105 protein-coding genes and 3 tRNA genes (2 of these 108 running past the window's edge) are annotated in these 115,343 nt (G+C 31.7%); 56 read left to right on the top strand and 52 right to left on the bottom strand.

What is annotated here, in order from left to right; translation table 11 throughout:
• Both VCM48_RS07915 and VCM48_RS07910 read left to right on the top strand, forming a co-directional pair.
• Positions 1-6,706, top strand: partial view of a BspA family leucine-rich repeat surface protein gene (locus VCM48_RS07915; protein WP_482270153.1) — the 3' portion only. The gene continues 410 nt to the left of window position 1, outside the view; the window shows 6,706 of its 7,116 coding nt (coding positions 411-7,116); its start codon lies beyond the left edge, outside the window; the stop codon is at positions 6,704-6,706.
• 1 nt (position 6,707) lies between these two features.
• Positions 6,708-7,625, top strand: a complete 918-nt coding sequence (locus VCM48_RS07910; protein ID WP_482270152.1) for a PorP/SprF family type IX secretion system membrane protein — start codon at positions 6,708-6,710, stop codon at positions 7,623-7,625.
• Positions 7,626-7,644: 19 nt separating this feature from the next.
• Here the strand turns inward: VCM48_RS07910 and VCM48_RS07905 are convergent, their stop codons facing one another.
• From VCM48_RS07905 to VCM48_RS07885, 5 genes are all read right to left on the bottom strand, one after another.
• Positions 7,645-8,454: a DNA/RNA non-specific endonuclease gene (locus VCM48_RS07905; RefSeq protein ID WP_482270151.1), complete on the bottom strand. Its 810-nt coding sequence runs from the start codon at positions 8,452-8,454 to the stop codon at positions 7,645-7,647.
• Positions 8,455-8,898 carry an acyl-CoA thioesterase gene (locus VCM48_RS07900; RefSeq protein ID WP_274639565.1) on the bottom strand — a complete coding sequence of 148 codons (444 nt, stop codon included), beginning with the start codon at positions 8,896-8,898 and terminating at the stop codon, positions 8,455-8,457.
• 34 nt (positions 8,899-8,932) lie between these two features.
• Positions 8,933-10,000: an ABC transporter permease gene (locus VCM48_RS07895; RefSeq protein WP_482270150.1), complete on the bottom strand. Its 1,068-nt coding sequence runs from the start codon at positions 9,998-10,000 to the stop codon at positions 8,933-8,935.
• The gene (locus VCM48_RS07890; RefSeq protein ID WP_482270149.1) at positions 9,993-11,096 is read right to left on the bottom strand and encodes a mechanosensitive ion channel family protein; all 1,104 of its coding nucleotides are present in this window, start codon (positions 11,094-11,096) and stop codon (positions 9,993-9,995) included. The genes VCM48_RS07895 and VCM48_RS07890 overlap by 8 nt, the downstream gene beginning before the upstream one ends.
• 174 nt (positions 11,097-11,270) lie before the next feature.
• Positions 11,271-11,960, bottom strand: coding sequence for a queuosine precursor transporter (locus VCM48_RS07885; RefSeq protein ID WP_047790793.1), 690 nt, complete (start codon positions 11,958-11,960; stop codon positions 11,271-11,273).
• A 65-nt stretch (positions 11,961-12,025) separates the two neighbouring features.
• On the opposite strand from VCM48_RS07885, the gene fabD reads away from it, so the two are divergent.
• Positions 12,026-12,910 (top strand): ACP S-malonyltransferase, encoded by an 885-nt coding sequence (gene fabD, locus VCM48_RS07880; RefSeq protein ID WP_047790801.1) that lies wholly within the window; start codon positions 12,026-12,028, stop codon positions 12,908-12,910.
• Between the two features lie 75 nt (positions 12,911-12,985).
• Here fabD and VCM48_RS07875 read toward each other — a convergent pair whose 3' ends face one another.
• The 3 genes from VCM48_RS07875 to VCM48_RS07865 form a co-directional block, all read right to left on the bottom strand.
• Complete coding sequence (locus tag VCM48_RS07875) at positions 12,986-13,180, bottom strand: hypothetical protein (protein WP_028891267.1); 195 nt, start codon at positions 13,178-13,180, stop codon at positions 12,986-12,988.
• Between the two features lie 271 nt (positions 13,181-13,451).
• Entirely contained in the window at positions 13,452-13,853 is a 402-nt protein-coding gene (locus VCM48_RS07870; RefSeq protein WP_482270148.1) for an MFS transporter, read from the bottom strand.
• Positions 13,854-13,869: 16 nt separating this feature from the next.
• Positions 13,870-14,997: a DegT/DnrJ/EryC1/StrS family aminotransferase gene (locus VCM48_RS07865; RefSeq protein WP_482270147.1), complete on the bottom strand. Its 1,128-nt coding sequence runs from the start codon at positions 14,995-14,997 to the stop codon at positions 13,870-13,872.
• A gap of 195 nt (positions 14,998-15,192) precedes the next feature.
• Between VCM48_RS07865 and VCM48_RS07860 the strand changes: the two genes are divergently transcribed.
• Entirely contained in the window at positions 15,193-17,616 is a 2,424-nt protein-coding gene (locus tag VCM48_RS07860) for a hybrid sensor histidine kinase/response regulator (RefSeq protein ID WP_482270146.1), read from the top strand.
• Here VCM48_RS07860 and VCM48_RS07855 read toward each other — a convergent pair.
• The 3 genes from VCM48_RS07855 to VCM48_RS07845 all read right to left on the bottom strand — a co-directional run bounded on the left by VCM48_RS07855 (position 17,609) and on the right by VCM48_RS07845 (position 19,753).
• On the bottom strand, positions 17,609-18,946 hold the full coding sequence (locus tag VCM48_RS07855) for a sigma-54-dependent transcriptional regulator (RefSeq protein WP_482270145.1): 1,338 nt from the start codon (positions 18,944-18,946) through the stop codon (positions 17,609-17,611). The two genes, VCM48_RS07860 and VCM48_RS07855, sit on opposite strands and share 8 nt — an antisense overlap.
• Before the next feature lie 116 nt (positions 18,947-19,062).
• Entirely contained in the window at positions 19,063-19,383 is a 321-nt protein-coding gene (locus VCM48_RS07850; RefSeq protein WP_440122672.1) for a hypothetical protein, read from the bottom strand.
• 61 nt (positions 19,384-19,444) lie between these two features.
• Entirely contained in the window at positions 19,445-19,753 is a 309-nt protein-coding gene (locus tag VCM48_RS07845) for a PepSY-like domain-containing protein (RefSeq protein WP_482270144.1), read from the bottom strand.
• 253 nt (positions 19,754-20,006) lie between these two features.
• On the opposite strand from VCM48_RS07845, the gene VCM48_RS07840 reads away from it, so the two are divergent.
• Positions 20,007-22,391: a penicillin acylase family protein gene (locus tag VCM48_RS07840; protein ID WP_482270143.1), complete on the top strand. Its 2,385-nt coding sequence runs from the start codon at positions 20,007-20,009 to the stop codon at positions 22,389-22,391.
• Positions 22,392-22,651: 260 nt separating this feature from the next.
• Here VCM48_RS07840 and VCM48_RS07835 read toward each other — a convergent pair whose 3' ends face one another.
• The 7 genes from VCM48_RS07835 to VCM48_RS07805 form a co-directional block, all read right to left on the bottom strand.
• Entirely contained in the window at positions 22,652-22,888 is a 237-nt protein-coding gene (locus VCM48_RS07835; protein ID WP_099215564.1) for a hypothetical protein, read from the bottom strand.
• A 433-nt stretch (positions 22,889-23,321) separates the two neighbouring features.
• Complete coding sequence (locus VCM48_RS07830; RefSeq protein ID WP_482270142.1) at positions 23,322-24,056, bottom strand: nitroreductase family protein; 735 nt, start codon at positions 24,054-24,056, stop codon at positions 23,322-23,324.
• 51 nt (positions 24,057-24,107) lie between these two features.
• Positions 24,108-25,481: an aldehyde dehydrogenase gene (locus VCM48_RS07825; RefSeq protein ID WP_482270141.1), complete on the bottom strand. Its 1,374-nt coding sequence runs from the start codon at positions 25,479-25,481 to the stop codon at positions 24,108-24,110.
• A 3-nt stretch (positions 25,482-25,484) separates the two neighbouring features.
• Positions 25,485-26,516 (bottom strand): alkane 1-monooxygenase, encoded by a 1,032-nt coding sequence (locus tag VCM48_RS07820; protein WP_482270140.1) that lies wholly within the window; start codon positions 26,514-26,516, stop codon positions 25,485-25,487.
• Positions 26,517-26,545: 29 nt separating this feature from the next.
• Entirely contained in the window at positions 26,546-27,232 is a 687-nt protein-coding gene (locus tag VCM48_RS07815) for an RluA family pseudouridine synthase (RefSeq protein WP_482270139.1), read from the bottom strand.
• Between the two features lie 31 nt (positions 27,233-27,263).
• On the bottom strand, positions 27,264-27,875 hold the full coding sequence (gene yihA / locus VCM48_RS07810) for a ribosome biogenesis GTP-binding protein YihA/YsxC (RefSeq protein WP_482270138.1): 612 nt from the start codon (positions 27,873-27,875) through the stop codon (positions 27,264-27,266).
• Positions 27,876-27,902: 27 nt separating this feature from the next.
• On the bottom strand, positions 27,903-28,667 hold the full coding sequence (locus VCM48_RS07805) for an alpha/beta fold hydrolase (RefSeq protein WP_274639579.1): 765 nt from the start codon (positions 28,665-28,667) through the stop codon (positions 27,903-27,905).
• Between the two features lie 202 nt (positions 28,668-28,869).
• Here VCM48_RS07805 and mraZ point away from each other — a divergent pair, with 202 nt between their 5' ends.
• The 16 genes from mraZ to VCM48_RS07725 all read left to right on the top strand — a co-directional run bounded on the left by mraZ (position 28,870) and on the right by VCM48_RS07725 (position 45,264).
• Positions 28,870-29,337: a division/cell wall cluster transcriptional repressor MraZ gene (gene mraZ / locus VCM48_RS07800; protein ID WP_124590512.1), complete on the top strand. Its 468-nt coding sequence runs from the start codon at positions 28,870-28,872 to the stop codon at positions 29,335-29,337.
• Positions 29,324-30,220, top strand: a complete 897-nt coding sequence (rsmH, locus tag VCM48_RS07795) for a 16S rRNA (cytosine(1402)-N(4))-methyltransferase RsmH (protein WP_274639581.1) — start codon at positions 29,324-29,326, stop codon at positions 30,218-30,220. The genes mraZ and rsmH overlap by 14 nt, the downstream gene beginning before the upstream one ends.
• Positions 30,220-30,549 (top strand): FtsL-like putative cell division protein, encoded by a 330-nt coding sequence (locus VCM48_RS07790; protein ID WP_099215555.1) that lies wholly within the window; start codon positions 30,220-30,222, stop codon positions 30,547-30,549. Before rsmH ends, VCM48_RS07790 begins: the two co-directional genes overlap by 1 nt.
• Positions 30,550-30,555: 6 nt before the next feature.
• Positions 30,556-32,568: a penicillin-binding protein gene (locus VCM48_RS07785; RefSeq protein WP_482272201.1), complete on the top strand. Its 2,013-nt coding sequence runs from the start codon at positions 30,556-30,558 to the stop codon at positions 32,566-32,568.
• Positions 32,569-34,035 (top strand): UDP-N-acetylmuramoyl-L-alanyl-D-glutamate--2,6-diaminopimelate ligase, encoded by a 1,467-nt coding sequence (locus VCM48_RS07780; RefSeq protein WP_482272200.1) that lies wholly within the window; start codon positions 32,569-32,571, stop codon positions 34,033-34,035.
• Between the two features lie 3 nt (positions 34,036-34,038).
• A complete protein-coding gene (mraY, locus tag VCM48_RS07775) occupies positions 34,039-35,265 on the top strand; it encodes a phospho-N-acetylmuramoyl-pentapeptide-transferase (RefSeq protein WP_440067991.1) in 1,227 nt (408 codons plus the stop codon).
• A 38-nt stretch (positions 35,266-35,303) separates the two neighbouring features.
• Positions 35,304-35,681, top strand: a complete 378-nt coding sequence (locus VCM48_RS07770) for a four helix bundle protein (RefSeq protein WP_482272199.1) — start codon at positions 35,304-35,306, stop codon at positions 35,679-35,681.
• 2 nt (positions 35,682-35,683) lie between these two features.
• Positions 35,684-37,018: a UDP-N-acetylmuramoyl-L-alanine--D-glutamate ligase gene (gene murD, locus VCM48_RS07765; protein WP_482272198.1), complete on the top strand. Its 1,335-nt coding sequence runs from the start codon at positions 35,684-35,686 to the stop codon at positions 37,016-37,018.
• 16 nt (positions 37,019-37,034) lie between these two features.
• Positions 37,035-38,225, top strand: coding sequence for an FtsW/RodA/SpoVE family cell cycle protein (locus tag VCM48_RS07760; RefSeq protein ID WP_440122655.1), 1,191 nt, complete (start codon positions 37,035-37,037; stop codon positions 38,223-38,225).
• The gene (murG, locus tag VCM48_RS07755) at positions 38,209-39,300 is read left to right on the top strand and encodes an undecaprenyldiphospho-muramoylpentapeptide beta-N-acetylglucosaminyltransferase (protein WP_274639587.1); all 1,092 of its coding nucleotides are present in this window, start codon (positions 38,209-38,211) and stop codon (positions 39,298-39,300) included. Before VCM48_RS07760 ends, murG begins: the two co-directional genes overlap by 17 nt.
• Complete coding sequence (gene murC, locus VCM48_RS07750) at positions 39,300-40,646, top strand: UDP-N-acetylmuramate--L-alanine ligase (RefSeq protein WP_273693903.1); 1,347 nt, start codon at positions 39,300-39,302, stop codon at positions 40,644-40,646. Before murG ends, murC begins: the two co-directional genes overlap by 1 nt.
• A 1-nt stretch (position 40,647) precedes the next feature.
• The gene (locus VCM48_RS07745; protein ID WP_482272197.1) at positions 40,648-41,388 is read left to right on the top strand and encodes a cell division protein FtsQ/DivIB; all 741 of its coding nucleotides are present in this window, start codon (positions 40,648-40,650) and stop codon (positions 41,386-41,388) included.
• Entirely contained in the window at positions 41,375-42,715 is a 1,341-nt protein-coding gene (ftsA, locus tag VCM48_RS07740) for a cell division protein FtsA (protein WP_121147772.1), read from the top strand. The genes VCM48_RS07745 and ftsA overlap by 14 nt, the downstream gene beginning before the upstream one ends.
• Before the next feature lie 84 nt (positions 42,716-42,799).
• Positions 42,800-44,662 (top strand): cell division protein FtsZ, encoded by a 1,863-nt coding sequence (ftsZ, locus tag VCM48_RS07735; protein WP_482272196.1) that lies wholly within the window; start codon positions 42,800-42,802, stop codon positions 44,660-44,662.
• 70 nt (positions 44,663-44,732) lie between these two features.
• Positions 44,733-45,179: a GatB/YqeY domain-containing protein gene (locus VCM48_RS07730; RefSeq protein ID WP_425659811.1), complete on the top strand. Its 447-nt coding sequence runs from the start codon at positions 44,733-44,735 to the stop codon at positions 45,177-45,179.
• Positions 45,180-45,190: 11 nt separating this feature from the next.
• Positions 45,191-45,264: transfer RNA gene (locus VCM48_RS07725), tRNA-Arg, on the top strand.
• Between the two features lie 185 nt (positions 45,265-45,449).
• On the opposite strand, the gene VCM48_RS07720 is transcribed toward VCM48_RS07725, so the two are convergent.
• The 11 genes from VCM48_RS07720 to VCM48_RS07670 all read right to left on the bottom strand — a co-directional run bounded on the left by VCM48_RS07720 (position 45,450) and on the right by VCM48_RS07670 (position 56,877).
• Positions 45,450-45,638 carry a YgaP family membrane protein gene (locus VCM48_RS07720; RefSeq protein ID WP_274633718.1) on the bottom strand — a complete coding sequence of 63 codons (189 nt, stop codon included), beginning with the start codon at positions 45,636-45,638 and terminating at the stop codon, positions 45,450-45,452.
• Between the two features lie 2 nt (positions 45,639-45,640).
• Positions 45,641-45,946 (bottom strand): hypothetical protein, encoded by a 306-nt coding sequence (locus tag VCM48_RS07715; RefSeq protein WP_028891240.1) that lies wholly within the window; start codon positions 45,944-45,946, stop codon positions 45,641-45,643.
• Between the two features lies 1 nt (position 45,947).
• A complete protein-coding gene (locus tag VCM48_RS07710) occupies positions 45,948-49,154 on the bottom strand; it encodes an efflux RND transporter permease subunit (RefSeq protein ID WP_482272195.1) in 3,207 nt (1,068 codons plus the stop codon).
• Between the two features lie 87 nt (positions 49,155-49,241).
• Positions 49,242-50,315, bottom strand: coding sequence for an efflux RND transporter periplasmic adaptor subunit (locus tag VCM48_RS07705; RefSeq protein ID WP_482272194.1), 1,074 nt, complete (start codon positions 50,313-50,315; stop codon positions 49,242-49,244).
• A gap of 7 nt (positions 50,316-50,322) precedes the next feature.
• Positions 50,323-51,636 carry a TolC family protein gene (locus VCM48_RS07700; protein WP_482272193.1) on the bottom strand — a complete coding sequence of 438 codons (1,314 nt, stop codon included), beginning with the start codon at positions 51,634-51,636 and terminating at the stop codon, positions 50,323-50,325.
• Between the two features lie 121 nt (positions 51,637-51,757).
• Positions 51,758-52,285, bottom strand: coding sequence for a DUF2202 domain-containing protein (locus VCM48_RS07695; protein ID WP_482272192.1), 528 nt, complete (start codon positions 52,283-52,285; stop codon positions 51,758-51,760).
• A 122-nt stretch (positions 52,286-52,407) separates the two neighbouring features.
• Positions 52,408-53,484 (bottom strand): cytochrome d ubiquinol oxidase subunit II, encoded by a 1,077-nt coding sequence (gene cydB, locus VCM48_RS07690; protein WP_482272191.1) that lies wholly within the window; start codon positions 53,482-53,484, stop codon positions 52,408-52,410.
• 3 nt (positions 53,485-53,487) lie between these two features.
• The gene (locus VCM48_RS07685) at positions 53,488-54,816 is read right to left on the bottom strand and encodes a cytochrome ubiquinol oxidase subunit I (RefSeq protein ID WP_482272190.1); all 1,329 of its coding nucleotides are present in this window, start codon (positions 54,814-54,816) and stop codon (positions 53,488-53,490) included.
• 75 nt (positions 54,817-54,891) lie between these two features.
• Positions 54,892-55,191: a thioredoxin gene (trxA, locus tag VCM48_RS07680; RefSeq protein ID WP_482272189.1), complete on the bottom strand. Its 300-nt coding sequence runs from the start codon at positions 55,189-55,191 to the stop codon at positions 54,892-54,894.
• A 4-nt stretch (positions 55,192-55,195) separates the two neighbouring features.
• Entirely contained in the window at positions 55,196-56,179 is a 984-nt protein-coding gene (locus tag VCM48_RS07675; RefSeq protein ID WP_482272188.1) for a Tll0287-like domain-containing protein, read from the bottom strand.
• 65 nt (positions 56,180-56,244) lie between these two features.
• Positions 56,245-56,877 (bottom strand): Crp/Fnr family transcriptional regulator, encoded by a 633-nt coding sequence (locus tag VCM48_RS07670; RefSeq protein ID WP_099215524.1) that lies wholly within the window; start codon positions 56,875-56,877, stop codon positions 56,245-56,247.
• A 142-nt stretch (positions 56,878-57,019) separates the two neighbouring features.
• On the opposite strand from VCM48_RS07670, the gene VCM48_RS07665 reads away from it, so the two are divergent.
• Positions 57,020-57,439, top strand: coding sequence for a CBS domain-containing protein (locus VCM48_RS07665; RefSeq protein ID WP_099215523.1), 420 nt, complete (start codon positions 57,020-57,022; stop codon positions 57,437-57,439).
• A gap of 399 nt (positions 57,440-57,838) precedes the next feature.
• Here VCM48_RS07665 and rpe read toward each other — a convergent pair whose 3' ends face one another.
• Positions 57,839-58,495, bottom strand: a complete 657-nt coding sequence (gene rpe / locus VCM48_RS07660) for a ribulose-phosphate 3-epimerase (protein WP_482272187.1) — start codon at positions 58,493-58,495, stop codon at positions 57,839-57,841.
• A gap of 150 nt (positions 58,496-58,645) precedes the next feature.
• Entirely contained in the window at positions 58,646-59,509 is an 864-nt protein-coding gene (locus VCM48_RS07655; protein ID WP_028891227.1) for a sigma-70 family RNA polymerase sigma factor, read from the bottom strand.
• A gap of 218 nt (positions 59,510-59,727) precedes the next feature.
• Here VCM48_RS07655 and VCM48_RS07650 point away from each other — a divergent pair, with 218 nt between their 5' ends.
• Genes VCM48_RS07650 through VCM48_RS07640 form a run of 3 tightly spaced genes read left to right on the top strand, consistent with a single transcriptional unit; the run spans position 59,728 to position 61,361 of the window.
• Positions 59,728-60,297, top strand: coding sequence for an RNA polymerase sigma factor (locus VCM48_RS07650; RefSeq protein ID WP_274639634.1), 570 nt, complete (start codon positions 59,728-59,730; stop codon positions 60,295-60,297).
• A gap of 6 nt (positions 60,298-60,303) precedes the next feature.
• A complete protein-coding gene (locus VCM48_RS07645; protein ID WP_482272186.1) occupies positions 60,304-60,492 on the top strand; it encodes a hypothetical protein in 189 nt (62 codons plus the stop codon).
• A gap of 50 nt (positions 60,493-60,542) precedes the next feature.
• Positions 60,543-61,361: a mechanosensitive ion channel family protein gene (locus tag VCM48_RS07640; RefSeq protein ID WP_440122628.1), complete on the top strand. Its 819-nt coding sequence runs from the start codon at positions 60,543-60,545 to the stop codon at positions 61,359-61,361.
• Between the two features lie 293 nt (positions 61,362-61,654).
• Here the strand turns inward: VCM48_RS07640 and porT are convergent, their stop codons facing one another.
• From porT to VCM48_RS07615, 5 genes are all read right to left on the bottom strand, one after another.
• Entirely contained in the window at positions 61,655-62,350 is a 696-nt protein-coding gene (gene porT, locus VCM48_RS07635; protein WP_440122627.1) for a type IX secretion/gliding motility protein PorT/SprT, read from the bottom strand.
• Position 62,351: 1 nt separating this feature from the next.
• Complete coding sequence (gene ubiE / locus VCM48_RS07630) at positions 62,352-63,080, bottom strand: bifunctional demethylmenaquinone methyltransferase/2-methoxy-6-polyprenyl-1,4-benzoquinol methylase UbiE (RefSeq protein WP_099215517.1); 729 nt, start codon at positions 63,078-63,080, stop codon at positions 62,352-62,354.
• Positions 63,081-63,100: 20 nt separating this feature from the next.
• On the bottom strand, positions 63,101-63,994 hold the full coding sequence (locus VCM48_RS07625) for a NifU family protein (RefSeq protein ID WP_440122625.1): 894 nt from the start codon (positions 63,992-63,994) through the stop codon (positions 63,101-63,103).
• A gap of 99 nt (positions 63,995-64,093) precedes the next feature.
• A complete protein-coding gene (locus VCM48_RS07620) occupies positions 64,094-65,488 on the bottom strand; it encodes an OmpP1/FadL family transporter (protein WP_440122624.1) in 1,395 nt (464 codons plus the stop codon).
• Between the two features lie 47 nt (positions 65,489-65,535).
• Positions 65,536-66,849: a hypothetical protein gene (locus VCM48_RS07615; RefSeq protein WP_440122623.1), complete on the bottom strand. Its 1,314-nt coding sequence runs from the start codon at positions 66,847-66,849 to the stop codon at positions 65,536-65,538.
• Between the two features lie 147 nt (positions 66,850-66,996).
• Here VCM48_RS07615 and proS point away from each other — a divergent pair, with 147 nt between their 5' ends.
• The 4 genes from proS to rpsT all read left to right on the top strand — a co-directional run bounded on the left by proS (position 66,997) and on the right by rpsT (position 69,092).
• Entirely contained in the window at positions 66,997-68,475 is a 1,479-nt protein-coding gene (proS, locus tag VCM48_RS07610) for a proline--tRNA ligase (RefSeq protein WP_440122622.1), read from the top strand.
• 75 nt (positions 68,476-68,550) lie between these two features.
• A tRNA-Glu gene (locus tag VCM48_RS07605) sits at positions 68,551-68,622 on the top strand.
• 112 nt (positions 68,623-68,734) lie between these two features.
• Positions 68,735-68,806, top strand: a tRNA-Glu gene (locus VCM48_RS07600).
• Between the two features lie 34 nt (positions 68,807-68,840).
• The gene (gene rpsT, locus VCM48_RS07595; protein WP_028891217.1) at positions 68,841-69,092 is read left to right on the top strand and encodes a 30S ribosomal protein S20; all 252 of its coding nucleotides are present in this window, start codon (positions 68,841-68,843) and stop codon (positions 69,090-69,092) included.
• Positions 69,093-69,325: 233 nt separating this feature from the next.
• On the opposite strand, the gene rodA is transcribed toward rpsT, so the two are convergent.
• From rodA to VCM48_RS07545, 10 genes are all read right to left on the bottom strand, one after another.
• On the bottom strand, positions 69,326-70,603 hold the full coding sequence (gene rodA, locus VCM48_RS07590) for a rod shape-determining protein RodA (RefSeq protein WP_482272185.1): 1,278 nt from the start codon (positions 70,601-70,603) through the stop codon (positions 69,326-69,328).
• The gene (gene mrdA, locus VCM48_RS07585; RefSeq protein WP_482272184.1) at positions 70,584-72,470 is read right to left on the bottom strand and encodes a penicillin-binding protein 2; all 1,887 of its coding nucleotides are present in this window, start codon (positions 72,468-72,470) and stop codon (positions 70,584-70,586) included. Before mrdA ends, rodA begins: the two co-directional genes overlap by 20 nt.
• Complete coding sequence (gene mreD / locus VCM48_RS07580; RefSeq protein ID WP_482272183.1) at positions 72,467-72,973, bottom strand: rod shape-determining protein MreD; 507 nt, start codon at positions 72,971-72,973, stop codon at positions 72,467-72,469. Before mreD ends, mrdA begins: the two co-directional genes overlap by 4 nt.
• Positions 72,966-73,793 carry a rod shape-determining protein MreC gene (mreC, locus tag VCM48_RS07575; protein WP_482272182.1) on the bottom strand — a complete coding sequence of 276 codons (828 nt, stop codon included), beginning with the start codon at positions 73,791-73,793 and terminating at the stop codon, positions 72,966-72,968. Before mreC ends, mreD begins: the two co-directional genes overlap by 8 nt.
• Positions 73,794-73,809: 16 nt before the next feature.
• The gene (locus VCM48_RS07570) at positions 73,810-74,838 is read right to left on the bottom strand and encodes a rod shape-determining protein (protein ID WP_047790403.1); all 1,029 of its coding nucleotides are present in this window, start codon (positions 74,836-74,838) and stop codon (positions 73,810-73,812) included.
• An 82-nt stretch (positions 74,839-74,920) separates the two neighbouring features.
• Positions 74,921-76,447 carry a bifunctional phosphoribosylaminoimidazolecarboxamide formyltransferase/IMP cyclohydrolase gene (gene purH / locus VCM48_RS07565; RefSeq protein WP_482272181.1) on the bottom strand — a complete coding sequence of 509 codons (1,527 nt, stop codon included), beginning with the start codon at positions 76,445-76,447 and terminating at the stop codon, positions 74,921-74,923.
• Positions 76,448-76,589: 142 nt separating this feature from the next.
• Positions 76,590-76,715 carry a hypothetical protein gene (locus VCM48_RS07560; RefSeq protein WP_274639647.1) on the bottom strand — a complete coding sequence of 42 codons (126 nt, stop codon included), beginning with the start codon at positions 76,713-76,715 and terminating at the stop codon, positions 76,590-76,592.
• An 83-nt stretch (positions 76,716-76,798) separates the two neighbouring features.
• The gene (locus VCM48_RS07555; RefSeq protein ID WP_274639648.1) at positions 76,799-77,251 is read right to left on the bottom strand and encodes a GAF domain-containing protein; all 453 of its coding nucleotides are present in this window, start codon (positions 77,249-77,251) and stop codon (positions 76,799-76,801) included.
• A gap of 270 nt (positions 77,252-77,521) precedes the next feature.
• Positions 77,522-78,886: a DUF5458 family protein gene (locus VCM48_RS07550; RefSeq protein ID WP_274639649.1), complete on the bottom strand. Its 1,365-nt coding sequence runs from the start codon at positions 78,884-78,886 to the stop codon at positions 77,522-77,524.
• A gap of 21 nt (positions 78,887-78,907) precedes the next feature.
• The gene (locus tag VCM48_RS07545; protein ID WP_099215504.1) at positions 78,908-79,363 is read right to left on the bottom strand and encodes a hypothetical protein; all 456 of its coding nucleotides are present in this window, start codon (positions 79,361-79,363) and stop codon (positions 78,908-78,910) included.
• An 80-nt stretch (positions 79,364-79,443) separates the two neighbouring features.
• On the opposite strand from VCM48_RS07545, the gene VCM48_RS07540 reads away from it, so the two are divergent.
• From VCM48_RS07540 to VCM48_RS07410, 27 genes are all read left to right on the top strand, one after another.
• Entirely contained in the window at positions 79,444-79,878 is a 435-nt protein-coding gene (locus tag VCM48_RS07540; protein WP_274639650.1) for a GPW/gp25 family protein, read from the top strand.
• Between the two features lie 15 nt (positions 79,879-79,893).
• Entirely contained in the window at positions 79,894-81,675 is a 1,782-nt protein-coding gene (locus VCM48_RS07535; RefSeq protein ID WP_482272180.1) for a hypothetical protein, read from the top strand.
• A gap of 2 nt (positions 81,676-81,677) precedes the next feature.
• Positions 81,678-84,119 carry an AAA family ATPase gene (locus tag VCM48_RS07530; protein WP_482272179.1) on the top strand — a complete coding sequence of 814 codons (2,442 nt, stop codon included), beginning with the start codon at positions 81,678-81,680 and terminating at the stop codon, positions 84,117-84,119.
• The gene (locus VCM48_RS07525; protein ID WP_274639653.1) at positions 84,104-85,048 is read left to right on the top strand and encodes a hypothetical protein; all 945 of its coding nucleotides are present in this window, start codon (positions 84,104-84,106) and stop codon (positions 85,046-85,048) included. Before VCM48_RS07530 ends, VCM48_RS07525 begins: the two co-directional genes overlap by 16 nt.
• A gap of 14 nt (positions 85,049-85,062) precedes the next feature.
• Complete coding sequence (locus VCM48_RS07520) at positions 85,063-85,941, top strand: TssN family type VI secretion system protein (RefSeq protein WP_440122612.1); 879 nt, start codon at positions 85,063-85,065, stop codon at positions 85,939-85,941.
• A complete protein-coding gene (locus VCM48_RS07515; RefSeq protein ID WP_274639655.1) occupies positions 85,931-87,100 on the top strand; it encodes a hypothetical protein in 1,170 nt (389 codons plus the stop codon). The genes VCM48_RS07520 and VCM48_RS07515 overlap by 11 nt, the downstream gene beginning before the upstream one ends.
• A 12-nt stretch (positions 87,101-87,112) precedes the next feature.
• Positions 87,113-87,610, top strand: a complete 498-nt coding sequence (gene tssO, locus VCM48_RS07510; RefSeq protein WP_482272178.1) for a type VI secretion system TssO — start codon at positions 87,113-87,115, stop codon at positions 87,608-87,610.
• A 3-nt stretch (positions 87,611-87,613) separates the two neighbouring features.
• A complete protein-coding gene (gene tssO / locus VCM48_RS07505; protein WP_274639657.1) occupies positions 87,614-88,060 on the top strand; it encodes a type VI secretion system TssO in 447 nt (148 codons plus the stop codon).
• 10 nt (positions 88,061-88,070) lie between these two features.
• Complete coding sequence (locus tag VCM48_RS07500) at positions 88,071-89,003, top strand: PKD domain-containing protein (protein ID WP_274639658.1); 933 nt, start codon at positions 88,071-88,073, stop codon at positions 89,001-89,003.
• A 2-nt stretch (positions 89,004-89,005) separates the two neighbouring features.
• Positions 89,006-91,330 carry a type VI secretion system protein TssR domain-containing protein gene (tssR, locus tag VCM48_RS07495; protein ID WP_482272177.1) on the top strand — a complete coding sequence of 775 codons (2,325 nt, stop codon included), beginning with the start codon at positions 89,006-89,008 and terminating at the stop codon, positions 91,328-91,330.
• Positions 91,331-91,366: 36 nt separating this feature from the next.
• Positions 91,367-92,152, top strand: coding sequence for a type VI secretion system tube protein TssD (gene tssD / locus VCM48_RS07490; RefSeq protein ID WP_482272176.1), 786 nt, complete (start codon positions 91,367-91,369; stop codon positions 92,150-92,152).
• Between the two features lie 6 nt (positions 92,153-92,158).
• Complete coding sequence (locus VCM48_RS07485; protein WP_482272175.1) at positions 92,159-93,742, top strand: LysM peptidoglycan-binding domain-containing protein; 1,584 nt, start codon at positions 92,159-92,161, stop codon at positions 93,740-93,742.
• An 8-nt stretch (positions 93,743-93,750) separates the two neighbouring features.
• Positions 93,751-94,323, top strand: a complete 573-nt coding sequence (locus VCM48_RS07480) for a hypothetical protein (protein WP_482272174.1) — start codon at positions 93,751-93,753, stop codon at positions 94,321-94,323.
• 2 nt (positions 94,324-94,325) lie between these two features.
• Entirely contained in the window at positions 94,326-94,949 is a 624-nt protein-coding gene (locus VCM48_RS07475; protein WP_482272173.1) for a hypothetical protein, read from the top strand.
• Positions 94,950-95,313: 364 nt separating this feature from the next.
• Positions 95,314-95,808, top strand: coding sequence for a hypothetical protein (locus VCM48_RS07470; RefSeq protein WP_482272172.1), 495 nt, complete (start codon positions 95,314-95,316; stop codon positions 95,806-95,808).
• Positions 95,809-96,099: 291 nt separating this feature from the next.
• Positions 96,100-96,498 (top strand): type VI secretion system tube protein TssD, encoded by a 399-nt coding sequence (gene tssD / locus VCM48_RS07465; protein WP_073184365.1) that lies wholly within the window; start codon positions 96,100-96,102, stop codon positions 96,496-96,498.
• Between the two features lie 131 nt (positions 96,499-96,629).
• On the top strand, positions 96,630-98,474 hold the full coding sequence (locus VCM48_RS07460; RefSeq protein WP_274639664.1) for a type VI secretion system Vgr family protein: 1,845 nt from the start codon (positions 96,630-96,632) through the stop codon (positions 98,472-98,474).
• 22 nt (positions 98,475-98,496) lie between these two features.
• Positions 98,497-100,110 (top strand): PAAR domain-containing protein, encoded by a 1,614-nt coding sequence (locus VCM48_RS07455; protein WP_482272171.1) that lies wholly within the window; start codon positions 98,497-98,499, stop codon positions 100,108-100,110.
• Between the two features lie 2 nt (positions 100,111-100,112).
• Positions 100,113-100,889 carry a hypothetical protein gene (locus VCM48_RS07450; RefSeq protein WP_482272170.1) on the top strand — a complete coding sequence of 259 codons (777 nt, stop codon included), beginning with the start codon at positions 100,113-100,115 and terminating at the stop codon, positions 100,887-100,889.
• 23 nt (positions 100,890-100,912) lie between these two features.
• Positions 100,913-104,215, top strand: a complete 3,303-nt coding sequence (locus VCM48_RS07445) for a toxin VasX (RefSeq protein ID WP_482272169.1) — start codon at positions 100,913-100,915, stop codon at positions 104,213-104,215.
• Positions 104,209-104,967 carry a hypothetical protein gene (locus VCM48_RS07440; RefSeq protein WP_099215480.1) on the top strand — a complete coding sequence of 253 codons (759 nt, stop codon included), beginning with the start codon at positions 104,209-104,211 and terminating at the stop codon, positions 104,965-104,967. The genes VCM48_RS07445 and VCM48_RS07440 overlap by 7 nt, the downstream gene beginning before the upstream one ends.
• A 158-nt stretch (positions 104,968-105,125) precedes the next feature.
• Positions 105,126-105,713, top strand: a complete 588-nt coding sequence (locus tag VCM48_RS07435) for a hypothetical protein (protein ID WP_482272168.1) — start codon at positions 105,126-105,128, stop codon at positions 105,711-105,713.
• Positions 105,707-106,459, top strand: coding sequence for a hypothetical protein (locus VCM48_RS07430; RefSeq protein WP_482272167.1), 753 nt, complete (start codon positions 105,707-105,709; stop codon positions 106,457-106,459). The genes VCM48_RS07435 and VCM48_RS07430 overlap by 7 nt, the downstream gene beginning before the upstream one ends.
• 31 nt (positions 106,460-106,490) lie before the next feature.
• Positions 106,491-107,276 (top strand): hypothetical protein, encoded by a 786-nt coding sequence (locus tag VCM48_RS07425; protein WP_274639670.1) that lies wholly within the window; start codon positions 106,491-106,493, stop codon positions 107,274-107,276.
• Between the two features lie 106 nt (positions 107,277-107,382).
• A complete protein-coding gene (locus VCM48_RS07420; protein WP_482272166.1) occupies positions 107,383-107,793 on the top strand; it encodes an HYC_CC_PP family protein in 411 nt (136 codons plus the stop codon).
• Between the two features lie 59 nt (positions 107,794-107,852).
• Positions 107,853-110,090, top strand: a complete 2,238-nt coding sequence (locus tag VCM48_RS07415; protein ID WP_482272165.1) for a TonB-dependent receptor — start codon at positions 107,853-107,855, stop codon at positions 110,088-110,090.
• Positions 110,091-110,111: 21 nt separating this feature from the next.
• Entirely contained in the window at positions 110,112-110,477 is a 366-nt protein-coding gene (locus VCM48_RS07410) for a heavy-metal-associated domain-containing protein (protein ID WP_274639673.1), read from the top strand.
• Between the two features lie 36 nt (positions 110,478-110,513).
• On the opposite strand, the gene VCM48_RS07405 is transcribed toward VCM48_RS07410, so the two are convergent.
• The 6 genes in view from VCM48_RS07405 to VCM48_RS07380 are tightly spaced (at most 51 nt apart) and all read right to left on the bottom strand, a layout consistent with a single transcriptional unit that may run on beyond the window.
• Entirely contained in the window at positions 110,514-111,350 is an 837-nt protein-coding gene (locus tag VCM48_RS07405; protein ID WP_273693936.1) for a pseudouridine synthase, read from the bottom strand.
• Between the two features lie 45 nt (positions 111,351-111,395).
• Positions 111,396-112,313 (bottom strand): geranylgeranylglycerol-phosphate geranylgeranyltransferase, encoded by a 918-nt coding sequence (locus VCM48_RS07400; protein ID WP_482272164.1) that lies wholly within the window; start codon positions 112,311-112,313, stop codon positions 111,396-111,398.
• A gap of 9 nt (positions 112,314-112,322) precedes the next feature.
• Positions 112,323-113,249, bottom strand: a complete 927-nt coding sequence (locus tag VCM48_RS07395; protein ID WP_482272163.1) for a mevalonate kinase family protein — start codon at positions 113,247-113,249, stop codon at positions 112,323-112,325.
• A 51-nt stretch (positions 113,250-113,300) separates the two neighbouring features.
• Positions 113,301-113,795: a toxin-antitoxin system YwqK family antitoxin gene (locus VCM48_RS07390; protein WP_440122578.1), complete on the bottom strand. Its 495-nt coding sequence runs from the start codon at positions 113,793-113,795 to the stop codon at positions 113,301-113,303.
• Positions 113,796-113,808: 13 nt separating this feature from the next.
• Positions 113,809-114,894 carry a diphosphomevalonate decarboxylase gene (locus VCM48_RS07385; protein ID WP_482272162.1) on the bottom strand — a complete coding sequence of 362 codons (1,086 nt, stop codon included), beginning with the start codon at positions 114,892-114,894 and terminating at the stop codon, positions 113,809-113,811.
• Positions 114,895-114,929: 35 nt separating this feature from the next.
• Positions 114,930-115,343, bottom strand: partial view of a LytR/AlgR family response regulator transcription factor gene (locus tag VCM48_RS07380; protein WP_482272161.1) — the 3' portion only. The gene runs 288 nt beyond the window's last position; the window shows 414 of its 702 coding nt (coding positions 289-702); its start codon lies beyond the right edge, outside the window; it ends in the stop codon at positions 114,930-114,932.

Genomic DNA, 115,343 nt, shown 5'->3' with positions numbered 1-115,343 from the left:
CATTGCTCCACCAGATTTAAGTCAAGTTACTAGTTTACAAAATGCTTTTAGAGATTGTTCATTATTTAATGGTATTATGAATAATTGGAATATGAGCACCATAACTAATATATCAGGATTATTTATGGATTGTGAAATTTTCAATAGACCTTTAGATCAGTGGGATACATCTAATGTAACAGATATGTCTTACACTTTTTACGATGCAAGCAATTTCAATGAACCATTAGATAATTGGAATACATCAGCGGTAACTACTTTAGAAAACTTTTTATATAGGGCTCGTAAATTCAATCAAAATATTAATAGCTGGAATGTAGCTAATGTTGTTAATATGGAAGGAGCTTTTTATTATACGAGTGCATATAATCAACCAATGAATAACTGGAACGTTAGTAACGTTACTAATATGATTGATACATTTAAAAGATCTAGCTTCAACAGTCAAATAGATAGTTGGGATGTAAGTAAAGTTACAACGATGAAAGGTATGTTTAGTCAATCTAGATTCAATCAGCCTTTAAGTACTTGGGATGTAAGTAGTGTCGTTAATATGTCGCAGATGTTTTTCAGTAATAGAACTTTTAACCAACCTTTAGATAGTTGGAATGTAAGTAATGTTACTAATATGTCAGGTATGTTTGATGGATGGCATGGAAGAACTGTTTTTAATCAACCTATAGGTAATTGGAATGTAAGTAATGTTACTGATATGAGTTACATGTTTCGAGATAACTCTGGTTTTAATCAGCTCATAGGTAATTGGGATGTGAGTAATGTAATTACTATGAGTGGAATGTTTGAAGGAGCTATTGCTTTTAATCGGGATATAAGCTTGTGGAATACCAGTAAGGTTACCGATGTAGAAAGTATGTTTGAAAGAACAGAAGCTTTCAATCAGCCATTGAATACTTGGGACGTAAGCAATATTACTAATATGCGTAACATGTTTCAACAAGCAGAAGCTTTTAATCAACCTTTGAATAGCTGGGATGTAAGTAATATTACGAGCTTTCAATATATGTTTGATAGAGCTATATCCTTTAATCAAGATATAACCGGTTGGGAAACCGGAAATGTTAGAAACATGTCTTATATGTTCAATCAGGCTACTTCATTTAATCAAAATATAGGAGTCTGGAACATATCTAGTGTTACAAACATGACAAATATGTTGTCAAGTAGTGGTATTTCTCAAGAAAATTATGATAATATTCTTATAGCCTGGAGTGCTCAAACAGTTCAAAACAACATTAACTTAGGAGCGACGAACCTTAATTACTGTGATGCATTAAACCAAAGACAAAGTCTAATTGATAATAATGGTTGGACTATATCAGGAGATATTGTAAACTGTTCTTATGTATTATGTACTCAAATAACAATGCCGCAAGCAGGTGACACACAAGTACCTGCAAACAGTGATATTCGTTGGAATCCAGCACCTAATGCTACAGGGTATAGAATTAGTGTAAGAAGAGAAAACGGAGCGACTTCACAGGTTATATATAATAATGAAGATGTAGGAAATGTAGTAGGAGTAGACTTTACCAATGAATTTATAGCAGGAGATACTGTATATGTAACAGTTGTTCCTTATAATGATGAAGGACCAGCTACAGGTTGCCAGGAAATTAGTTTTACAGTAATAGAAAGTTGGGTAAATAGTCCAGATGCATTTAAACTTACCTATGATACAAGTATTCAATCTTCACGCACTACACCAACAAATCAGTTAAGAATAGAAACAAATTCAGGTTATCCAAAATATCTTACGTACAACTATTCTATAGACTGGGGAGATGGACAATACAACCATAATGTTACAGGTGATATTACACACACATACCTTACTCCAGGGATTTATACAGTAAGTATTATTGGTGTCTTTCCTTCTCCAAAGCATGAAACTTTTGGAGACTCTGACAAGTTATTATCTATAGATCAATGGGGAACACAAGTCTGGGAAAGTATGTACGAAGCTTTTTATAGTTGCGCAAATATGGAGTACAATACTACAGATATTCCTAATCTAAGCAATGTAATGGATATGGAAAGAATGTTTAGTTCATGTAGAAAATTTAATGGAAACATAAATAATTGGAATGTTAGCAATGTAACCAACATGCGAAGTATGCTTAGTGGAACTTCAATTTACAACCAACCACTTAATAACTGGGATGTAAGTAATGTTACTAATATGAACTATATGTTTGGTAGTGCTGTAGAGTTTAATCAAGACATAGGGAATTGGAATACCGGAAATGTTACAAATATGGGAGGTATGTTTCAGAATGCAGAAATATTTGATCAGAATCTTAATAACTGGAATGTAAGCAGTGTTACAGATATGAGTAGCATGTTTGAAAGAGCAGAAGCATTTAACCAACCACTTAATAATTGGGATGTAAGTAATGTTACCAATATGTCTGAAATGTTTAAAGGATTTATTTCAAGTATGGCTTTTAATCAAAATATAGATAATTGGGATGTAAGTAATGTTACAGATATGTCTGAAATGTTTCAGAGATGTGTTGATTTTAATCAACCTTTAAATTCTTGGAATGTAGGTTCTGTTACAAATATGACTTCAATGTTTGAAAGCGCATCTGTATTCGATCAACCACTAGATAGTTGGAATGTATCTAAGGTTACTAGCATGGAGAGTATGTTTCAAAGCGCTGGTGATTTTAATCAAAATATAAATAGTTGGAATGTAACAAATGTAACGAACATGAGTTTAATGTTTTACAATGCTCAAATGTATAACCAACCGTTAAATTCTTGGGATGTAGACTCAGTAGTTAATATGTCAGGGATGTTCCGAAGAGCAGAGGTGTTTAATCAACCATTAAATAATTGGGATGTAAGTGCTGTTGCTAATATGAGCCAAATGTTTCAACAAGCCACAGTTTTCAATCAACCATTAAATTCTTGGAATGTAAGCTCAGTAACGTTAATGCCTTCAATGTTTGAAGAAGCTATTGCTTTTGATAACCCGTTGGAAAACTGGAATGTTTCAGTAGTTACAAACTTTGAAGCAATGTTTAAAGATGCAGAAATATTTAACCAACCTTTAGGGAATTGGAATACAGGCGAAGCACAAACGATGGCTGAAATGTTTTATGGAGCGTCTAAATTTAATCAAGATATTAATAACTGGAATGTATCTTTTGTAACCACCATGCAAGAAATGTTTCGGGGAGTAACATCTTTTAATAGATCGTTAGATTCTTGGAATGTAGCATCAGTAACAAATATGCAAGGTATGTTTCAATCAGCAGAGGTCTTTGATGGTGCTATTGGAAGTTGGAATATCAGGAGAGTAACCACCATGCAAGATATGTTTAATGGAGCAATAAACTTTAATCAACCTATTAATAATTGGAGACCAACAGCAGTGACAAACATGGATAGAATGTTTCAAGGTGCAAGTTTGTTTAATCAATCTTTAAACCAATGGTTATTAAATACGGTATCTATGAACGCTATGTTTAATAACGCTACAGTTTTTAATCAAGATTTAGGTGATTGGAATATTAGTGGTGTAACTAACATGCAAAATATGCTAGATAATACAGCTCTTACCAGAGTAAATTATGACAATACGCTTATTGCTTGGTCAGAACAAACACTAACACCAGGAATAAATCTAGGAGCTAACACTCTTATATATTGTGATGCTGTAGAAGAAAGACAATCAATGATTGATGATTTTGGATGGTCTTTTACAGGTGATGTCTTAGATTGTCCTATTCCAGAATGTACACAGTTAATAGCTCCTTTACATGGAGCAACAGATGTTCCTGTAAATACCAATTTAACTTGGGAATCTGTTTTGTATGCACGTGAATATGCTTTAACAATTAGAATTGAACCATCTGGAACCATAATAAATGAAACTGTTGTAAATGCCACCACTTATGAATTTGCTACAGATTTTTCAGGAGGAGAAACAGTTCATGTTACTATTGTACCTTCAAACGAAAATGGAGAAGCGGTAGGACCTTGTTCAGAAGAAAGTTTTACCCTATCTACAACTCCATCAACAGTACCAAATTGTACTAATTTAACCCTGCCACTTGCTGGTGGTACAGATATATCTGTAAGTACAAATTTAGAATGGAATGTTATAAGTAATGCAGATGGGTATAGGCTTACAGTAGGAACTACTTCTGGAGGATCAGATATTTTTAATAGTATAGATGTAGGTAACAGTACAACATATGATTTACCTGTAGATTTACCAGAAGACACCGATATTTTTGTAACTATAACTCCTTATAACGATGAAGGAGATGCAATAAGTTGTGGAGAAGAATCTTTTAAAACAGAGTTTATTCCAGTAGCACCTAGTTGTACAAGTTTAGTGAATCCTATAAATGGTTCAACGAATGTTCCGTTGAATACTGATATTTCTTGGAATGAAATTGCAGAAGCAACAGGATATTTAGTAAGTGTAGGAACTACTCAAGGAGGAATAGAAGTTGTGAATAGTATTGATGTAGGAAATACTACTTCGTATAGTTTTACCCAAGATCTACAAGAAAATAGAATACATTATGTTCGTATAATTCCATACAATGATGTAGGTGACGCTACAGGTTGTGTAGAAGAAAGTTTTACTACAGGAGATGCAGTTGTAAATGTGCCAAATTGTACAACAATCACAGTTCCAAGTAACGGAGCACCGAATGTTAGTGTTAGTACAGGAATTAGTTGGGACGCAGTAGCTGATGCTGATGGATATTACCTATCAATCGGAACAACTTCAGGTGGAACTGATATTGTAAATAATGAAGTAGTAATAGGAACGAGTTACACACTAGCAAGTGATTTACCAGAAACGACCACAATTTATGTCTCGGTGACTCCTTATAATTCTGTAGGAAGTGCTACAGGTTGTTCAGAAATTAGTTTTACTACGGAAACATTGCCAACAGCACCGAACTGTACAACAATCACAGTTCCAAGTAACGGAGCAACGAATGTTAGTGTTAGTACCGGAATTAGTTGGGACACAGTAGCAGATGCTGACGGATATTACCTATTAATTGGAACAACTTCAGGCGGAACTGATATTGTAAATACTGAATCAGTAACAGGAACGAGTTACACACTAGCTAGTGATTTACCAGAGACAACAACAATTTACGTGTCGGTAATTCCATATAATTCGATAGGAAGTGCCACAGGTTGTTCAGAAATTAGTTTCACTACAGAAACATTACCAACAGCCCCAAATTGTACCACAATCAAAGTTCCAAGTAACGGAGGAATGAATGTTAGTGTTAACACTGGAATCAGTTGGGATGCAATAGCTGATACGGATGGATATTATCTGTCAATCGGAACAACTTCAGGTGGAACTGATATTGTAAATAATGAAGTAGTAACAGGGACGAGTTACACACTAGCAAGTGATTTACCAGAAACGACCACAATTTATGTTTCGGTAATTCCGTACAATTCGGTAGGAAGCGCTACAGGATGTTCAGAAATTAGTTTCACTACGGAAACATTGCCAACAGCCCCAAATTGTACAACAATCACAGCTCCAAGTAACGGAGCAACGGATGTTAGTGTTAGTACAGGGATTAGTTGGGATGCAGTAGCTGAAGCAGATGGATATTATCTGTCAATTGGAACAACTTCAGGCGGAACTGATATTGTAAATAATGAATCAATAAGAGGAACGAGTTACACACTAGCAAGTGATTTACCAGAAACGACCACAATTTATGTCTCGGTGACTCCTTATAATTCTGTAGGAAGTGCTACAGGATGTTCAGAGATTAGTTTTACAACCGAAGTATTACCAACAGTACCGAATTGTACAACGATTACAGTTCCAAGTAACGGAGCAATGAATGTTAGTGTTAGTACAGGAATTAGTTGGGACACAGTAGCTAATTCAGATGGATATTATATATCAATCGGAACAACTTCAGGAGGAACAGATATTATAAATAATGAAGTAGTAACAGGAACGAGTTACACACTAGCAAGTGATTTACCAGAAACGACCACAATTTATGTCTCGGTAACTCCTTATAATTCTGTAGGAAGTGCCAGAGGTTGTTCAGAAATTAGTTTCACTACAGAAACATTGCTAACAGCCCCAAATTGTACAACAATCACAGTTCCTACCAGTGGAGCAACGGATGTTAGTGTTAGTACCGGAATTAGTTGGGACGCAGTAGCTGATGCAGGTGGATATTACCTGTCAATTGGAATAACTTCAGGCGGAACTGATATTGTAAATAATGAAGTAGTAACAGGAACGAGTTACACACTAGCAAGTGATTTACCAGAAACGACCACAATTTATGTCTCGGTGACTCCATATAATTCTATAGGAAGTGCTACAGGTTGTTCAGAAATTAGTTTTAGAACAGAAGAAGGTTTAGTAGGAGAAACTAAATATGGTTTTTCTCCGAATGGTGATGGAGTAAATGACTTTTGGGAAATAAAAGGAATTGAAGAATATCCTAACAATTCAGTAACTGTTTTTAATAGGTGGGGAGATATGGTGTTCCAGATAAAAGGATATGATAACCAGTTTAATGTTTTTAGAGGTGTTGCCAATAAGCTAACAAGTATGGGAGGTGATAAGTTGCCAGCAGGAACATACTTTTTCAATATAAAAATTTCAAAAGGGGGAAATTCAACAGAAAAGAAAGGGTTTTTAGTTTTAAAAAGATAAGATGAAAGAGATAAGAAACTATATTTTACCATTAATTTTTATAATGGTATTTCAGAATAATTGGGGACAACAGACGGCTTTGTATCCAGAGTATAATTATAATCCGTTTATTATAAATTCGGCTTATACAGGAATGTCAGATGGAGCAGAAATTACACTTAGCAATTACGGTTATATAAATAGTATTGAAGGAAGTCCCAGAACATTATCATTAAGTTTTCATTCTCCTATAGCTAGGAAGAAAATGGGAATAGGTGGAGCTATAGTAAGAGACAAAATAGGTGTGAGCACTTATACAAATGCATATGCTGCATATTCGTATAAAATATTTTTTGATACTGAGATTGATAGACCTTATTGGCAGCATTATAATGAACATGTAATATCGTTTGGACTAACAGCGGGAGTACAGCAGTTTAATGAGAATCTGTTAGAGCTAGGAATTACTGACGATATAGAGTTTTCAGAAAATATAAATGTAACTGTGCCAACTGTTGGGATTGGATTTTTGTACAATCATGCAGATTTTTATGCAGGAATTTCACTACCAAACCTTTTAGGAGATAAACTAGCATCAAGAGATGATTTAGATATATCAAATCCTGTTTATGGTTATTTTGGGTATCGTTTTTTTACCAATAGATTTGAGGAAGTAATGATTAAGCCTAGTGTTTTCTTAAAGTATGAAGGTGGAGCACCTATGCAGATTGATGCAAATGTTGCAGTTAACTATAAAAACAAATTCGAAATAGGTACTGGTTATCGAAGTAGCTCTTCAATTAATTTTATGGCAGGTATTTATGCTCTAAAAAACTTAAAGTTTGTGTATTTCTACAATGCTGCGTTTAGCAATTCAGTGTTAGGAAATAGCCATGGAGTTGTTCTATCGTATGTTTTTGAGAAAAAACGTAGGTATTAAAAGGAGTATTATAGAATTGTTACCTAAAACTCCAATTTTTATAATTAGCAGAAGCCTCTAGTTGATTTTCAATAGTATCAGGTAATTCAGGGAAGAAATCAATACCTGTTTTTTGTTCTAATTCATCAATAGAAACCACAAAATCAGATAGAGGTTTGTTGCTTTCTTTATGAGGAAGTAAAAAAGCAATAGCTTTAATTTCAGGCTGAGTATAATCTAATAAAACTTTATAAAAATAATTAGGAACACTTACTTTTTCCTTTCCAATGGTTTTTAAGTTAGGTTCTAAAATACCACCAGTAACAACATACAAACGATTATACTTTTTTGCCCAATAACGAGTTTTTTGTTCTAGTTTATTCCAAATACCAGCGTTAAATTCATGGTTTTGAGGAGAAATGTTAGAGGTGTAAAAAGTTTCATCATGAGCACTTTTAGAAGCACGTCTATCACCAGCAGGACATAAGTGTCCCTTGTCATAACCAGATTTTTTATAATTTCTCCAATCCGCAGACTTTGTCTTTACCTTAGGGTCTACAATAAAAAAAGGACGTTTACGATTGGTATAAACAATATCACTTTTATCTAAAGGATAAGCAACCCATTCGGCTTGCTCGTGTTTTTCGCTATATGATAACTGGTAGCCATTATGTTTTATAATGACACCAGTTGTTGAGGTAGGAAAGTAATTGAAGTTATTAGTTTTATTACTAGTTGTTTCTGTTGTAGATTGAGAAGAACCATTAGCCTCTTCTTTTTGTTGTAACCAATAACCTACAAGCAAAGCAACAATGGTAATAACAACCTTTATTTTCCTTGAAGTACTCATTTAATTACCTAACAAAATTTCTTTAAAATCTTCAGTTTTTTCAACTTCATTAAAAATTTCTTGAAACTTAATAGGAGGTACTGTTAATTTACGCTTAACCAAATCTAACCAAGCACCATAAACAGTTATAACTGCAGAGAGCTTACCTGCTTGATTAAAAACTTCATGCTGAATTTTCCAACGCTCACCTTTTCCAGATAAACCAGTAACCTTTAAGTTAACAGTTATGTCTTCTCCCATGTGTATTTCACGTAAAAACTTGGTGTTTTCTTCAAATAAAATAGGGCCAACGTTTTCTTTTGTGAAATCTTGAACAGTTACATTATGCTCTTTAAAAAAACGTAAACGTAATTCAGCAGCATAGTCATTATATGCGGTATGACGCATGTGTATATTGGCATCAAAATCTGCCCATCGTGTTTTAAACTCAACACTAAAACTCATATCAAAAAAATTTAAGAAAGCGAATTTACAAATTTTATGCTTTCACATCCAAAGCATCACGAAGTGTATTTCCAATTAACATAAAAGCCATTACTAAACTCATAATAGCAATTCCAGGAATCAATGCTAAATAAGGTTTTCCAAGAATAATGTAGTTATAGTGATTTTTAATCATAGCACCCCAAGAAGGAGTAGGAGGTTGAGCTCCAATACCTAAAAAACTCAGTCCGCTTTCAATTAAAATAGCAGCAGCAAAATTTGCGGCAGAAATTACAATGATAGGAGCTAAAATATTAGGTAAAATATGTTTGAAAATAATTCTAAAATCAGAAAAACCTAAAGCTTTGGCAGCTTCTACATATTGCTGCTGTTTGGTAGTAATTACTTGACCACGAACTACACGGGCAACTTCTACCCACATGGTTAGCCCTACAGCAATAAAAACCTGCCAAAAACCTTTTCCTAAAGCTAAAGTAATAGCGATTACTAATAAAAGTGTTGGAATGGACCAAGTGATATTAATAATCCACATAATAAAATCATCAATCTTTCCACCAAAATAACCAGCAATAGCACCAATAGGAATTCCTATTAAAAGTGAAATAAACACAGCTATAAACCCAATAAAAAATGAAATTCTAGCACCAATTAATAACCTGCTTAATAAGTCACGACCATATTTATCAGTTCCTAAATAAAACGTTTTTTGCTGAATGTACTTTTCGTAAGAAACAGGAAACTCTTTAGGTAAACCATCGGAGTATTTAATAACTTCTAACTGATTATTTTTAACAGAAAATGATTTAATAGGTATTTCTGTTGATGAATTTTGCTTTCCTTCCATAAAAACAGAAAACCACGATTGTTGATTTTTTACTTCTGAAGGAACACTTAATAGTTGTACAGAAAATCCAGGAGATTTCGAGTGAATTTCTAAATGCATTTGATTGGCAGAGTTACTGTTATCAGGAGCTAAAACATAGCAAAAAACAGCAATAAATCCGCATAAAACAATATACCAAAAACTAAACATACCTGTTTTACTACGTTTAAATTTTTGGATGGCTATTTGCCATAAAGATGTACCTGTATTATTATTCACTCTTTTGTATTTCTTTCAAGTTATTGACATCAATACTTGATGGATTTTGAAAAACTTCCAAATCAAAATATTTTACAGAAGCTAAAATATGATCAAAAATGTTCGCCATAACACGTTCATAATCTACCCAATTTTTCTCTCTACTAAACGCATAAATCTCTAGCGGAATTCCATTAGCAGTTGGCTCTAACTGACGAGACATTAATAACATGTCTTGATTAATTTTTGGGTGATTCTCAATGTATTTATCTAAATAAATTCTGAAAGATCCAAAATTGGTAAGGTTTCTACCATTTAGAATAACCGATTTATCTACGTTATTTTCTTCATTATATTTTTTAACCTCTTTACTACTTTCTTCTATGTAATCAGAAATTAATTCAATCTTTTTAAAACGTTCAATATCTTCATCGGTAAGAAAGTGGATGCTATTTATTTTAATTAAAATTGATCGCTTTATACGTCTACCACCTGAGGTGTTCATTGTTCTCCAGTTCTTAAAAGAATCGGATGTTAAGTAATACGTAGGAATACTGGATATTGTATTGTCAAAATTTCTAATAATTACCGAAGTAAGATTAATTTCAACCACATCACCATCGGCACCATATTTTTCCATAGTAATCCAATCTCCAATTCTAACAGTATCATTTACTGCTACTTGGATACTTGATACAAAACCAAGAATGGTGTCCTTAAAAATTAATAATAATACAGCTGAAAAAGCTCCTAAAGCAGTTAAAAATCTAATTAAAGGTTTACCTGTTAATACTGAAAAAGATGAAATAGCAGCAATTAACCACAATATGACCATAAAGATTTGTACATAGCTTTCTAAAGGTTTGTCTTTGAAAGCATTTGTGGTACGAAGAAAATCTTTAACACTCAGTAAGATACTGCGTATAAACCAAACAATAGCAAAAATAATGGCAATAGTTGCAATACGTTCAGCATAAGTAAACAAGTGAGGGAAATCAACTAAAATATCTTTTAAAAAATTAAAAACAATAGTAAGAATAACAATTCTAGAAAGGTTTAAAAAAGCTTTGTTTTTAATAAGCATGTCATCAAAACTAGTTGATGTTTTTGCAGCCATTTTATTCACCGTTCTTTTACCAACATACCTAAATATTTTGAATAAGATATAACCTAAAATTCCAAATATAATTAGGTTTGTAAATAAATTTAGATAAATGGCAAGCGTTTCCGAGAGTGAAAAATGCTCTTTAAAAATTCTGTAAAAAAACTTGTTCAACATAGTAGAGTTAAGTTAAAATTCTGTGATTTCTTCGCCCATTTTTAAGCCGAACTTTTTTCTAAACCAATATACAACAGCATACAAAATAGGAGTGTCCAGAGCTGCTATAATGACTTTAAATAAAAAACCGCTAAGTAAAAGGCTACCAAAAATACTCCAAGGAAGTATTTTAAAAGAACTCAATAAAAATAATACGGTAAAAGTATCTATAAATTGTGACAAAAAGGTAGAAAAATTATTACGAAGCCATAAATGTTTTCCTTTAGTTAGCCTTTTCCAAAAATGAAAAATACGAATATCTATAAACTGAGCAGCCAAGTAAGCTAACATAGACGCTAATACTGCTAAAGGAGAAAGCCCAAAAACCTTTGTAAAGGTTTCATTTCCTATAGGAGAGTTGTCAATTGCAGGAGCGTAATCAGCTACTAAAATAATTAACATAGAAAAAAAGGAAGCAAAAATACCTGCTACAACAACTTGATTGGCTTTTTTCTTACCATAAATTTCAGAAAGAATATCAGTAATTAAAAAAGTAATAGGATAAGGAAGTATTCCAACAGACACTTCAAAACGAAATAAATTAAAAGGTTCCCAATAAAAAAACTTCTGAAAAATTAGGTTTGAAGTTACAAGAGAGGCTATAAATAACGAAGCTAAAACTAGGTAAATAAGTTGTGCTTGAGATTTTTGTTGTACAGTCATAAAACGAAGATAGTAATTTTAAAAGTTGTATGTTTGCAAGGTTAAACAAACAACAAAACAAACAAATGAAAGCGTATATTTTTCCAGGTCAAGGAGCACAATTTACAGGAATGGGGTTAGATTTATATGAAAACTCTCCATTAGCTCAAGAACTTTTTGAAAAAGCAAATAATATATTAGGTTTTAGTATTACCGACGTAATGTTTGAAGGTACTGCAGAAGAATTAAAACAAACTAAAGTAACACAACCTGCTATCTTTTTACATTCAGTAATTTTAGCAAAAGTTTTAGGAGATGATTTCAAACCAGAAATGGTTGCAGGTCACTCTTTAGGAGAGTTATCAGCATTAGTAGCTAATGGTGTATTGTCTTTTGAAGACGGATTAAAATTAGTTTCTAAACGTGCTTTAGCAATGCAAAAAGCATGTGAAATTCAACCATCTACTATGGCAGCTGTGTTAGGATTAGAAGATGCTGTAGTTGAAGAAGTTTGTGCTTCGATTGATGGAGTAGTGGTAGCAGCAAATTATAACTGTCCTGGACAATTAGTAATTTCTGGGGAAGTTGAAGCAGTAGAAAAAGCTTGTGAAGTATTGAAAGAAAAAGGCGCGAAAAGAGCGTTACTTTTACCAGTAGGAGGAGCATTTCATTCACCAATGATGGAGCCAGCTCGTGAAGAATTAGCTGCAGCTATTGAAGAAACTACATTTAACGAACCTATTTGCCCAGTATACCAAAATGTGGTAGCGAAAGCAGTAACAAATCCTGCTGAAATTAAAGAAAATTTGATAGCACAATTAACAGCGCCAGTAAGATGGACGCAATGTGTGCAAGCAATGATTGCTGATGGTGGTGCTGAGTTTGTTGAAGTTGGTCCTGGTAAAGTATTACAAGGATTAATGCGTAAAATTGATAGAAGTGTAGCTGCTAGTGGAGCTTCTTTAGCATAAATAGTAAAAGCATATAGTATAGAAAAATCCCGTTCCAAAAGAACGGGATTTTTGTTTTTGTGAAAAAGAAAGTTGTTATTTAGCTAAGACACAGTCTTCGCAATCTTTAACTTCACCATAATAGGTTTCTCTGTATTTGTGTACCGTTTCAAGCGGTATAATATTTAAAAACATTTTTTTAATGTAGGTAACATTAGTATGAAGTTTACCCATTTTTCTTGAAAATCGTTTTTCTAAACGTGTTTCTCTTTTAATTTTAATCAATTTCATTATTCTAGTATCATTTAATTAGGATACAAAACTAAAAAGCTTAAAGCGTGATGTCAATTAATAAACGTTAAAACATTAAAAATCAGCTAATAAATATGTGTTCTTGAATTAGGAGTATACTATTTTAAGAATATGATAATAGGAAGTGGAAACAATTCACAAATTAGAGGTGTAAAAAAGCTGTTTTTTATTAAAATGAATGAAAAATCACTCAAAATTGATTGAAAATAATCAAAAATGAGTGGTTTTTTGTCTTTTTGTATAAGAAATTTTAGTTTCTGATATCTAAGGTTTGGAATATTTGTGCTTTTTTAGGAGCTAAAAGAATTAAATAAATTAATAAGATTACTCCTAAAAGCAAAAAGTCTGGTTTTAAAATTAAAATCAAAAAACAAGCACCTTCAATAATAGCCCATCTTACTATAGAAGCAGTTTGATAAACCGCAAATTTCTCCTCATTACTAGCATCTTTTTGTATTTTGCTTAACATGTTTTTAAACATGAAGTTACTAGCAACATAAGCTATTGCAGGAATAAAAGCATAGAATAAAGAAGAGTTATCAATCACCATGTCGAATATAATCTTAAAATTACCTAAAATGGTAAAAGCAAGAGTAATGCCGGCAACTAAAGCAAGGTGGATAATTTTTAAAGTTTTAATTTTTTGATCCATAAGGTTTCAGTCCAAATTATTGAATAAAATCATTTATAGTTTTAGTAATAAATGCTAATTGTTCTTCATCTAATTCGGTATGCATTGGTAATGAAATAACTTCATCAATTAATTGATTAGTTACTGTAAAGTCACCTTCATTATATCGGTCGTCTTGATATGCTTTTTGAGCATGTAACGGAACAGGATAATAAATAGCATTTGGAATACCGTTATCTAATAAATGTTGGTGTAGTTCATTGCGTTTTCCGTTGGTAATTCTTAATGTATACTGATGGAAAACATGCGTAGTAAAATCGCTAATAGTTGGTGTAATAATATTTGAGTTACTAGCAAAGGCGTTTGAATAATATTCTGCAGCTTTTCTACGAGCATCACAATAGCTGTCTAATAAAGGCAATTTAGCTTTTAATACAGCTGCTTGAATAGAATCTAAACGAGAGTTTACTCCAACTACATCATGGTAGTAACGTTTGTACATTCCATGGTTAACCATTCCTCTAAGTGTATGTGCTAATTCATCATCATTCGTAAAAATAGCACCACCATCACCATAGCAACCTAAGTTTTTAGAAGGGAAGAAAGAAGTAGTTCCTACATTTCCAATAGTTCCTGCTTTCTTCTTTGTTCCGTCAGAAAAAGTGTAATCTGCTCCAATGGCTTGGGCATTATCTTCAATTACAAATAAGTTGTGTTCTTTAGCAATTTCTAAAATAGCTTCCATATTAGCACATTGTCCAAATAAATGTACAGGAACAATGGCTTTTGTTTTAGGAGTGATTGCCTTTTTTAAAGCTTCAATGTCAATATTAAATGTATCTGGTTCAACATCAACTAAAACAGGAGTTAATTTTAATAAGCCAATTACTTCAACTGTTGCGGCAAATGTAAAATCTGCAGTAATAACTTCATCTCCTGGTTCTAAACCTAAGCCCATCATCGCTATTTGCAAAGCGTCGGTACCATTAGCACATGGAATTACATGCTTAACGCCTAGATAATTTTCTAAATCAGCTTGAAATTCATGAACGTACGGTCCGTTAATATATGCTGAAGAATTTAGAATTTCTTGAATTGAAGTATCAACTGTATCTTTTATTTTTTGATATTGACTTTGTAAGTCAACCATTTGAATTTTTCTCATTTTGACATGATTTTATAGACATCAAAAATACAAACTATCTTTCATTGTTAAAGGGTCTTTGTAGAAAATAATAAGAGCAATAAGCGTATGTTTTGTATCAGTATTATACAATATGTTTAATATATGAATTATAAAGCAACAAAGGTTGAGTATTGTCGTTTTGTAAAAAGAGAAACTAAGGTTACGTGTTACTTAATGAAAACATCTAAACGTAAAATAGCATTTAAGGTTTTAATAGGTTATGCCACTTTGGCGGTTTTAGCAGTTGTTTCAGGAATTTTGTTATTTTCTGAAATTAAAACATATATAGAAATCCAAAAGCAAGGTGTTTCTGATAGAAATAATATTATACAAACAGGAGGTTTAATTGCTGATATATATGAAAATGAAAATCTAGGAAGAGCTGCTATTCAGTTGAATTCTTATAAACGATATAATGAGTATGTAACAGAAAATAAATCATTATTAAAAAAGATTGATTCACTTAATTTCTTAGCAAAAGATGTATCTAAAAAATCAATTTTAGATAGTGTTAAGTTAGTTCTAAATAAAAAACGAAAAAACATAACGAGTTTAAGAAGGTTAAACCAAAGAAATGCTTCCGAGAAATCTATTAACGAAGCTATAGATAAGCTAGGGTCTATAGATTCACTACTTGGAAAGGGTTCAGTAAAAGATCTTGTTGATAATCCTGATGTTTTTAGTAAAAAAACAGGACTAAGTTTAGAAAGGTACTTAAAGTTGTTTGATAGAGAAGATGAAGAAAAACCCGTTAATGCTGAAGAGCAAAAACAAATAGATTCTTTAGTTTCAGCTTCTAAAGAAATACTTCAAAAAGCTCAAAGAGAAACAACCATTAAGCGGAGGTTTTTGCGAATAAAAGAAAGGGAGTTAATAGAAAACGATATCACAATATCAAGAAAATTACGAGAGGTTTTAAGTGTGCTTGAAAGAGATGTTATTTTCAATGCAAATCAAGCTCATAAAAAACATGAAGAAACGCTTGGGCGTAGCAAGAACATAATTCTTTTAGCTACGGGAGTTGGTTTTGTTATCATCGTACTTTTCTCAATAATAATTTTAAATGATTTTTGGAGAAGTCAACATTATAGACAAGAATTAGAAAGTGCGAATGCAATAACCTCATCGCTTTTAAAAAGTAGAGAGCAGTTAATATCTATGGTTAGTCACGATTTGAGGACTCCGCTAAGTACAATTACTGGCTTTAGTGAGTTGTTGCAAAAATCTATAGCTAATACTAAGGAGAAAAACTATGTAGTGCACATACAAAATGCATCGGTTTACATGGGACAGCTTGTAGGTGACCTTTTAGAGTTTTCCAAATTAGAAAACGGTAAAATAACTATTGAGGCTATTCCTTTTGATTTAAAGAGAAATATAGAAGAGGTGGCAAATAGCGCTAAAAATCTTGTTCAAAACAAGCCTGTTTCAGTGAATGTAAAACATGATGAAAAAATAAACTCACTAATTGTTAGCGACCCTTTTAGAATAAAACAAATACTATATAATTTAGTAACCAATGCCTGTAAGTTTACAAAAGAAGGTTCAATTACAATACAGAGTAAATTAAGAAGTGTAAAGGAAAAAAAATATATAGAGATTGCGGTAATCGATACAGGAGTAGGAATAGGTAAAGACAAACAAGAAAAAGTATTTAAAGAATTTACACAAGTGCACGAAAAAGAGAATGGTCAAAATGGATTTGGATTAGGTTTAACTATTTCCAAAAGACTAGCGGAACTTTTGGGAGGTTCTTTAACTTTACAAAGTAGCTTGGGGAAAGGAAGCAGGTTTTCACTATTTGTACCAGTTACATTTGCTGAAGGAAAAACAAAAGAATATGAAGCAAATTATCAAAAAGAGATGCTCAACATTCATGCAGTAGTGGTTGAAGATGATACTTCTTTGAGATCATTGTTAAAGAATGTTTTAAAAGGATTTGGAGTTACAGTAACTTCTTTTAGTAATGCACAAGAAGCACTGAATGAAATAGATAATGTTGCTTATGATTTGGTCTTGACTGATATTCAGCTTCCTAAAATGAATGGTATCCATTTTATGGAGACTTTAAAGAAGCATAATTCCTATAAAGGTCAGCCCATCGTAGCAATGACTGGAAGGGCGAATTTATCAGAAAGTGAATATATTAAAAACGGCTTTTCAGATGCATTAATTAAACCTTTTCACTCTAAAAGATTAAAAGAAATTTTACAACAGTTTTTTGATTTTAAAATCCAAGATAATGATGTAATCAATAGTTACATTGATAACAAGAATACAGATAGTTTTGATATTACTACCTTGAAAACATTTTTTAATAATGATGAGGTAGAGATAAATAAAACTTTAGAATCTTTTTTAAAAGATACTGAAGAGAACTTATTGTTATTAAAGAAGTTTGTGAAAGAAAATGACTTACAGGGATTTAATAATGTTAGTCATAAAATGTTAGGAATGTCAAAGCAACTAAAAGCGACTAAACTAATTGCTTTTTTGGAAGAATTTGAGGTTAGTGATGAGATAAACAAAACCTCATGGAGAAATTTTGAAAAAGAGTTGAAAATCTTTTTAAAGGAAGTAAAAGAGTACCTTAACTAATATCATACTCTTTCAATTTATTATATAAGGTTTTTCTGGTAACGTTTAAAAGCTTTGCAGCTTTAGTTTTGTTATTTCCAGCCTCATGTAAAGCTCTAATGATAAGTTTTTTTTCATTTTCTTTGGTAGAAAAATCATTAGGTAAACTGTATTGACTTTCGGTGTTTTTTAATTCTTCAGGTAAAACTTCTTTTCCTATAATTTCAGTTTGAGATAAAAGCGTAGCTCTTTTAATAACATTAGATAATTCTCGTAAGTTTCCAGGCCAATTATATTGTTGAAATAAAGCTAGAACTTCCTGAGAAAATCCAGCAATTGATTTGTTGAGCTGTTTGTTAGCCTTTTCTAAGAAGAAATCAGCATATAGAATTAAATCATCTTTTCTATCTTTTAAACTAGGAACCTTGATAGAAAACTCATTTAAGCGATGGTATAAATCTTCTCTAAAATTACCTTTTTCAACAGCTAACAATAAATCTTCATTAGTAGCTGTAATCAAACGAATGTCTACCATAATTTCTTTACTACTTCCAACAGGCTTAATCTTCCTTTCTTGTAAAGCACGTAATAACTGTACCTGACTTTCATAGTTCAAATTTCCAACTTCGTCTAAAAAAAGAGTTCCTCCATTTGCAGCTTCAAAATGTCCTATTTTATCATTTATAGCTCCAGTAAAAGATCCTTTTTGATGCCCAAAGAACTCGCTTGAAGCAATTTCTTTAGGTATGGCTCCACAATCTACAGCAATAAATGGTTTGTCTTTACGTAAACTTTGGGTATGAATTGTGTTTGCAACAACCTCTTTACCTGTACCACTTTCACCTGTAATAAGAACAGACATGTCGGTTGGAGCTACTAAGTGAATATGTTCGTGTAAACTTTTAGAGGCTGAACTTATGCCTGAAACAATATTAGAATTTGAGTTTGAAACTTTTTTATCTTCTTTTTTGGTCTCAGTAATTTTTTCAGCTTTAACCTCAAGAGCATTACTAATCACCTCTAAAACTTCATCAGGGTTAAAAGGCTTAGAAATATAATCAAAAGCTCCTTGTTTCATTGCTTGTACTGCTGTTGAAACTTCTGCATAACTAGTCATTAAAACAACAGGAATATTACTATCGGTATTTTTACTCTGTTTCAATAAATCAATACCATTTCCATCAGGAAGGCGTAAATCAGTAAAAATTAAATTATAGGAATGTTTTTTTAAGAGAGTGAAAGCGTTTTTAATAGTATAGCTAACCTCTACAGTGTACTGATGTCGCTCTAAGAAATGTTTTAACATATTAGAAAAAGTAACATCATCCTCTACCAATAAAATCTTTTTCATAAAAAATGTTTATTCTAAATTGTTTGTATAAATATAAGCTCTTTGTAAAAAACAAAAAGAGCGTTTTACATGAAAACGCTCTTTCGTCAATAAAATTGAGGAGGGAAATAAAAAAATTACTTTTTTGAATTGCTAACTTCTTTTTCGTCTAATAAGTTACCTTCTTTGTCAGTATAAATAGTTTTGTTAGTGTTGTTTACACTAATTTCTAATTTATACTGCTCTTTTTCGTTTACAAAAGCTTTACTTAAGGTAGCCTTAGGGAAGCTTTCCTTAATAGAGTTTACTAATGTTGCTGGTAACTTGTCTAAAGAGATTTCTTGGAATCCATCCGTTACAACCGTATGAACTGGGGTAATAGGGGAATTAGTGTTATTTACTGTTGCGTAAGTTGAAACTCCTGCTAAAATTGCTACTGCTAAGATTAATTTTTTCATGACATTAAGTTTTTAAGTTATAATTATTTATTGTTGTAATACAACAAGGGGAATATGTGTGTTATTTTACTTCTTTGGCATCTAACCAGTTTCCGTTTTTGTCTGCAAAAAGAGTTTTGCTTTCATTTTCTAAGCTAATCTCTAATTTGTATTGCTCTTTTTCGTTTACAAAAGCTTTGCTTAATTTACCTTTAGGAAAACTTTCTTTTACAGATTTTACTACTGCTGCTGGTAATTTATCTAAAGAAACTTCTTTAAAACCTTTTTCTACAACCGTGTGAACTGGAGTAATAGGAGAAATAGTGTTGTTAGTTGTTGCGTAAGTTGAAGCTCCTGCTAAAATTGCCGCTGCTAAAATTAAATTTTTCATGATATTAAGTTTTTAAGTTATTTACGTATTTGCTTGTTGTATTGAAAGAAATATGCCATCAATTTCAATTAAACTCTTAAAATATTCAACATATTGATTGTTAGTTGTTTGTTGTTTTGTAAAGGTTGTAGAGGTAATGTTTTTATGTGTAAAAAGTGTGTAAACAATTAATTAATACTGTGTAAAAGTTACACGATTTACTCAGAAGATAAACAATAAATATTTCTGTTATCTTTGAAGAAAATCATCCCTAATGAAGTTATTTAAAAAGTCTTTAAAAATTGTTCTGTTATTATTAGTGTTAGTAAGTGTTGGAGTTTGGTTATTTACAAAAACCTTACATCCTACGTATAAAGGAGAGTTAGCATTAGCTAATATTTCAGATAAAGTTACGGTGTATTATGATGAGGTTGGAGTACCGCATATCAATGCGCAAAATCAACTAGACGCTTATACTGCTTTAGGGTATGTGCATGCTCAAGATAGGTTGTGGCAAATGGAACTAATCAGAAGAATTGCAGCTGGAAGATTAGCAGAAGTTTTTGGAAAAGATTTGGTAAGAGTAGATAAGTTTTTTTCTGGATTAGGAATTGAAGAAGCTGCCGAAAAAACGATTCAAGAATTAGATAAAAATTCAGAAACTTATAAATTAACGGAAGCTTACTTAAATGGAGTTAATCAGTTTATTGAAGAAGGAGTAACGCCATTAGAATTTTACTTAGTAGGGTTGGATAAAGAAAATTATACAGTTAAAGATGTATATAATGTTTTTGGTTACATGGCATTTAGTTTTGCAATTGCACATAAAACCGATCCGTTGTTAACTGAAGTTAAAGAAAAGTTAGGTGAGTCTTATGTAAATGAGTTGTTGAATTCTTTCGATAAAAATTTAACACTGAATAAGACAACGAATAAAGAAGCTATTAAAGCAGAAATGTCTGTTGCGGTTAATGAGATTATAGAGCAATTACCAGTTGCACCTTTTATAGGAAGTAATTCTTGGGTAATCGCACCACCTAAAACTAAAAACGGTAAAGTAATTTTTGCTAATGACCCGCATATTACATTTTCTCAACCATCGGTTTGGTATCAAAACCATATAAAAACTCCTGATTTTGAAATTTACGGATTTAATCTAGCGTTGATGCCATTTCCGTTATTAGGACATAATAAAGAGTATGCTTACGGATTAACAATGTTGGCAAATGATGATTTGAATTTTTATGTGGAAGAAAACAATCCTGAAAATCCGTTGGAATATAAAACTCCTCAAGGGTATAAGAAATATGAGTTGTGGGATAAGTATATAAAAATTAAAGGAGGAAAAGACACCATGTATCAAGTAAAAGTAAGTAAGCACGGACCAATTATGAACGGGTTAATTGAGCATATTACTGATGATAGACCCGTGGCAATGAACTGGATTTATACGCAGTTACCAAATAAATTATTGGAGGCTTCATATAAAATGTCGCATGCTAGTTCGTTGAAAGATTTTAAAACAGGAACTGCAAAAATACATGCACCAGGACTAAATGTAATGTATGGTGATGCCAAAGGAAATGTAGGTTGGTTTTCCTCAGCAAAACTATATGAGTTAAGAGATAGTTTATCTTCTAAAATGTATTTAAACGGAGCTTCTGGGAACGATGAAATTGTAGAGTATTTAGAATTTGAAGAAAATCCGCAAGCAGAAAATCCTAGTTGGAATTATGTGTATTCAGCAAATAATCAACCTGATTCAGTAAGGGGGAAATTGTATCCTGGATACTATCAGCCTGAAGATAGAGCGAAGAGAATTGTTCAGTTATTAGAACCTAAAAACGATTTTACGAAAGAGGATGTAGCTGAAATGATTTACGATGTAACCTCGCCTGTAGTTCCAGAAATTGGAAGAGAATTATTGAGTAGTGTGGATAAATCGTCACTATCTCCTTCTGCAAAAAAAGCATATTCGGTGTTAGAAAAGTGGAATGGAGAATATTTAAAAACTAATGTAGCTCCGACTATTTATAATCGATTTTTATATGAATTTTTAACTGCTACTTATAAAGATGAATTAGGGGATAGTTTTCAGTTGTTTATTGATACGCAATTACAAGATCAAGTGTTAGCAGAGCAGGCTAAAAGAGAACAATCAGTTTGGTGGGATGATATTTCAACAACAAATAAAGTTGAAACTAGAAATGAAATAATTACCACAGCTTTTCAAAAAGCAATCACATTTTTACAAAATCAATTAGGAGAGAATGTAGAAAATTGGACGTGGAATCGCGTAATTTCAGTGGAATACGAACACGCTATTGGTAAAGCAGGTGGTTTGTTGCGTAAGTTTTTCAATGTAGGTCCATTTGAAACCATTGGAGGAAATGAGGTGATTAACAACCAGATTTTTAAGTTAGATAGTACAGGAGTATATAAAATTCACGGAGGGCCTTCAACACGTAGAGTGATTGACTTTTCTGATGTAGAAAATAGCATTGCGATTTTACCTACAGGACAATCAGGAAATGTGTTTAGTCCTTATTACAAAGACCAAGCACAAAAATATGTAGATGGTGAGTTTGTAAAAATGAACCTTAATGAGGCAACTATACAAAAGAGTAAAAATAAATTGGTGTTTTTACCGAAAAAGTAATGGTAAGTTGAATACGTTATTTAGAGGAATGAGATAAACTCTATCTACATATGTGCTTTTTTTAATGATAGCAGAATTCTTTTAAAAAAAAACTTTCTATTGGGTTACGAATTGTGATATTGATAAAAATTATTGTTTTAATTTTAATGTAAAAAAGTTAAAATATACATATCAAAAAGGTGATTTAAAGTAACTTTAGATGGTCTCGTCCTTTTTTACTATATTTAATTTTAAAAGAGGAGGCTTACCTCCTCTGAAAATTACGCTGCAACACAATTTCCTGCGCTACATGTTCCAGCTTTTGGTACCCAACCTGTACCTGTCCAGACGTTTCTTGTACAATTACCTCCGTCCCCACATTGACAATATAAATAACCATTGCCATCATGAGCCCCGTCACAGTCTGGGTTTGGGCTGGTGAATGTATTTCCTCCAAATGTGTTTTTTTGCTCTTTCTTATTAAGAGCTCTTCCTAATTTTAAAATTGATTTTTTCATTTTCAAAATAATTTAAAATTTAATATACTCCTTGAACATTTATAGACACTCAAGGTTTGTGTCTGTTTTTTTATTTTAATAGGCGTGAAAAAAATCGAAGAACTGATTTTTACTTAGAAAAGAAATATCATAGATTAGTTATAGTCAGTTTTTATAGCTTTTTCATGTTTTTTTAAAGAACAACTAATATAATAAAAAAGATTTTCTGTGACGTAATAGAATTAAAACTTTATTTTTGAAAAGTAACTAAGTCAAAAACGTATAGCTTTTTCAATTTTTTTGTTGTGTATAAACTGTTGAACTATTTTCTTTTTAAACACGTTTAATCTAATAAAAGAGAATATTAAAATTCGTTATAATACTCAGAAAAAGACAAGTCAGGATTGTTTTGGGTAAATGAATTTTGTAAAGAAATTTTGGTTTGTTTAGGAAATTAAACTTCCTTATAAACCTTCTCAAAAGGAATTCTAAAACGTTCTCCATACACTCCTTCGGGTTTGCGAATACCACATGACACAACCATGTTAATTTCTGCGCCAAAAGGTAACCCCAGCAAACGTTTTACACGCCAAGTGTCAGAACCTTCCATAGGGCAGGTGTCGTAACCTTCAGCAGCCATTGAAAGCATGAATGTTTGTGCTGCTAATCCACAAGTTTTGTGAGCTACAATGCGCATATCACTATTGCGAACTTCTCTATAAATAGGTCGAAATACCCCAACAATTGAAAATAGTATATACTTCAACCAGCCAAAAATTCCTAAGAAATCAAAATACGTGAAAGGAATTAGCTTTCCGTAGTAGTTACGTGCTACTTTTTCTCTACTTCGTTGTTCTGATTTCGGATTGTTTTTACCAAAAACTGTATCCATAAAAGCTAAATTAGCTTTAGATCTTTTACGCCACAAATCTTTACGAGTAATAAAAACCACTAGCTGCTGAGCAGTTTTAGCTGCATTTTGATTAAAGCATAATGGAGCCATTTTTTTTATAATTTCCTTATCAGTGATATGATAAAACTCCCACAGTTGCATGTTGCTACTGGTAGGAGCTAAACTCGCCTGTTCTAAACATTTTTTTACAATGGAAGTGTCTATCGGTTTTTCAGGGTCGTACACTCTTACCGAACGACGATAGTTGACAGCTTCTGATACGGTTTTTTCACTCATTTATTTGGGGTGTCTTGATTCTTATGTCTACTAATCTTTTGTCTAATAAAACTATCCTAATTTCATTAAGGTTTTTAATTGCTGAAGTTTTCCTTTGTAGGGTGCATATCGAGTAGGTACATCTAGCCAAGTTCCGCGAGAAACCACTCCTTTATGATGAGAAAAAGTATCAAAAGTTTTTTTTCCGTGATAACTACCTATGCCACTTTCTCCCACGCCACCAAAAGGCAACCTATGATTAGCAAAATGTACTGTAGTATCATTTACCGTACCTCCACCAAACGAAAAACGCTCAATCATTTTCTTAGCAAATGAATTTCTATTGGTGAAAACATATAAAGCAAGAGGCTTATCATATTTAGCTGTTATTTTTTCAATATCAGCTTCATTTTCATAGGAAATTAGAGGTAAGATAGGGCCAAAAATTTCGCCTTTCATTACTTCACTATCCAAACTAGGTTCATCAATTAAGGTAGGGGCAATGTAGCAATCATCTCTATCAGTTTGTCCACCAATTACACACTTTTCATTTTCTAGCATAATGGCTAAACGATCAAAGTTTTTAGTGTTTACGATACGTGGAAAATCAAAGGAATTTTGAGGGTTTTCGCCATAAGCTCTAAAAATTTCCTCCTTAAACTCTTGTATAAACTGTTCTTTTACCGACTTATGAATTAATAAATAATCAGGAGCAATACAAGTTTGTCCACCATTAATAAATTTCCCCCAAACCAAACGCTTTGCAGCTAGTTTGATGTTTGCAGTTTCATCAATAATAGATGGGCTTTTTCCTCCCAATTCTAGAGTAACTGGAGTTAGGTGATTTGCCGCAGCCTTAGCAACAATTTTTCCTACAGGTACACTTCCAGTAAAGAAAATATAATCCCAACGTTGTGCTAATAATTCTGTAGAAATAGTTACACCACCTTCTACAACAGCTACATGATTTTTATCAAAAACAGCTTCAATGATTTCTTTGGTGATTTTACTTGTGTTAGATGTTAGTTCAGAAGGCTTTAAGATTACAGTATTTCCTGCTGCAATGGCTCCCAATAAAGGAGCAAATGCTAGTTGATACGGATAATTCCAAGGAGCAATAATTAAAACAGTACCATAAGGTTCTTTATAAATTTTAGCTGATGATGGAAAGTTTAATAAAGAAGGCAATACACGCTTGGGTTTGCTCCAAGAATATATATTTTTTATCGCCATTTTTAACTCAGCCAGTACGATAGAAGTTTCAGTCATCACAGCTTCGTATTCTGATTTTTTAAAATCATCATGTAAAGCTTTGATAATATCTTGTTCTCTTGTAATAAGCTCTTTTTGTAGTCTTTTTAAAGTACTTTTTCTAAAGGAGATATCTTTGGTTTGTTGTGTTGCAAAATAATTTTTTTGCGACTGAACCAATTCGGGAATATTCATAGGTTATATATCTTGTATTTTTTTATTCATTATTGAAAACCATAATGGAGGCACCAAAGCTACGAGCATCATACCTGGATATCCTGTTGGCATTTGAGGGCTCTCTGGTAATGATTTTAAGAGTTGATAATGTTTACTTCCGTTATAGTGATGATCGGAATGGCGAGATAAATTAAACAGCATTAACATACCAATTCTGTGATCAGAATTCCATGAATGAGTTCTTTTTACACGTTCATAACGACCTTTTTCGTTTTGTTTACGTAGTAGTCCGTAATGTTCTATATAGTTTACAGTTTCTAATAATAAAATTCCAAAAACAGCTGCTGCAGTAAAAGCAAGTAGCGCATTTAATCCAAAGAGAAATAAAATACCTACTAATAACAGTATGTTGCAAATCGTATAGATAAGCATTCTGTTTTGCAGATGAAACCAATTTCTGCCAGAATTTTTTAGACGTCTGTTTTCTGTTTCCCAAGCTTGATAGTAGCTTTGAAAATGAGAACGGATCCAGAATAGATATACTATTTCATTTTTTCTTGCGGTTGCAGCATCTTTAGGTGTAGCTACATTAAAATGATGTCCGGCATTATGATAGGGTAAAAAGTGAGTATCTAAAGATGTTAATAATAAAATCTCACCTAAAAACTCATCAAAACGGTTGTTCCGATGACCTAATTCATGTCCTACATTAATACCAATTACACCACACATTAATCCCATAGCAGAGATTCTTCCTATATATTCTATGGTGGTTAAATGTGCATCTTTCATCATCCATAAAAACCATCCTAAAAAAAGTAATTGAATAGGTACTGTTGCGTATAAGATATAAGTATACAGCTTGTTTTCTTTTTCTCGCTCTTCCTGTTCTTTATCTAGGTTTTGTTTGTCTGGGTTAAAAAGCAGTTCAAGTAGAGGAACAAACCCAAAAAATACAACTAAAGGTAATAAAGTTAACCAACCCATACTCGTAAACGAAATGTATACAGTTATAGGGAGTATTAAGATAGTTAAAAATTTAAGAGCTTTCATCTTACGTGAAATTTGTCTAAATATACAAATTACAAGCAAGCATCCCAAACTGGGTCAGAAGGAGTTGGAGCAGTGATTTTAATAAGTTCTTTACTAACTGGATGCGTAAATTCTATTTTTCGAGCATGTAAATGAATACTTCCATCTTTATTGCTTCTTTTTGCTCCGTATTTTAAGTCGCCTTTAATAATAGCACCAATATTAGAAAGTTGTACACGAATTTGATGATGACGTCCTGTTTCTAAGTCAACTTCAAGCAACGAATAGTTATCTAATTTTTTAAGTGTTGTGTAATGTAAAGTAGCTTTTTTACTTCCGTTAACTTCTTTGTTGTATGCTGTAGACTTATTGTTCTTTGGATTCTTTTTTAAAAAATTTGTTAAAGTGTCAGCAGCTTTTTTAGGTTGTTGTTGAACAATTGCCCAGTATGTTTTTTTTATGGTTTTGTCACGCAACATTTTGTTTAAGCGTTCTAGAGCTTTAGATGTGCGTGCGTAAATAACAATGCCAGAAGTAGGTCTGTCTAAACGATGAACAGTTCCTAAATAAACATTACCAGGTTTGTTATATTTTTCCTTAATATATTCTTTAACTACATCAGAAAGAGGTTTGTCGCCTGTTTTATCGCCTTGTACGATATCGCCAGCACGTTTATTAACCACAATAATATGGTTGTCTTCATGTAAAACCTGTAAGTTTTCTTTAGTAGAGTGCATATTAGGAGTTACCTTAAGGTTACTAGAAGAACTATTTGAAGTTCTCAGCTACGTCCTCATTTACCTGATCGATAAAACTTAAAAACTCATCGCGTCCCATTCCAGTAGAAGAAGAAGTTATAAAAGACATTGGTAATTCTTCCCAATATTTTAATAATTTCTTTTTATAAGCAGTAATTTGTTTGTTAAGTTTAGAACTACCTAATTTGTCTGCTTTGGTAAAAACAATACAGAAAGGAATACGGTTTTCACCTAAAAACTGCATAAACTCTAAGTCTATTTTCTGCGGATCATGTCGAGAATCAATTAAAACAAAGGTACAAACCAGTTGTTCACGCTCTTTAAAATAATTTTCAATAAAGAATTGAAAAATTTGTCGCTTCTTTTTAGATACTTGAGCATAACCATACCCTGGAAGATCTACTAAAAACCATTCATCATTAATTTTAAAATGGTTAATAAGTTGAGTTTTTCCTGGCTTACCAGAGGTTTTTGCTAAATCTTTTCGCTCCATCAACATGTTGATTAACGAAGACTTACCAACGTTTGAGCGGCCAATAAAAGCATACTCAGGTATTCTGTCTTTAGGAGCTTTGGTAACATTACTGTTACTCATTACAAATTCAGCAGATTTTATTTTCATACTATAATTAAGCTAGTTTAGCTGTTGTTATATTTCGCGTTTAGAAAGCCAGCTTTCTAAAATTTCATTAAACTCTTCTGGAGTTTCCATCATAGCTGCATGCCCACATTTATCTATCCAAAATAAATCAGCATCAGGTAAGAGTTTTTTGAAGTCTTCAGCAACTTCTGGTGGAGTAACGCTGTCTTGTTTTCCCCAAATTAAACAAGTAGGTTGTTTCATGTTGGGTAAATCTTTAGCCATATTATGACGAATTGCACTTTTAGCAATGGCTAATGTTCTGATCAATGTATTTCTATCGTTGATAACATCATACACTTGATCTACAAGTTCGTCTGTGGCAATAGCTTTATCATAAAAAACATCTTGCGCTTTTTTTCTAACAAACTCTTTGTCACCTCTTTTAGGATAGCTATCTCCCATAGAGTTTTCGTATAGCCCTGAACTACCTGTTAAAACTAATGCTTTAACATCTTCAGAGTAATGTTTTGTGTAGTATAAAGCTATATGTCCGCCTAAAGAATTTCCTAATAAAGTAACATTTTTAAGTCCTTTGTACTCTATGAAATCATGTAAAAATTTGGCTAAATTTTTCACGTTGGTTTTAAGGAGAGGTAAGGTGTATAGGGGTAATTCTGGAATAAAAACTTGATATCCTTTTTTTGAAAGATGATTAAAAGTGGAGTTAAAATTACTTAAAGCACCCATTAGTCCATGAAGAATGATAATTGGGCTTCCTTCTCCTGCTTCAGCGTATGTAAATTTGTCTTCTTTCTTTAAAAATTCAGTCATTATGTTTCTGATTTGACTTAACCACAAATGTAGTTCTTTTTTATCACTTTTTCATTTTTATTATTTCATGTACAATGGCGATATAGAAGTCTTTTAGTATCAGTTTTTTAGCTCAAAAACTAAAACTTATCAACAATGTGGTAAAAAGTGGTAAAAAGTGGTAAATATTTTTTATTTTTGATGCAAACTATAGTTTCTTTACGTGATAAATTTAATTGGAACATATGAGTGCAAGGTAGATGCTAAAGGAAGGTTGATGATGTCGTCAGCGTTCAAGAAGCAACTGTCTTCTGTGTTACAAGAAGGTTTTGTGATTAAACGCTCTGTGTTTCAGTCTTGTTTAGAGTTGTATCCGATGCAAGAGTGGAATTTAATGATGGCAAAAATCAATAAACTAAATCGATTTGTAAAGAAAAATAATGATTTTATCAGAAGGTTTACTGCTGGTGTAAAGATGGTGGATGTAGATGCTTCTGGAAGGATATTGATTCCGAAAGATTTATGTCAATTTGCAGGAATAGAAAAGCAAGTAGTGCTTTCTTCTGCAGTGAATATTATTGAGATTTGGGATAAGGATAAGTACGAAAAAGTAATTGATGATGCTGTTGTTGATTTTGCTGAATTAGCAGAGGAAGTAATGGGTAATACGGAAGCAGATGAGTTATCATAGTCCAGTTTTGTTGAAAGAAAGTGTAGATGCACTTAATATAAAGGAAGATGGAGTGTATGTGGATGTCACCTTTGGAGGAGGAGGACATTCTAGAGAAATATTGAGTCGATTAGGAGAAAAAGGAAAATTGTTTGCTTTTGATCAAGACCCGGATGCGCAACAAAATAAAATTGACGATCCGCGTTTTGTGTTGATTGGTGAGAATTTTCGATTCATATCTAGGTTTTTACGCTTTTACGGTGTTAGGAAGGTAGATGGGGTGTTGGCTGATTTAGGTGTGTCGTCGCATCAATTTGATGAAGCTGAAAGAGGTTTTTCAACTCGTTTTGATGCAGATTTAGATATGCGAATGGATCAAAAGTCTGAATTGTCAGGAAAAAAAATCATCAATACATATACTGAAGAAGATTTAGCAGATGTGTTGTTTTTGTATGGAGAGTTGCGAAATGCAAGAACTTTAGCTAAAACAATTGTTGAAGCAAGAGAGGGTAGAGAGATTAATACAAGTTTTGAGTTAAAAGAGGTGTTGCAAAGATTTTTGCCAAAAGCCAAAGAGCATAAAATTCTAGCACAAATTTTTCAAGCAATACGAATAGAAGTAAATCAAGAGTTGGAAGTGTTGAAGGAGTTTTTACAGCAAATTCCAGATTTGTTGAATGAGGATGGACGATTGAGTGTGATTTCATATCACTCGTTAGAAGATAGGTTGGTGAAGCGATTTATAAGAACGGGGTTGTTTAGCGGTGAGCCAGAAAAAGATTTTTATGGTAATACCAATGTGCCGCTTAAAAAGGTTGGTAAAATGATTGTGCCAACAAAAGAAGAGATTAAAGAGAATAACAGAGCACGAAGTGCGAAACTAAGAATAGCAACATTAAAATAATGTCTAAAGTAAGAAAGAGTATATACGATCTTTTAAGAGGAAGTTTTCTTACGGATGAAAGCTCATTTAAAAACTGGCGGATTTTAATTTTTGTTGTAGTGCTGTTGTTAATAATGATATATAGTTCGCACAGTGCAGATGCAAAAGTGGTACAAATAGCAGAGCTTAATAAGAAGAAAAGAGAGTTGCGGGCTGAAGATGTAGATACGAGTACTGAATTAATGAGGATGAAGTTAGAAAGTAGTATTCGAGATAAAGTAAAAAGTAAGGGGTTGTTCCCTGCAAAAAAACCGCCCCAAAAAATAAAAGTAACATATAATAAAGAGTAATATAAAATGGTAGTAAAAAAAGGCATATTAAACAAACTCTATGTGATTGTTGTTTTAATGACGCTTTTCTTTGTAGTTATCATTTTTAGACTTTTTAAACTTCAATATGTAGAAGGGGATAAGTATAGAAAGCTTTCTGAAGAAAAAACAGTTAAAAACGACACTATTTTTGCGAATAGAGGTAATGTGTATGCAGCAGATGGAAATTTGCTAGCAACATCAATGTCAAAATTTACCATTCGTATGGACGTGGTTGCGGTAGATTCAGAAGTTTTTGAGAAAAATATTCGTGCACTTTCAGAGTCGCTCTCAGGTTTACTGGGTAAGCCGGCTAGTTACTACCAAAAGAAGTTACGTAATGCAAAAAAACGTAGAAATCGTTATTTGTTAATAGCTCGTAATGTAGGGTATAATGACTATGTGAAAATGAAAAGCTTCCCGATTTTTAATAGAGGGGTATATCGAGGAGGTTTTATAGCGGAGCAAAAAACAGTTCGTGTGCACCCTATAGGTAAAATAGCTGAGCGTACTATTGGATATGATGATTACAGAGGAGGGGCAGGAATTGAAGGTGCTTTTGCAGATTACATGCAAGGAGAAAATGGTTGGCGTTTAAAGCAAAAAATAGCGAAAGGACAGTGGAAACCAATTAATGATGTAAATGAGAAAGAACCAATAGATGGTAGTGATGTAATAACAACAATAGATGTGAATATTCAAGATATTACGCATCATGCTTTGTTAAGAGAAATGGAGTATTTTGAAGCAGATCATGGATGTGCTGTGGTGATGGAGGTAGAAACAGGAGAAATTAAGGCAATATCTAACTTAGGAAGAACTTCTAAAGGAAAATATTACGAAAAAAGAAATTATGCTGTTTGGGAGAGTCACGAACCAGGGTCAACTTTTAAGTTGGCTAGTTTAATGGTTGCGCTGGAAGATAAAGTAGCAGATACTTCAACTGTGGTAGATTGTGAAAAAGGAAGGATTTATATTAATAATCGTAAAGTAGAAGATAGTAAAAGAGGAGGGTACGGAAAAATATCCTTAGGAAGAGTGTTTGAGGTTTCTTCAAACGTAGGAATTGTAAAAACGATACAAAAGCATTACGATAAGAATCCGAAAAAGTTTACCGATAAAATTAAGTCGTTTGGTTTAGATCAATTAACAGGTGTAAAAATAAAAGGAGAAGGAAAACCTTATATACCAGAACCAACAGAAAAAAGTTGGAGTCCAATTTCGTTAGAGTGGATGGCTTGGGGATATGGAGTTTCTCTCACACCTTTGCAAACACTAGCGTTTTATAATGCAGTAGCAAATGACGGAAAGTTGGTGAAACCATATTTTGTTAAAGAGCTAAGAGTAGGAGGTAAAGTAGAAGAAAGCTTTGGAACAGAAGTAGTAAAAGAAAAAATAGCATCACAAGAAACCTTAGATAAGGTCCGAAAAGTGATGGAAAATACTATAAAATACGGAACAGGTAAAGGAATCTATTCATCAAACTTTTCTATGGCAGGAAAAACAGGGACTGCAAAAAAATATATTCCAAGAACAAAAAATGCCAAAGGAGAGTACGAAGGTGGTTATTATTCAAATCAAAAATATGTGGCTTCTTTTGCGGGGTTTTTCCCAGCTGATGAACCAAAATACTCTTGTATTGTGGTGGTCCATAGTCCTAAAAAGGAAAAAGGATATTACGGGGCTACGGTTGCTGCTCCCATATTTAAAGAAATAGCTCAAAAAATTTATACTTCAACAGCAATCAATAATCAGTTTGTTTCTGATGATATTTCAGAAGAAGTCCTCGATAAAGAATATCAAGAATACTATCAAAAACTAAGGAAGTATAAAACAATTATGCCTAAAGTAATTGGTATGAGCGGAATGGATGCGGTTGCATTACTAGAGAACATGGGATTGAAAGTTAAGTTTTCAGGAGTAGGAAAAGTAACAGAGCAATCTGTAGAAAGAGGGGTTAAAGTCTCAAAAGGTGCAACGATATATTTAAAATTATCATAGTTGAAAAAATTAAAAGACATATTATACAAGGTAGCTGTAAAAGAAGTTTACGGAAATACAGATATTGATATAAAGAATATTCAGTTTGATAGTAGACAAGTGCAGGAAGATGATGTTTTTGTTGCTCAAAAAGGAGTAACAGTAGATGGGCATCAGTTTATAACAAAAGCAGTGTCGTTGGGTGCTAAGACTGTTATCTGTGAGTCTTTGCCAGAAGATAAAAATGAAGAGATTACCTATATTAAAGTAGAAGATTCTAATGCTGCATTAGCAATAATAGCAGCAAATTATTATAACAACCCGTCAAAAAGCTTGCAATTAGTAGGAGTAACAGGAACAAATGGTAAAACTACAATTGCAAGCTTATTGTATCAGTTATTTAAAAAAGCAGGGTATAAAGTAGGGTTGTTGTCAACTGTGCGAGTGATGGTTGATAATGAAGAGTATAAGGCAACACACACAACACCAAACTCGGTAGCGATAAATAAATATTTATCAAAAATGGTTGAGGCAGGAGTTGATTATTGTTTTATGGAAGTAAGTTCTCATGGAATTCATCAAAAACGTACGGAAGGATTAGAGTTTGCAGGAGGTGTGTTTACGAATCTATCTCACGATCATTTAGATTATCACGAAACATTTGCAGAATATCGTGATGTAAAAAAATCGTTTTTTGATTCATTACCAAAATCAGCATTTGCTTTGGTGAATATAGATGATAAAAATGGGCAAATAATGCTGCAAAACACGAAGGCGAACAAACAAACTTATGCACTTAAAACAATTGGAGATTTTAAAGCAAAAGTGTTAGAAAAACGTCTTTCAGGAACTTTGTTAACAATTAACGGAGTAGAAGTTTGGACAAAGTTAATAGGAGAATTCAATGCATATAACTTGTTAGCTATATATGGAGTAGCAGAGTTGTTAGGGCTTGAAAAGATAGAAATTTTACGAATTGTAAGTGAACTAGAAAGTGTAAGTGGAAGATTTCAGTACACCGTTTCAGATGAAGGAGTTACGGCAATAGTAGATTATGCACATACACCGGATGCATTAAAAAATGTATTACAAACTATTAATGATATCCGAACAGGAAATGAAACCGTAATTACAGTTGTAGGATGTGGCGGAGATAGAGATACAACGAAGCGCCCAAAAATGGCATTAATAGCATCTCAATTAAGTGATCAAGTTGTTTTTACTTCCGATAACCCTAGAACAGAAGATCCGCAATCAATAATTGATGAAATGGAAACAGGAGTTGCGGCAGAAAATTATAAAAAAACACTATCAATAGTAGATCGAAGACAAGCTATTAAAACAGCTTGTAAACTAGCAACTTCAGGAGATATTTTACTTATTGCAGGAAAAGGTCATGAAACCTACCAAGAAATAAATGGTGTTAGGCATCATTTTGATGATTTAGAAGAAGTAACCAACTATTTTAATCAACTAAAAAAACACTAACGAATGCTGTATTATTTATTTCAATATTTAGAAAGTGAATTTAGCTTAACAGGGGCAAGTGTGTTTCAGTTTATCACATTTCGATCTGCAATGGCGTTCATATTATCCTTGTTGATATCAACCATTTTTGGTAAAAAAATTATCAATTACTTAAGAAGACAGCAAGTAGGTGAAACAGTAAGAGATTTAGGTTTAGATGGACAAGTACAAAAAGCAGGAACACCAACTATGGGAGGTGTAATTATAATTCTTGCAACATTAATTCCTGTACTGTTCTTAGCAAAACTAGAAAATATATACATCATTATTCTATTAATAACCACTGTTTGGATGGGACTTATTGGTTTTGCTGATGATTATATCAAAGTATTTAAAAAGGATAAGGCTGGGTTAAAAGGAAAGTTTAAGGTTTTAGGACAAATAGGGTTAGGTGTAATCGTGGGGTCTATGCTGTATTTTCACCAAGATGTAACCATAAAAGAACAATTACCTATTTCAGAACAAGTTGTGCAAGTAGATGGTAAAAAGAAGGTGTTTGGAGAAGCGCACAAATCTACAAAAACAACAGTCCCTTTTTTAAAGAATAACGAGTTAGACTATGCAAAAGCATTAAGTTTCTTAGGAGATGGATATGAAAAATATGGATGGATAATTTTCATTTTTGTTACCGTTTTTATTGTTACGGGAGTTTCAAACGGTGCAAATTTAACTGATGGGATTGATGGTTTAGCAGCAGGATCATCAGCAATTATGGTGATAACACTTGCAATTTTTGCTTGGGTATCAGGAAATATCATTTTTGCAGATTATCTAGATGTAATGTACATCCCAAAATCTGGAGAAATGACCGTTTTTATTTTAGCTTTCGCAGGAGCATTAATCGGGTTTTTATGGTATAATACCTATCCAGCACAAGTGTTTATGGGTGATACTGGAAGTTTAACTATTGGAGGTATCATAGCGGTTATAGCAATTGCCATAAGAAAAGAATTATTACTGCCGGTTTTAGCTGGAATATTTGTGGTCGAGAATTTGTCGGTAATACTACAAGTTTCGTGGTTTAAGTACACAAAGAAGAAGTTTGGAGAAGGAAGACGAATATTTAAAATGTCTCCTCTACATCATCACTATCAAAAACTAAACTATCACGAAAGTAAAATTGTAGTACGCTTTTGGATTGTAGGAATTTTGTTAGCGGTATTTGCCATAGTAACATTGAAGTTAAGATAAAGGAGATTTTGGAGTTTTGATTTAAGATATAAGATTGAATGAAAGAACAGATTAAAAATAGAACTAAACAATTTGCTATCGATTGTTGGAGGTTATGTAAAGAATATCCTAAAACAAGAGAGTTTGATGCATATTGTAGACAATTGATAAGATGTTCTAGTTCGGTTGGAGCTAATTATAGAGCTGCTTGTAGGGCAAAATCTTCAGCTGACTTTATTCATAAATTAAAAATTGTTGAAGAGGAAGTAGATGAAAGCATGTTTTTTTTAGAGGTTTTTATGTCGATTCATGAAAATAATCAAGAAGAATTGAAAAGACTACATAAAGAGGCGGACGAGCTGACCTCAATTGTTGTAGCTTCTATAAAAACATTAAAAAGTAAATCATCAATCAATAAATCTAAAATCATTAATTAAAAATGAAAAGATTAGTTGTGCTTGGTGGAGGAGAAAGTGGTGTGGGAACAGCGCTTTTAGGAAAACAAAAAGGATATGAAGTTTTTGTTTCAGATAAAGGAAGTATAGCAGAACGGTATAAAAAAGTTCTTTTACATAATTCAATCGATTTTGAAGAAAATCAGCATACAGAAGATAAAATTCTAAATGCTGACGTGGTGATGAAAAGTCCTGGAATTCCAGAAAAAGTTGCACTTGTGCAAAAGTTAGTTTCAAAAGGAATTAAAGTGATTTCAGAAATAGAATTCGCTTCGGAATTTACCAATGCAACCATTGTGGGAGTTACAGGATCAAACGGAAAAACAACTACAACCATGTTGATACATTATGTATTAAAAAAAGCAGGTTTAAATGTAGGAGTTGGAGGAAATATAGGAGATAGTTTCGCAGAACAAGTAGTTGATGATAAGTACGACGAATATGTGCTGGAATTGAGTAGTTTTCAGTTAGATGGAATCGAAAAGTTTAAACCACATATTGCTGTAATTACCAATATAACACCAGATCATTTAGATCGATATGAATATGAATTTGATAACTATATAAACTCAAAATTCAGAATAACAAAAAATCAAACAAAAGACGATTTTTTAATATACGATGCCGATGACGAAGCAATTCAAACTTGGCTAAAAAATAACAAAACAGAAGCAACGCTAGTGCCTTTTTCAATAGAAAAAGAATTGGAATACGGAGCTTTTTTAAGACAAGACACGATAATAATGAAATTTAATACAGAAGAAAAATTAATGAAGGTTTCTGAGCTAACATTACAAGGAAAGCACAACACTAAAAATGCTATGGCTACATCGATGGCTGCAAGGTTGTTAAAAGTAAGAAAAGAAACAATTGCAGAGAGTCTATCTGATTTTGAAGGTGTAGAGCACCGTTTAGAAAAAGTGCAAAAAGTAAATGGAATTGAATTCATTAACGATAGTAAAGCTACGAATGTAAATGCAGCTTTTTACGCATTAGAATGCATGGATAACCCAACAGTTTGGATTGTGGGAGGAGTTGATAAAGGAAATGATTATACAGATTTATTACCTTTAGTAAGAGAAAAAGTAAAAGCAATAGTTTGTTTAGGATTAGATAATCAAAAAATCATAGACACTTTTGCAAATGTAGTAGATGTGATGGTGGAAACTGCTGGAGCAGAAGAAGCAGTTAAAGTAGCTTATAAAATAGCGCAAAAAGGAGATACAGTGTTGTTGTCTCCAGCATGTGCTAGTTTCGATTTATTTGATAGCTATGAAGATAGAGGAAGAAAATTCAAAGAAGCTGTAAGAAATATATAAAGCACACTAAAGATTGATGAAAAACATCTTTCGACATATAAAAGGAGATCGAGCTATTTGGGCTATCGTTGCAGTATTGGCAATATTTTCATTTATGCCAATATATAGTGCAAGTACCAATTTGGTATATGTAGTTGGTAACGGTTCTACTTTAGGGCATTTGGTAAAACATATTGTATTGTTGATTACCGGATTTGCGGTAATTTATGGAGTGCATAAAATTCCATACAGATATTTCAGTGGAGGCTCTGTTTTAATGCTTCCTGTGGTTGTTTTACTGTTGGTTTTTACCTTGGCACAAGGAACTACTATTGGAGGAGCCAATGCAAGTAGATGGATTCGTATTCCATTTGTAGGTATCGGATTTCAAACTTCCACATTGGCAGGTTTGGTATTGATGGTATATGTAGCACGTTACTTAGCAAAAAATAAAGAAAAGGTAATTTCTTTCAAAGAAAGTTTATTGCAATTGTGGCTTCCAGTAGGTTTGGTATTGGTATTGATATTGCCAGCAAACTTTTCAACCACAGCTATGGTATTCTTTATGATTTTAATGGTGTCGTTCATTGGAGGATACCCTTTAAAATATATAGGATATATATTAGGAATAGGACTTTTTGCTTTTCTATTTTTCATCTTAGTAGCTAAGGCATTTCCAGATGCAATGCCTAACCGTGTAAATACATGGAAAAGTAGAATTGAAAGTTTTTCTCAGCCAGATGGTGAAGAAGATTATCAAGTAGAAAAAGCTAAAATTGCAATAGCAACAGGAGGAGTAGTTGGGAAAGGACCAGGAAAAAGTGTGCAGAAAAATTTTTTACCACAATCCTCATCCGATTTTATTTATGCAATTATTGTTGAAGAATATGGTTTTGCAGGAGCAATAGTGGTAATATTTATTTATTTCTTATTGCTTTTCAGAATTTTAATAACCGCCAAAAAAGCTACTACCATATTTGCAACCTTGTTGGTTGTTGGTGTGGGAATTCCTATTGTTTTTCAAGCAATGATTAACATGGCAGTAGCGGTGAATATTTTACCAGTAACAGGACAAACACTTCCGCTAATTAGTAGTGGAGGGACCTCTATTTGGATGACATGTTTCGCATTAGGAATGATTTTAAGTGTAAGTGCTTCTAAAAACGAAACTGAAGAAACAATTTTAGATGATAACCCTTTAGATATTTTACATGAAACAATCGATTAATATCATAATAAGCGGTGGAGGTACAGGAGGTCATATTTATCCTGCAATAGCAATTGCTAACGAAATAAAAGTTCGTTACCCAGAAGCTAACATTTTGTTCGTAGGAGCAAAAGATAAAATGGAAATGGAAAAAGTACCGCAAGCAGGATATGAAATCAAAGGATTGTGGATTTCAGGAATCCAAAGAAAACTAACTTTAAAGAACTTAATATTTCCTTTTAAACTATTAAGTAGTTTATGGAAAGCATATAGAATTATACGAAAATTTAAACCAGATGTAGCTGTAGGTACTGGAGGTTTTGCAAGTGGACCAACATTAATGGTTGCTAATAAAAAAGGAATTCCAACCTTAATTCAAGAACAAAATTCGTATCCAGGAATAACCAATAGATTGTTAGGTAAAAAAGCGCAAAAAATATGTGTAGCATACGATAATTTAGAGCGTTTTTTCTCTGAAGAAAAAATTATAAAAACTGGAAATCCAGTCCGTCAAGATTTACTATTTATTCATACTAAAATAGAGGAAGGGAAAGAGTTTTTTGAATTAGATACATCTAAAAAAACAATTTTAGTACTAGGTGGAAGTCTAGGTGCTCGTAAGATTAATCAGTTAGTGGAAGCCAATTTAGACTTCTTTAAAAAACAAGGAGTTCAATTAATATGGCAATGCGGTAAGTTATACTTTGAAGAGTATAAGAAATATGATGAACTAGAAAATGTTCAAGTACATCAGTTTTTGAACAGGATGGATTTAGCTTATGCTGCTGCCGACTTTATTGTGTCAAGAGCAGGAGCAAGTTCAGTGTCAGAATTATGTATAGTAGGTAAGCCTACTATTTTTATACCGTCACCAAATGTGGCAGAAGATCATCAAACAAAAAATGCTAAGTCTATTGCAGATAAACATGGAGCCTTAGTAGTGAAAGAAAGTGAACTCGATACCTTCCCAGTGGTATTAGAAACCTTGTTAAAAGATAAAGGGAAACAAGAAAGTTTAAGTGAAAACATTAATGAGTTAGCGTTACCAAATGCAACAAGTAATATCGTTAACGAAATAGAAAAATTAATCAGTTAGTGAATTTAAAAACGATACATAACGTTTATTTTATTGGTATTGGTGGAATAGGAATGAGTGCCATAGCTCGTTATTTTTCTGTCAATGGAAAAGTAGTAGTAGGCTACGATAAAACACCAACACCTATCACTAAAAGTTTAGAAGAAATAGGAATAGAAGTTCATTTTGAAGATGCTGTAAAAAACATTCCAATTTCATTTTTAAATAAAGAAAAAACATTGGTGGTGTATACACCAGCAGTTCCTAAAAATCATTTACAATTAAATTATTTTAAAGATAACGGATACACAGTCTTAAAAAGAGCAGAAGTATTAGGAGAAATTACTAAGAATACTTTTTGTTTGGCTGTAGCGGGAACACATGGAAAAACAACAACCTCTTCAATTTTAGGGCACATTATGCAACCTGAAAAAGCTACTTCGTTTTTAGGAGGAATTGCAGAAAATTACAACTCTAACTTAATTTTAGGAGGTGATGAAGTTTCAGTTGTTGAGGCTGATGAGTTTGATCGTTCGTTTTTAAAATTATCACCAAATATAGCTTGTGTAACCTCTATGGATGCAGATCATTTAGATATCTATGGAGAAAATGAATTGTTACAGCAATCATTTAGAGATTTTGCAGGTAAAGTTTCTGATACTTTGATTGTAGCAAAAGGATTACCATTAGAAGGGTTAACTTATGCTGTAGAAGAAGCAGCGGATTATAAAGCCTATAATGTAAAAATAGAAGCAGGTAAATATGTTTTTGATGTAAAAACACCAACATCAGAAATTAAAAATATAGCATTTCATTTACCAGGAAATCATAACATGATGAATGCTTTAGCAGCACTAGCTATTGCAGATGTATATGGAGTGTCATTAGAAAAAATTAAAAAACAGTTAGGAACTTTTAAAGGGGTACAGCGTAGATTTTCTTATAAAATAAAAACTGAAGATGTTGTGTTGATTGATGATTATGCACATCATCCTACTGAAATAAAAGCAGTAGCGCAATCTGTTAGAGAAATGTATCCAAAAGAAAAAGTTTTGGCTGTATTTCAACCACATTTGTTTAGCAGGACTAGAGATTTTGTAGATGATTTTGCAGAAGCATTATCATTGTTCGACGAAGTGCTATTATTAGATATTTATCCTGCTAGAGAATTGCCAATAAAAGGAGTTACTTCTAATTGGTTATTGGAAAAAATAACCATTGATACTAAAAAGTTAGTATCGAAGGAAAAATTAAGCAACGAAATCATAAAGTCAGAGTCAAAAATAGTGGCAATGTTGGGTGCAGGAGATATTGGTTTATTAGTTGATGAAGTAAAAAATAAATTAGAGGAAAAACACAAAAAATAGAATGAAAAAATTAGCAACATATCTGTCTTTTTTCTTGCTGTTGATGTTTTTGGTGTTTTTATATGGTTTTACAACCAATAGAAATGGAGCAAAAAAGGTAAAAAATACGGTAGTAGAGTTTGCTGCTGGAGACAATAACTTTTTGACACACAGTATGGTTGATAAATTGTTAATACAAAATAATGAATTTGTTAAAAACCAACCAAAAAGATTGGTAGATTTACACTTTCTAGAGGCTAATGTTTCGGCGAACCCGTATGTTGAAAAAACAGCTGTGTTTTTAACCGTAGATGGGGTGTTAAAAACTACTATAAAACAACGAACACCGATAGCTCGAATTGTTGATAAAGATAAATCTTTTTATGTTGATAAGTATGGTGTAGAAATTCCGTTATCAACAAATTTTTCAGCAAGAGTACCATTAGTTTTAGGAGTAAGGGAGCCAGAAGAAATCAAAGAATTAACAACGTTAATAAAGACCATAAATAGCAACAGTTTTTTCGCTAAAGAAATTATTGCTATTCAAAGAGACGCCCAAAACGAATATATATTTACAGTTCGTAGTGGTGATTATAAGATAATCTTTGGAGAGTTAATAGATGCATCAATGAAGTTTAAAAAGCTAACAGCATTTTATAACAAAGCATTTAAAGACAAAACCATTAATAACTATAAAGCGATAAATGTAAAATACCACAACCAAGTTGTGTGCACAAAACAAAATCAAGATGGAAAACAATAAAATTGCAGTTGGTTTAGATATTGGTACAACCAAGATTGTTGCCATGATTGGTCGTAAAAACGAATACGGTAAGCTTGAAGTTTTAGGTATTGGTAAAGCGAAAAGTTTAGGTGTAAAGCGTGGGGTAGTTAATAACATTACGCAAACCATTCAGTCTATTCAGCAAGCAGCTGAAGAGGCAGAAAGTATTTCAGGATATAAGATAGAGAATGTTGTAGTAGGTATTGCTGGTCAACACATACGCAGCCTTCACCATAGTGACTATATAACAAGAGAAAAGTCAGAGGAGGTAATAGATGCAACAGATATAGAAAATTTAGTAAGTCAGGTACATAAATTGGTTATGCTACCTGGTGAAGAAATTATTCATGTATTACCACAAGAATTTAAAGTAGATAGCCAGCCAGATATAAAAGAACCTATCGGAATGTATGGTGGAAGATTAGAAGCCAACTTTCACGTAGTAGTTGGGCAAGTATCTTCTATTCGAAATGTAGGCAGATGTATCAAAAGTGCAGGGTTAAACCTTTCTGATATTACCCTAGAACCTTTAGCTTCTGCATCAGCAGTGTTAAGTCAAGAGGAAAAAGAAGCAGGTGTAGCATTGATTGATATAGGTGGTGGAACAACAGATTTAGCAATATTTAAAGACGGAATTATTCGTCATACAGCAGTCATTCCTTTTGGAGGTAATGTAATTACTGAAGATATTAAAGAAGGCTGTTCAATAATAGAAAAACAAGCAGAGTTATTAAAAATTAAGTTTGGTTCAGCATGGCCTGGAGAAAATAAAGAAACGGAAATAGTTTCAATTCCAGGGTTAAGAGGAAGAGAACCTAAAGAAATTACGCTTAAAAATTTATCAAAAATAATTCATGCGAGAGTTCAAGAAATTATTGAACATGTGTACCTAGAAATTAAGAACTATGGGCATGAAACTCAAAAAGGAAAATTAATAGCAGGTATTGTACTAACAGGAGGTGGAGCTCAATTAAAACATTTACGCCAGTTAGTAGAATATATTACTGGAATGGACGTTCGTATTGGGTATCCAAATGAACACCTAGCAGGAGACTCTGATGAAGCATTGTCAAGTCCTGCATTTGCAACTGCTGTAGGGTTATTAATGGAAGGTTTACAAAAAGAAGTAGAAGAAAAAGTAGTTGTAGAAGAAGCGCCAGAGGCGTTAGTAGAAGAAGCTATTGAAGAGGAAAAAGAAATAGCAGAAGAAATCCAAGAAGAGAAGGAACACAAAGCGAAAAAATCTAAATCGTTTTTTGATAAGTTTACTGAACGATTCAAAGAATTTTTAGATAACGCAGAGTAATTAGTATATATAAGAATACTCCTGATTAATCCCCTAAAAAGGAGTGTAAAATTGAATAAGAATTAATAAAAAAGAAAAGTTATTATGAGCGCAGAATTTGATAACATTTCATTCGACATGCCAAAAACACAATCGAATGCCATTAAAGTAATTGGTGTTGGTGGGGGAGGAAGCAACGCAGTAAACCACATGTATAGTAAACAAATTCACGGAGTAGATTTCGTAATTTGTAATACAGACGCACAAGCATTAGAAAACAGTCCTATACCTAATAAAGTTCAATTAGGAGCACACTTAACTTCTGGGTTAGGTGCAGGTGCTAATCCAGAAATTGGAGCACAAGCAGCGGCTGAAAGTATGCAGGAAATTCAACAAATGTTGAGTACACATACCAAAATGGTATTTATTACCGCAGGTATGGGAGGAGGTACCGGTACAGGAGCAGCTCCAATCATTGCTAAAATTGCTAAAGATATGGACATTTTAACGGTAGGTATCGTTACTATGCCGTTTCAATTTGAAGGAAGAATGCGCTCAAAACAAGCTCAAAAAGGAATTGATGAGCTACGTAATAATGTAGACTCATTAATTGTTATCAATAATAATAAACTGCGCGAAGTTTATGGTAACTTAGGGTTTAAAGCAGGATTCTCTAAAGCTGATGAAGTATTAGCAACAGCGGCAAAAGGTATAGCAGAGGTAATTACACATCACTACAAACAAAATATCGATTTACATGATGCAAAAACGGTATTATCAAATAGTGGTACAGCAATTATGGGTTCTGCAAAAGAAACAGGAGCAAACAGAGCTAAAAATGCTATTGTAAAGGCATTAGATTCACCATTGTTGAACGATAATAAAATTACAGGAGCTAAAAATGTATTGTTATTAATCGTTTCTGGAGGTAATGAAGTAACCTTAGATGAAATAGGTGAAATTAATGACTACATCCAAGATGAAGCAGGTTATGATGCCAATATTATTATGGGTATTGGAGAAGATGAATCGTTAGAAGATGGTATAGCTGTTACGGTTGTAGCTACGGGTTTCGCTGCCGATCAGCAAGGTAATATTACCAATACAGAGGTAAAAAAAATAGTTCATACTTTAGAAGATGAGCAAAAGGCAACCTATAACTTTGGAGACCAGAATATACAAACATCTCCAACAATTGATGAGCCTATAAAAAGTACACCATCAAATAAAGTTGTTCATGTTTTAGAGGAAGAAAAGCCTGAACCTAAATCAGAGATTATTCCCACAACAGAAGCAATAAAAAATATTGATGTAGTATATGATGAGATTGAAATAGAAACAGTTTCTGAAGACGATTTTATTATTACAAATATAGCAGAACCAAAAGTAGAAGAAAGAGAAGTAAAAGAGCAACCAACTCAGCAAGATTTGTTGTTTGATTTACCATTAAACTCTTACGAAGAAATAAAACCAGCTTCTCATTTAGTTGAAACAACTAGCGAGATTAAAAATATTGAAGTAAAAGCTGAAGAAGTAAAGTATCATAAAGTTGAAAAACGTTATGTACTAGATGATTTTAGTGCACAACCAACAATTGGTAAAAGTTCTACTCCAACAATTAAGGAGGAGATAGAAGAAGAGTTACAATTTGAGGTAAAATCTAAAACGCAAGAAGAAATTAATGACATAAACACTTCAAGTGAAGAAGTTTCTCCGTTAGACTTAACAATTTCTGAATTGCAAAAAAGAGCACAAGAAAGACGTGAAAAAATGAAAGGTTTTAACTATAAGTTTAACGATCAGGTTAGTAAAAACATAGACGAAATTGAGCGTCAACCAGCTTATAAAAGATTAGGAGTTGATATTGATGCAGGTTCTGATATTAGTAAGTCAGATACAGCATTAAATACAGATAATAACGATTTATTACGTTCTAATAACTCGTTTTTACACGATAATGTAGATTAATAAATGAATAACACTTATTTTTAAAATCCCGATTTATCGGGATTTTTTAATACTTTAAAAACATAAAATTATGAGTTTGCAAAAACAGGTAATGGATAAAATGAAAGAAGCTATGAAGTCTAAAGACACGGTAGCTTTAACAGCTTTAAGAGCATTGAAATCAGCATTTATGTTGGCAAATACTGAAGCAGGAGCAGGAGAATTATCCGAAGCAGAAGAACTGAAGATTATTCAAAAACAAGTGAAGCAACGTAAAGATAGCGCTAAAGTGTTTACAGAGCAAGGTCGTAATGATTTAGCAGAACCAGAATTAGCAGAAGCAGCTGTTTTAGAACAATTTTTACCAGAGGCCTTAAGCGAAGAAGAAATTGGAAATATTGTAGAGAAAACTATTACAGATGTTGGAGCAGATGGTATGAAGGATATGGGTAAAGTAATGGGAATTGTATCTAAACAATTAGCTGGACAAGCAGACGGAAAAACTATTTCAGCAATTGTAAAAGCTAAACTAGCTTAATAAAATTTATAGACTCAGTAGTTCAACTGGATAGAACATCAGATTTCGGCTCTGAGGGTTGGGGGTTCGAGTCCTCTCTGGGTCGCAAAAAAAAAAGAAAACAGCAGAATATATATTTCTGCTGTTTTTATTTAAGGAAATATTTGGGGAATTAGTTGTTTAACTGAGAGCAATATTACAAAACGTAAATAACTGCTTATGCAACTTAAGTTACATAAGCAGTTAAAGTTTTATAAGAGTTATTAGCTTTAAATTTTAAAGATCACTTTTTTAATCTTTTACTTTAAAAACCTTGGTTAAAATATCATCCATTAAACACCATTTGGTTAATGATGATTGTAATAAATTGGCACCTACAAAAGCAGTAAACCATAACCAATTAATATTTACTTTAATTGCTAAGATTAAACTAATAAGTATAAAACTACCAGCAATACCACGTACAATTCTATTCTTCATAATTAAATATATTTATCAATAGGAACCACAACAGCTCGTATTGGATTATTTGTTTCTAAATTTTTATTAAAAGTTTCAATTAAGTTAAACAGTGTATCTATTTTATCAGTTTCAGTAAATGAGAAATACATATATGAACCAGTTGCTTTTTCATTTCCAGAAAACCAATCATTTACAGAAATTACAGGAAAAGAATTTCGAAAACCTTCAATATCAGAAGCACTAAAATTATCTATAGTTGCTTCTTTTAATAGTTTCATTACTTCATTTTGAAGCCCATCAACTACGGTTATTATTAATAACTTCATCTTATTTATAGTTTTTACGTTCAATTAAATAGTATACTAATGGTACTACCAATAAGGTTAGTACAGTTGCAGTAATTGTTCCGCCCATTAAAGAGATAGCCAATCCTTGGAAAATAGGGTCAAATAAGATTACAAATGCCCCAATAACTACCGTACCTGCAGTTAGTAGAATAGGAGTGGTACGTACTGCACCAGCTTCTATAACAGCTTGTTTTAACGGAACTCCTTCTGCTAAACGTAAATTAACGAAGTCAATAAGTAAGACGGAGTTTCGTACCATAATTCCTGCTAGAGCAATCATTCCAATAAATGAAGTAGCTGTAAAATAAGCCCCCATCATCCAGTGTCCTAAAATAATTCCTACCATAGATAAGGGAATTGCAACCATCATTACAATTGGAGCTTTAAAGTTTTGAAACCACCCTACAATCAACATATAAATAATAATGATTACTCCTAAAAAGGCGATACCTAAATCTCTAAACACTTCTAAGGTAATTTGCCATTCACCATCCCATTTTACGGTATAATTATCTTCAAAATCGGGTTGTTTAATGTATAGCTCATTTAATTCATATCCCTTTGGAAGTGGAATCTCTTTTAATTTTTCTTCCATTCCTAAAATAGCATAAGCAGGACTTTCCAATTCCCCTGCCATATCAGCCATCACATATACCACACGTTTTTGATTCTTTCTGTAAATACTTTTTGCGCTGTTCTTTTCTTCAATAGAAACCAAATCACTTATAGAAACCATAGTACCGTGTTGCGATTTAATCTGTAACTGAGCAATATCTTGAACAGAAGACTTCTCTTTCTCATCCAAAGCAAACACAATTCCTACTTGATTAGAAGCGTCTTCATCATATAAGGTTGAAACCGCTCTGTTAGACAATGCCATATTCAATGTGTAAGCAATTTGCTGAGGTGCCACACCATACAACATTGCTTTTTCCTTGTCGATTACAAACTCATATTCAGTTTGATTGTCTTCTACCATCCAATCGATATCTACAACGTCATTTGTATTATGTAAGATGTTTTGAACCTCGTTGGCAATTTCAATTTGCTTTTCATAATCTGGTCCATACACTTCTGCAACAATGGTAGATAATACAGGAGGTCCTGGTGGAACTTCTACTAATTTTACATTTGCTTTGAACTTTTTAGCAATGTTTTGAATATCACCACGCATCAATTTAGCTATATCATGACTTTGTATACTTCTATCTTTTTTGTCAACTAAGTTTACCTGAATATCCGCCATATTACTACCACCACGTAAGTCGTAGTGACGTACCAATCCGTTAAAGGTAATTGGGGCAGAAGTACCCACATAACTTTGGTAGTTTACTACTTCTGGTCGTGTAGCTAAATACTGTGCAATTTCTTTGGTTACAGCATCGGTACGCTCCAATGTGGTACCTTCAGGCATATCAATTACTACCTGGAATTCGTTTTTATTATCAAAAGGCAACATTTTTACAGCTACCGATTTGGTAAAAAACAACGACATAGAACCTAGTAATAAAACAATAGTAATTCCTAAGAATGCCCAACGCTTGGTTTTATTTTCAATCAACGGACGCTCGAATCGTTCATACAATTTATAGATTAGCGTGCTTTGCATAGCTTTGGTTTCATCTTCTTCTGCCTTTTCCTCCGCACCATGCTTGTCTTTTTCGCGTAAGAAAATATATCCTAAATACGGAGTAATCGTTAACGCAACAAATAATGACAAAATCATGGCGATAGAAGCTCCAATAGGCATCGGACTCATATAAGGTCCCATTAATCCAGAAACAAAAGCCATTGGTAATACCGAAGCAATTACGGTAAAGGTGGCTAATATAGTTGGATTACCTACTTCGTTAATAGCATATAAGGCAGCTTGCTTAAACGGTAATCGTTTCATTTTAAAATGCCTGTGCATGTTTTCGGCAATAATAATGGAATCATCTACCACAATACCTGTTACAAATACCAAAGCAAATAAGGTAATTCTGTTTAAGGTATAATCTAACATGTAGTAACTTAACAAGGTAAGCGCAAAGGTGATGGGAACTGATAAGAACACTACTAAACCACCACGCCATCCCATGGCTAACATTACTACCAAGGTTACAGCTATAATGGCACCGATTAAGTGTAATAATAATTCTGATACTTTTTGTGAGGCTGTTTCACCATAGTTACGTGTAACTTCAACATGTACATCATCAGGAATTAAGTTGGTGCGTAAATGATCAACCTTAGCTAAAATAACATCGGCAATTTGCATTGCATCTGCACCTTTTCGTTTAGCTACAGATATGGTTACCGCTGGATATTCTGATTGATATGTCGAAGCATTACTACTCGCTTGTCCGTACCCAAAACTTACATAGTTTTTAGGAATTTCTGGACCGTCTAGTACGTTCGCAACTTGTTTTAAATAAATCGGTTGATTTTGTTGTACACCAACGACTAAGTTTTTAACATCTTCAGCAGATTGTAAAAACTTTCCTGTAGTTACTAAAAACTCGGTATCATTTTTATCATAACTTCCAGCACTCAGTTGCTGATTGCTAGCTTTTAGCATTTTAGTAACCGATAAAAAGTCTAGCCCACTAGCGGCTAATTTATCTTTATCTACGACCACACGTACTTCACGATTTCTACCTCCAATTTTTTGAGTAATCGCTACATCGTTTACCTTTTCGATTTCGTTGGTAAGTTCTTGTGCCATTTGTTTTAATTGATAGTCATCATAGTTTTCACTCCATAATGTCAACCCTAACATAGGTACATCATCAATTGCACGTGTTTTTACCAAAGGCATCGTAACACCTTTCGGCATTTGATCCATATGTTTGTTAATCTCGTTGTATAGTTTTACGAAAGAGCGTTCGATGTCTTCTCCAACATAAAACTGAACAATGACCATTCCTTGTTCTTTCATCGAAGTAGAGTATACGTACTCTATTCCTTTGATGTTCGAAATTATTTTTTCTAAGGGTTTGATAACTCTCGATTCTACCTCTGTAGGGCTCGCTCCTGGATACCCTACAAAAATGTCAGCCATAGGCACATCAATCTGTGGTTCTTCTTCTCTCGGAATTAAAAAAGAACTGTACACACCAATTACCATAAACACTACCATTAATAATATGGTAAGTTTAGAGCCTATAAACCCTTTGGCTATTTTTCCTGCTAAACCTTCTTTCATGTTTTATTATTTTGGGCGTTACCACTTCGTGGTCGGGCTATTCGCGCTACATGGTAGCTTGCTTCTATCCCTAACGCAATTTTTTACTTATTTAATTGTAATATTAGCTCCGTTGTAAAGTTTACCTTCAGAAGAAAGGATATAGCTTTCATTGGCAGATAAACCTGATAAAACTTCTACTTGATCTCCAAAAGTTCTTCCTAAGCGTAACCAACGTAACACAGCTGTATTACTTTGACTTACCGTATAAATTCCTGATAGTTGTCCTTTGTGTACTAAAGCTTCTGACGGAATTAAAACCATGTCAGTACTTTTTTGTGTTTTTTCAACAGGAAACTGAACCGTAGCAAACATTCCTGATAACAATTTCACATCGGTTTTATCTAGGTTAATTTTAACTAAGTATTGTCCTCCTGTGTTTTTTGCTGAGGTACTAACTTCTGATACTTTTCCTGTAACCGTTTTATTGATTGATTTAATGGTTACATCAACCTTTGTGTCTTTTTTAATTTGAGAAATTTCACTTTCAGGTACTAACGCAGTTACTTCAAATTCACCTTTTCCTTCTACAGAAATTAAAGGCATTCCAGGATTCGCCATTGCACCTTTATCGATAAATTTGTTAGTTACCACTCCTGAAAATGGAGCTCTGATATTCGTGTAAGCAAACTGAGAATTGATTTCATTTCTCATCTGTTTTGCAGCTTCTAAATTCGCTTTGGCAACATTGTAATGAACAGTGATATCGTCAAACTCCTTTTGAGAAGCGCTATTTTGTTCAAATAAGTTTTTAAAGCGATTGTAATCTTTTTCAGCACTTGAAAATCCTGCTTTCGCTTTAATAATGTTAGCCTCTACTTGTGCTTTCTTAGCTTGTAAGTCACTGTTATTGATAGATAATAATAATTGACCTTTGTTTACTTTGTCACCAACTTTTACGTGTATGTTAGTTACATAACCCATCATACGAGTACTTAATTCAGCACTGTTGGTAGCTTCCACTTTTCCGCTTGCTGTTATAAAAGGATTGTTATCATTAGCGGTTACTTTGACAACTTTTACAGCTACTGTTGGTTTGTTGTTATTGTTTGTTGTTTCTTTTTTACCACAGCTTAATGCTAAAAGTGATGCGGCAAGAGCGATTGTATATATAGTTTTCATTTGTTGATTATTCTTTAGTTAAAAAATCTAAGTAAGCTTTGGTATAGTTGTATTGATATACGGTTTGGTAATATTCTAATTGTTTTTGAGCGTATTGTGTTTCAGCCATTAATAAATCGGACGTTTTCTCTAGTCCTTCTTTGAATCTATTTTTTCTGATTCGTAAAGCTTCTTCTGATTGTTGTAAGGCTAATTCGGTTAACTTTAATTGTTCCTCAGCATCAGTTAACAATCGTTTAGTATTATTCAATTCTAATTGACTTTTAGATTTGTACTGTTCGTATTCTAATCTAGACTTTTCATACTGCGCTTTGCTTTTTTGTGCTTTTCCGTAGCGTTTAGAGCCTTTGAAAATATCCCAAGTTAATTGTGCTCCTACTACATAACCACTTGCATCTGCATTGAAAATTTTATCATCGTATAGTTCGTAACTACCAAAAGCATTTAAGCGAGGAAGAAAATCCATTTTATCTGCTTTGTGCATTTTTTGATAAGCCTCAGAAGCTAATTCCATCGCTTTAATATCTGAGCGGTTTTCAGAAATGGTAATATCAGCTAGTTGATTCGTTAAGTGTACTTGTAAACTATCTGAAGGTTCATAAATGTTGTTTTGTTTTTCATTCATTAAAAAAGACAAGTAGTTAGAGGCATTTAGTACATTACTCTTTGCAGTTTGTAATTGATTTTTTACTTCGGTAACTCGAACTTCAACGGCTAATACATCTGCACGTTGTAAATACCCTTGTTGAAAGCTGTTTTCTGCCATTTGTTGGTTTGCTTCCGCAGCTTTTAAGGCTTTTTCTAATACTGAAACTCCCTTGTGAGCCAATTGTAATTGCATGTATGCTTTTTCTACTTCAAGTAATAAATATTCTTGAGTACGTTGTGTTTGCAAGTTGGTTGCTTCCATTTTAGTTTTAGCAGCCTTACGTTGGTAAATACCGTCTAAATTCACTAAAGGTTGTTGTACTTCAATTTTAGTAGCGAAGTTTTGTGTTCGTTTCGGATTGTTTAATAAATCAGGATTGAAATCTGCCTGTGTCAAAATTTCCTGATTCAACTTACTACCAAATGCCATTAATGGATTAGTTGTTACAATTCCTGTATGAGAGGCAGTAATATTTGGTAAGAATACAGCATTGGTTTGCTTATAATCGGCACGTGCTTGCTGATAGTTTTGTTCAGATATTTTTAAAGAGGTGTTATTTTCCTGAACTCTTTTTAAAACTTCACCTTTTGAAATGGAAATTTTAGTTTGAGATAGGGTAGTAGCAGATATAAAAAGTGCTACCATAAATAAACTTATATATGTTGTTTTCATTTTTACTGTTTTGTTATAGCAAAATTAGTGGCATAAAGCATAGTAGTCAGTAACTAATGTTACAATGAAAAAACGCCTAAACAAAAGTCTAGACGTTATTTACTAACAATTAAAAAATCAACTAATACTTGGAAATGTTTCTGTTAAATGCGTTTAAGTGGTTGAATGAAGCGTTTAATAAATTGGTATATATATTTATACTGTATTCATCATTGGTGTTCTTAATAGCTAACTGTAGATCTTCAATATCTTTTTCTTCAATTAACTTACCTACTTCAAGTGCATCTAGTTTAGATTTTTGTCCTTTATTTACTAACTCATCATATAACTTTTGAAGTTCAGAATTTTTAAAAACACCTCTTTCTTTATTTAAGATAAAGGCAATATTATTGTATTGTAATAAACCTTTCATGGCGTTCATATGTCGTTCTTCACTTTGACTGATGTTTTCAAAAACACGTAGGTTCCATTTTTCATTAAGGAAGTTATAAACATCAAAAGCTAATTTTTCTTCCTCTAACATAAAAAGCATTTCGTTTTTTTCTTGTTGAGAAAGAGTAAGATCGGTATTGTTTGTATTCTGGCAAGAGCTACTAATACTTGAAAAAAGTAATAAGAATAGCAAGCCTATTGTATTTAAAGTTTTCATAATAACAGCTTTTAAATTATATACTAATTTAAATATTGTGTAAGCTGTAGTCTGCAACTTTAGTTACATAGGAGTAAGGTTTTAATAGAATGTTTTTTATTTAGCTAAGTAAAAGAACTAGACTAATGTTCGCCATAGTCTACATCATCCATTTTTCCTTTAAAAACTTTATACTGAATAACAAAATAAACAACTACTAGTATCGCAGCTATAAAAAACCAATTTACACCAACAGATAAACCGTATTCGTCAGCAGCTACATTGTAAATTGTTAAATCTGGATTTATATTATTAGTTGAAGGCAAAACTTTAGGGAAAATTGAAGCGACTGTAGTTGCCAAGCCTCCTAATAAAAACAACGAAGAATATAAAAAACCAGTGATGTGCTTTGTATGTTTTTTTACGTTGAACAAACCAAACAAGCCTACAAACGTTAGTAAAGGAAATATCCAAAGGAAAGGATGTTCTATAAAATTATGAAATGGTTTGGGTTCTATAATATGCCAAGCGAATAATGAAATAATTACTAAGCCTAATAAAACAAAAGAAAGAGTAAAAACAACTTTTTTTAATTGGTTATTAATACTAGCATTGGTTTTGAAAATTACCCAATTGGCACCATGAATTGTTAGTGATACTACTGCAATAATTCCTAGAAGTAAAGTAAACCAATCAATAACACCAAGTGTTTCAGAATGAGGAGAGAATTCTGAATTCCATAAAGGAAGGAAGAAATAATGAGATTCATGAGTTGAAACACCACCTACCACATTTCCTAGATTAACACCACGTACGACATTTCCTAATGCAACTCCAAAAAATAAGGCAAGAAGTAAACTGGCAATTCCAAAAGCTTTATCCCAAATACTTTCCCATATTTTATTATGTATTTGTCCACGAAGCTCTAAACCAATAGCTCTAAAAATTAGTAACCATAAAACCATCATTAAAGGGAGGTAAAAACCACTAAATGATGAAGCGTATAAAGTAGGGAAAGCAAAAAATAAAACACCACCAGCAGCAATCAACCATACTTCGTTTGCATCCCAAAATGGACCTATTGCTTTTACAACCTTTTTTTTGTCTTCTTCTTTTTTAGCAAAGAATAAATGAATAATTCCTGCGCCAAAATCATAACCATCTAAAATAACATAAATGGCTAACATTGTAACTAATACTACATACCAAAATAGTTCCATAACTTAACGTGTTGTTTGAGGTCCTTTGTTAATGATTTTTCCAACTAAAATTAAAAATAACATTCCTAATAGTAGATATAATCCGACAAATCCTAAAAGAGTAAATAAAGTGTTCCCTGATGATACTGTAGGAGATGCTCCAGCAGATGTTCGTAGTAAATTATAAACTAACCAAGGTTGACGTCCTAGTTCAGCAGTATACCAGCCAGTGGTATTAGCAATATAAGGAAATGGAATCATGAAGAGTAAAGACCACAAGATCCATTTTGTTTGGTATAATTTTTTTCTAAATAATTGAACAATGCTAGCTAACATTAAAGCAATAAAAATAGTTCCTAACCCCACCATTATATGATATGCATAATATAAACCCGGTATGTTTGTTGGGTAGCTTTTTTCATCAAATTCATTTAGTCCTTTAATTTCTGCATTCCATTCTTGATAGGTTAAAAAGCTTAAGATGTTAGGAACAGCAATTTTATTGTCTAATTTTTTCTCCAGCATATTTGGTTGTCCAATTAGAACTATTTCAGAACCTCCTTTTTCTGTTTCAAATATTCCTTCCATAGCGGCAAAGGTTATAGGTTGATATTTTACTACATTTTTAGCGGCTAAATCACCTGTAGGAAAAGCAACTAAAATAGATGCTACAACTCCGAAAATAACTCCAGTTTTTAAAAATAATTTACCAAATTCTAAGTGCTTCTTGTTTAAAAGATAAAGAGCTCCAATACCAGCAACTACAAAAGAACTGGTAACCAAGGAGGCTGCTTGATTATGTAAATAAGAAGGCCATAACCATGGGTTTGAGAATAAAGCTGAAAAGTTATTTAGTACAAACTTACCGTTGGCTAGTATTTCATAGCCTACAGGATTTTGCATCCAAGAATGTGTAGCAATGATTAAAAAGCCACTTGCCCAAGAACCTAAAAAGACAAGGAATCCAGTTAAAAAATGAAGTTTATGTCCTAGCTTTTTTTCACCAAATAAAAATAATCCTAAAAAGGAAGATTCTAGGAAGAAAGAAAACATCCCCTCCATAGCTAATGTTTGACCTATAATACCACCAGTTAGCTCGGAGAACTTAGCCCAGTTAGTTCCGAATTGAAACTCCATAGGAATTCCTGTAACTACTCCCATGGCAAAGTTTAAAGCAAAGATTTTCATCCAAAACTTAGCAGCATCGTTGTATTTTTCAAGTTTAGTTCTTAAAAATTTCCATTTAAAGAAGACTATCATTAACGACAGTCCCATTGTTAATTGTGGAAATAAGTAGTGAAAAGTAATAGTGAAAGCAAACTGCATTCTATCATAAAAGAGCATGTCTTCCATACCGAAGATTGTTTATGAGGTTATTAAATAAGAACGTTTTTTTAGTAGCAATAAAGAGGAATAAAAATAATGATATTATTTCACATGGTTGTTAATAATACTAACCAAATCGTTCTTATATAACATTCCTGATTGTCTCCATAATAGTTTGCCTTCTTTAAAAAGCATAAAGGTAGGAACACCCCTAATTTGGTAGGTATTGGCTATTTGTTGATTTTTATCAATGTCTATTTTTAAAATAATAACACTTTCTCCTAAATCTTCTTTTACTTCTTTTAATATAGGAGCCATCATTTTACATGGACCACACCATTCAGCAAAGAAATCAACCAAAACAGGTTTGTCTCCTTTAATTATTTCAGAAAATTTTCCCATAATTTTAATTTTTAAATGTTATGCTCCAAATTCCTCGTACCTGATTTACATCATAACCTTGAGCTTTATCGGTAGGGTATAGGAGAGTTAATCCTTTTAAAGTTTCAGGTTTTATTTGTGTGTTAGGGGTTCCATGACATTGTAGGCACATACTATTTGTTATAATTGGATAATAGAATTTGGTTTTGTTACCTACTTGTTTTGTAACAGGTTTAATTTCTTCTTTGTTACTTACAACTCTTTTGTATCCTTCAATAATGTTTAATTCTTCAGTGTTTGCAGTGTTGTTGAGGTTTCTTGGTTTGTCTGAAACTCTTTTAATGGAAGCATTAAATTTTGTAGCCATACTATCGGTTAGCTTGTAGGCTTTTTCGTTACAAAATTGTAAAGCATGTAAAGTTCCTTTCTTTTGAATAGCTCCCATTAAGTTTTTACCTAATATTTTTTTTGTTTCCATAGCATATGTTAATCCAATTTCTTCAGGAGTTTTTTTAGTATTTTTTTGACTTATTTTTCTCCCTGAATTAATATAGCTTTTACCTTGCTTAGACTCCCAATGCTCTTTAAACCAACTAGGCTCTTCAATTTTATAGTTATATAGATAATTAGCTATCTTCTTAAGATCTTCTTCCTCAAATTTTTGATAAGGCATTAGTCCAAATCGTTTTACAGCTCCTCTCATCACTGCATTTTCTTTCGTAGGGTTTAATACAAAATTGAGAAAGTTATTAGTGAACTCCTCTTCTGAAGTGTTTTCACCAATATAATGAGCTTTAATAGCGATTATTGGAGGTGCAACTCTCTCGTTGTTTGGAGTAGAGGAGTTATGGCATACAAAACATTTTGTTTCTAATAATTTTTTGCCAGAAGGGTGAGTAGCTTTTTCAACTGTAACTTCTTTAGTGTTCTTTTTTGAATAATCACTTTTTTTAGATTGATTACAACTAAAAAAGAATAATACAGTAATTAAGATAATAAACTTGTACATCGTTCTAATTTTTACCATAAAGGTAGAACGATTCTCTTGTAAAAAATGTAACTTAGGTTACAAGGTTAAAGTTCTAACACTTTAATCTGATTTCTATTCAGTTCTATTTTATCTTTTTTTTCTAAAGCTTTTAAAAGTCTTGAAATAACTACTCTAGAAGTATGTAAGTCATTAGCTATTTGTTGGTGTGTTACGCTAATTGTTTCGTTTTGGTTTACTAAAGCTTTGTCTTTTAGATATTTTAATAAACGCTGATCCATATTTAAAAAAGCAATAGTGTCAATAGCATCAATAAACTCTTGTAATCTACTATGGTAGCTATGCAAAATAAATTCTTGCCAGCTTTTATACTTGCTAAGCCATTCACTCATTTTTTGTTTAGGAATCATCAATAGCTTTACATCGGTTTCAGCCACAGCTTTGATTTTACTTTTAGTTTGTCCCATACAGCACGAAAGGGTCATGGCGCATGTGTCTCCCTTTTCTATGTAGTATAAAACTAAGTCGTCTCCTTCTTTATCCTCACGTAAAATTTTTATGGCACCACTTAATAACAGAGGGATAGAAGTAATATAACTGCCAATATCAATAATAACTTCATTAGCTTTTACTTCTTTAGCTATAGCAACATCAGCTATTTCTTTTAATAACGCTTCCTCAAATAAATAACCGTAGTATTTCTGTAAATCTTCTATCAAGATAAAATGTTTTTGTAAAAATAGTTAAATAATTACATTTTAGATAGAAATAAAATAGATGATAATCTATGATTTTAATCAGGTTTATACTTGTTTTTATTACTGAAATTTGAAGTAAATAATAACACAAAACCTTACAAAAATGAAAAAAAGAACACCAGTTTCAGTTATAATGACTAAAGATGTAATTACATTAAGTAGTACTGATGATTTAATGACGGCAGAGAAAATATTTAAAAAAGAACATATACGACACATTCCAGTAGTTAGTGGAAATGAAATAAAAGGAATGTTAAGTTATACAGATTTATTACGAATAAGTTTTGCAGATGCAGTTGATGAAAATGAAACCGACGTTGATACTGTGGTGTATAATATGTTTACAATAGACCAAGTGATGGCGAAAAATTTGGTAACTGTAAACTCAGATACAACGATTAAAGAGGTAGCTGAGATTTTAGCAAAAAAAGAGTTTCATGCTTTGCCAGTTGTTGATAATAATGAATTAGTAGGGATTGTAACTACCACTGATTTAATTTATTACCTATTAGAGCAATTTTAGTCCTTTCTTTAATATAAGTGGATATGAAAAGTTGAAATTTATGGTAAAACCATACTTTTATTATGGTTTTTTTTGAGTTAAATTGTTTTGTAGAATTTATTTTTGAGAAACTCAAAATACTTTATCATGTTAAAAAACATTTCAAATTTAGGTTCGGTTTTGAATAAGTCAGAACAAAAATCAATTAATGGAGGATGGATTTACGTTTTGTGTCATAACTGTGAACCACTTCCTCGAGGCTATGTTTGTATGAATGATGTTATTTGTAGTGGAGAATAAGTTAATCCTAAACAAGATTACATTAATATTTACTATTCATATTTAGTAACCCTTTTAAGGGATTATAGGGCTGTTAAACTAGAAGCGTATTTAGAAATTTTTCTAAATACGCTTTGACTTTTAGTTTATAATAGTTTTTAAATTCTCAATTGTTTCGGTAGGATTATCGCTTTTGAAAACAAAACTACCAGCAACCAACACATTAGCACCAACTTCTACAAGTTTATTAGCGTTTTGGTCAGTTACACCTCCGTCAATTTCAATTAAAGTTGAAGCTTCACTAAATTCAATCAAGTTTTTTAACTGTTGAGTTTTTTTGTAGGTATTTTCAATGAATGATTGACCTCCAAATCCAGGATTTACACTCATAATACAAACCAAATCTAAATCTGTAATAATATCTTCTAAAACGGCTATAGGTGTATGCGGGTTTAATGCAACACCAGCTTTCATACCAGCAGCTTTTATTGCCTGTACAGTTCTATGTAAATGAGTACAAGCTTCATAATGTACGGTTAAAATATCGGCGCCTAAATCAGCAAAAGTTTGAATGTAACGATCAGGATCTACAATCATTAAGTGTACATCAATAGTTTTATTAGCGTGTTTTGCAATTGATTTTAAAACAGGCATTCCAAAAGAAATATTTGGTACAAAAACACCGTCCATAATGTCAATATGAAACCAATCTGCTTTACTATCATTAACCATTTCAACATCACGTTGTAGGTTACCAAAATCAGCCGCTAAAATTGATGGGGCTACAAGTTTTTCCATTAATATATAAGTTGTTGCGTTGTTATTAATTGCAAATATAGTTAAAACTAAGAGCATAAAAACCAAAAAGAAAGCTCTCAAATTTGAGAGCTTTCATTCATTAATCAAAAAACGAATAGTTACGATAACTATTTGTTGTTGTTTATATTATTAACCTAAGTAAGTCATTAAAATCTTACTACGAGATGTGTGTTTTAATCTTCTGATGGCTTTTTCTTTAATTTGACGAACACGTTCACGAGTTAAATCAAAAGTTTCACCAATTTCTTCTAAAGTCATTGGTTGGTGCTCTCCTAAACCAAAGTATAGTTTTACAACATCAGCTTCACGTGGAGTTAATGTTTCTAGCGCACGATTAATTTCGATACGTAATGATTCGTGTAATAAAGTTTTATCAGGGTTTGGTGATTCACCTGAGTTTAATACGTCGTATAAATTTGAATCTTCACCTTCAATTAAAGGAGCATCCATCGATACGTGACGACCAGAATTTTTCATTGACTCCTTAACATCATTAACAGTCATGTCTAATTTCTTGGCAATTTCTTCAGCACTTGGAGGGCGCTCATTTTCTTGCTCTAAGAAAGCATACATTTTATTAATCTTGTTAATAGAACCAATTTTGTTTAATGGCAAACGTACAATACGTGATTGTTCAGCCAACGCTTGTAAAATAGACTGACGAATCCACCATACAGCATATGAAATGAATTTAAAACCACGCGTTTCATCAAAACGTTTAGCAGCTTTAATTAATCCTAAATTACCTTCATTAATTAAATCAGGTAATGTTAATCCTTGGTTTTGGTATTGCTTAGCAACCGATACCACAAAACGTAAGTTAGCCTTAGTTAGTTTTTCAAGGGCTCTTTGGTCACCAGCTTTAATTCTTTGTGCTAATTCAACTTCTTCATCAGCAGTAATTAAATCTACCTTTCCTATTTCTTGCAAATATTTATCTAAAGACGCGGTTTCTCTATTGGTAACCTGTTTTGTAATTTTTAGTTGTCTCATCTACTTCAAGTATATTTTAATTTATCAATCAGTCTACATTAACTTATACGTATGCAGTTAGAATAATGTTACAAAGTTTTTTGTGTTTTTTGAAAATTTTCGTCTATTTGTTAAATAAATATTAAAATTTGTTATTAAAACAATAATTAAGTGACCACGTAACGGACCAAGTGTCTAAATTGATGTATAACTAAGGAGGAAACTAACTATACTGCCCATTGGAGAGTATTGATGTAAAGAAAATAAGCGACGAAGATTTGGTTCGTAAAATAGTAGAAAAAAATGATACTCATTTATTTGCTGTTTTATACGATCGTTATGCTGGCGTGGTGTATAACAAGTGCTACGGATTTTCCAAAAATAAAGAAGAGGCTCAAGATTTAACACATGATGTATTTATTCGTTTATTTGTTAAATTGAGAACTTTTAAAGGAAAATCTAAGTTTTCTACTTGGCTATATTCTTTTACTTATAATTTTTGTGTTAATTATGTACAGAGAAATAAGGAGAAGAAAAAAGAAAAGGTAACAGTAGTAACTGATGAAATAAGAGAAGAAAGTAATATTGATGATATTGATGACGCTACACTATTTGAGTTAAAGTCAGATAAATTGGCAAAAGCACTCGAAATGATTTCTCCTTCAGAGAAAATGATTTTATTAATGAAGTACCAAGATGAAATGAGTATTAAAGATATTTCAGCGGGGTTAGATTTGGGGGAAAGCGCAGTAAAAATGCGTTTAAAAAGAGCTAAGGAAAAAGTGGTGAAAGCGTATAACGAATTGTAATAAATTATGGATAATCCATTTAAAAAAATATTACATAACGAAGAATTGCCAGAAGTACTAAAAGACAAAGTACTTAATGATGTGGCAATGATTAAGCTATCAATAGATATGGCTGATTTATTCGTGGTTAAGTATCCTAATGCTATTGTTGATTTGATAGGAGGGACTACTGAACCAAACGGAAAAAAGAAATGATACTAACTAGTTTAAACTAACCAAATACATACTATATATACATAAAAGTTATGAGTTTTTTAAATATAGATTTTTTAACCCCTTTTAAGGATATTTTTCAAGATATCATTGATTCATTACCAACTGTAGTAGGATTTTTAGCTTTTGTAATTATTTCTTGGCTTGTTATAAAAATCTTTTTATACCTTGTTAGAAAAGCATTAGCCAAAACTAAAATAGATGAATGGTCTAAAAAGCTTAGGAAAACAGAAATTTTTGGTAGTAGCACAATAAATATTGTACTAACCAATGTTATTTTGGCCGTGTTAAAATGGTTTTTGATTTTTGTTTTTGTTATGGTTGGAGCCGAAATGTTTGGCTTAACTGTAGTGTCTGAGGGGATTAGAAGCTTTTTTGCGTATTTACCTAAGCTATTAACAGCTGTAGGTATTTTTGTAGGAGGGGCTTATCTAGGAACTATGGTAAAAAAAGCAATTCAATCTATGTTTAAATCTCTTGAAGTATCTGGAGGTAATTTAGTAGGTAATATAGCTTTTTATCTAATTGTAGTGTTCTTATCTATAACGGCATTAGACCAAGCAGGGGTTGATACATCGGTAATTAAAAGTAATTTAACTCTTTTAATAGGTTCTGTATTATTGGCTTTTACTTTAGCTTTTGGCTTTGGTGCCAGAGATGCTGTTTCTAGGTTGCTTTTTGGTTATTATTCAAGAAAAAACATTTCAATAGGAGAAAAGGTTGTAATAGATGATGTAGAAGGTGTAGTAGTTGCTATAGATAATATATGTATTACAATCAATACAGAAGGAGGTAAGGTGATTTTACCAATTAAAGATGTAGTTGACAATAAAATAGTTATAAAAAAATAATAAAAATTAACAATTTTTTATATCTTTGAAAACGCTAAAAACAATGTTTTTAACAGTACGATAGATTTCGGGGGACTTCTATCCAACTAATAAAGAGAAATCTTTATGAAATAAGGCCGCATTTTTGCGGTCTTTTTTTGTTTAAGATAAAATAAATGTGACCTAAGAAAATAAAGTGTGTCTAACAAGTATAGAGTAATAAGAATTCGGGGGACTTCATATTATTTTTAAACTAAAAAAGGCTTTCTAATTTAGAAAGCCTTTTATTTTTTATTGTAATTGTTTTATAAATCTTATTCAAAAGCTAAGTGTAAAAACACTCCTCTGGTTCCCAAGAAGTCAATAGGATCAGTCCATTGAGAAGACTTATTGTCGTATTTAACTTCGTTATTAATGGCAAAAACACCTCTTATTGAAGGAGAAAATTTAAAGTAACTTAAATAAAAGTCAACACCTATTCCTATTTCATACATAAAGTTGTTGGTTGTAGTTCTAAATTCACCAGCAAAGTTATCATCACTATTTCTTTCGTTACTTGAAAAGTTATGATCATATGAAAGTCCTCCAATAACATAAGGCCTCATATTGTTGAGTCTGTTAGTGCTAAATTTTAAAAGTAGTGGTAAATGTAAGTATGTAGCACCTACTTCTCGAGTATTTACGTTATCTGCACCAGCTATATGTTTAAATCGTAATGTTTTTGTGTTGGACATTAGTCCAGGTTCAAAACGAAGGTTAATATTGTTATGCAATCTTAAATCAGCAATTAAACCTACGTTAAAACCAATAGATGATTCTACTTCGATTTCAGCATTATCAAAATCACTTGGAGCATAAGAAATTTTGTAACCATTATTATTAGCACCAAGGTAAAAACCATAGTGAAAAAGAGGTTTATCAAAACTAGGAAGTTTTAATATTTTTTCTCTTTGTGCTTGCGTAGATAAGGACGCTACTAAAATTCCGAAAAGTAAAAGCTTTTTTAACATACTATTTTAAAGCGGTATAAATTGATGCAACACCAAATGTTACAGGTATATTCTTTGCATTCTTAAACCCATTTTTTTGTAAAATATTGTTGAAAGCCTTTCCAAAAGGAAAAGTATTTGCTGTTTCTGATAAATATGAGTAGGCAACTTTATCTTTTGAAAAGAGTTTACCAATAATAGGTAAAATATAATTAGTATACAATTTGTATCCTTGCTTAAAAGGAAATTTGGTAGGGTTAGAGGTTTCTAATACGACAAACTTACCTCCAGGTTTTAACACGCGTAATATTTCGGTTAAACCTTTGTCTAAGTTTTCAAAGTTTCTAACTCCAAAAGAAACAGTAATTGCATCAAAAGTATTATCAGGAAAAGGGATGTTTTCGCTATCGCCAACAATCATCTTAATCTTATTGGACAAATTTGCTTTAGCTATTTTTTGTCTTCCCACTTGTAGCATTCCTTCAGAAATATCTAAACCTACAATTTTCTCAGGGTTTAATTCAGACATCATTAAAGCTAAGTCACCTGTACCAGTAGCAATATCTAAAATTTGTTGTGGGTTATTTTCTCCTACTAGTTTTACTACTTTTTTACGCCAGCTAACATCTATTCCTAAAGAAATAACACGGTTTAACCCGTCATAATCTTCAGAAATATTGTCAAACATCTGAGCAACTTGTTCTTTCTTTCCTAATTCAGAATCTTTATATGGTTTAATCTTTTCAGACATATATTTTATTTGGTTTGGAATTACCCGTTAATGGCAACTACTTCATTAATTTGATTAGGTAACATTTCTTTAAGCATTGTTTCAATACCATTTTTTAATGTTACTGTTGATGATGGGCAGCCACTACAAGCTCCTTGTAAAATAACACTTACTCTTTTGCTATCAGCATCGTATGCCTGAAAAGCAATATTACCACCGTCAGAAGCTACAGCAGGCTTTATATATTCATCTAAAATATCAACAATTTTAGCTTCAGTATCAGTTAAATTCTCTTTAGGAACTTCAACGTTTTGTTTAGTTTGTTGTTTAGGTAATTCAGAAATAATTTTTTTACCTTCCTGAATGTAACTACGAATAAAAGTACGCACTTCTTGATATACTTCATTCCACTCAATCATATCGTATTTGGTGATTGATATATAGTTTTCAGAAATAAAAATTTCTTTGACGAAAGGAAAGCTAAATAAAGCTTGTGCTAAAGGAGAAGATTTGCTGGCTTCTTCAATATTTGTATACTCAACATCAGTTTGTGTTAAAGCTTTGTTGGTTCCAAATTTCATTACTGCAGGGTTTGGAGTAACTTCAGCATATACTTCAACAGCATCTTTTTTGGTAGTTTCTTCTTTTACTACAGAATTACCATCTTGGATGTAAGCTTCTATTTGCTCGCGAACCTCTTCTTCAACATCGCTCCACTCAACAATATCATATCGTTGAATAGCAATGAAGTTAGCTGTAACTAATACCTTTTTTACAAAAGGAAGGTAAAATAGTTGTTGTGCTAACGGAGAGTTTTTAGCCTCGTCTATATTATTGTATTCATAACTACCACCATTAACTAAAATTTTGTTGCTAACAAACTTTAGAATGGTTTCGTTATTAGTTTCTTGTATGTTTATTTTTATTGAACTCATAAGTTGTAAATAAGAAGCAAAATTACGGTAAAAAACTGAGATATGTATATATAAAAAGTCCTGCATATAGCAGGACTCTTCTTATATGTTTTTTATGAATTATAAACTGAAAGTAATTGTTCCAGAGATTCGAGAAGTATCGGTTGTTAATTCGATAGGATCTACATCTACAGCAGGTGAATTATAAATATAGTACGGACTGTTGTTTTCTGAATTAGTATATGATAAATCAAACTTAACGTTTCCGAAATTATAACCAAGTCCTAATGAAAACCCAGAAATATTATCATCGTCTAAAGCATTTTTATAAGGACTTTGCTCATAATGATAACCACCACGAACACTCATTTTGTCAAAACGCCACTCGGTACCAATATTTAAGGAGTGGGTACCTTTAAAATCATTATCAAAGTTTTGATTAGTTTCTATAAAATAAGGGTCGTTTTCTCTATATTTTGTACCACTGTAGTCTTTGTAAGTATAATCGGCACTTATTAAACCTTGTTTACCAAAAACAAATGCCGCACTAGCAGTAAGTTTACTTGGTGTTCGTAGTCTGAAAATATTTGAATAAAATTCTTCCCCGCTATTAACATCTGTATCTTGGTTTGTGGCTGATATTTCAGTGTAACCAACCCAATCATCATATCTAGAGTCATTTGGATCGAAAACATCTAAGTTACTATCTTCAAAAACTTCATTGTACCATGTTGGGGTTTCATAAGCTAATCCGAAACGGAAGCTTTGATTAACCTTATAAATAAAACCAGCACTAAAAGAAACTCCGCTACCTTCAAAGTAGCTATCTTGAACGTTAAGAGCTGTTAAGGTGTTTCCATTATCGTCTTCATTAACCTCTCTAAGTTCGGTAACTTGACCAAAGCTAAAATTATGAAATTTTATACTAGCTCCTGCATATAACTTGTTTAGATGTACAGCAGAGAATCCCATTTCAAAAATACTACTCTCTCCGTAGGTAGAATTAAAAAAGCGTTGCTCTTGTCCGTTATTAAATTGATTGGTTATATCATCAGGGTGTTCATTGAATAATGCTTGACCACTATTACCTTGTGAAGAGAATAAACCTTCAAAGTCGCTTTTTAACCTATAGTTAAAGGTTAATGCAAAACGATTCCAGTCAGAGTTATGAGCAGAATCAAAAGATAAAATACCACCAGCTTGGGTAATATTAAAAAAGTCATCTTCCGTTTCTGTTGTATTTCCGTAATAATTAGCTGTATAAGTAGTGTTTCTATTGCCTAAAGTTACTCCAAAAGTACTTTTAATAGCAACGGCACTACCAGCTGGGTTAATTCCAAAAGAAGATATGTCTCCACCTAATGCTCCAAAGGCTCCACTCATTGCTTCAAAACGAGCGGTTCCATAATTATCGTCTTTTGAAAATAAAATTCCTAAATCATTGTAGCCTAAAGATTGCGAGTAGGCAGTATACGTACTAGCGATAATTATCGCGAAGGTTAAAATTCTTTTCATTTTTTCATTAATTCGTTAAAAACTTGTCTTGAAATCTGGCAGCAAGATTATCTTCTAGAGCTTCTAGATGAACTTCTGTTACTCCCTCTTGAGCTACTTCCGGCTGAAGAGTTGCTTCTAGAGCTTCTTGACGGAGCTGAGTAACTACGAGAACTTCTTGAAGGTTTTGAGTAACTTCTAGATTTTCGTGAATTGCTACTATTACGTGAAGCATAGTTCTTTCTGTTATTTCTAGTTGATTTTGAGTAGCTTTTAGAGCTTCTAGGAGAGTATGATTTTCTAACAGATCTATTAGAATTTTGATCTCTCTTAGTATAACTTCTAGAGTTTCTAACTGAGGAAGATTTACGAACATCATTATTATTTGAGGCTCTGTAGTTTCTTGTAGAATATCCTCTAGAGCTTCTTGTAGTACGAGGTGTACCTCTATAGCTACGAGTAGATCTGCTACCATTTGAGTTATAACTTCTTGTTCTAGTTGATCGTTTTATACTTCTGTTATTAGAATTGCTACCTCTTCTTGTATTGTATCCTCTTGTATTTCTTGTTGAACGAGTGTTTCTGTTGCTTCGATAGGTTCTACTATTACTTCTTCTGTAAACATCAGAAGAGCGTCTTGAAGTTGTAGTTCCTCTACGACCTGTAGTATAACCTCTTCTAGAAGTTGTTGCAGTTCTGTGACCTCTATAATAGTTGGCACCTCTGTATGGGCGTCTGTAATAGTGGTTGTTATAGTATCTGTATGGTCTGTAATAATTGTATCCGTAATATGGAGAATTCCAGTAAGAGTTGTAATAAAGTCCACCTAGACCAACATAAAATCCAGAATTCCAGTGGTATGGGTGCCAATTGTTGTACCCCCAGTAGTTATAATAACGAGATCTCCACCAAGGTCTGTAATAATTATACCCATAGCCGTAATCCCAATACCAATCATTATAGTAGCCCCATCTTGGGTAGGTGTTGATATTAATAACTACATCACTGTTGTCAGCATACCCCCAAGGCTCATTGCCATTGTATGTAATTCTTGTTTCAGGCTCCTCTTCATATATAATGTCTTCATCATCATATGAGTCATCATTTTCAGACTTATAATTTTCTATATCGGTAAAAATATCAGTACCATTTAAAGCATCTAAGCGTTCTACTTCTTTGGTAAAATAGTTTTCCTGATATTCATCATATGCACGATCATCAGTAACAATTACTCTACGTTGTGGTTGTTCTATTTCATCAGCATAAATACCATCATCACTACCAGTAACCGTTTGTGTAGAACCACAAGATATAAATGTAGCTGCCATCAAAAATGATAGGATATAGAAAGGGAGTTTGGTTTTGGTGTAATGTAGCTTCATGACTTTTTTATTTTTAGGTTAAAGCAAATTGTTTTTCCACTAGCTGCAAAAAATTAGTTCTTTGTTGGGCTTGTTACCTTTTTAATGTAGTTTTGCAGACACAATTTACGCATAAAAAATAACAATATTTATGCCAAACTTTTGATTATGAGCAAACATTTAACAAAAAGAGCCGAAGATTACTCGAAATGGTATAACGAATTGATTGTAAAGGCCGATTTAGCTGAAAATTCAGCAGTAAGAGGTTGTATGGTAATTAAACCATACGGATTTGCAATTTGGGAGAACATGCAAAAAGAATTAGATAGAATGTTTAAAGAAACAGGACATCAAAATGCTTATTTCCCCCTTTTCGTACCTAAAAGTTTGTTTGAAGCAGAAGAAAAAAATGCTGAAGGATTTGCAAAAGAATGTGCTGTAGTTACACATTATCGATTACAAAATGATCCAGATAATGAAGGTAAGTTACGTGTAGATCCTGAAGCTAAGTTAGAAGAAGAGTTAGTTGTTCGTCCTACTTCGGAAGCAATTATTTGGAATACATATAAAGGGTGGATTCAATCGCATAGAGATTTACCATTGTTAGTAAACCAATGGGCGAATGTTGTAAGATGGGAAATGCGTACGCGTTTGTTTTTACGTACTGCAGAGTTTTTATGGCAAGAAGGTCATACTGCACATGCAACAAAAGCAGAAGCAATAGCTGAAGCTAAACAGATGCAAGAAGTATATGCAACTTTTGCTGAAGAGTTTATGGCAATGCCTGTTGTTAAAGGAGCTAAAAGTGAAAGTGAACGTTTTGCTGGAGCAGATGATACTTTAACTATTGAAGCTTTGATGCAAGATGGAAAAGCATTACAAGCAGGAACTTCACACTTCTTAGGGCAGAATTTTGCAAAAGCTTTTGATGTAAAATATACTTCTAAAGAAGGAAAGCAAGAGTATGTATGGGCAACTTCTTGGGGAGTATCAACACGTTTAATAGGAGGGTTGATAATGACACACTCTGATGATGCTGGTTTAGTATTACCTCCAAAATTGGCGCCAATTCAAGTTGTAATTGTACCTATATATAAAGGAGAAGAACAATTAAATGCTATTTCTGAAAAAGTAGATGTAATTGTAAAAGAATTACGATCTAAAGGAATTTCTGTAAAGTTTGATGATAGAGATACTTTTAGGCCAGGAGCTAAGTTTGCTGAGTATGAGTTAAAAGGTGTGCCAGTAAGAATTGCAATGGGAAAACGTGATTTGGAAAATGGTACAGTAGAAGTTGCACGTCGTGATACTTTTGAGAAGCAAACTGTATCTAGAGATGAGGTAGTAAGCATTGTGGCTAACTTGTTAGAAGAAATTCAAGAGAATTTATACAACAGAGCGTTAACTTACAGAAACGACCATATTACAGAAGTAAATTCATTTGAAGAGTTTAAAGATGTAATTGAGAACAAAGGAGGATTTGTGTCAGCGCATTGGGATGGTACAATTGAAACAGAAGATAAGATAAAAGAGCTAACAAAAGCTACAATAAGATGTATTCCTAATGATGCAAAAGAAGAGGATGGAGAATGTGTGTTAACAGGAAAACCATCAACAAAAAGAGTACTTTTTGCAAAGGCTTATTAAAAAAATAAAAAAAAGCTTTGTGTAATAAAAAACAGTTTTTATATTTGCACCCGCAATCGCAAAAAAGATTGTTTTGGTCCGTTCGTCTAGGGGTTAGGACGCCAGGTTTTCATCCTGGTAACACGGGTTCGATTCCCGTACGGACTACAAGTTCTTTTTCTTTATTTTAAGAGAAAAATAAATAGAGAAAAAAATAATTTTTAATTGCAAATAACAAAAAGAATTGTATATTTGCACCCGCAATCAGAACGATTGTTTTGGTCCGTTCGTCTAGGGGTTAGGACGCCAGGTTTTCATCCTGGTAACACGGGTTCGATTCCCGTACGGACTACAAGTTTTTTATAAACAATTAACGCATTAGTACAATGGCAAATCATAAGTCAGCATTAAAGAGAATTAGAAGTAACGAAGCAAAGCGCTTAAGAAATAAATATCAGCATAAAACAACTCGTAATGCTGTAAGAAAATTAAGAGCTACAGAAGATAAGAAGGAAGCAGAAGGAATGTTTTCGACTGTTGTATCTATGTTAGATAAATTAGCAAAGAACAACATTATTCATAAGAATAAAGCAGCAAATTTAAAGTCTAAATTGGCTAAACACGTTGCAGCTTTATAAGAGTTTTAAGGTTAGTTAATAGTTAAACGCTTCGATATTTTTTATCGAAGCGTTTTTATTTTGGTTTAAAACTAAAAATACTTCGTTTAAAATTAGAGCTTATTTAATATTTCATTATTTACAGGTCTCTCTAATAAGTGTGGTTATTTTGACTTTTAACTTGTAGTGTGTGTATAAGTAAGTGTTACTACAGTTGTGTTTTTTTCTGAAAATTATAAAGTATAGTAGTTGCTTTACCAATCGTACTTTTTATGGGCATCCAGACGAATGAAAATAAATAGAAGCAAGGTGAAACCCCATAAAGAAGAACCTCCATAACTGAAAAAGGGTAGTGGTATACCTACAGTAGGTAGTAGCCCTATTACCATACCGATATTAACAATAATGTGGAAAAAGAAAATAGAGGCTACACTGTAACCATATATTCTTGCAAATTTATTGGTTTGTGTTTCTGATAAGTAGATAATTCTATAGAGCAAGAACATAAATAAAATTATAACAAGAGAACTACCTAAAAATCCCCATTCTTCACCAACAGTACTATATATATAATCTGTATGTTGTTCAGGAACAAAGTTTCCTTGCGTTCTATCTCCTTGTAAAAAACCTTTTCCAGAAAAACCACCTGAACTAATCGTTTTTTCAGATTGATAAGAATTGTAGCCAATACCTTTATTATCTTGTATTTTTCCTAATAAAATATCGAATCGATCTTTTTGATGTTGACCTAATATGTTATTATAAGTGAAACTAATTCCTAAGATAAAGAAAATAGAAAAAAGATAGGATCCAATTATTTTTATAACGTTAAAGCGAAAAAATCTCTTATCTCTGTAAACTCCATAAAAAACAATAAGTGTTATTATAAGTAAACATGAAATCAGAACCCATTTAGCTCCGAAATAAACGGTTAACAAGAATAGAATGATAGAGATTGTTCCAAATAATATATATGCTAGCGTAAGTCCTTCTCTGTTTAAAACAAAAAAGAAAGCGAAATATATTAGTACAGATCCCATATCTGGCTGTAAGGCAATAAAAAAGGCAGGCAAAAAGATGACTATAAAAGCTTTTGCTTGATTTTTTATTAACTTAAGGTTGTATTGCCGGTCACTCATTAATTTTGCTAAAGCTAGAGCAGTAAAAGCTTTTGCAAATTCAGAGGGCTGTAATCCTATACTACCAAAGTTATACCAAGAAGTTGCTCCATTAATTTTTTTACCAAATACAAGTACTCCAGCTAATAAAACCAGAGAGAAAATGTACATAACACTGGAAAATTGCTCGTAGAACTTAGAGTTGAAAAATAGGATAAAGATAATAACAGGTATACTGAGCCCTATAAAAATTAACTGTTTGCCATACTTTGTTGAGAAGTCAAAAATTTCTCTTGACTCTTCAGTAGAGGATGCAGCATATATATTAACCCAACCAAAACCAACTAATATTACGTAGAGTAAAACGAGTAGCCAATCAATTCCTGCAAAAATATTATTTCGTTCCTGTCGCAATAGTATCGTTTTTTTGAATTAATAATTGATTGTCATATCTTTCTTGAAGACTTAGGTTAATCATGCGATCTTCAAGATATTTTCTAGAAATAGACTTGTTTAAATATTTTTCAATCAGTAAACTAGTAATAGGAGCAGCAATTGTAGCCCCATACCCTCCGTTTTCTACAAAAATAGCTATGGCTATTTGGGGATTATCTTTAGGAGCAAAAGCTATAAAAATAGAGTGGTCTGTTAACTGAACTTTCTTTTTATTTACTCTAATAAAATTTTCAACGGTTCCTGTTTTTCCGCAAATATCTATTCCCTTAACTTGACTATATCTAGCTGTACCTCTGGTAAACGTTTCATACATTGCCTCAATAGCAATAGGAAAATGTTCTGGTGAAACTGTTGTATTTCTACGAGTTACATATGTAGAGTCAAGCCTGGGCTTGTCTTCAATTTTCTTAACAATATGAGGAGTGTAAAAATAGCCTTTATTAGCAATTGCTGCTGTCATATTTGCCAACTGAATAGGTGTTGTCTCTACTTCACCTTGACCAATGGAGTTTGAAATAGTTGTGGTAGCTCCCCATCTAAAGTCATAACTTCTGTCGTAAAAACTTCCATTTGGAATTCTACCTTTTTGACCAGAAGGAAGATCATATCCTAAATAGTTACCTAGACCAAAGCTTTTTGCATGTTTACTCCAAGCATCAGTTCCTATGGTTGGATTTTCGTAATTGTCTATAATTTTTCTATAGGTGTTAGCGAAATATGTGTTACAAGATTTAGCAATGGCTGTTTTTAAACGAACAGGGCGTCCAACAATTCTACAGTGACACCCCATAAAAGCGTTAGGTCGTTTACCATAACGATATCCGTGTTGACAGTAAAAGCCAGTATTTTCATCAATAACACCTTCTTGTAAACCAATTAAACCAGTTAGGATTTTGAAAGGAGAACCAGGAGCATACATTGCTTGTAGACCTCTGTCAAAAGTTGGCATGTTAATGCTGTCATTAAAAAGCCTTACAGAATTAGGGGAGCGTTGTCTTCCGACTAATAAGTTAGGGTCATAAGAAGGAGCGGTAATCAATGCTAATATCTCACCTGTTTGAGGCTCTATAGCAACAATTCCCCCTCTTTTCCCAGACATTAATAACTCTCCATATTGTTGTAATTCACTATCAATGGTTAATGTTAAGTCTTTACCAGGCACAGCAAGGGTATCATATTTTCCATTTTTATAAGAGCCAGTAACCTTATTTAAGTTGTTTCTTTTGAAGTATTTTTTCCCTTTAACGCCTCTTAGTTCTCTTTCATACTGCTTTTCTACACCAAGCTTCCCTATTAATTCTCCTTGTTCGTAGTAATCACTATTCTTAGCTACATATTCATTAACTTCACTAATAAACCCTAATACATTAGCAGCCGATTTTACAGGGTAATTTCTAATGATACGTTTTTGGATATAAAAACCTTTGTACTTAGATAGTTTCTCTTGTAAAAAAGCATAATCCTCTTTAGCTAATTGCTTTAAAAATACAGAAGGAAGCCAACGAGCATAATTTTCTGCTTTTTTAAAACGTTTTACAAAATCTTCTTTGTCGATTTTTAAAAGAGAGCAGAATTCTAAAGTATCTAAAGGTTCTACTTCTTTTGGAATAATCATTACATCGTAGGATAATTGGTTTGCAACCAATAATTTTCCATTACGATCATATATATAACCACGCTCTGGATAATCGTACTCAATCTTTATTGTAGCACTATGCTTTAGGCTCTGTTCGCCACCATTTATTACTTGTAACTGAAATAATCGAGAGATATAAACAATTCCAATAAGAGTAATTAAAAATATAAGTAAGAAACTTCGTTTCATGCTAGCTTTTTCCTAAATATAAAACTTCCTAAAAAATACAACAGTAACGTAAAAACACTAGAAAATAGTGTATTGACAAGTACATTTGATATGTTATAAAAACTAAAGTTAGTTAAACTAAATAAAATGAAGTGATGAGTTAATGTTAAAATTGCTGTATAATTAAATACTTTGTCAAAAGACTCATGTCTTAGGTTAAAAAGTAGATAATCTGATGATGTTTTTTTGAAAACAGCTTTAAAAACAAATAAACGTATATAGGCCATAAATACAGTTGAAAAAGCATGAATTCCACCAGAGTTAGAAAATGCATCTACACATAATCCTAAAAGAAAAGCAACTAATAAAAGAAAAAACCTGTTTTCTTTAATAGGGAACAAGAAAATAAAAACGATATAAATGTAGGGGTTTACATAACCTAAAAATAAAATATTATTTAGAACCAACACTTGTAGTAACAAGAGGAAAACGAATAAAAATATTAAGTATACTGTTTTATTCATTATTATTTTCTACAGTTTTTACTTCTTCTTTATTTAGGTTGGTTATTATATAAACATGACCTAAGTTAGACATATCGTTAAAGAGTTTAATGTTTATACTATTAACCGCAGATAATTCTTCAGGTACTTCTAAGACTGTTCCAATAGGTATCCCGTTTGGAAAAATAGTAGACCTTCCTCCAGTGACTACAGTATCACCTTTTTTAAAAGTTGCTTGACGTGGAATGTCGGTTAGTTGTACAATGTTATAGTCCTTACCGTCCCATGTTAACGTACCGTAGTGATTATTATTTTTAAATTTAGCGTTGATATTGCTTTTTGAATTTAAAATAGATTGTACTCTTGCGTATTTATTTGACGCATTATCAGTAATACCAATAATACCTTTACTGTTAATTACTCCCATTTCTTTAAAAACATTATAACTTTTACCTCTGTTGATTGTTAAAAAGTTATCAGTTTTATGAAAAGAGTTTTTAATTATTTTTCCAGAGATATAATTAAAATTTTGACTGAGCTGTGTTGTGTCTATTATTTGATTCGCAGAAATACTATCAAGATAAGTAGTAATTTTCTCCAGTTTATTTTTTAAGGCTAAGTTTTCCTCAACGAGTATAGAGTTTCTTTCTTTTAAGCCAAGATACTCTGAAATATTTGATGATTTTTGATATAGTCCTCCTGTAATAAAATTGGTAGAACTAATAAATTTACTTTTATGAAAAGAATGGTTGTTAATGATTAATGCAACAGCTATAACTTCTAAGAATAGAAAAAATAAGAAATACTTATACTTCTGTAAGAAATAAATAAGCTGTTGCATAAATAATCATTCAAATTTATTTGATTAATACAGTTTTGTATTTTTCTAAATTTTTAAGTGCAATACCTGTTCCACGAACTACAGCACGTAACGGATCTTCAGCAACGTATACTGGCAAATCTGTTTTTCTAGATAAACGCTTATCTAAGCCTCTTAGCATAGAACCACCACCAGCTAAATAAATACCAGTGTTGTAAATATCAGCAGCTAATTCAGGAGGTGTCTTTGATAGCGTCTCCATTACTGCATCTTCAATACGTAAAATTGATTTATCTAATGCTTTCGCAATTTCACGATAAGAAACCTGTATTTGCTTAGGTTTTCCACTTAATAAATCACGCCCTTGAACCATCATGTCTTCAGGAGGTGTGTCTAAATCTTCAGTAGCAGAACCTATTTGTAACTTTATCTTTTCAGCAGTAGTTTCTCCAACATATAAATTGTGTTGAGTACGCATATAATACATAATGTCACTGGTAAATAAATCTCCAGCAACTTTAACTGATTGATCACAAACAATACCAGCTAATGCTATAACAGCAATTTCAGTTGTACCACCACCTATATCAATAATCATATTTCCTTTAGGTTCCATAATATCAACACCTACACCAATAGCAGCTGCCATTGGTTCATAAATCAAATAGATTTCTTTAGCGTTCATATGACGACCAGAATCTATAACTGCTCGTTTTTCAACTTCAGTAATCCCTGAAGGAATACAAATTACCATACGTAATGATGGTGGAAATAATCTTTTCTTTATGGCAGGAATTTGTTTTACAAATTCCTTTATCATTTCTTCTGAAGCTTGAAAGTCAGCAATTACACCGTCTTTTAAAGGACGTATGGTTTTGATATTTTCATGGGTTTTTCCTTGCATCCTACTAGCTTCATGACCTGTAGCAATAATTTTACCAGTAAGCCTATTTCTAGCAACAATAGAGGGGTTGTCAATAACTACCTTACCATTGTGGATTATAAGTGTATTTGCAGTACCTAAATCTACTGCAATATCTTCTGTCATGAAATCGAAAAAACCCATAAAGATTTCGTTATTTATATTTAATTTTAATGTATTCTCACAAATCTAATAAAAATCTGTGGGTATTTTACATTCAGTATAATTAATGTTTAAAATGTCTAGTTCCAGTAAAAACCATAGCTACATTATTATCGTTACAATAATCAATGCTTAATTGGTCTTTAATAGATCCACCTGGTTGAATTACACTTTTTATACCTGCTTTATCTGCTATTTCTACACAGTCAGGAAAAGGGAAAAAAGCATCACTAGCCATAACAGCTCCATTTAAGTCAAAGTTAAAACTGTTAGCCTTTTCAATAGCTTGTCTTAAAGCATCAACTCTACTTGTTTGGCCTGTTCCCCCTGCCAATAATTGTTTGTCTTTTACTAAAATAATAGTGTTAGACTTAGTGTTTTTACACAACTTAGATGCAAATAACAAGTCCTCTAACTCACTTTCTGAAGGTTTATTGTTAGTAGGGTATGATAAATCATCTAATTTGTCTGTAATATAATCTTTATCTTGGACTAATACTCCGTTTAAGGCTGTTCTTACTGTTTGTTTAGGTAATTCAACTTCTTTTTGAATTAAAATTACTCTATTCTTTTTGCCTTTTAAAATTTCTAAGGCATCTGCATCATAAGCAGGAGCAATAACCACTTCGCAGAATAATTTATGAATTTCTTCAGCAGTAGCTTTATCAATTTTTGTGTTAGAAATTAAAATACCACCAAAAGCAGAAACAGGATCACCAGCTAATGCATCAACATAAGCTTGATGAATAGTTTTTCTTTGAGCAAAACCACACGCATTATTGTGTTTTAAAATCGCAAATGTTGGGTCTTCACCTTTAAATTCTTCTATTAAATTAACAGCAGCATCAACATCTAATAAGTTATTGTAACTTAATTCTTTTCCATGTAGTTTATCAAACATAGCATCTAAATCGCCAAAGAAAAAACCTTTTTGATGAGGGTTTTCTCCATAACGTAATACTTTAGATGTAGTTTCACTGGCTTTATATACAACTTCATCTTCATTGAAATAATTGAAAATTGCAGTGTCATAATGTGAAGAGATGTTAAAAGCTTTAGCAGCAAACTTTTTTCTATCGTTCAACGAAGTTTCTCCGTTATTTTCTGAGATAATAGTTAAGAAGTCTTCGTATTGTTCCATAGAAGAAACAATAACAGTGTCTTTAAAGTTTTTAGCAGCTGCACGAATTAACGAAATTCCACCAATATCAATTTTTTCAATAATGTCTTGCTCTGAAGCTCCAGAAGCAACAGTTTTTTCAAAAGGATATAAATCTACAATTACTAAATCTAATTGAGGAATATTGTATTCTTGCATTTCAGTAACATCACCTTCGTGATCTTGTCTGTTTAAAATCCCTCCAAAAACTTTAGGGTGTAAAGTTTTTACTCTTCCTCCTAAAATAGAAGGGTACGAAGTAACATCTTCTACTGGCACTACATCAATACCTAAGTCTTTAATAAATTTCTCAGTACCTCCTGTAGAGTAAATAGTAACACCTAGTTCGTTAAGTTTTTTAACAATAGGCTCTAATCCGTCTTTATGAAAAACGGAAATTAATGCTGATTTAATAGTTTTTGTATTGTTCATTATTGTTGTGTTGTTAAGCTTGCAAAGCTAGTAAAACAGTAGGCGTTACACAATAATTTTTTAAGTTTTTAAGATTGAAAACACCACCAAAAATAAAATAATTTTGGTGGTGTTTTTCAACAACAAAATTTTAAAAGAAAAATTACTCTGCAGTTTCTAAAAAATTACGAAACCAGATTGTGAATTTTTCTACTAAAGATTGTTGAGATTTTGAACGAGCATTAGCACTGCCTAATGCTGCATAAGAAGGATGTTCTCTACTGCTCATATTTAAGGGGATTAATGGGGTTGTTAAAAAATCAGATCAAATAAAACAAAAAAAAACTTAATAATCAAGTGATTATGTGAAAATTATATAAAATTAGCTACTTTTTTACAAATATACTCCAATAAAACCTCGTCATTTTCGGTAAATGGGTTAACTGTATGAGAATCAATGTCGATTTGCCCTACATTTTCACCATCGACAAAAATAGGAATTACAATCTCAGATTTTACCTTCCATCCACAAGAGATATAATTGTCTTGTTCGCTAACATCTTGAACTACAAAATTTTCATTACTAACAGCAACTTGACCACAAATACCTTTTCCGAAAGGGATAATTGTGTGATCTGTAGGTTCTCCGTTAAACTGTGCTAATTTTAATTCTTCTTTATCTCCATTTTTAAAGTAAAATCCAACCCAGTCATAATAAGAGATTTCTGAAGCTAAATAATCGCAGATTTGTTGTAGTTTTTCTTCTGTTGAAGTTTTATTGCCAACTATTGTGTCTATATTGCTTTTAAGTTCTTGTAAATTCATAAAAGTATTTTTTATCTTATTCGTAAAGAGTGTTTAAAGCTTACAAAAATAGTTGTATGTATTGTGATAAAAAACTGAATTTAAATTTTTATAGTTTAAAAAGGAGTGTTTTAAGAGTTTTTTATGAAAAGAGGGGTGCAATATCAAAAGGAATGAGTTTAGAGTTGTACTGCTGTTAAAGTATTCTTTAACGAAAAAAAGCAAAAGTTTTAAACTTTTGCTTTTTCTGTTCTTTTCTATAAAAGGAAAAGAGTGTATTTTAAAGTTGGATTACTGTTGAACGTATTCACTGTGCCATACAGCATCTTCAGGTCCATCTCCTTTGTGTCCGTCTAATTGAATAACGAAACTTTTAGCTGGGAAATAAGGAGTGATATGAATGTCTAATAAAACACGGTCTTTTTGGTTTTGATCTTGTTCTATTTTTATAACCTTAAAGCGTTCGATTAATTTAGTAGGTCCTTGGATATCATCTAAGAACTTAACTATTTGACGACGTAAATCAGCTTCAGTTCTTGAACTCCAATTTTCAAATGCACGTCTGTTTAAGAAATCAAATAATACTTTTGTTATGTGATCAAATACTCTTACAACAGAATAGGTTTGAAGTCCTAAATTGTCTCCGTTGAATAAAGTTTTAGCAGAAAAAGCCATTACTTTACTATATTCGTTTACCATAGGGACTAATCCCATTTTTTCGATTTCTGAAATCTCACTTTTCTTAAGATCGAATCTTACACTTTCTACTTCGTTAATACCACCAAACTTTTTACCTGCTACTACTTGCGACATTAAAGTGTGGTATATTTTACCTGCTAAAGCAGAAGATGCTGGAACGTATAAGTTATCTTCTTCACCAACAGAGTCTTCTTTTTTTCTTCCTAAAAGCCAGTTACAAGTCATTAAAGTGTTTGACTTATGAACTTCTCCTCCTGAATGATTCGCGTTAGAGAACATGTCAATAATGTCATCTGGAGTTTCTAAGTCTTGGAAATCGGTTAATAAAACAGCTTTATTTTCGTATGCTATTTTAGACCATTTGTCCAACACTACGTTAGAGCCAAGATATCCAGGTACTACTAGTATAGAGTAGTTGTCTTTTAAATCTAATCTATCAAAGTTTTGCTTAAGCTCATTTGATACATAGTCTATAAAAAGAGGGTTTTCTAAATCTTTTAATTGACTTAAATCAGCGTTTAAGATCGTGATATTTTTAACCTTATCTTTCTCTGTATTTTTGTAGAATAAAGCTACAGATCTATAAGAGGTTTCTAATTCCTTAGTTTTTTCTAAGGTTTTCTTTAAGTTGTAGTTTAAAACTCCTTCGATGCTAGTAGCTTTTTCCTTTGCAGAATCACACATCGATTCGATGTTTTCGCTACTTTTTAGAATTTCTAACCAAACAGAAAGTCTGTTTTTTAAGTTTTTTCTTTCTCCTTTCCATTGCTCGTCGTTTAAAAATAGACTTTTTCTAGCTTTTCTTTTTGGGTTTAAGTTTGAGTATCCATCAACAATATTCTCAATAAAAGAGAAACCTCCATATTCTTTAATACCGTCAATAGCGTTAGCTACTTCTTGACTAGGGGACTGTTGTTTTACTTCTTCCGACTGTTGCGTTTTTACTTTTGTAGACATAGCTAATTATGTTTTTTGTTTTTATTGTTCAGCTTGATCGATTTCTTTAATAGATTCTTCTAAAATCTTAATAAATGTATCTTTAGTTTCGGGGTTGCTTAGAGCTTTCATTAGTGCTCTGTTAGAAGATAATTGTCTTGAAATTCTTAAGTACTGATCTTTTTCTATATCAAGTTTGTTTAGAAAAGAGCTATTAGCCTTAATGTTCTCAACGTTAAAATCACTTAAATTATTGAAATTTAAAGATTCTTTAACGTCAGCGCCATTTTCATCAGTGTGTTCAAGTTTTACAGAAGGTGAAAACTTTTCAAAAACAGCTTCGATAGTGTCTAAACCATAAGTAGCTTCGGGGGTTGCTGGAGCTTCGTCGGTAAGTTTTTGGATTAATAGGGTTTTGTTGGAAGAAATGTTTGCGATTGATTCATTAGCATCAACTTTAACTTCATTACCTCCAATTCCGTAATTGTACATTGCCATAATAATTTTTTTTATTCTGCTACGAATCTATTAAATATTTGATAAAAAAAATTATTTTTACAGAAAAAAATTAAGGAAAAATGAATTATTTGAAGATCCCCCTAGACTTTTCCAGTATAACAAAAAGAAATAAAGAAAATAGTAGATTGGGGTGTACACTTGAAGAATCAATAGCCCAGCACCTCATGATAATTGCTACTTCAAAACAGGGCGAAGTTTTTGGAAGACCCAATTATGGTTCCGATATTTGGGACTTAGAGTTTAATCAGTTGGTTAAAATCAATAAATGGGAAGAAAAAGTTAAAGATTCTTTATATTACGCCTTTATTGAATATGAACCTAGGCTTAAGGATGTTAGAGTTAGTGTAAGATTATCTGAAATAGATGATGATGCTGAGACTACTGATGTTCATGTAAGAAGAAAAGCAGAAATAAAAGTTTTCGGGACAATTATTGAAACCGAAGCTCCATTTAATTTCGCTACACTTTTTTACATCAGCCCTTTATCTCAATAAAAGAAAAAAAACGCAATGAGAGACGAATACTTTATGAAAATTAAAAATCGAATGCTTTTGCGTTCGATGGAATTATGGGGAATTAAAGACAAAAGAAGTGTCGACCCTATTTTAGATTTATTACTACATACTTTTGCTTATGAAATATCAAAATTACATCAACAAGTAGATGTTTCAGACAAAGAATTACTAGATAGATTGTCTAGGATATTAGTAAGTAACAAGTGGTCTTTACCGTCACCTTCACATGCTTTGCTAAAAGCACAACCAGAAGATGATACTACACAGCTTTATGTTTCAGATCATTTTTATTGCTCAAAAAGAAGATTTGGAGAAGAAAAATTAGATGTTTTCTTTACGCCTATTATCGCAAAACAACTTATAAATGCCTCTGTTAAATATTTGGGGTATGATGATAAATTGCAAATAAGTGAAAATCAATTTGGAAATATAGAAGATGCTCTTTATTTATCTCAAGAGAATAAAATTAAAGATTATGAACTTTGGTTTGGAGTGGATGTTTCAAGTGAATTGTTAGAGGAAACAAGCAATTTATCTCTCTGTTTTATTTTAAAAGATAGTTCACTCTTACCTTTTTTAAAAACAATGAAGGTTTATGATGTGGATGGTAATGAAATGTTTCTAGATAAGGAAGAGTTAATAAACAAGAATAGTGAAGTTCATTATTTTGATGATGTTGTTTCGTTTTATGAAGATTGTTTTTATACGTTAAGTTTAAATGAATCTTGTAAGGCAAAAAGAACAATTACAGAGTTGTTTGGTGAACAGGATGATTTTTTCGTTGAACCAGAAGATTTAAATGAGAAGTTGTTGTGGTTTAAAGTAAAGCTTCCAGAGGTTTTTTCTAAAGATAAACTGCAAGGAATAGATGTAAGTTTAAACACTTTTCCAGTAGTTAATAGAAAACTTGAGTATAAACAACATAATTTTAGAAAAAATGGTAGAATTTTATCTGTGCTTAGTGAAGGTGTAGACTATTTTTTAAATATTGAAAGTTTAAATGATGATAAAGGAAATAGTTATGCAAATGTTATAGGAAACTCTACAGAAAGTCTTGAAGGTGGTTACTCGTTATATTTTGGAGATATAGGAAGGTTTGATACTAGAAGTGCTAAAATGATGTTGAGTAAAACCTCACAAACAGTAAGAGAAGAAGGGAGTGCTTTTTCTTCAATAGGTTATGATATTATACAAGCCTATTTAGATGACTTGCATGAAAAACTAGATGAAATTGATAAAAAAATTCATTTAGAATTTGGAGAGGTTAATGCAACTAATGATAAAACTTTTTTATTGACTTATCCGCATAAAGAAGCTTTTAATTACGAGTTTCAATATTGGCTAACAAATGCTAGTCAGGCTAATGGAATTAACACAAGTTACACTTTTAATCAATATAGAACAGGTAAGTTTATCGATAGTAAGATAAAGTTAAAGACTGATACAATTGGAGGTTATATTAGAAAGGAAGAACACGACAAAATAAACGGTTTACGCTATGGATTGCTTACAAGAGAAAGAATTGTAACAAGAGAAGATGTAAAAAGCTTTGTTAATAGTAAAATAGGGCGTTTTGTTGAAGAAATTTCAATAAAAGATGGTGTAGCAATTTCAAAAGAAAAGAAAAAAGGTTTGATAAGAACCACTGATATACATATTAAAACAAAAAAAGAGTTAATCTCTACAGAAAAACAAACCCTTTTCAGTTATTATCTTGAGAAGGAACTGGAAAAGAGATCTATATCAAATATAACTTATAAAGTATTTTTTATTTAAAAATGATAGAAAAAGATTACAGTTCAAGTGCTTTATCAAGCATAAAAAGAGCTAAAAGTGTTGCTTACAGAGAAAATCAAAGTACCTATGGCGTTAGCCATTTAATAACATCATTAATTAATGAGCCTACTGGTTTAGAGGAGATTATTGATGGTATGGGTAAAGATGCTAGCTATGTCCTTGAGTGGTTTGAGGTAATGAAAGAAATGTATAAGTCGAGTCCTCTACAAGCTTCAAGTGATGTAAATCCAGATAACGAAGTCGCTAAAGTTTTTGAAGAGTCTGAGCGTTCAAAAATAAAATTAGGAACAGAAAATATTGATGCGTTATGCATTTTTACAGCAGTAGTGAGAGAAGGTGTTGTATATTCTGGCCAACAAATTGAAACTTTAGGAATAACCGAGCAAGATATTTTAAAACACTACAATGCAAATACTCCTACTTTTTTAGAGTCAAATGCAAAAGAAAATATTTCGGCAATAAGTTCATATATTGAAGATCTTCAAACACAAGAGGTAATTCAAAAGGGAAACTTAATCTTAGGTAGAGAGAAAGAAGTACGATTAATTTTAGAAAATTTTGAAAGGTCAGAAAGTAAAGGTGTTATTCTAGTTGGAGATTCTGGTATAGGGAAAACAGCAACGGTAAATTACTTTGTAAGAGAGTTGAGTAATAGTACAGATGAGTATTTAAAAAGTCATTTGGTATTTAAACTTAATGTTCCAAAACTATTAGCAGGAGCAAGTTCTGAAAATGATGTAAACAAGAAAATTTCAGAATTATTTGAGAAGTTAGAGTCTATTGATGCTCCTTCCATATTAGTGGTGGATGACCTCCATGTGTTGCTAGAAAACTCTTCAGGAAAAACCAATGCCATTGTAAATATTTTAAATGCTCAATTAAGTGAAGGACGAATTAATATGATTTTTACTATTAATTCAGATTCATACAGAAAAAACCTTGAAAGACACCCTATAGATGGTAAATTAGAAATATTGAAGTTAGAAGAATTGGGGGCTTTAGAGATGTTAAAATGTTTACATAGACACAAAAAAAGGCTAGAACTACATTTTGATATTAAAATTTCAGATAGAGCAATTGAGGAATCTATACATCTTTCAAAAAGGTATTTTAAAGAAAAAAAATTACCCTATGGAGCAATAGATTTAATAGATAAAACTGTAGCAGCTGTAAAGATGAGTAATGCTACGGTATTAGGAGAAGTTAGAAAAATAGAAAAAGAATTTAATGAAGTTAAGGATTCAGAAAAATTTGATTTTTCTGATTTACAATTAATCTATAATACTATTTATAGAAAAGTTAGTGTTATTCAAACTTCAAAAGTAACCAAGTCATTTAATTTAATATCTGATAATCCAGATTTACAGGAAGAAATATCTAAGGTTGATGAATTCTTATCTATGCTAAAAGAGCTAGCTAAGATATCTATAGATGTTGTAAGTGAAATAGATATAGAAGCTGTTGTGTCAGAAATAACAGGTATTCCTTTAGGTAAAATTCAGACAGAGGAAAAAGAACGTCTTCTCAATATAGATAAAAGATTAAAAGAGCGAGTTAAAGGTCAATCGAATGCTATTCAAACATTATCAGATGCTATTATAGAGTCGAGAAGTGGTCTTAGTAATCCTAAACAACCAATTGGTTCTTTCTTCTTTTTAGGTCCTACAGGAACAGGGAAAACTGAATTAACTAAATCATTAGCTGAGTTGTTATTTGACGATGAAACGGCGATGATTCGTTTTGATATGTCTGAATTTAAAGAGGAACATTCTGCAGCATTGCTTTATGGAGCACCTCCAGGTTATGTTGGGTATGAAGAAGGAGGGATGTTGGTAACTAAAATAAGGCAGCGTCCATATTCAGTAGTTTTATTTGATGAAATTGAAAAAGCTCACAGTTCTGTATATGATGTTTTTCTTCAATTAATGGATGAGGGTGTGATTCATGATAAACTAGGTAGAGAAGGAGACTTCTCTAATGCTATTGTCATTTTTACATCTAACATTGGTAGTCAATGGATTGCTGAACAAATAACAGAAGGGAAAATTCCTACTTCAAATGAGTTAATAGAAGTAATGGCACAACACTTCAGACCTGAGTTTTTAGGAAGGTTAACAGAGGTAGTACCTTTTGCACCAATTAATCAAAAAGTAGCACAAGATATTTTAGTGATACACTTTAATAAACTTAGAAAGCAGTTAGAGCAACAAAAACAAATAGTATTAGATATTTCTGATGAAGCTCTAGAGTTTTTATCAAAAAAAGGTTTTTCTCAAAAGTATGGGGCTAGACCTATTGCTGGAGTTGTAAGAACATATGTGAAAAAGGTAATATCTAAAATGATAGTTTCTGAACAAGTCAATAAAGGAGATCATGTATTATTAGATTATAAAAACAATAATCTTGTATGGGAGCTAGTGTAAAAGAAAATGATGTTGTAGTTGACGATCTTGTTCGTAATATGGCATCTAACTTTATTGGAGAAGTTTTTGTTGAAGAGCTAGAGTTCTTATTGGATAAAGATGTGTCTGAGACGCTAATCGTAAAAAATCACGGTATGAATAGTAGAGCTCAGTCTAAAGATGTTTTATCTGTCGATTCAAACTTTATAGCTAAAGATGCTGGCTTTGAAGAAAATTTAGTTGTTAACTTAAGTAGAAATAGTATATACCATCAATTACCAGAAATTTTGTTCTATCCTCTCTCTTTAGGGGTTAATTCTGATAACAAAAGAGAGGTGGTTGATACGATTCGTAGGAATAGAGAAAAAGAAAAAGGAGATATTAACTTTTTTACTCTTTTTGATACTGAAATTTTTAAAGAAAGAGTTAGAATTAATAATAGGAGCTTGAATTTTTTCTCAGATAAAAAATCAAAACAAAACCTATTAAATATTTTTAAGCAAATTATAGGTTCTGATTTGCAAGTTTCTGATCAATCTTTGTATAAACTATTCCTTAATTTATGTAAGTCGGAGTTTTTTAAAGAGAACTTAGTAGAGTTAGAAAAATTAATACAAATAGTTTTAGGCTTAAAAGTAAAACTAAGCTATGTGCCTTGCGTTATTAATGAATCTCCTTTTTTAAGTTTAGGAAATGCCATTTTAGGAGTTGATTTAGGTTTAAGTGGAAAGCTTTACAGTGAGATAGATGATGTAAAGGTAGTAGTAGTGTTAGAAAAAGAAGTTGAAAACTTTAAGGTTTTAGAGAAAAGTATTTTGCAAATAAAAGAAGTACTGAGCTTCTTCTTAATTTCCTCAAGAAAAATTCATATCACTTATCAAACGAATTCTGATCAATCTTTTGTTTTGGCAGAAAGATTTTTAGGGTATGACTCATATTTAATTAAATAAGAAAAGAAAAAGTTATGAACATAATAATAGTATATTTTTTAAAATTTCTTTTAGCACCTCTAATAGCCATTATATCTTTAATGGTGTTAAATAATATAGTAAAAGCTAAAAAATCTTTCAATATAAAAAAGGCAATTGTTTTAGTTTTATTACTAACCCTTATTTTAATAGCACCTGTTTTTATTAGTTTGTTAAAGTATGAGTTTGTATGGGTGGGATTAATACTTACGGTTTTATGTTACCTTTTTATAGGCGTGTTTTTTATGCTCTTTCAGAATACGAAGTTTTATAAATCTATAGGCTTAGATAATAAATTCCATACACTATTTTTTGCTTTTATAGTAATGGTTCTATCTGCATGGTTGTATTATCTAATCTTTGAAAAAATAAGTACCCTCCCTTATGCACTTTGGGCTATGTTGTCAATAATTTGGTTTGTACTACCATTATTATACTCAATGTCCTTAGGTTACTTTTTAAATATATCAAAACCGTTTTATAAAGCTTGGAATGTTTCAGATAATGGAGCTACTGATATGTATTGGGATAATGTAGATGTTTTTAAACTAATACAAGTCACAGTTAAGATTAAAAGAAACCCTGAAGATAAAAACTATAGCTCTTTTTCAGTAAAGTTACCTATGGAGGTGTCTGTAGGTATGTGGTTTAACCGTTTTATTGAAGACCAGAATTTTAGGTTTCCTGATAGAATGATTGATACTTATTTAGACGGAGAACCAATTGGCTGGATATTTTATACCAATAAGTGGTTTAACTTCCCTTTGTTTACAAAAGTTTTGGATGCTGAAAAAGATGGGAAATTTAATAGAATTAGAAATAAACAAACTATATACATAAGAAGAACTGCATTAAATACTATTGATGATGAATAAGAAAAATAATAAAATGAATTATTTACCTATAAACTGGACTGACGGAGTAAAAATATCTGCGGAACATTTTTTTAAAAATTATAATAATACAATTGAAACTATAAAGGATTATAATTCGGTTTCTCTTAAAAATTATGAGTATGGTTTAATAGAAGGTGGAGCTGGTTTTGAAAACTTACAATTAGATGTTTTAAGTGACGGGGATAATTCTTTAGTAATAAAACTTAAATCATGTAATGCGATTACAGAAAAAGGATATAGAATTATGTATCATTATGATTTGTATGGAGCGAACTCACCTTCTGTAACATTAAAAACGTCTGATTTTGACAAGACAGAAAGTGAAGAGTTTTATATAATGCTGTCTTTGTCTCCTTTTGAATATTTGCCAGTGGGTGTTCCTGATCCTGAAGTTATACCACTACACCATCCAAATGTTTTACCAAAATTAGAATTACATACACTTCCTGTTTCAAAAATTAATACAAGCTTTTTAAAGGAACATTTTTTAGTTATAGGAAAAGTTTTGTGGACTAACGGGTTGTTTTCAATTGACGAAGGATATGTTCCTCCAGTAGTTAATTTATCTTCAAATGAAAGATTAGAAGGTTTTAGTAAAGGTTTGCTACAGGTTCTTATTAAATCTAAAAATTATTCGATTAAAATATTTAAAAAGAATAATGGACAAAAGAGCAGTAACAAATTAGTGGCTAATACTTTTTCAATCTGTGCAAAACTACAAGAGTATTATAGTGATAACATCTTTAACCTAGAAAATATTTCGGTTAGTAGATCTCCTATGTATTTAGTAGATAGGCTAGTTGTATTAGCAAACAAACTTTCTATTTGTCTAAGTATAATGGATGACAAAGAAAAAGAACAACTATTACAATATTACTATCAATGGACAGACATTAAACCTTCAGATTTTCTAGATGCTATAGTAGATGCTGTAAATGTTAAGTATAATCATATAGAAATTGCAGAAACTTTTGATGTGTTAAATAGGTTTGTGGCTATGTTAGAGCGTGTGTTTAAAAAGATGAGTGAACTAGAGTATATAGGACAAAGAAAAGATAATATTGTAATTAACGAAGAGTCAGGTTCACAGTTCAATAGAAATAGAGGTAATAATAGCACTTGGAGTATAATTGATTAACACTAGTTTCTTATGAAGGCTTTAAATCACAAAGAAAGAAAAAAACAAATTCTTAAATTTTTTGCGTCATTTTCTTTAACAGCAATAGTTGTATTTTTCTGTTTATATGTCACTTTAATTATTGCAGAAAAAGGAGTTGTTTTAATTGAAAGTAAACAATCTCACTATAATGAAGTTTTTAAAAAGCAAGCAATGTTAAATTTTAAAATGGAAGAACTTTTTAAAAATTTATACAGCTTAAAAAATAAACGAAGAAATATAGGAGAGTATAGGCAAATGCAAAAGATTATTACCAATACTAGGGTTGAGATAAGACAAAGTATTGATAGTACAAAAAAAGAAAATAACTACTATAAAATTTACGGTGAGTTTTTATCGGAAATAAGAAATATACAGTCACTTCTTGAAAGTTACAATAAAGAAGTCAACACAAGAGAAGCTAATAAAGAACAATTAGAAAAATGCAGGGAAAAGTATAAGGACTTAAATAAAGATTTAAATAAAGATTAAGCTATGGATAAACACGAAGTTTTTTGGGAAAAAATAAGGTTCTCTCTTCTATTTATAATAATTTCTACAGTGGTGTTTATAATACTAACTAAATTTATTTTTAAAGTACCTGTAGTAGAGAGTAAAGAGTTACTGAATAGTATTGATGCTTCAGAAGAAATTTTTGATGTTCAAGAAGACTATACAAAAAGAATAAAGAAAACACATAAAAAAATTCAGGAAATACCTTTTGATGTTATTCAAATTCAGGTGTTAGATGAATTAGATAAAGAAATTCAACTATACAAAAAAATCTATAGAGATAACGATATGAATAACCGATACATTTTTGGAGTTCAATCATCAAAAACGCTTAAAATGTTTTTCGATTTGAGTGAAGAATACAATGCTTTAAAAAGAAATAATAAAGTTTTGAAAGAGAATTTAGAAGAATGTAAAGCTAACATTTAAATATAAGAGTATGTCTAATAAATTTAAATTGTCGGCTTTAATTTTTATAGCGCTATTAGTACTTATACTAGCAATATTTGCACCTTATAAATCAAGACTTAGTAACTTAGATTTTTATGTGTCTGAGTCTAATAGTAATTATCAATTTGAAGTTGGAGAAAAATTGTTTTTCCTTCTAAACGATACCAGTTTAGTTGAGGGGAGAAAAGTAGTGTGGCACATGGGGAATGGAGATTCTATCATGAAACGAGGTAATATTGACTATAAATACCATAAGGAAGGTAAATATCTTGTGTCAATCAAAATAAACGATAAGTTCACAGTATCAAAACAAATAGGAGTAGTTTCATTGCCAAAACTGTCACCTAGAGATTCTTTGGTGACCTTACATGGAGTAGATGAAGGTTATGTAGGTGAAGAATTAGTGTTTTTTACCGAAGGAAAAGGAATAAACACTTGGTATTGGGAGTTTGGAGAAACAGGAACAGTTGATGCTTATGAAGAACAAGTTATTTATAGGTACAGCAAACCAGGGGATTACAGGGTAAAGCTTCAAACAAACACATTAAAATACCCCATATATCATAACATAAGAATCTTACCAAGATTTGAAAAAGTTGAAGAATTAGAAAAAGTTGATTCTTTAGGGGTTGTTCAAAATGATATTAGAAAAAGACTTCAAGCAATAGCCGATAGTAAGGTTACCGATCGGGGAACTTTTTATAAGAACTTAAATTATATAAAGAACAATTACACATGTAATCAAGCAGAAGACATACTTGTAATTGTTAATGGGGGAAGGTATAATGACTTCTTTAGTTATTGTCAAGGTTTACACTATCTAGAAAATAAAAAAAGAAGCAAAATAATAATTAATAAAGTTGAAATAGATACAATTAAATGTTTCAAAAGATTAAATGTAACACAAAGTTTACTAAGATAATAATGCAAAAAAAAATAACACTTTTTATTTTTTTTCTGTCACTATATTCCTTTCCTATCATATCACAAACTATAGGAAAATATGAAAAAGTAAAAGAAGTAAAAGAAAATAGGTTTAACTATCTTAAAAAAGTAAAAACAAAGCACGATGCCTCGTTAAAAATGGTTTTTTCAGATAGAGAAAACAATTCTTTTTATAAAGGACCATACATTCAAGAAAAATTTAAGAAAAAAGGGTTGTTAACTCCTTTATATGTAATTGATGAAAAAGAGAATTCGTATGAAGTAGTAATAGCTAACCCAGATCAAATAGGGAAACCAAAAGGCTTATTCTCGATGTTTTATGGAGATAAGTTTAACTTTAAAGATGCAGAGCAAGTAGAGTATTTAGGTTGGATACCTGCAAATAATGTTATAGAGTACAATCACTCTTTTATAGAAACCTGTAACAATAAGCCAATAAAATACAAAGTAGGTACTGATAAAACGTTAAGGCTTTTTGATTTAAAACCTTATATGGAAGTAGATTCTGTAAATGTATTTAAAGATCCTTTTTTTAGAACAAAGTCAAATAAGAAGTTAGTATCCAATCAAATAGTATATCCTTATAAGTATGATGAAAAAGGAAAAGCAGTATTTGTTTCAGATAAGCCTATTTTAAAAGATTCAACTTCTCAAACAGTAGGCTGGATACCATCAAACTTAATTACTCGCATAGGACAAAATCAAGTATACGTTGTAAATAATACTGATAGTTTATTAGCAGTTAGTAATAAAGATACAATTCAACTTACAGGTGAAGATGTATTGTCAAAATATGTATATACAGGATATAAAAATTTGAAAATAGATGTTACTAAAGATCTAATAGCTCCAGTACATGTTTGGAATCATGATAAAAACAAACTTATCAATGTAAAAGGAAACAGTTTCTACACAAAAGAAATAAAGTTTATGAAAGAGGAATCTAAAGTAGTAAACTTCCACTTTATTTCTAAAAACGAAGAAAGCGAGCACCTAAAAAAAATACTAAACTCTTTACAAAGTTTATACATAACCTTATTTCAAGAACCTACCGAAACTAAATACAGTTTTTCAGCAATATTAGTGGATAAAAAAGGAACAGCTATATTAGAAAAAACAAGTTCCTTTTCTGAATGGATTAGTTTTGTTGAGTCTTTTATAGAAAGTAATCAAAATAATTTAGCTTTAGAATATACAGAAAAAACAATGTCTATTCCAAAGGCAGTTAATTATGCAATAGATAATTTTTCAGGTGAAAAAAAGCGTTTTGAAAACAACTTCTTTATCATAGCTTCAAGTAAAGAGAGTACAAATGATATTAAAAGGCAAAAAGATGCTTTTTTTGAAAAAATAGCTAAAAAATCACCTAAAATTATTTTTGCTCAATTAGACAATAATAAAAGTGTAAGATCTCAAAATTACATATTAGGAAGTAAAGAGTTTTTATATAAAACAGGGAAGTTTTATAATGAATTTATCAAGAATTTTATTGTAGATAATGAAATTATTGTAGAAAATAATATACTTAAAAAAGTACCTGCAGACGAAGATAATATCTATGTGTATGATGCACCAGATAATAGTTTGTTTAATGGAGGAGTTGTTTTTCCAAGAATAGAAAGCTCCTTAACTCCTTTGTCTTTAGAAAAAACGATAGATACTGTTTTAAAAAGGTCTGTTTTAACCAATGATAAACTTATATCCTCGTTAAATTACTTCAACAAAAAATTAGGAGTTTTAAGAAGTGAACCAAGTGCTACGATAAAAACAAGGTATAAAGAGTTAAACACGGATAGTTTACGACTCTTTCAGTTAAGTAGAAATAACTTACACGAAGTGTTATATCAAAAAGTATCATTACTTAACGATAGTATTATTAAAAAAGGATATGTTTTTGATAAGGATGAAATTATAGAGTTGATAGAAAATTACCGTAGTACATTTCCTCAAATGGCAAAACCAATTACGAGAAAAAAACGAAGAGTAATAAAACGCCTATACCAAAAACAAATAAAAATATTAAACAAAGCAGCCTATAGATATGTTTTAAGTAGAAAAGCAACAATTGCCGATCTATTTTACTTTAAATCAGGAATCCCTCTAAATCACGAAGGTTATTATTGTTTACGAATACATAAACTACCAAGAAAAAGAGTAGAAAAAAACGGTTTTGAGAAATTTTATTTTCAACAGTATGAAAAAATAGATAAATTAGAGGAATTATTTTTAAAAAATAAGTTGCAAAAAGTAGAAGAAGGTTATAAAAGTGAAGTGTACTTTATACCTTTAGAACTATTGCCCTAGTTAATAGTTAGGAAGAACCCCGAAAATTGCCTAAAAATGAATGTTAAAGCAAAGCTATTTGTATGTGGAGAAGAGCGAGAACTTTTCAAAACAAATTTAAATTACGATCGACTTATTGATTGGAACGGAAAACCTACCTCTGCCTTAATGGGAGGAACCATCTCGGTTACATTTGAATCACAAATGTATGACGATAGTTTTTTAGAATGGATTATTGCCGACAGAACCGAGAACAAAAAAGTATCATATCCCTTTAACTTATATCAGTTAAGAGAAGGAAAAGTTGTTTTTTATCAAGATGATTTTGACGGATTAGAAATCTTTGAATACAGCTTTAAAGATGCTACCCTTATAAATTATCATGAAAAATTTTGTAATCAATTAGGTATGCAGGTTACTTTAACCATATCTCCAGCCATGCAAGATTACCGATTTTTTAACAACTCTAGTTGGAGTAAAAAAACTACTACACGCTATATAAAACACTGGCAAGAAAGTTTTATACCAATAAAAGAAGCCGCACCATACAAAGCTAAAGAAGATACAACACCACGCTTTACTTGTTATTATACCGACCTTCAAGGTAATAAACAGGCAGAACCACATACAGGAGAAGAAGTGTACTTAGTATTGAAAACAGAAAATGCTATAGGACAAACAATAGATATTGATTTAAGTAACCACACAAAAGATTTTGTATATAATGATAAGGTTATAGAAAACGATATTATAAAAGATTTTAAGGTAACTAGTAGTGAACATAAATTGAAGTTACGTGTAGTTGTTCAACAAGAAGGAGAAAGAGAAACAATAGAAAATTAATTAGCTATGCCAACATTAACCGTAAAACCAAGTAATACTCTAAGAATTAAAATCCAACGAGTAAAAAAAGCTTATTTAGCAAAAAAAGAAATTAAAGGTACAGAGAAAACAGGTGAAACTGAAAGTTATACTTTTAAAGGGAGCAATAATACAAGCACCAAAACTCGTAAGGAAAAAATAGCAACAATTATTTATAAAAACATTAAGGGAGGTTTACAAAAAAAGCAACAGCAGACAACAGTTGCTCACATAGTAGAGGTACTTAAAAAAGACTCATATACTAAAGGAGATTGTATTGATATTCCTTTAACTCTGCCAAAAATAGAGTTTACAAAACTAGCTAATGCTAATTTAGGAGATGAGGTGTATATGGTGGTTGAAACTGAAAATATGGCTAATAAACGTATAAAGTTAAGTTTAAAACAAGCCGAAAAAGATTGTTTGGTAGCAAAAGATAGTTCTATAGTTTTACAACAGGATGGTAAAAAAACTAGTGTTGTAGAAACGTATGTAAGCAGATTTACAGAGCAAAATAAAAAGAACATATCAAATGCTGAAGATTTTAGAAACTTTGCAATAGATGCAGTTACACTATCACCTAAAGAAGAGAAAGATCAGAAAAAATACAGAGAAGCTTTAAATAAAACAACTGACAAAAAAACAAAGTTGTTTATGGTCGTTGATGCAGAACCAGTAGGAGCTTCTTGGAAAGAAGTTTTTTATGATGAGGTATTTGACTTAACACCAAACCAATGGTATTATGGAGAAAAAAATTGGTTTGAGTTGAAGAGTGAAAATGTGGTAGAAATAGGGGTTTATCATACGGGGTACCTTGACAAGGTAGATTACAAAGAAGTAAAAAAAGTAAAATATGTTTATCATGATAAGGAGGGAAAAAAACATAGTTTAAAAGATGTTTACGATGTGATTCAAGTTGAAGAATATGGATATGGGAAAACCTTAAAATCTGTACCAAAAGGTTATACTAAAGAAGAAGTTATAAGTAACGGTCGAAAAAAATATACCTATGCTGATAAGATAGTTGTTAAAGGGACAAAAGGTGGTGAAAAAGGAAAAATTCGAAAATATGTAAAAACAGGTAATAAAACACCATTAATCAAAATAGATAGTAAAAATTATACAGGTCAAAGTATACCTATTCAATTTAAGTTAATGTCTAATAGTACCAGACCCTATATTCATCCAAATGCTTTTGCTTGTGTGTTAGGAGCAATAGCTGGGGTCGGTTATAAAGATATTACAATGATTGGTTTTACAAGCAAAGATAATCATGGCTTTCCAAGTAAAACACATGTGAATGGAAAGCATGGAGATTTTAGGTATTTGCGTAAGGATAAAACAGGAGCTAGTCTTCATATCGATAGTGTTGAAGGAGCCAATAAATTAGATATAACAAGACAAGAAAAATTGATTGATGCTTTTGTGAAGTTTGGATGGCCTAAGTTTTATAGTTTCAAATTTAAATTAAAAGAAGATCAAAAAGAAAAACAGAGTCTAAAAAAATGTGACCATTTAGCGGGACATCATCACCATTTACATTCAAGACAGTTTAAAGCAAATTTTAAATAATGAAAACTATGTCAAAATATAAGTTTATAACGCTTTTTATAGTAATACTACATTTTTTTATTAATTGTAAATTAGGAGGAGGAACAAACTTAAAATCACCTGATAATATAAATGTCATTATTGAAAATGACTCTATAATAAATATAGATAGAAAGAAAGTTTCAGAAGAATGTATAAAAAAAGCAGAGAGAATAAGGATGTCTGAAAACCTTGAGCCTAATGGAGGAGGGGATTTAGAGAAAGGACATCAAACTATTTTTGTCGAAGTTTTAGAAGAAATGGAAACAGGAGATAAAAATATTGAGTATACAATTAGTTCTGATAATAAAGATATAAGAGAGTCGAATTCATATTCTTTTTATCTAGATACTCTGGATAATGCTTTTTTAATAATTAATACTATTACTAATTATAATATCGAAGATGAGTCTGAGGTAACTTTAGTTAAAGACACTATTTTTTTAAAAGAAAATAAAATTCTTTTTATAAAAGATAGACATTTGTCTAAAGACGAGTTGTTGGTCAAGCAAGAAGAAATTGATGTAATCAAGAGAGAAATAAATAAGATACTGAAAAATTAACAATGTACTTTAAACAAACATTAATTGTTTTATTTGTTTTTTCTATTGTTTTAATTCAATGTAAGGTAGAAGGGAATAAAAGTTTAGATACAATTTCTATAAAAAAGTTACCTTATAAGTATTCATATGATTATAATAATGATTTTTTATTTGCTCTTATAGATAGCCTAAAACAGAAAAAAGAAATAGAAGAGAAATCTGAGTTGAATTTTTTGTTTTCTGATAAAACTGTGTTTAAATTAAAAGAGGAGTTATACGCTAAAGAGGAAGATAGCTATCCTTATAAAGGAAAAGGATATTTTTATAAGAGGTTTCCAGATAAAAATAAGTATAAAGTACTTTTATTTATTTATTCAAATAAAGAACAAGATTATTATTTGCCATATTTTGAGCTACAAACTATAAGCAGTAATAACAAAACTGTTGATAAACTGATTGTCGTAGGAGGAAAGAATTATGAATGTGGATGGGATAGAAGTTTTGAAATTGATAAAGATTATACAATAACAACTATTGATGAACAATCTTGTTACGATATAGAAGAAGAAAAAGAAATTGAAAGAGTAACATATATAAATGAGTATAAAATAGATACCCAAGGTTATTTTAAGAAAATAAAAAAATAAGATTATTTATAATAAGAAGTTCCGATTTATAATTTTGAGTTAGATATAAATTTTCAACCTCTAGGCACTAAAAAAAATCTGAGGTAACAATACTGCAAGATTAGTTTTTGCTAAGGTGAACCATTGTAATTAGCAACTAAACCTTAACATCTTTGATTCTATATATTATTAGTAATTACTGTCAGTCAATATAAAAAACTTACTACTTTTGTGAAACTGCTAAAAAAGATTAACCTTATATTTTGAAGAAGAAAAAGGCTACTACAAAATTATAGTATGGTAGCTGCCAATTTATATAATACAATTCTTTCTTCTTACAACCTATAAACGTCTTAATAGCAGTTTTTCAATTAAATTTATATATATGATTTTTAAACTGATATTTAGAAAAAAATTAAAAGAGTTAAAAAAGAGAGAACAAGGAATAGAGTTAGAAAGAAACCGTTTAAAAAAAATTAAGTATTTATTAGATGAACGAGTAGGTGAAGGAGTAAAATGTGTAATAGAAACAACTAATAAAGGAGTAGCTGTGTTAGTAGCAATAAACTCTAAAGAAAATGAAATAGAAGTTTTTGATATTGATACTATTAACACGCCTTCAGTTAAAGAATCCGGATTATGGGTAAAGATGTGGGATAAAATTAGAAGTAAAGAGGTTTTTTTGCAAGATAGAAATGGAAAAGAAAAAGGACTTGAAGAAGTTGCAATGATGCATTTATTTAACCTTGTTGATGAAGCCACAAAAGAAAAAGTTAGTTGGAAAGTAAAAGACATTAAAGATTATAATGATAAAGATGAGCTTATTACTTTGTATGAAAATATGGGGTTTAAAATAAAACACTTTTCAAAAGCCCAATAGTTTTAAAGAACGTAAAATCAATTTAATCAGCAATAGTCTTTGTTTAATACAGAAGGCTAAGCTTTTTTAAAAAAAGTAACAATTTATTTACATAAAAATTTGGTAGTAAGAAAACTATAACATACATTTACATCACATAAGGCAATATTTGTTATCTTCTTTCTTCTTATAGAATGGCGCCAAAAAATAAAAAAAGAGAAGGTTTTATATTGTTTAAAGCTTTCTCTTTTTTTATGGAGAAAGCTCTAAAAAGTATTTTAATTTAATTATTTAACCCAAAAAAAAGAAACTATGGGATCATTTAGAGCAAGTTTCGAATTCGCAGGAAAAGAATTCGACGTATTAGAAGCTGAATACAGCTTAAACAGAAACACAGACACAAAAGGTAAACCATCTTCAAGTGTAAATGGAGGAAGAGTTACTTTAACTATCGAATCTACATCAGATACCTCTGTTATTGAGGCAATGGTAAATAGCCAATTTAAGTCTGTTGATGGAAAAATTGTTTTCAAGAAAACTGATGAAGATTCAAAAATGAAAGAAGTGGAATTCAAAAACGCTTACATCGTTTATTTCAAAGAAGAGTTAGATGTGAACAATGAAATTCCAATGAAATTAACAGTTACTTTCTCTGCTGAAGAATTACTTATTGGTAATGCTAACTTAGATAACCGTTGGCCAGTAGCTTAATGAGAAGGACTAAATAACTTTTAGTTTTATATAATTTATTTATTAAAGACCTTCTCTTTTTATAAAGGAAGGTCTTTTTTTTGTCAAAAAAAAGCGTTGATAGTTAACTATAACAAAGAAAAAATACCCCCATGCATAAGATAAAAGAAGAAGCATTAGATAAGCAAATTACCATTGATGGTAATTTTGTAAAGAGCTATAAAACAATTACAATTAACCAATTTTTATATAAGCATCATACTTTTGAAGTAGTGGTAGACATAGAAACCGTAGAAGAAGCGGGAAGTTACACACTAGATAAATCAAAAGAATGGTTAGGGAAACAACTTACCACCAATGTTTCTGGGAAAGCTTTTGTAGGAGTTGTGTTAGATGTATCAATGCGTCATAATGAAATAGGATTACACGGCGAATTAATACTTAAAGGATTGTCTCAAACAGTCTTGTTAGAAAATGGAAAACAGCAAAAATCTTGGTTAGAAAAAGACTTAGGAAGTATTGTTTCAGAAATCCTAGATGCTACCACCATCAAAAATAAGGTAAGTCCAACATATACTACAGTAATCCCTTATCAATGTCAATACGCAGAGAGTGATTATAAATACCTTCAAAGATTAGCGTATCAATATAATGAATGGTTTTACTTTGACGGAGTAGACGTTATTTTTGGAAAGCCTGAATCTGAAGGTCAAAAACCAATAGAGCTAGAATACAGTAAAGATTTAAAAGAACTACAAATAAAAACCAAAACGTATAACCCTACTTTAGCGACTTATAGTTACGATTCGTTAAATGATCAGTTTTTTGAAGGTGACTTAAAAGCAAATAATGAAGGGCTAAACGATTTAGCCAATACAGCACTAAAAGCATCAGAACAAGTTTATAAAGAAGTAAAAGACTTTGGGGTAAGTGATGTGTTTTTACAAGATAAATCATCATTAGATGAGTATTTACAAAAGCGTTTACAAGGGTTAAGTGCAGGAGGTAATGTGCTTAAAGCAAGTGGGGTAACAAAAGGACTTTGTTTAGGAACTATAATAAAAGTAAGCGCAGCAAAGTATGATGAAGGAAAGTATACTGTAAAACAGTATGGAGAATATATTATAACTCAAATAAGTCACTATGCTGATGTTGGAGGAGCATATCATAATACCTTTGAAGCTGTCCCTGCAAACACAAAAAGTTTACCATTAAACGAAAATATAGCACCAGCTATAGCTAATAATCAAGTAGCTAAGGTAGTAAGTAATAAAGATCCGGAAAGTAAAGGACGTGTACAAGTTCAGTTTTACTGGCAAGAAGCTATTGGAGCAAAAACAGATTTTATTCGTGTAATGACTCCAGATGCAGGAAGCAGTGACCTTACTAAAACCAATAGAGGGTTTGTATTTATTCCAGAAATAGGCGATCAAGTAATGGTAGGTTTTGAACATAACGACCCTAATCGTCCTTTTGTAATGGGAAGCATGTTTACAGGTAAAAATGGAGCAGGAGGAGATGAAGAAAATGTAAGAAAGAGCATTATTACGCGTGGTGGACATACGATTGAGTTAGATGATACAAAAGATAAGGAGAAAATAACCATAAAAGACAAAGACGGAAGTATTATAACTTTTGATACTAAAGAAAAATCATTGTTTGTTCAGTCTGCTGAAACTATGGAGTTTTCTGCTAAGAATGTGAAAATAATTGCAGAAGAAAATATTGAACTACAAGCAAAAGGAGAAATAAAAACAGCGTCAGAAAAAGACACTTCAATTTTATCTCAAGGAGCAATTAAAGCTCAGGCAGATAAAGATGCTAGCATTACAAGTAGTGCAAATGTGGCTATTGAGGCAAGTAGTAAAGCTACTATTAAAGGACAAAATACAACTATTGAAGGTCAAGCGGCAGCCGAATTAAAAGGACAGCAAACAAAAGTACAAGGACAAATGACTGTAGTACAAGGAGCAAGCGGTAAGTTTGATATAATGTAATCTTTTTAAAAAACTATAACATATGCCAGGACCAGTAGCAACAGTAGGTAGTATGCATGTATGTCCTATGTGTAGTGGAACAACTCCTCATGTTGGAGGACCAATAGCACAAGGAGAAGCAAATGTATTAGCTAACGGGAAACCCGTGGCCACTATAGGTAGTATGTGTACCTGTGTAGGACCACCAGATACCATAGCACAAGGATTTCCTAACATTTTAATTAACGGAAAACCCGTAGCATGTTTGGGAGACCTAACAGCTCACGGAGGAACAATAACAGTAGGAGAAGCTAATATTATAGTAGGTAGTGCTGCGCCAGTTCCTTCAGTTAATATGCCTGTAAACAAGATACCATTTCCAAAAATTAGTATTGTAGATAGATTAGCTCACAATAGTAAAATAAAAGAAGCGGAAGAAAATCAAGAAAAATTAAAAGAAGAAGAGCAAGGAGAACCGCGAATTTATAATTTACAATGGCTAAAAGAAAAGAATATAATACGGAAGTCAAAAGTGTTAAAAGAAGTAACACTACGAGCTTATGTTTATAATATACCAGAAGGAGAAAGTATTACGTTTAAAGTAAAGAAACCTGTTGAAACTACCGATGAAAATGGTAGTACAGCCACAAATGAAGAAGAAGTGGTAGAATTAACAGGAACAGTACAAGATAAAAAAGTAGAAGTTACTTGGGAGGTTGAAGATGTTTCAGAAGAAGGAGAGAGTACAAGTAATACACAAAAAAAGAACAATACAATAGTAAGTACGCAAGCAGAAAGTAATACAACACCATCCAATAATGTAGTAGCTACTCCTGCTTCAGGAGAAGAGAAGGAAGATCGTTTTGTCGAGGTAGAAACAGGAGAAGTAAAAAAAGGAAATTGGATTACAGAAGAAGGAAATACGGTTATTGTTAATAGAAATGGGCAAAGAGCTTATGATTGGGAATATGCAGACAATCCTGATGAAGCTAAAATGAAGCAAAATGGAATGTCAGATTATGATATTTTCAATGTAAAGCTAACAAAATCTTATCCTGAAGCGTATCTAAAAGCAGAAATGAAAGTCACACTTTGGTTGTTTTCTGATATAGAAGATGGCTTTGGAGAAAATGGAATACGATTAGCAAACCACTTTTTTTCAGGAGGAGGAAAAGACTTTGAATTTAACCAAAGTTCAAACCCTTCTATAGAAATGCGTGACTCAGAAAGGTTTAAGTCGTTCGTGTCTTCTTTAAAAGAAGAGCTCAAAAAAAAGTATGAAAAAGACGGAACAATAAATGGATCAACCGGAGTTAACTTATATAGTATAAGAACCTCACTTCCTTATTATGGTGTATCATCTTCATTAAACCCCAATGTAAATGAGTCAGCAACATTTATAGGAGGTATTCAAGGTTGTGTAGCAAAGTACAAAGTCTTAAAAAATGAAAAAACACAAGAAGTCAAAGTTGAAATAGAACGAGTACTATTCTTAGATACTTTTGGAGCAGGATGGGAAGATGGTGGAGCCAATGGAAAGGCAAAACAATGGGTGCCAGGTTTGGTAGCAATGTTTTGTTTACAACATTTTAAGAATTTAAAAAGCCCTAATAAATTTAGACCTTTTACAGTGTTTGTAGATATTAAACCTTCATAATTATGAATCTAATTTTTATTCTTTTGGTTGTAATAACTATTATGTTCATTCTTTTTTTTAAAACAAAAAAGAAATTCATAAAAATTATTACAATTATTGTAGCACTTCTAGCTGTTTTTTGGGCATTTCTTTTAGCAGAAAAAGAAGTAGAAAATAAAAACGAAGCTTTTGAAATAAAACAGCTTACCATAAACGATTATGAAGCAGACTATGTGTTTAACTTTAAAGGTAACGCTCAACAAATAAAAAGTATATTTCAGTATGTTTATAACGATCTAATAGAAAGAAAAACAAAACAACAGAAGAAACCTCAAGCGGACAGCATACAGGGGGAAGTAGCAATAAATAAATCTGCAAAAGAGCTAATTGAAAAAACGTCATTAACAGAAGAAGAAATAAAGGCAAGCTTTTTTGATTATGAGTTTTTAAGACCTGTTGAAAATGCAAACCCCAATGATAGAGAGAACTTAATATTTAAATTTATAATAGACGAAGAAAAAGGAGATATAGAAAGTATTATATCAAGATTTACGAATACGGAGATAAAAAAAGATGAGTATAAAATTGAATCAGTAAATGATACTTTATCTAACATATATTTAGAAGATACATTATTAAATTATAATTCATTTTCTAAGAGCTTAGAGCTGGCAAAAAATAGCAAACCTCACTTTACTTCGAATATTTACAATTACGATGTTTTATACAAAAACAAATTTATTTTCAGAATAAAATATTTTGAAAGAGGAAAGTATCTTAAAGTATTTTTTAAAAACTAAAAACTAAAAACTAAAAACAAAAAATGGCTAACGATATTTTAGAAAAAAACCAACTAACAGAATATAATGAAGTAGTTGCTAGGTATTTTTTTGAGTGTACTGGAGGTGGTGTTATGGAACCTGTAAAAAGCCCAGAAAAAGAAGCTTTAAAACCGGGTATTCGTTTACATTTTTTACGTTATGGTTTGTTTGATAAGAATTCGGAAAACCAAACAGAAGAAGATGTAGATGCGCCTAAATATAACGATCCGAGAATAACCAAAGGGGTTTTAATACAAGATGATAAAGCAGTATGTAAAAATGTAGCTACTTGTAATTCTAATACCCAGAATACAAATGCAGCAGAAAACAGTACGCTTGAGTTAGAAGAAGTAGAGGTGTTATCACTAAAAGAGTTGCCTCAAATTAATAATTTTTATGTAGCCCGAACTGCTCTAAATAAAGGATATATTTATCTAATTAACGATGAAGATCAAAACGATTACCACGAACTATATGTTGATGAAAGTGGACAGCTACAGCATATTATATGGGCATACAACAAAGATGAAAAAGGAAATTATAAAGATATTCGAAAACCATCTGGAGACAAGAGCGAATATAAGTTAATAATAGAACCAGGAAAAAAATATTGGGTAGCATACTCTCCTGTACAATGGAGTAGAGATTATCATAATGAGCTGAATACGGATGCTAATAAGCGTAAAGAACGTATGAAGTTGATAGATTGTAGTGGTATAAAAAAAGGAGAAGAAGAAAAACATGAAAATGTTATACCATTTACAAACGTAAGAGCAACGTTTCCTGGTAACCATCCAAGGGCAGGAGCACTTGAAAAGATGCTAGACTCAATATTATCAGATGAAAAGAAACAAGATGAAAAAGGAGATAATGAGGTTTTTGAAGATATGTTTATCACATTACATGACCCAGCAGGTTGCGCAGCAGATATAAGTGAGGTTGTAAGTGAAAAAACATTAAAGCTACAAGCATTAACTCAAGCAATACAATCAGGTGAATCAGTACAAGAGGCGTTAGGTAGATTAGAAAGAAAAGAAATACAAGCACCTGAGCCTAAAGATAAAGAGTATGGGCATTTATTTACATTGGCACTCACTTGTTATCAGATGGTGTATAACGATGATAAAGCGATCTTAAAATTTGATGGAGGTTCACCTGGTTGGTTTAATTTTGATGATAGACATTCATTAGATCCTAGACCCATGTATTCTGAATATTACAGCATGGCAGAAAAAGGAATGGTCTATAGAAAAAATAGTGGACATATAGGTTATGGTTTAGACCATGAAAAACTAAAAGGTATTTTAGGAGTTGAGGAACGTAAGCAAGCAAGAAAAATCTTATTAAATTATAGAGAAGATTTAGGTGTTTTATTAAGTTCTACATATGTAAGAACCTATTTAGACGATTTTTTAGGAAATCACCCAGAACGTATTGTAGAAGGGAGAGATTTTATGTTAAATATTATTGATCCTTTAAGTTATCACCCTTATAAGTTTGATAGACATTTATTACTAAAAAAAGATTATGTAGAAAATGATAAATGGGTAAACTGGTTGTATGATGTGATAGACGATAAATATCCTGAGCGAGTAAAAAACAAAGAAACTAAAAGTAAAGCAAAAGGATTTGAAGGTTTAGACCCTCTATTGGCATTATTAGCGGCACCTTTAAATATTAAAGAAGTACTTAGTAAAGGCGAGAGCTTTAGCCAAAAAATAGTTGGGATATATACAAAGAATTTAAAATATCGTGCTGGTCAAGCATCAAGTTTTAAGGAAGTAGATGGAATATTACTCAAGTCTATAGAAGAACGTCAAAAATTTATTGTTGAAAAGCTTAACAAAAATCTAAAAGTTTTTGGCGAAGAAATGTTTGAAATAATTGATGGTGACATTCAATTACGATTACAAGAGTTAGGAGTAGAGTTAGATCCAGAATATGTTAAAAAAGGAAAATACACAGGTAAACGTACGGATGTATTACGTATTTTAAAAGAAAGCCATGGTAAAGATGGTTTTACCTATCGCACTCGTAAAAAAGGAAGAAGTACAAACTACGAAATAAAAGTAAAAGTAGTAGAAAATGTAAGTAATGATGCCCAAGCTGTTAAAAACTATAAACTTAGTAAAATAGTTAATGGTAAGGTTTTTAACGGAATGTTTGCCTTGTTGGAATTGTATAATTTTAGCATGGCAGTAGTCAAAGTAACCAGTGAAGGAAGTACTAAAAAAGATAAAGTGAATGCCTTTGGTTCTATTGTGAAATTAAGTGAAGCAAGTATGAGTCTAGCTAAAGTAACTATAATAAGTGAAAAGCTTGCAAAAGGTTCTTTGGTTCGCTCAATTTCAAACTCTCTTACTGCATTAGGAGGAGTGATAACTGTGGGTGTGTGTTTTTATGATAGTTATAAAGCAATGGATAAAGGAGATATGGATGCTGGTCTTGCTATGATTGGTGCAGGGGTTGCTTTTGGGGTATCTTCTATGGCGTCTTTAGGAATTGTTTTTGCTTCCACAGGTCCTGTAGGGTGGATAGCAGCGGCTATAGGGGTAGGGCTACTAATTATAGCATCATTACTTACCGATAGTGAGTTGGAAACCTTTTTTAAAAACTTCTTATTAAGTGATTCATATGGTGAAGGCTTTCCTAAGCGCTCAAAAGAATTACCTATGGACTACGCCCGTAGAATTTTAGAAAATAGAAAATTATTAACAGATGATGATTATCATGATTCACTTATGAATCCTATAGATGCCCAAGCTAAGTTGTTTGATTGTATCGTGTGTAAACAAATAGGGTTTAAACCTGTAAATTCTAAAACAGAAATTTATACTAGTTATAGCCCATATGGAGGGGGGGCATCTTCCATAGAAACAGCTTCGTATTTTAGTGCTAAAATGGTGTTTAGTCGTTTTTTTAATCATCCTAATCAGGTAGAAACTCATATATTCTTCTACCCAAAAGGAGTAAAAAATGGAAGCCCCATAACTATGAATGTTGGTACTGTGGATAAAATTTACGATGGAGAGAACAGGGAGGCTTTAGAGGTGAAATTTTGGGTACCAAAATCACATGAAGATAAAATAACCTCACAGTCTGAAGCAGTATTTGCTCTACGTTTAAAGGTAGATGAGAGTCAGCAGTTATATTTTCCATATTCATTACAAAAAAAAGAACGTTATTTAGGAGCTAAAATAAGATTAAGAGCCTTAAGTGCAGGATTGTACATTACCGACTTAGATCAAAACAAAGATGTTACTATTGCTTCTTTACAAGAATTAAAAACAGACAAACCATGGTAAAAGATTTTACCCGAAAAATAACCCATGAAGATTATAAAAACCCAGAAAAACTCAAAAAATATTACCATCGAGTTGTAAAAAAAATTCATGTTAAACCAAGTAAGCTTGACAAAGGCTATATTGAAAGGAAACGATCTGATTATATTATTTATAATGATAAATTTTTAGTAACTAAAACTGCTTATTTTATAGTACCAGTAATTTTTGGAGGAGCGTCATTAATTTTATCTTTATTACTTATTTTTCCTTTAAATGAACCAAGAGATACTGCCGACTGGTCTCTTTTAATTATTTCGGTTTGTTCTACTATGTTTTTTATCATTTTTGGATTGACGATGCCTAAAAAAGAAAATATTTTAAATCGTAGAGACGGATTAGTAACTTTTACTGGTTTTTTATGGCAACCTAATATAACGATGGAGTTTAAAAAAACAGAATTTGCTTATAGTACAGGAGGAGAGGATTTAGTTGGAGGTTTTCAATTACAAATCATACGTCCCAATAAATGGCAAACATTTGCTATTACTGGTTATGTAGGAAGCGAGTGTTATGAAGATATGTCTTTTATTACTTGGTATATGGATAAAAACCGTCCGCTACCTCCTGGAGAAGCTTTTGATCCATATCGTCAACAAGATTTTGAGCGTAGAAAAGCTGAGGGATTTCCTAAGCCTCTGTACCCAAGTAAAATATCAACGCCAGAGGCTACTAAAGAGCAACAAGCAGAACGTAAACGTATTGGTGGATGGTAGACTTTACCCGAAATATAACCCACCAGAGCTATAAAAACCCAGAAAAACTCAAAAAATATTACCATAGGGTAGAAAAAAAGATATATGTTAAGCCTAGAAATTCTGTTAATAGTGATTCGCATAGATTGTTAAAATATGACTATAAAGATGATAATTTTATGTTTTATCATACAAAAGGTACTGTAGTTCCTTTTTTGGGAGGAGGGGTGTTCTTGTCATTGATTACATTTTTGCCTTTTGCGAATGATGCTTTTCAGAGTTTAGGGAGTATTATATTTTATATTTTTTGTTGCGCTGGTTTCTGTTTTTTTTTAATTTATGGCTTGACTAAGCCTAAAAAAGAGCAAATTTTAAATCGTAAAGATGGATTGATTACGATGACAGGTTTTTTTTGGCAAAAAAACATCACAATGCCATTTAAAAAAGCAGAGTTTGCATACAGCACAGGAGGAGAAAATATGGTTGGAGCTTTTATATTAGAGGTTATTCGTCCAAATAAATGGCAGACTTTTGATTCTTTTGGATATGGTGGAAAAGAATGTTATGAAAGCATGTCATTTATCACATGGTATATGGATAAAAACCGTCCACTACCTCCTGGAGAAGCTTTTGATCCATATCGTCAACAAGATTTCGAACGAAGAAAAGCAGCAGGTTTTCCTAAGCCTTTGTACCCAAGTAAAATATCAACGCCAGAGGCTACTAAAGAACAACAAGCAGAACGTAAACGTATAGGTGGATGGTAGATTTTACCCGAAAAATAACCCATCAAGACTATAAAAAATCGGAAAAACTAAAAAAGTATTATCATAGGGTAGAAAAGAAAATATACGTAAAGCCTAGTAATTCTGTAAATAGTAATTCGCATAGATTATTAAAATATGATTATAAGGACAACAATTTTATTTATTACCATACGAAGGGTACAGTAGTACCTTTATTAGGAGGTGGAATATCTTTTGCTTTTCTATTAATTTTTCTGTTTCCATTAGAAGAACAAAGGGATGAAATTGAATGGCTTTTTTTGATAGTAACAGTATTATTAACTGTTTTTTTCTTGGTATACGGTCTAACGAAACCCAAAAAAGAACATATTTTAAATCGTAAAGAAGGATTGATTACTATGACTGGTTTTTTTTGGCAAAAAAACATCACAATGCCATTTAAAAAAGTAGAGTTTGCTTATAGTACAGGGGAAGAAAATATGGTGGGGGCTTTTAGGTTAGAAGTTATTCGTCCAAATAAATGGCAAACTTTTGACTCTTTTGGGTATGGGGGAGCAGAATGTTATGAGAGTATGTCTTTTATTACTTGGTATATGGATAAAAACCGTCCGCTACCTCCTGGAGAAGCTTTTGATCCCTATCGTCAACAAGATTTTGAGCGTAGAAAAGCTGAGGGATTTCCTAAGCCTTTGTACTCAAGTAAAATATCAACGCCAGAGGCTACTAAAGAACAACAAGCAGAACGTAAACGTATTGGTGGATGGTAAAATATGTTGATGGAAGTAGAGTGTCATAATTATGCAAGAAGAATTTATATACCAACGAAAAATTACTCATACTCAATATAAACATGGTGATAGAAAAGTAAAAAAAGGAGGTTTAAAAGGAAGGTTGCATACTGTAATTACAGATAATGCAATAAAATTAACGAATAAAAGGTTGGAAAGCAAAAAGACTTTTTTATATGCTTCTGATAAGTTTGTAGAGGTTGTTGATCCTCAAAAGGTTACTCCTATTGTAATGGGAGGTTTTTTTTTATTGATTATTATTATCATTATTATTGGAGGTTTTAAGTTTCCAAATGAAATAACTACAGTTTCTTTTATAATTCCATCTATAATTGCCCTTTTTGGGTTTTTATTTTATGTAGCCTATTATTTCACCATGCCTTTAAAAGAGAATATATTTAATAGAGAAGATGGTATAATAACTTTTTCTGGTTTTATGTGGTATGAAAATATTACGATGCCCATAGAGAAAATTATTTTTACAATGTCAGGTCCAGGTAGCTTACAAGGAGGAGGAGCATTTCGATTATTAATTGAAAGGCCTGATAAATTATATACTAAGTATGATTGTTCTATAGGAGGAGAAAATTGTTATCAAGATTTGTCTTTTATATTGTGGTATATGGATAAAAACCGCCCATTACCTCCAGGAGATGCCTTTGATCCATATCGTCAACAGGATTTCGAACGAAGAAAAGCAGCAGGTTTCCCTAAACCTTTATACCCAAGTAAAATATCAACACCAGAGGCTACAAAAGAACAACAAGCAGAACGTAAACGTATTGGAGGGTGGTAAAAAGATCAAATTAAGGAAAGTTGTTGGTTTTAATAAAACTATAAAATGAGTAATATCCTAAGAGTAGTAAAATACAGAGTTTTAAAATTTTGTACATTTGCAGAACATGAAGAAATACGTTTCTAAAATAATAGCTACACTCTTAGCATTAGTTGTGTTACTATCTACATTTTCTTTTAATGTAGAAAAACACTTTTGTGGAGATTCTTTAGTGGCAATTTCTTATGTAGGTAATGTAGATAGCTGTAATGATTTAGAGAAAGACAGTTGTGAGAGTAAAACAATAGAGCCTTCATGCTGTAAAGACGATACAGAGCTTTTAAAAGGACAAACTCAAATTCAAAAATCACCTGTTGAAAAAGTAATCTTTGCAAAGATTGCCACAGCAGTTACTTCATATATTTATAACAAACAATTATTTCTAAATTTAGAAAAACAGTTTGTTCCACACAGGTTGTATATACCACCCAAACTGTTTTCTGACATACAGGTACTTCACGAAGTTTTTATCATATGATTTTATAACTCTATTTACAAGTAAATAAGAATTATAAAATACAGTGTGATAGATAAAAAATGAAAAATAAATTTTTAATCAGTATATGCTTACTGGTACCATCCATGTTATTTGCTCAAGAAGTGTTAACAGGAACTATTAAAGATAAAAATAATCAAAAAAAGAATTCAGGAATTTTCGGAGCCAATGTATATTGGTTACATACGGGTGTTGGAGCTACAACAGACCAAAAAGGAGAGTTTAAAATTCCGTATAAAAAGGAGTATAAAAAATTAATAATAAGTTTTGTTGGTTATAAGACAGATACAATAAATGTTAACAGTACAAAACCAATCAATCACTATTTAACAGAAAGTAATACGTTAAATGAGGTGGCTGTTTCAGCCAAAAAAGGCTCAACACAAAGGTCGTATTTGCAAACACAGAATTTGGTGACTATTAATAGTGATGAATTGTTAAAAGCAGCTTGCTGTAACCTATCCGAAAGCTTTGAAACTAACCCATCTATTGATGTTAATTTTTCTGATGCATTAACGGGTACAAAACAAATTCAAATGTTAGGCTTAACAAGTCCGTATTTGTTGATTACTCAAGAAAACATCCCGTCGATTAGAGGAGCAGCACAAGCATTCGGATTAACATTCACACCTGGAACTTGGGTAGAAAGTATTCAAATAACAAAAGGGGCAGGTAGTGTTGTAAATGGTTTTGAAAGTATTTCAGGTCAAATAAATACAGAGTTAGTAAAACCATCAACCAATCATAAATTCTATCTCAATGCTTATGGAACAGTAGGAGGTAGGTTAGAATTAAACACTCATTTTAATCAGAAAGTAAGTGAGAAATGGAAAACAGGTTTGTATGTTCATGGAAATTATAGAGGAGAAAAGTTTGATAAGAATAATGATAACTTCTTAGATAATCCGTTAGCAGAACAAATTAATGTGATGAATCGTTGGCAGTATACAGATGCTGAAAAAGGTTGGGTAAGTTTTATCAACTTTAGGTATTTAGACGATTCAAAGCAAGTAGGAGAGGTCAGCTTTAATCCAGAAGTGGATAAAGGGTCTAGTACTGTTTGGGGAAGTGAAATTAAAACCAAGCGTTTTGATACATCGTTAAAAATAGGATATGTTTTTCCAGATATGCCTTTTCAAAACATGGGGTTTCAAGCAGCCTATAGTAATCATAAACAAGATTCGTATTTTGGATTGAGAGACTATAATATTCAGCATCAAAGCTTTTATAGCAACTTCATGTTTAGTTCTATTATTGGAGATACTCGTAATAAATTTAAAACAGGGGTTAGCTTTACCTATGATAAATACGATGAATTTGTTAGTACAGCGATGAATCCAAATTTTGATAGAAAGGAAAACTCTGTAGGAACGTTTTTTGAGTACGCTTATGATAATGCCGATAATTTAAGTATTACTGCAGGACTTCGATTAGATTACCATAACTTATTAGGAACTTTTGTAACCCCTAGGTTACACATGCGTTATGTTCCTTGGGGAAGAGGCGTGTTAAGAGCTTCTGTAGGAAGAGGAAAACGAAGTGCTAATATTTTTGCAGAAAATCAACAGCTTTTTGCTTCATCAAGAGTAATTACTATTGAAAATACAGGTGGAAATATTTATGGTTTAGACTCAGAAGTGGCTTGGAATTACGGAGTGTCTTTTTTACAAGGCTATAAGTTATTTGGAAGAAAAGGAGATATAACATTTGATTTTTATCAAACAAACTTCTCAAATCAGGTGGTAGTCGATTGGGAAAACCCACAAGAAATTTCTTTCTATAATTTAGAAGGAAAAAGTATAGCGAATAGCTTTCAGATAGAGATGAATCAAAACATTATTCCATACTTTAATACCCGATTTTCGTATAAGTTTTATGATGTTTCTACAGATTATAAATCAGGAAACTTAGCAAAGGCTTTACAAGCAAAACACCGCTTTTTTGCGAATGTATCTTATGAAACAAAAACAGAAGAAAGTGATGCTAGTTGGAAGTTTGATGTAACTTATAATTGGATTGGAGAACAACGTTTACCCAATACAAATAACCAGTTACCGACACATTCGGATAGTTATAACTTGTTAAATACTCAAATAACAAAAGTGTTTTCAAAAAAGTTTGAAGTGTATGCTGGGGCTGAAAACATCACAAATTATAAGCAAAAAAAACCTATATTGGGAAGTGACAATCCATTTAGAGCAAATTTTGATACTACAATTATATACGCACCAGTTTTTGGGAGTAACTTCTATGCAGGATTACGATTTAAAATAGATTAATAAATAAAAAATAAAGAATAGATGAAAAATATATTTTTATTAGCAGTAGTTTTACTAGTAAGTACATCAGCATTTGCTCAGAAAAAAAATGCTAAAGTTTCTTTTGAAGTAGATGGCGTTTGTATGATGTGTAAACAGCGTATTGAAAAAGCAGCACTAAAAACTAAAGGTGTAAAGTATGCAAAATGGGACGTTAATACACATGAATTAAGTTTAATTATTGATGAGCGTAAGACGAATACAGAAGCAGTTAAAAAAACTATTGCAGGTGTAGGTCACGATACGAAAGATTTTAAAGCACCTAAAGAAGCGTATGATAATTTACATGAATGTTGTAAATATCGTGATAAAGAAGTACAAGAAGACCATAAAAAGGTAAAGAAGTAATAAAAAAAATCCCGAGTATAACTCGGGATTTTTATTTTATAACATTTGTAATGTGTTAATTTCTTGCTGCGTTAATTCGCGCCATCTACCACGAGGTAAATTCTTTTTAGTTAAACCAGCAAAAATTACTCTGTCAAGCTTAATAACTGTGTATCCGAAATGTTCAAAAATCTTACGAACAATACGGTTTCTCCCTGAGTGAATTTCAATACCTACTTCTGTTTTGCGTTCCCCTTCTACATAAGAAACAGCGTCAATAAATACCTTTCTTCCTTCAATAATTACATCACCACGTAACTTTTCTAAATCGGCAATGCTTAATTTCTTATCTAAAGAAGCATGGTATAATTTACGAACGTTATGCTTAGGGTGAGTTAATTTTTTTGCTAATTCACCGTCGTTAGTAAATAATAATAAACCAGTAGTATTTCTGTCCAACCTTCCAACAGGATAAATACGCTCTTTAGTGGCGTTCCCTACTAATTCCATCACAGTTTTACGACCGCGATCGTCTTCCATGGTAGTAATGTAGTTTTTAGGTTTGTTTAATAAAACATAACGCTTCTGCTCCATAGAAATTAAAGTTCCGTCAAAACGAACTTCATCAGTCGGTTGAACTTTATAACCCATTTCTGTAACTAATTTTCCGTTAACAGAAACACTTCCATGCTCAATATAAGTATCAGCTTCTCTGCGAGAACAAATACCAGAATTAGAGATGAATTTGTTCAAGCGAATTCCTGTATTCTCAGTTTTTTTCTGAGCAGGTTTGTTGCTTTTTGGTTTTCTGAAATCTTTTTTAAATTGATTTTTTCCTTGAGGATTGCTGTTACGCCCAGCTTGTCGTCCTCTCGACGAGTTTTTTGAATTCATAATTAAATTTTAAAAGTTTGCAAATTTACGGCAATTATTTCGTTTTTAATCTAAAACCTCTACTACTTTATCTACAATTAAAGATTTATCAATAAACAATAAGCTAAAGACACCTATTAATAATAAAATCTTTAAGATGTTGTGAGCCAAACGGTATTGATTGTTTTTTGTCGATTTCCAAGTGTAAAAACCAACAAAAATTAAGGTAATAGCCGCTAAATAAAAATAGTACTTCATGTACTCAATAGCGGGATAGTTAAATAATACTCCAATGGGTACTAAGGTTAACACCATTAATAAAACAATTAACTTCTTAGTGTTACGCTCTCCATATTTTACAGGAAAAGTATTGTAATTATTAGCAATAGCTCCTTTAATATTTTCTAAATCTTTCATGAGTTCACGAATCATGATAACCAAAAAAAGAAAGATTGCGTGTATAAAAATTACCTTTGAAAAGTTTTTATAGTGTACGAATATTACAAAAAAGGGTAGTATGGTTAAAACAGTAGCCGTTATTAACCCTATTAATGGATGTTTTTTTAATTTATGAGAGTAGAACCAAATACCAAAAATATACACAGAGAAAAACAATGCTGCTCGCCATGAAACTAACCATCCAAAGAAAAAACCAATAAAGTTTAGCGTAAAATATAAACTTAGTTTTGTTTCCTGTTTTACGTAAGAGTCTAACCCTGTTTTTATAGGTCTGTTAATAAAATCAGCCTTTTTATCGTAAAAATTATTGATGATGTAACCAGATGCAACAACACAAACGGTAGCAATAACTAAATAGAGTAAATGCCAATCAAAAACTACAGGTTTAACTGATTTTGTATCAGAGAAAATAAAAATAGCAGCCAAATATTGGGCTGCTATTAGTACTAAAATGTTGTAACCTCTTATGACAGATAAAAGGCTAAATATTTTTAAGAAAAATGTATTGTTTTTAAATGTACTCATAGTAGCATTTTAAAAGCGATACACTAGTTCTAATTTATAATCTTTTAAACTGTTTTTTGCTTTTTCATAATCTTCAGTAAACCCTAAGATGTAACCTCCACCACCAGAACCACAAAGCTTTAAATAGTAATCGTTGGTTTGTATACCTTTTTCCCATACTTTATGAAAAGCAGTAGGAATCATTGGTTTAAAGTTAGCTAAAACTACTTTTGATAATTTCTTCACATTACCAAACAACGATTTAACGTTTCCTTGTAAAAAGTCTTCAATACACGCATCTGTATGTGTTGCAAACTCTTCACTAATCATTTTTCTGAAACCTTCGTTCTTCATCTTATTCATAAAGATGTTAACCATAGGCTCAGTTTCACCAATTTGTTCAGAATCTAATAAGAAAACAGCACCTTTTCCTTCTTTTTGAGAAGGAATTCCAGCTGGCTCAATATGTTCTTTTGAATTGATTAATATAGGTAAACTTAAATACGAGTTTAAAGGATCTAACCCAGAACTTTTTCCGTGGAAAAAAGACTCCATCAAAGAAAAAATTTGTTTCAAAGTTAAAAGCTTATCTCTTGTTAAGTTTTCTAAAATTGTAATTTTATTATTTGCATATTTGTCGTAGATAGAAGCTACTAAAGCACCTGAACTTCCTACTCCATACCCTTGAGGTATTGAAGAGTCAAAATACATTCCGCTATCAACATCGCTTTTTAAAGAATCTAAATCGAAAGAAACAATATCAGAGTTTAAGTTAGCTAAATATGTATAAAAATTAGCTAAGCTTTGATTTGATTTTTCAGCTTCTCCAGTTAAGTTTTTTGCAGATTTTAACGCTCCTTTATAAGAACTAAAAGGTATTGCTAATCCTTTGGAATCTTTAATGATTCCATATTCTCCGAAGAGTAATATTTTTGCGTAAAATAAGGGTCCTTTCATAGGTGTTTTAATTACAATGCAAACATACGGGTAAAACTACTAGTTTACAAACTAGTACACGTTTTTGTAAAAAGTTTTCCAAACACCAACTTTTTCGTTGTCTCGATATTTACCTTTTGTTTCTATTTTACCATTCTTATAAAAAGTTTTCCATATACCTTCTCTTTCACCTTCTTCATACTTTCCTTCTTCTTTCAACTCACCAGATTCATAATATACTTTTCTGATTCCGTGAAGTTTTCCACTTTTGTAGTTCGCTCTATGAAAAGGTTTTCCATTTTCATGATAATATAGTACTAAACCGTCAAAGACTTCCTCGTTAGGAATGTTTACTGTACTAAAACCTTCCATTTGAATTTGTCCGTTTTTGTAGTAGTCTACAATCCAAAAACCGTTATTCATTCTTTTAGGAGCAGGTCTGTAAAACACATGCTCTTCTTTTGTTGTTTCGTGCCAATTTTTATCGAACCAAATAGTGTCTTGTGCAGTAACAGAATTGGTTATAAAACCAATAAAAAGGGCAATTATTAATGTTGAAGTTCTCATAATAGTTGGGAATTTAGGTTAAAATAGGTCTCGCGCCAAAACCCACACTATCACAAATATAATGATTTTTTTGGCAGTATGCAGCCAAAATATCCTTAATAAATACTTCAATTTCAGACTTTTCTGAATGAGGGTATAATACGTGTACATTTGCACCAGCATCTAATGTAAAACAAACATTACTATCGTTTTCTTGTCTGTATTCCCATATTTTATTAATGATTTCTAAAGTGTTAGGTTTCATTAAAATAAAATACGGATTACTAGTTAACATCATGGCATGTAATGTTAAAGCTTCACTTTCAACAAGGTTAACAAAAGCCTTGATGTCTCCATTTTGAAAAATCTTTGAAAGTTTTTCCAAGTTTTGATTAGCTTGTGTAAAACGATTTTCTGCATACGGATGATCGTGCATTAAATTATGTCCAACTGTACTTGAAACTTGTTTTTCTCCTTTGTCAACTAATAAAATAGCATCTTGATAATCTTCAAAAATAGGATGAACTGTATAAGGAAATTTTATACCAAATAAATCTGAACTTCCCACAATATTAGGGTGGTTTCCCCAAACTACTAATGGACCTTCTATACTTCTACTAGCGCTCCCTGACCCTAAACGAGCTAAAAAAGAAGCTTTTTTGTTAATATACTCCTCAGTTAAATTTGAGTTTAACTCTTTTTCTAAATTCATTAAACACATGGCAATAGCACTCATTCCGCTTGCAGAAGAAGCAATACCACTACTATGTGGAAAAGAGTTTTCAGAAGAAATAACCATCTTATACTCTAAAATATATGTACAGTATTTTTGAATTCTTTCAAAGAACTTGGCTATTTTAGGTTTAAAATCATCTTTCTTTTTTCCTTCAAAAAACAACTCAAATTCTGCTTGATTTTTTGGTAATGTCTTTGTAAACTCAATTTTTGTAGTTGTGTGACAATTGTTTAATGTAAAGCTTATAGAGGCATTTTTAGGAATTTGAGGTTCGCTTTTTCCCCAGTATTTTACCAAAGCAATATTACTAGGTGTTTGCCATGTAACAGTTAAGTTATCTACTTTTTTATCTTGAGAAAGAAATAAGAAATCTGATGTATTCAACGTGTAAAAATTTTGCTGTAAAGATAGAATTTCGCTTACACTTGTGCTAATTTTTGTAAGACGCTTTCTTTGTAGCTCCTACTTATTGATACCGCTTTTTTAGCAATCTCAATATATTCGTTAGTATATGAGGAAATTTTAGATATTGAAACAATATAAGAACGATGAACTCTTATAAAACTATCAGTTGGTAATGTGGCTTCAAAATTACTAATGGTTTCCCTAGTTATTACAGTGTCGTTATTGGTGAAAACTTTAACATAGTCACCTAAACTTTCAATGTATAAAATATCTTTAAAGTTAATCTTAACCATTTTTCTATCGGCTCTTACAAACATAAAATCCTTCTTGTTATCATTTTCTATAGAAATTTTCATGTTGTTATTAGTAACCTTTTGAATTGCTTGTAAAAATCGATCGAAACTAATAGGCTTTAATAAGTAGTCTAT

It is taken from the genome of Tenacibaculum sp. DPLXC6, assembly GCF_056815515.1.
Note: the sequence above shows the minus strand (reverse complement) of the source record. Positions and strands in the feature narration are given on the sequence as shown.

Coding starts and splice junctions, on each gene's coding strand:
- VCM48_RS07625 (WP_440122625.1), bottom strand. CDS start 63,994: ATGAGTTCAATAAAAATAAACATACAAGAAACTAATAACGAAACCATT.
- VCM48_RS07450 (WP_482272170.1), top strand. CDS start 100,113: ATGAATCTAATTTTTATTCTTTTGGTTGTAATAACTATTATGTTCATT.
- rsmH (WP_274639581.1), top strand. CDS start 29,324: ATGAGTTATCATAGTCCAGTTTTGTTGAAAGAAAGTGTAGATGCACTT.
- VCM48_RS07435 (WP_482272168.1), top strand. CDS start 105,126: ATGTTTTATCATACAAAAGGTACTGTAGTTCCTTTTTTGGGAGGAGGG.
- VCM48_RS07390 (WP_440122578.1), bottom strand. CDS start 113,795: ATGAGAACTTCAACATTAATAATTGCCCTTTTTATTGGTTTTATAACC.
- cydB (WP_482272191.1), bottom strand. CDS start 53,484: ATGGAACTATTTTGGTATGTAGTATTAGTTACAATGTTAGCCATTTAT.
- rpe (WP_482272187.1), bottom strand. CDS start 58,495: ATGGAAAAACTTGTAGCCCCATCAATTTTAGCGGCTGATTTTGGTAAC.
- ftsA (WP_121147772.1), top strand. CDS start 41,375: ATGGAAAACAATAAAATTGCAGTTGGTTTAGATATTGGTACAACCAAG.
- VCM48_RS07785 (WP_482272201.1), top strand. CDS start 30,556: ATGGTAGTAAAAAAAGGCATATTAAACAAACTCTATGTGATTGTTGTT.
- VCM48_RS07645 (WP_482272186.1), top strand. CDS start 60,304: ATGGATAATCCATTTAAAAAAATATTACATAACGAAGAATTGCCAGAA.
- murG (WP_274639587.1), top strand. CDS start 38,209: ATGAAACAATCGATTAATATCATAATAAGCGGTGGAGGTACAGGAGGT.
- tssD (WP_073184365.1), top strand. CDS start 96,100: ATGGGATCATTTAGAGCAAGTTTCGAATTCGCAGGAAAAGAATTCGAC.
- VCM48_RS07685 (WP_482272190.1), bottom strand. CDS start 54,816: ATGGAAGACATGCTCTTTTATGATAGAATGCAGTTTGCTTTCACTATT.
- VCM48_RS07850 (WP_440122672.1), bottom strand. CDS start 19,383: ATGAAAAAATTAATCTTAGCAGTAGCAATTTTAGCAGGAGTTTCAACT.
- tssO (WP_482272178.1), top strand. CDS start 87,113: ATGAAGGCTTTAAATCACAAAGAAAGAAAAAAACAAATTCTTAAATTT.
- yihA (WP_482270138.1), bottom strand. CDS start 27,875: ATGAAAATAAAATCTGCTGAATTTGTAATGAGTAACAGTAATGTTACC.
- VCM48_RS07845 (WP_482270144.1), bottom strand. CDS start 19,753: ATGAAAAATTTAATTTTAGCAGCGGCAATTTTAGCAGGAGCTTCAACT.
- VCM48_RS07400 (WP_482272164.1), bottom strand. CDS start 112,313: ATGAGTACATTTAAAAACAATACATTTTTCTTAAAAATATTTAGCCTT.
- mreD (WP_482272183.1), bottom strand. CDS start 72,973: ATGAATAAAACAGTATACTTAATATTTTTATTCGTTTTCCTCTTGTTA.
- VCM48_RS07695 (WP_482272192.1), bottom strand. CDS start 52,285: ATGAAAACTTTAAATACAATAGGCTTGCTATTCTTATTACTTTTTTCA.
- VCM48_RS07540 (WP_274639650.1), top strand. CDS start 79,444: ATGAATTATTTGAAGATCCCCCTAGACTTTTCCAGTATAACAAAAAGA.
- VCM48_RS07535 (WP_482272180.1), top strand. CDS start 79,894: ATGAGAGACGAATACTTTATGAAAATTAAAAATCGAATGCTTTTGCGT.
- VCM48_RS07440 (WP_099215480.1), top strand. CDS start 104,209: ATGGTAAAAGATTTTACCCGAAAAATAACCCATGAAGATTATAAAAAC.
- VCM48_RS07790 (WP_099215555.1), top strand. CDS start 30,220: ATGTCTAAAGTAAGAAAGAGTATATACGATCTTTTAAGAGGAAGTTTT.
- VCM48_RS07700 (WP_482272193.1), bottom strand. CDS start 51,636: ATGAAAACAACATATATAAGTTTATTTATGGTAGCACTTTTTATATCT.
- rpsT (WP_028891217.1), top strand. CDS start 68,841: ATGGCAAATCATAAGTCAGCATTAAAGAGAATTAGAAGTAACGAAGCA.
- VCM48_RS07675 (WP_482272188.1), bottom strand. CDS start 56,179: ATGTACAAGTTTATTATCTTAATTACTGTATTATTCTTTTTTAGTTGT.
- VCM48_RS07745 (WP_482272197.1), top strand. CDS start 40,648: ATGAAAAAATTAGCAACATATCTGTCTTTTTTCTTGCTGTTGATGTTT.
- VCM48_RS07445 (WP_482272169.1), top strand. CDS start 100,913: ATGGCTAACGATATTTTAGAAAAAAACCAACTAACAGAATATAATGAA.
- VCM48_RS07560 (WP_274639647.1), bottom strand. CDS start 76,715: ATGAGCAGTAGAGAACATCCTTCTTATGCAGCATTAGGCAGTGCTAAT.
- VCM48_RS07875 (WP_028891267.1), bottom strand. CDS start 13,180: ATGAAATTGATTAAAATTAAAAGAGAAACACGTTTAGAAAAACGATTT.
- VCM48_RS07570 (WP_047790403.1), bottom strand. CDS start 74,838: ATGGGTTTTTTCGATTTCATGACAGAAGATATTGCAGTAGATTTAGGT.
- VCM48_RS07460 (WP_274639664.1), top strand. CDS start 96,630: ATGCATAAGATAAAAGAAGAAGCATTAGATAAGCAAATTACCATTGAT.
- VCM48_RS07715 (WP_028891240.1), bottom strand. CDS start 45,946: ATGAAGTTATTAATAATAACCGTAGTTGATGGGCTTCAAAATGAAGTA.
- VCM48_RS07770 (WP_482272199.1), top strand. CDS start 35,304: ATGAAAGAACAGATTAAAAATAGAACTAAACAATTTGCTATCGATTGT.
- ubiE (WP_099215517.1), bottom strand. CDS start 63,080: ATGTCTGAAAAGATTAAACCATATAAAGATTCTGAATTAGGAAAGAAA.
- VCM48_RS07885 (WP_047790793.1), bottom strand. CDS start 11,960: ATGACTGTACAACAAAAATCTCAAGCACAACTTATTTACCTAGTTTTA.
- VCM48_RS07415 (WP_482272165.1), top strand. CDS start 107,853: ATGAAAAATAAATTTTTAATCAGTATATGCTTACTGGTACCATCCATG.
- VCM48_RS07430 (WP_482272167.1), top strand. CDS start 105,707: ATGGTAGATTTTACCCGAAAAATAACCCATCAAGACTATAAAAAATCG.
- VCM48_RS07805 (WP_274639579.1), bottom strand. CDS start 28,667: ATGACTGAATTTTTAAAGAAAGAAGACAAATTTACATACGCTGAAGCA.
- VCM48_RS07820 (WP_482270140.1), bottom strand. CDS start 26,516: ATGAAAGCTCTTAAATTTTTAACTATCTTAATACTCCCTATAACTGTA.
- VCM48_RS07615 (WP_440122623.1), bottom strand. CDS start 66,849: ATGAAGCTACATTACACCAAAACCAAACTCCCTTTCTATATCCTATCA.
- VCM48_RS07705 (WP_482272194.1), bottom strand. CDS start 50,315: ATGAAAACTATATATACAATCGCTCTTGCCGCATCACTTTTAGCATTA.
- VCM48_RS07475 (WP_482272173.1), top strand. CDS start 94,326: ATGTACTTTAAACAAACATTAATTGTTTTATTTGTTTTTTCTATTGTT.
- VCM48_RS07470 (WP_482272172.1), top strand. CDS start 95,314: ATGATTTTTAAACTGATATTTAGAAAAAAATTAAAAGAGTTAAAAAAG.
- VCM48_RS07855 (WP_482270145.1), bottom strand. CDS start 18,946: ATGAAAAAGATTTTATTGGTAGAGGATGATGTTACTTTTTCTAATATG.
- mrdA (WP_482272184.1), bottom strand. CDS start 72,470: ATGAAACGAAGTTTCTTACTTATATTTTTAATTACTCTTATTGGAATT.
- VCM48_RS07420 (WP_482272166.1), top strand. CDS start 107,383: ATGAAGAAATACGTTTCTAAAATAATAGCTACACTCTTAGCATTAGTT.
- trxA (WP_482272189.1), bottom strand. CDS start 55,191: ATGGGAAAATTTTCTGAAATAATTAAAGGAGACAAACCTGTTTTGGTT.
- VCM48_RS07890 (WP_482270149.1), bottom strand. CDS start 11,096: ATGGCTGCAAAAACATCAACTAGTTTTGATGACATGCTTATTAAAAAC.
- VCM48_RS07525 (WP_274639653.1), top strand. CDS start 84,104: ATGGGAGCTAGTGTAAAAGAAAATGATGTTGTAGTTGACGATCTTGTT.
- VCM48_RS07830 (WP_482270142.1), bottom strand. CDS start 24,056: ATGAGTGAAAAAACCGTATCAGAAGCTGTCAACTATCGTCGTTCGGTA.
- VCM48_RS07815 (WP_482270139.1), bottom strand. CDS start 27,232: ATGCACTCTACTAAAGAAAACTTACAGGTTTTACATGAAGACAACCAT.
- VCM48_RS07520 (WP_440122612.1), top strand. CDS start 85,063: ATGAACATAATAATAGTATATTTTTTAAAATTTCTTTTAGCACCTCTA.
- VCM48_RS07825 (WP_482270141.1), bottom strand. CDS start 25,481: ATGAATATTCCCGAATTGGTTCAGTCGCAAAAAAATTATTTTGCAACA.
- VCM48_RS07665 (WP_099215523.1), top strand. CDS start 57,020: ATGAAAAAAAGAACACCAGTTTCAGTTATAATGACTAAAGATGTAATT.
- tssR (WP_482272177.1), top strand. CDS start 89,006: ATGCAAAAAAAAATAACACTTTTTATTTTTTTTCTGTCACTATATTCC.
- VCM48_RS07395 (WP_482272163.1), bottom strand. CDS start 113,249: ATGAAAGGACCCTTATTTTACGCAAAAATATTACTCTTCGGAGAATAT.
- VCM48_RS07515 (WP_274639655.1), top strand. CDS start 85,931: ATGATGAATAAGAAAAATAATAAAATGAATTATTTACCTATAAACTGG.
- VCM48_RS07480 (WP_482272174.1), top strand. CDS start 93,751: ATGTCAAAATATAAGTTTATAACGCTTTTTATAGTAATACTACATTTT.
- VCM48_RS07545 (WP_099215504.1), bottom strand. CDS start 79,363: ATGGCAATGTACAATTACGGAATTGGAGGTAATGAAGTTAAAGTTGAT.
- VCM48_RS07550 (WP_274639649.1), bottom strand. CDS start 78,886: ATGTCTACAAAAGTAAAAACGCAACAGTCGGAAGAAGTAAAACAACAG.
- murD (WP_482272198.1), top strand. CDS start 35,684: ATGAAAAGATTAGTTGTGCTTGGTGGAGGAGAAAGTGGTGTGGGAACA.
- VCM48_RS07910 (WP_482270152.1), top strand. CDS start 6,708: ATGAAAGAGATAAGAAACTATATTTTACCATTAATTTTTATAATGGTA.
- VCM48_RS07860 (WP_482270146.1), top strand. CDS start 15,193: ATGAAAACATCTAAACGTAAAATAGCATTTAAGGTTTTAATAGGTTAT.
- VCM48_RS07865 (WP_482270147.1), bottom strand. CDS start 14,997: ATGAGAAAAATTCAAATGGTTGACTTACAAAGTCAATATCAAAAAATA.
- mraY (WP_440067991.1), top strand. CDS start 34,039: ATGCTGTATTATTTATTTCAATATTTAGAAAGTGAATTTAGCTTAACA.
- VCM48_RS07870 (WP_482270148.1), bottom strand. CDS start 13,853: ATGGATCAAAAAATTAAAACTTTAAAAATTATCCACCTTGCTTTAGTT.
- VCM48_RS07835 (WP_099215564.1), bottom strand. CDS start 22,888: ATGAAAAAATCAATTTTAAAATTAGGAAGAGCTCTTAATAAGAAAGAG.
- VCM48_RS07530 (WP_482272179.1), top strand. CDS start 81,678: ATGATAGAAAAAGATTACAGTTCAAGTGCTTTATCAAGCATAAAAAGA.
- VCM48_RS07710 (WP_482272195.1), bottom strand. CDS start 49,154: ATGAAAGAAGGTTTAGCAGGAAAAATAGCCAAAGGGTTTATAGGCTCT.
- VCM48_RS07900 (WP_274639565.1), bottom strand. CDS start 8,898: ATGAGTTTTAGTGTTGAGTTTAAAACACGATGGGCAGATTTTGATGCC.
- VCM48_RS07760 (WP_440122655.1), top strand. CDS start 37,035: ATGAAAAACATCTTTCGACATATAAAAGGAGATCGAGCTATTTGGGCT.
- VCM48_RS07905 (WP_482270151.1), bottom strand. CDS start 8,454: ATGAGTACTTCAAGGAAAATAAAGGTTGTTATTACCATTGTTGCTTTG.
- VCM48_RS07840 (WP_482270143.1), top strand. CDS start 20,007: ATGAAGTTATTTAAAAAGTCTTTAAAAATTGTTCTGTTATTATTAGTG.
- VCM48_RS07640 (WP_440122628.1), top strand. CDS start 60,543: ATGAGTTTTTTAAATATAGATTTTTTAACCCCTTTTAAGGATATTTTT.
- VCM48_RS07485 (WP_482272175.1), top strand. CDS start 92,159: ATGCCAACATTAACCGTAAAACCAAGTAATACTCTAAGAATTAAAATC.
- VCM48_RS07720 (WP_274633718.1), bottom strand. CDS start 45,638: ATGAAGAATAGAATTGTACGTGGTATTGCTGGTAGTTTTATACTTATT.
- VCM48_RS07655 (WP_028891227.1), bottom strand. CDS start 59,509: ATGAGACAACTAAAAATTACAAAACAGGTTACCAATAGAGAAACCGCG.
- VCM48_RS07455 (WP_482272171.1), top strand. CDS start 98,497: ATGCCAGGACCAGTAGCAACAGTAGGTAGTATGCATGTATGTCCTATG.
- VCM48_RS07405 (WP_273693936.1), bottom strand. CDS start 111,350: ATGAATTCAAAAAACTCGTCGAGAGGACGACAAGCTGGGCGTAACAGC.
- VCM48_RS07425 (WP_274639670.1), top strand. CDS start 106,491: ATGCAAGAAGAATTTATATACCAACGAAAAATTACTCATACTCAATAT.
- VCM48_RS07555 (WP_274639648.1), bottom strand. CDS start 77,251: ATGAATTTACAAGAACTTAAAAGCAATATAGACACAATAGTTGGCAAT.
- porT (WP_440122627.1), bottom strand. CDS start 62,350: ATGTTAAAAAAGCTTTTACTTTTCGGAATTTTAGTAGCGTCCTTATCT.
- purH (WP_482272181.1), bottom strand. CDS start 76,447: ATGAACAATACAAAAACTATTAAATCAGCATTAATTTCCGTTTTTCAT.
- fabD (WP_047790801.1), top strand. CDS start 12,026: ATGAAAGCGTATATTTTTCCAGGTCAAGGAGCACAATTTACAGGAATG.
- tssD (WP_482272176.1), top strand. CDS start 91,367: ATGAATGTTAAAGCAAAGCTATTTGTATGTGGAGAAGAGCGAGAACTT.
- tssO (WP_274639657.1), top strand. CDS start 87,614: ATGGATAAACACGAAGTTTTTTGGGAAAAAATAAGGTTCTCTCTTCTA.
- proS (WP_440122622.1), top strand. CDS start 66,997: ATGAGCAAACATTTAACAAAAAGAGCCGAAGATTACTCGAAATGGTAT.
- ftsZ (WP_482272196.1), top strand. CDS start 42,800: ATGAGCGCAGAATTTGATAACATTTCATTCGACATGCCAAAAACACAA.
- VCM48_RS07500 (WP_274639658.1), top strand. CDS start 88,071: ATGTCTAATAAATTTAAATTGTCGGCTTTAATTTTTATAGCGCTATTA.
- VCM48_RS07620 (WP_440122624.1), bottom strand. CDS start 65,488: ATGAAAAGAATTTTAACCTTCGCGATAATTATCGCTAGTACGTATACT.
- VCM48_RS07410 (WP_274639673.1), top strand. CDS start 110,112: ATGAAAAATATATTTTTATTAGCAGTAGTTTTACTAGTAAGTACATCA.
- VCM48_RS07730 (WP_425659811.1), top strand. CDS start 44,733: ATGAGTTTGCAAAAACAGGTAATGGATAAAATGAAAGAAGCTATGAAG.
- mreC (WP_482272182.1), bottom strand. CDS start 73,793: ATGCAACAGCTTATTTATTTCTTACAGAAGTATAAGTATTTCTTATTT.